At 72.4% G+C, this 115,343-nt stretch carries 75 protein-coding genes and 1 pseudogene (2 of these 76 cut by a window edge); 42 read left to right on the plus strand and 34 right to left on the minus strand.

What is annotated here, in order from left to right; all coding sequences use genetic code 11:
* The 12 genes and pseudogenes from ACFV57_RS13835 to kynU all read left to right on the plus strand — a co-directional run.
* Window positions 1–4,242: the final stretch of an amino acid adenylation domain-containing protein gene (locus ACFV57_RS13835; protein ID WP_385230161.1), read on the plus strand. 6,582 nt of this gene lie to the left of the window's left edge; only the last 4,242 of its 10,824 coding nucleotides appear in the window; the start codon falls outside the window, past its left edge; the stop codon is at window positions 4,240–4,242.
* A 56-nt stretch (window positions 4,243–4,298) separates the two neighbouring features.
* Window positions 4,299–6,323 (plus strand): annotated as a pseudogene (locus ACFV57_RS13840) (condensation domain-containing protein); the annotation flags it as partial.
* Window positions 6,324–6,414: 91 nt separating this feature from the next.
* Entirely contained in the window at window positions 6,415–11,793 is a 5,379-nt protein-coding gene (locus ACFV57_RS13845; protein WP_385230164.1) for an amino acid adenylation domain-containing protein, read from the plus strand.
* Entirely contained in the window at window positions 11,778–16,193 is a 4,416-nt protein-coding gene (locus ACFV57_RS13850; RefSeq protein WP_385230167.1) for an amino acid adenylation domain-containing protein, read from the plus strand. The genes ACFV57_RS13845 and ACFV57_RS13850 overlap by 16 nt, the downstream gene beginning before the upstream one ends.
* A gap of 59 nt (window positions 16,194–16,252) precedes the next feature.
* Window positions 16,253–17,206 carry an ABC transporter ATP-binding protein gene (locus ACFV57_RS13855; RefSeq protein WP_385230170.1) on the plus strand — a complete coding sequence of 318 codons (954 nt, stop codon included), beginning with the start codon at window positions 16,253–16,255 and terminating at the stop codon, window positions 17,204–17,206.
* Window positions 17,203–18,033, plus strand: a complete 831-nt coding sequence (locus tag ACFV57_RS13860) for an ABC transporter permease (protein ID WP_385230173.1) — start codon at window positions 17,203–17,205, stop codon at window positions 18,031–18,033. The genes ACFV57_RS13855 and ACFV57_RS13860 overlap by 4 nt, the downstream gene beginning before the upstream one ends.
* 459 nt (window positions 18,034–18,492) lie before the next feature.
* Window positions 18,493–18,924, plus strand: a complete 432-nt coding sequence (locus ACFV57_RS13865; RefSeq protein WP_385230406.1) for a DUF3662 domain-containing protein — start codon at window positions 18,493–18,495, stop codon at window positions 18,922–18,924.
* Window positions 18,925–19,151: 227 nt separating this feature from the next.
* A complete protein-coding gene (locus ACFV57_RS13870; RefSeq protein WP_385230176.1) occupies window positions 19,152–20,057 on the plus strand; it encodes an RNA polymerase sigma factor SigF in 906 nt (301 codons plus the stop codon).
* Between the two features lie 411 nt (window positions 20,058–20,468).
* Window positions 20,469–21,179, plus strand: a complete 711-nt coding sequence (locus ACFV57_RS13875; protein WP_385230179.1) for a thioesterase II family protein — start codon at window positions 20,469–20,471, stop codon at window positions 21,177–21,179.
* A 184-nt stretch (window positions 21,180–21,363) separates the two neighbouring features.
* Complete coding sequence (locus ACFV57_RS13880; protein WP_385230181.1) at window positions 21,364–22,209, plus strand: tryptophan 2,3-dioxygenase; 846 nt, start codon at window positions 21,364–21,366, stop codon at window positions 22,207–22,209.
* Complete coding sequence (locus tag ACFV57_RS13885) at window positions 22,202–23,014, plus strand: alpha/beta fold hydrolase (RefSeq protein ID WP_385230184.1); 813 nt, start codon at window positions 22,202–22,204, stop codon at window positions 23,012–23,014. The genes ACFV57_RS13880 and ACFV57_RS13885 overlap by 8 nt, the downstream gene beginning before the upstream one ends.
* A gap of 84 nt (window positions 23,015–23,098) precedes the next feature.
* Window positions 23,099–24,361 carry a kynureninase gene (gene kynU / locus ACFV57_RS13890; RefSeq protein WP_385230187.1) on the plus strand — a complete coding sequence of 421 codons (1,263 nt, stop codon included), beginning with the start codon at window positions 23,099–23,101 and terminating at the stop codon, window positions 24,359–24,361.
* Here the strand turns inward: kynU and ACFV57_RS13895 are convergent.
* The 8 genes from ACFV57_RS13895 to paaA form a co-directional block, all read right to left on the minus strand.
* A complete protein-coding gene (locus tag ACFV57_RS13895) occupies window positions 24,354–25,046 on the minus strand; it encodes a 4'-phosphopantetheinyl transferase superfamily protein (RefSeq protein WP_385230190.1) in 693 nt (230 codons plus the stop codon). The two genes, kynU and ACFV57_RS13895, sit on opposite strands and share 8 nt — an antisense overlap.
* Window positions 25,046–26,518, minus strand: a complete 1,473-nt coding sequence (locus tag ACFV57_RS13900) for a class I adenylate-forming enzyme family protein (RefSeq protein ID WP_385230193.1) — start codon at window positions 26,516–26,518, stop codon at window positions 25,046–25,048. The genes ACFV57_RS13895 and ACFV57_RS13900 overlap by 1 nt, the downstream gene beginning before the upstream one ends.
* Entirely contained in the window at window positions 26,518–26,769 is a 252-nt protein-coding gene (locus tag ACFV57_RS13905; protein ID WP_385230196.1) for an acyl carrier protein, read from the minus strand. Before ACFV57_RS13905 ends, ACFV57_RS13900 begins: the two co-directional genes overlap by 1 nt.
* Window positions 26,770–26,830: 61 nt before the next feature.
* On the minus strand, window positions 26,831–27,946 hold the full coding sequence (locus ACFV57_RS13910) for a 2Fe-2S iron-sulfur cluster-binding protein (RefSeq protein ID WP_385230199.1): 1,116 nt from the start codon (window positions 27,944–27,946) through the stop codon (window positions 26,831–26,833).
* Between the two features lie 9 nt (window positions 27,947–27,955).
* Entirely contained in the window at window positions 27,956–28,453 is a 498-nt protein-coding gene (gene paaD, locus ACFV57_RS13915; protein WP_385230409.1) for a 1,2-phenylacetyl-CoA epoxidase subunit PaaD, read from the minus strand.
* Window positions 28,447–29,223, minus strand: coding sequence for a 1,2-phenylacetyl-CoA epoxidase subunit PaaC (gene paaC, locus ACFV57_RS13920; RefSeq protein WP_385230202.1), 777 nt, complete (start codon window positions 29,221–29,223; stop codon window positions 28,447–28,449). The genes paaD and paaC overlap by 7 nt, the downstream gene beginning before the upstream one ends.
* Window positions 29,213–29,512: a 1,2-phenylacetyl-CoA epoxidase subunit PaaB gene (paaB, locus tag ACFV57_RS13925; protein ID WP_385230205.1), complete on the minus strand. Its 300-nt coding sequence runs from the start codon at window positions 29,510–29,512 to the stop codon at window positions 29,213–29,215. The genes paaC and paaB overlap by 11 nt, the downstream gene beginning before the upstream one ends.
* Window positions 29,509–30,525: a 1,2-phenylacetyl-CoA epoxidase subunit PaaA gene (paaA, locus tag ACFV57_RS13930; protein ID WP_385230208.1), complete on the minus strand. Its 1,017-nt coding sequence runs from the start codon at window positions 30,523–30,525 to the stop codon at window positions 29,509–29,511. Before paaA ends, paaB begins: the two co-directional genes overlap by 4 nt.
* An 827-nt stretch (window positions 30,526–31,352) precedes the next feature.
* On the opposite strand from paaA, the gene ACFV57_RS13935 reads away from it, so the two are divergent.
* From ACFV57_RS13935 to ACFV57_RS13950, 4 genes are read left to right on the plus strand one after another with little or no spacing between them, the layout of a single operon-like run.
* Window positions 31,353–38,798 carry an SDR family oxidoreductase gene (locus ACFV57_RS13935; protein ID WP_385230211.1) on the plus strand — a complete coding sequence of 2,482 codons (7,446 nt, stop codon included), beginning with the start codon at window positions 31,353–31,355 and terminating at the stop codon, window positions 38,796–38,798.
* Window positions 38,795–39,007 carry an MbtH family protein gene (locus ACFV57_RS13940; RefSeq protein ID WP_385230215.1) on the plus strand — a complete coding sequence of 71 codons (213 nt, stop codon included), beginning with the start codon at window positions 38,795–38,797 and terminating at the stop codon, window positions 39,005–39,007. Before ACFV57_RS13935 ends, ACFV57_RS13940 begins: the two co-directional genes overlap by 4 nt.
* Window positions 39,008–39,056: 49 nt before the next feature.
* Complete coding sequence (locus tag ACFV57_RS13945; protein WP_385230218.1) at window positions 39,057–57,629, plus strand: amino acid adenylation domain-containing protein; 18,573 nt, start codon at window positions 39,057–39,059, stop codon at window positions 57,627–57,629.
* Entirely contained in the window at window positions 57,622–62,142 is a 4,521-nt protein-coding gene (locus ACFV57_RS13950; protein ID WP_385230221.1) for a beta-ketoacyl synthase N-terminal-like domain-containing protein, read from the plus strand. The genes ACFV57_RS13945 and ACFV57_RS13950 overlap by 8 nt, the downstream gene beginning before the upstream one ends.
* 157 nt (window positions 62,143–62,299) lie before the next feature.
* Here ACFV57_RS13950 and ACFV57_RS13955 read toward each other — a convergent pair whose 3' ends face one another.
* Window positions 62,300–62,533, minus strand: coding sequence for a hypothetical protein (locus ACFV57_RS13955; RefSeq protein ID WP_385230224.1), 234 nt, complete (start codon window positions 62,531–62,533; stop codon window positions 62,300–62,302).
* A gap of 350 nt (window positions 62,534–62,883) precedes the next feature.
* On the opposite strand from ACFV57_RS13955, the gene ACFV57_RS13960 reads away from it, so the two are divergent.
* The 3 genes from ACFV57_RS13960 to ACFV57_RS13970 all read left to right on the plus strand — a co-directional run bounded on the left by ACFV57_RS13960 (window position 62,884) and on the right by ACFV57_RS13970 (window position 68,990).
* Window positions 62,884–64,422, plus strand: a complete 1,539-nt coding sequence (locus ACFV57_RS13960) for a PQQ-binding-like beta-propeller repeat protein (protein ID WP_385230227.1) — start codon at window positions 62,884–62,886, stop codon at window positions 64,420–64,422.
* Between the two features lie 209 nt (window positions 64,423–64,631).
* Window positions 64,632–65,555, plus strand: coding sequence for an ETX/MTX2 family pore-forming toxin (locus tag ACFV57_RS13965; RefSeq protein ID WP_385230230.1), 924 nt, complete (start codon window positions 64,632–64,634; stop codon window positions 65,553–65,555).
* 480 nt (window positions 65,556–66,035) lie between these two features.
* On the plus strand, window positions 66,036–68,990 hold the full coding sequence (locus ACFV57_RS13970) for a BTAD domain-containing putative transcriptional regulator (protein ID WP_385230233.1): 2,955 nt from the start codon (window positions 66,036–66,038) through the stop codon (window positions 68,988–68,990).
* 75 nt (window positions 68,991–69,065) lie between these two features.
* Here ACFV57_RS13970 and ACFV57_RS13975 read toward each other — a convergent pair whose 3' ends face one another.
* On the minus strand, window positions 69,066–70,208 hold the full coding sequence (locus ACFV57_RS13975) for an FAD-dependent monooxygenase (protein ID WP_385230236.1): 1,143 nt from the start codon (window positions 70,206–70,208) through the stop codon (window positions 69,066–69,068).
* A 171-nt stretch (window positions 70,209–70,379) separates the two neighbouring features.
* On the opposite strand from ACFV57_RS13975, the gene ACFV57_RS13980 reads away from it, so the two are divergent.
* Window positions 70,380–70,715 carry an ArsR/SmtB family transcription factor gene (locus ACFV57_RS13980; protein ID WP_385230239.1) on the plus strand — a complete coding sequence of 112 codons (336 nt, stop codon included), beginning with the start codon at window positions 70,380–70,382 and terminating at the stop codon, window positions 70,713–70,715.
* A 250-nt stretch (window positions 70,716–70,965) separates the two neighbouring features.
* Here the strand turns inward: ACFV57_RS13980 and ACFV57_RS13985 are convergent, their stop codons facing one another.
* A complete protein-coding gene (locus tag ACFV57_RS13985; protein WP_385230242.1) occupies window positions 70,966–71,142 on the minus strand; it encodes a hypothetical protein in 177 nt (58 codons plus the stop codon).
* A 190-nt stretch (window positions 71,143–71,332) separates the two neighbouring features.
* Here ACFV57_RS13985 and ACFV57_RS13990 point away from each other — a divergent pair, with 190 nt between their 5' ends.
* Complete coding sequence (locus tag ACFV57_RS13990; protein WP_385230245.1) at window positions 71,333–71,638, plus strand: helix-turn-helix domain-containing protein; 306 nt, start codon at window positions 71,333–71,335, stop codon at window positions 71,636–71,638.
* A gap of 9 nt (window positions 71,639–71,647) precedes the next feature.
* On the opposite strand, the gene ACFV57_RS13995 is transcribed toward ACFV57_RS13990, so the two are convergent.
* From ACFV57_RS13995 to ACFV57_RS14005, 3 genes are all read right to left on the minus strand, one after another.
* Complete coding sequence (locus ACFV57_RS13995; RefSeq protein WP_385230248.1) at window positions 71,648–72,166, minus strand: DUF2716 domain-containing protein; 519 nt, start codon at window positions 72,164–72,166, stop codon at window positions 71,648–71,650.
* A 344-nt stretch (window positions 72,167–72,510) separates the two neighbouring features.
* Window positions 72,511–73,518, minus strand: coding sequence for an NADP-dependent oxidoreductase (locus tag ACFV57_RS14000; protein WP_385230251.1), 1,008 nt, complete (start codon window positions 73,516–73,518; stop codon window positions 72,511–72,513).
* 47 nt (window positions 73,519–73,565) lie between these two features.
* On the minus strand, window positions 73,566–73,913 hold the full coding sequence (locus tag ACFV57_RS14005; protein ID WP_385230254.1) for an ArsR/SmtB family transcription factor: 348 nt from the start codon (window positions 73,911–73,913) through the stop codon (window positions 73,566–73,568).
* A 131-nt stretch (window positions 73,914–74,044) separates the two neighbouring features.
* Here ACFV57_RS14005 and ACFV57_RS14010 point away from each other — a divergent pair, with 131 nt between their 5' ends.
* Window positions 74,045–75,148: a Gfo/Idh/MocA family protein gene (locus ACFV57_RS14010; protein WP_385230257.1), complete on the plus strand. Its 1,104-nt coding sequence runs from the start codon at window positions 74,045–74,047 to the stop codon at window positions 75,146–75,148.
* A gap of 110 nt (window positions 75,149–75,258) precedes the next feature.
* Here the strand turns inward: ACFV57_RS14010 and ACFV57_RS14015 are convergent, their stop codons facing one another.
* Window positions 75,259–75,726 carry an RICIN domain-containing protein gene (locus tag ACFV57_RS14015; RefSeq protein ID WP_385230260.1) on the minus strand — a complete coding sequence of 156 codons (468 nt, stop codon included), beginning with the start codon at window positions 75,724–75,726 and terminating at the stop codon, window positions 75,259–75,261.
* Between the two features lie 684 nt (window positions 75,727–76,410).
* Here ACFV57_RS14015 and ACFV57_RS14020 point away from each other — a divergent pair.
* Window positions 76,411–77,673, plus strand: coding sequence for an MFS transporter (locus ACFV57_RS14020; RefSeq protein WP_385230263.1), 1,263 nt, complete (start codon window positions 76,411–76,413; stop codon window positions 77,671–77,673).
* Here the strand turns inward: ACFV57_RS14020 and ACFV57_RS14025 are convergent.
* Complete coding sequence (locus ACFV57_RS14025) at window positions 77,571–78,122, minus strand: methylated-DNA--[protein]-cysteine S-methyltransferase (protein WP_385230266.1); 552 nt, start codon at window positions 78,120–78,122, stop codon at window positions 77,571–77,573. The genes ACFV57_RS14020 and ACFV57_RS14025 overlap by 103 nt on opposite strands.
* A 460-nt stretch (window positions 78,123–78,582) precedes the next feature.
* On the opposite strand from ACFV57_RS14025, the gene ACFV57_RS14030 reads away from it, so the two are divergent.
* Entirely contained in the window at window positions 78,583–79,530 is a 948-nt protein-coding gene (locus tag ACFV57_RS14030; RefSeq protein WP_385230269.1) for a hypothetical protein, read from the plus strand.
* A gap of 234 nt (window positions 79,531–79,764) precedes the next feature.
* Here the strand turns inward: ACFV57_RS14030 and ACFV57_RS14035 are convergent, their stop codons facing one another.
* The 3 genes from ACFV57_RS14035 to ACFV57_RS14045 all read right to left on the minus strand — a co-directional run bounded on the left by ACFV57_RS14035 (window position 79,765) and on the right by ACFV57_RS14045 (window position 82,022).
* The gene (locus tag ACFV57_RS14035; RefSeq protein WP_385230272.1) at window positions 79,765–80,163 is read right to left on the minus strand and encodes a DUF779 domain-containing protein; all 399 of its coding nucleotides are present in this window, start codon (window positions 80,161–80,163) and stop codon (window positions 79,765–79,767) included.
* A gap of 241 nt (window positions 80,164–80,404) precedes the next feature.
* Complete coding sequence (locus ACFV57_RS14040; protein ID WP_385230275.1) at window positions 80,405–81,184, minus strand: SDR family NAD(P)-dependent oxidoreductase; 780 nt, start codon at window positions 81,182–81,184, stop codon at window positions 80,405–80,407.
* Between the two features lie 64 nt (window positions 81,185–81,248).
* On the minus strand, window positions 81,249–82,022 hold the full coding sequence (locus ACFV57_RS14045; RefSeq protein ID WP_385230278.1) for a TetR/AcrR family transcriptional regulator: 774 nt from the start codon (window positions 82,020–82,022) through the stop codon (window positions 81,249–81,251).
* Window positions 82,023–82,236: 214 nt separating this feature from the next.
* Here ACFV57_RS14045 and ACFV57_RS14050 point away from each other — a divergent pair, with 214 nt between their 5' ends.
* Complete coding sequence (locus tag ACFV57_RS14050) at window positions 82,237–84,540, plus strand: ATP-binding cassette domain-containing protein (protein WP_385230281.1); 2,304 nt, start codon at window positions 82,237–82,239, stop codon at window positions 84,538–84,540.
* A gap of 31 nt (window positions 84,541–84,571) precedes the next feature.
* On the opposite strand, the gene ACFV57_RS14055 is transcribed toward ACFV57_RS14050, so the two are convergent.
* The 5 genes from ACFV57_RS14055 to ACFV57_RS14075 all read right to left on the minus strand — a co-directional run bounded on the left by ACFV57_RS14055 (window position 84,572) and on the right by ACFV57_RS14075 (window position 89,414).
* Window positions 84,572–85,759 (minus strand): cytochrome P450, encoded by a 1,188-nt coding sequence (locus ACFV57_RS14055; protein ID WP_385230284.1) that lies wholly within the window; start codon window positions 85,757–85,759, stop codon window positions 84,572–84,574.
* Window positions 85,760–86,085: 326 nt separating this feature from the next.
* Window positions 86,086–86,928: an oxygenase MpaB family protein gene (locus ACFV57_RS14060; RefSeq protein ID WP_385230287.1), complete on the minus strand. Its 843-nt coding sequence runs from the start codon at window positions 86,926–86,928 to the stop codon at window positions 86,086–86,088.
* A gap of 26 nt (window positions 86,929–86,954) precedes the next feature.
* Window positions 86,955–88,187 carry an MAB_1171c family putative transporter gene (locus tag ACFV57_RS14065; RefSeq protein ID WP_385230289.1) on the minus strand — a complete coding sequence of 411 codons (1,233 nt, stop codon included), beginning with the start codon at window positions 88,185–88,187 and terminating at the stop codon, window positions 86,955–86,957.
* Entirely contained in the window at window positions 88,180–88,647 is a 468-nt protein-coding gene (locus ACFV57_RS14070) for a hypothetical protein (RefSeq protein WP_385230292.1), read from the minus strand. Before ACFV57_RS14070 ends, ACFV57_RS14065 begins: the two co-directional genes overlap by 8 nt.
* 224 nt (window positions 88,648–88,871) lie before the next feature.
* A complete protein-coding gene (locus ACFV57_RS14075; protein ID WP_385230295.1) occupies window positions 88,872–89,414 on the minus strand; it encodes a helix-turn-helix domain-containing protein in 543 nt (180 codons plus the stop codon).
* Window positions 89,415–90,075: 661 nt separating this feature from the next.
* Here ACFV57_RS14075 and ACFV57_RS14080 point away from each other — a divergent pair.
* The 6 genes from ACFV57_RS14080 to ACFV57_RS14105 all read left to right on the plus strand — a co-directional run bounded on the left by ACFV57_RS14080 (window position 90,076) and on the right by ACFV57_RS14105 (window position 95,880).
* Complete coding sequence (locus tag ACFV57_RS14080; protein WP_385230298.1) at window positions 90,076–91,281, plus strand: PP2C family protein-serine/threonine phosphatase; 1,206 nt, start codon at window positions 90,076–90,078, stop codon at window positions 91,279–91,281.
* An 88-nt stretch (window positions 91,282–91,369) separates the two neighbouring features.
* Window positions 91,370–91,927, plus strand: a complete 558-nt coding sequence (locus ACFV57_RS14085) for a PadR family transcriptional regulator (RefSeq protein WP_385230301.1) — start codon at window positions 91,370–91,372, stop codon at window positions 91,925–91,927.
* 158 nt (window positions 91,928–92,085) lie between these two features.
* The gene (locus tag ACFV57_RS14090; protein ID WP_385230304.1) at window positions 92,086–93,831 is read left to right on the plus strand and encodes an acyl-CoA dehydrogenase family protein; all 1,746 of its coding nucleotides are present in this window, start codon (window positions 92,086–92,088) and stop codon (window positions 93,829–93,831) included.
* Between the two features lie 220 nt (window positions 93,832–94,051).
* A complete protein-coding gene (locus ACFV57_RS14095) occupies window positions 94,052–94,441 on the plus strand; it encodes an SH3 domain-containing protein (RefSeq protein ID WP_385230307.1) in 390 nt (129 codons plus the stop codon).
* A gap of 205 nt (window positions 94,442–94,646) precedes the next feature.
* Window positions 94,647–95,243, plus strand: coding sequence for a dihydrofolate reductase family protein (locus ACFV57_RS14100; protein WP_385230310.1), 597 nt, complete (start codon window positions 94,647–94,649; stop codon window positions 95,241–95,243).
* Between the two features lie 271 nt (window positions 95,244–95,514).
* Window positions 95,515–95,880 carry an STAS domain-containing protein gene (locus ACFV57_RS14105; protein WP_385230313.1) on the plus strand — a complete coding sequence of 122 codons (366 nt, stop codon included), beginning with the start codon at window positions 95,515–95,517 and terminating at the stop codon, window positions 95,878–95,880.
* A gap of 67 nt (window positions 95,881–95,947) precedes the next feature.
* Here the strand turns inward: ACFV57_RS14105 and ACFV57_RS14110 are convergent, their stop codons facing one another.
* Entirely contained in the window at window positions 95,948–96,358 is a 411-nt protein-coding gene (locus tag ACFV57_RS14110) for an STAS domain-containing protein (protein WP_385230316.1), read from the minus strand.
* A gap of 212 nt (window positions 96,359–96,570) precedes the next feature.
* Complete coding sequence (locus ACFV57_RS14115; RefSeq protein WP_385230319.1) at window positions 96,571–97,188, minus strand: STAS domain-containing protein; 618 nt, start codon at window positions 97,186–97,188, stop codon at window positions 96,571–96,573.
* 501 nt (window positions 97,189–97,689) lie between these two features.
* On the opposite strand from ACFV57_RS14115, the gene ACFV57_RS14120 reads away from it, so the two are divergent.
* Together ACFV57_RS14120 and ACFV57_RS14125 are read left to right on the plus strand one after the other, a co-directional pair.
* Window positions 97,690–98,106 carry an ATP-binding protein gene (locus ACFV57_RS14120; protein WP_385230322.1) on the plus strand — a complete coding sequence of 139 codons (417 nt, stop codon included), beginning with the start codon at window positions 97,690–97,692 and terminating at the stop codon, window positions 98,104–98,106.
* 217 nt (window positions 98,107–98,323) lie between these two features.
* Window positions 98,324–99,040, plus strand: a complete 717-nt coding sequence (locus ACFV57_RS14125) for an SDR family NAD(P)-dependent oxidoreductase (RefSeq protein ID WP_385230325.1) — start codon at window positions 98,324–98,326, stop codon at window positions 99,038–99,040.
* A gap of 71 nt (window positions 99,041–99,111) precedes the next feature.
* On the opposite strand, the gene ACFV57_RS14130 is transcribed toward ACFV57_RS14125, so the two are convergent.
* The 3 genes from ACFV57_RS14130 to ACFV57_RS14140 form a co-directional block, all read right to left on the minus strand.
* Window positions 99,112–99,270, minus strand: coding sequence for a hypothetical protein (locus ACFV57_RS14130; RefSeq protein WP_385230327.1), 159 nt, complete (start codon window positions 99,268–99,270; stop codon window positions 99,112–99,114).
* Window positions 99,267–99,929: a hypothetical protein gene (locus ACFV57_RS14135; RefSeq protein WP_385230330.1), complete on the minus strand. Its 663-nt coding sequence runs from the start codon at window positions 99,927–99,929 to the stop codon at window positions 99,267–99,269. Before ACFV57_RS14135 ends, ACFV57_RS14130 begins: the two co-directional genes overlap by 4 nt.
* Before the next feature lie 130 nt (window positions 99,930–100,059).
* Window positions 100,060–100,626 (minus strand): STAS domain-containing protein, encoded by a 567-nt coding sequence (locus ACFV57_RS14140; protein ID WP_385230333.1) that lies wholly within the window; start codon window positions 100,624–100,626, stop codon window positions 100,060–100,062.
* Window positions 100,627–101,158: 532 nt separating this feature from the next.
* Between ACFV57_RS14140 and ACFV57_RS14145 the strand changes: the two genes are divergently transcribed.
* Window positions 101,159–102,046, plus strand: a complete 888-nt coding sequence (locus tag ACFV57_RS14145; protein ID WP_385230336.1) for a hypothetical protein — start codon at window positions 101,159–101,161, stop codon at window positions 102,044–102,046.
* A gap of 167 nt (window positions 102,047–102,213) precedes the next feature.
* Here the strand turns inward: ACFV57_RS14145 and ACFV57_RS14150 are convergent, their stop codons facing one another.
* A complete protein-coding gene (locus ACFV57_RS14150) occupies window positions 102,214–103,311 on the minus strand; it encodes an alpha/beta fold hydrolase (RefSeq protein WP_385230339.1) in 1,098 nt (365 codons plus the stop codon).
* Between the two features lie 460 nt (window positions 103,312–103,771).
* On the opposite strand from ACFV57_RS14150, the gene ACFV57_RS14155 reads away from it, so the two are divergent.
* The gene (locus ACFV57_RS14155; protein ID WP_385230342.1) at window positions 103,772–104,359 is read left to right on the plus strand and encodes a chaplin; all 588 of its coding nucleotides are present in this window, start codon (window positions 103,772–103,774) and stop codon (window positions 104,357–104,359) included.
* Between the two features lie 120 nt (window positions 104,360–104,479).
* Here the strand turns inward: ACFV57_RS14155 and ACFV57_RS14160 are convergent, their stop codons facing one another.
* Window positions 104,480–104,602, minus strand: a complete 123-nt coding sequence (locus ACFV57_RS14160; protein ID WP_385230345.1) for a hypothetical protein — start codon at window positions 104,600–104,602, stop codon at window positions 104,480–104,482.
* 1 nt (window position 104,603) lies between these two features.
* Between ACFV57_RS14160 and ACFV57_RS14165 the strand changes: the two genes are divergently transcribed.
* From ACFV57_RS14165 to ACFV57_RS14175, 3 genes are all read left to right on the plus strand, one after another.
* The gene (locus ACFV57_RS14165) at window positions 104,604–104,864 is read left to right on the plus strand and encodes an Lrp/AsnC ligand binding domain-containing protein (RefSeq protein WP_385230348.1); all 261 of its coding nucleotides are present in this window, start codon (window positions 104,604–104,606) and stop codon (window positions 104,862–104,864) included.
* 193 nt (window positions 104,865–105,057) lie between these two features.
* On the plus strand, window positions 105,058–106,956 hold the full coding sequence (locus ACFV57_RS14170) for a hypothetical protein (RefSeq protein WP_385230351.1): 1,899 nt from the start codon (window positions 105,058–105,060) through the stop codon (window positions 106,954–106,956).
* 121 nt (window positions 106,957–107,077) lie between these two features.
* Window positions 107,078–107,821: a CPBP family intramembrane glutamic endopeptidase gene (locus tag ACFV57_RS14175; RefSeq protein ID WP_385230354.1), complete on the plus strand. Its 744-nt coding sequence runs from the start codon at window positions 107,078–107,080 to the stop codon at window positions 107,819–107,821.
* 68 nt (window positions 107,822–107,889) lie between these two features.
* Here the strand turns inward: ACFV57_RS14175 and ACFV57_RS14180 are convergent, their stop codons facing one another.
* A complete protein-coding gene (locus ACFV57_RS14180) occupies window positions 107,890–109,506 on the minus strand; it encodes an alpha/beta hydrolase (RefSeq protein ID WP_385230357.1) in 1,617 nt (538 codons plus the stop codon).
* Window positions 109,507–110,021: 515 nt separating this feature from the next.
* Here ACFV57_RS14180 and ACFV57_RS14185 point away from each other — a divergent pair.
* Window positions 110,022–110,363, plus strand: coding sequence for a hypothetical protein (locus tag ACFV57_RS14185; protein WP_385230359.1), 342 nt, complete (start codon window positions 110,022–110,024; stop codon window positions 110,361–110,363).
* A gap of 259 nt (window positions 110,364–110,622) precedes the next feature.
* Here ACFV57_RS14185 and ACFV57_RS14190 read toward each other — a convergent pair whose 3' ends face one another.
* On the minus strand, window positions 110,623–111,198 hold the full coding sequence (locus ACFV57_RS14190; RefSeq protein WP_385230362.1) for a TetR/AcrR family transcriptional regulator: 576 nt from the start codon (window positions 111,196–111,198) through the stop codon (window positions 110,623–110,625).
* A 191-nt stretch (window positions 111,199–111,389) separates the two neighbouring features.
* Here ACFV57_RS14190 and ACFV57_RS14195 point away from each other — a divergent pair, with 191 nt between their 5' ends.
* Both ACFV57_RS14195 and ACFV57_RS14200 read left to right on the plus strand, forming a co-directional pair.
* On the plus strand, window positions 111,390–112,880 hold the full coding sequence (locus ACFV57_RS14195; RefSeq protein ID WP_385230365.1) for an MFS transporter: 1,491 nt from the start codon (window positions 111,390–111,392) through the stop codon (window positions 112,878–112,880).
* A 226-nt stretch (window positions 112,881–113,106) separates the two neighbouring features.
* On the plus strand, window positions 113,107–114,006 hold the full coding sequence (locus ACFV57_RS14200; protein ID WP_385230368.1) for an SDR family oxidoreductase: 900 nt from the start codon (window positions 113,107–113,109) through the stop codon (window positions 114,004–114,006).
* Window positions 114,007–114,098: 92 nt separating this feature from the next.
* Here the strand turns inward: ACFV57_RS14200 and ACFV57_RS14205 are convergent, their stop codons facing one another.
* Window positions 114,099–114,494: a cupin domain-containing protein gene (locus tag ACFV57_RS14205; RefSeq protein ID WP_385230371.1), complete on the minus strand. Its 396-nt coding sequence runs from the start codon at window positions 114,492–114,494 to the stop codon at window positions 114,099–114,101.
* Window positions 114,495–114,546: 52 nt separating this feature from the next.
* Here ACFV57_RS14205 and ACFV57_RS14210 point away from each other — a divergent pair, with 52 nt between their 5' ends.
* A protein-coding gene (locus ACFV57_RS14210; RefSeq protein WP_385230374.1) for a GlxA family transcriptional regulator crosses the window boundary here: on the plus strand, window positions 114,547–115,343 show its 5' portion. Its footprint extends 196 nt past the window's final position; only the first 797 of its 993 coding nucleotides appear in the window; the start codon lies at window positions 114,547–114,549; its stop codon lies off the right edge, out of view.

The following is a 115,343-nucleotide window of genomic DNA, read 5'->3' on the forward strand; positions in this document are numbered from 1 at the left end:
CTTTTCGAAATGACGCCGGCCGACCACGTCCTGCTGATCGTGGTGCATCACATCGCCGCCGACGGCTGGTCCATGGGCGTCCTGGCCGACGACCTGGCGCTTGCCTACGCGGCGCGGGCCGAGGGCCGTGCGCCCGGCTGGGCGCCGCTGCCCGTCCAGTACGCCGACTTCACCCTCTGGCAGCGCGAACTCCTCACCCAGGACACCGACGACGGGCTGTTCGGCCGGCAGGCCGCCTTCTGGGCCGAAACCCTCGCCAACCTGCCGGAACACCTGAAGCTGCCCTTCGACCGGCCCCGTCCGCCGGTGGCATCCCACCAGGGAGGCTTCCTGCCCTTCTCGGTGGACGCCGCGGTCCACCGCCGCCTGGCGGAGATCGCGCGCGAGTGCGACGCCACGCTGTTCATGGTCGCCCAGGCGGCCGTCGCCGTGCTGCTGTCGCGCCTCGGCGCCGGGGACGACATCCCGCTCGGCACCCCCATCGCGGGCCGCACCGACGAGGCCGTGGACGGCCTGGTCGGCAACTTCCTCAACACGCTGGTGCTGCGTACGGACGTCGGCGGCAATCCTTCCTTCGCCGACCTGGTCGGCCGGGTGCGGGAGACCGACCTCGCCGCCTACGCCCACCAGGACCTCCCCTTCGAAAACCTGGTGGAGGCGCTGAACCCGGTCCGCTCCCTGGCCCGGCACCCGCTCTTCCAGGTCGCCTTCGCCCTCCAGAACGCGCCCGAGACGCACTTCGACGCCCCGGGGCTGGAGTCCCGGCTGATACCGGTGGAGATGACCACCTCGAAGTTCGACCTGTCGGTCCTGATGTGGGAACGCCGGGACACCGACGGTGCCCCCGCGGGCCTGGAGTGCTACCTGGAGTTCGCCGCCGACCTCTTCGACCGGGCCACCGCCGAGCGCCTGGCGGCCCGGCTGCTCGCGGTGCTCGACCAGGTCACCGCGGACTCCGGCGTACCGGCCGGGGAGGTGGACGTCCTGGGCGAGGACGAGCGGACCCGCCTCACGTCGGCGGCGGCGTCCGGGCCGGCCGGCGCGCGGGACGAGACCGTGCCGCAGTGCTTCGCACGGGTCGTCGCGCGGCACGGGGACGACGTGGCGGTGGAGTCCGCCGACACCACGCTGACCTACCGGGAACTGGACGCGTGGGCCGACCGCTGCGCCTGGTACCTGCACGCGAAGGGCGTCACCCCCGGCGACCGGGTCGCGGTGATGCTGGACCGCTCGGTGGAACTCGTCGCCGTGCTGCTGGGCATCGCCAAGGCGGGCGCGGTGGCCGTACCGGTGGACACGGCGTACCCGGTCGAGCGGGTGCGGTTCCTGCTGGAGGACGCCACTCCCGTACTGGTCGTGACGCGTTCGGAGGTCGCGGAGGCGCTGCGGCACTTCCCGGCCGTGCCACCGCCGGTGGCGGCACAGCCGGAATCGGGCCTGTACGTGATGTACACCTCCGGTTCGACCGGTACGCCCAAGGGCGTCCTCACGACCCATGCGAACGTCACCGCGCTCGCCCTCGACCCCTGCTGGAACGGCGTCGGCGACGGGCGGACGCTCTTCCACGCCCCGCACACCTTCGACGCGTCCACCCTGGAACTGTGGGTGCCGCTCCTCAACGGCGGGTCCGTGGTCGTCGCGCCCGCCCTGGACCTGGACGGGGAGACGCTGGCCCGGCTGACCGGTGCGCACGCGTTGACGGCCGTACACGTCACGGCCGGTCTCTTCCGCGTCCTCGCGCAGGAGTCCCCCGGCTGCTTCGCGGGGCTGCGGCATGTCCTGACCGGCGGCGACGTGGTGCCCGCCGAGGCGGTCGCCCGGGTCGCCGAAGCCTGCCCCGGCGCCGCCGTCCACCACCTCTACGGGCCGACGGAGACCACCCTCTGCGCCACCACCCACACCCTCGCCCCCGGCACCGGGGCACCGGCCGTCCTGCCGATCGGCCGCCCCCGCGTCGGCACCGCGGTCTTCGTCCTGGACGCCCTGCTGCGCCCGGTGCCCACGGATGTGGCGGGAGAACTGTACGTGGCGGGGCGCGGTGTCGCGCGCGGCTATCTCGGCCGTGCGGCGCTGACCGCGGAGCGCTTCGTGGCGTGCCCGTACGGCGGCGGACGGATGTACCGTACGGGCGACCTGGTCCGCTGGGACCGGGACGGCAACCTCGTCTTCCTCGGCCGGGCCGACGACCAGGTCAAGGTGCGCGGCTTCCGGATCGAGCCCGCCGAGATCGAGGCCGTCCTCGGGCAGGCCCCGGGCGTGGCCCAGGCCGCCGTCGTCGTAAGGGAGGACCGGCCCGGCGACAAGCGCCTCGTCGCGTACGTCGTCGGGGACGCCACGGGCATCCGCGACTTCGCCGCCGACCGGCTGCCGGACTACATGATCCCCGGCACCGTCGTCACCCTCGACGCGCTGCCCATCACCGGCAACGGCAAGGTCGACCGGGCCGCGCTGCCCGCACCCGACTACGCGGCGGCCTCCGCGGGACGCGCGCCCCGCACGCCGCTCGAAGCGCTGTTCTGCCGCCTGTTCGCGGAAGTCCTCGGACTGACGACGGCGGACGACCGCGCGGAAGTCCCGGCGGGCCCGGACCCGCACGGCCCGGACCCGGACGCCGGAGTGGGCGCCGACGCCAACTTCTTCGAACTCGGCGGCGACAGCATCATCTCCCTGCAACTGGTCGCCCGCGTCGCCAGGGCCGGATACCGGATCAGCGCGACGGACGTCTTCCAGCACAAGACCCCGGAGGCCCTCGCCGTCGTCGCCCGGCCCGTCACGGACGAGGAGACCCGGCACGACGACAGCGCGGGACCCCTGCCCCTCACCCCGGTCATGCGGCAGCTCGCCGACCGGCAGGACCTGGCCGGACCGCTGCACCAGACCGTCATGGTCCACACCCCGGCCGGCCTCACCGCCGCCCACCTCACCACCGCCCTCCAGGCCGTCCTGGACCACCACGGCGCCCTGCGGCTCCGCCTCGGCCCCGACGACACCGGCACGCTGCACGTCCGGCCGCCGGGCGCCGTGGCGGCAGCGGACATGCTGCGGACGGTACGGCTGCCCGGACCGGCCGAGCAGATCACGGCGGTGATCGTCCGTGAGCAGTGCGCCGCCGCGACCGGACGGCTCGACCCGCGCACCGGCGCCGTACTGCAAGCCGTATGGTTCGACACGGGAACGCACCGGCCGGGCCGCCTCTTCCTGGCCGCGCACCACCTCTGCGTGGACAGCGCCTCCTGGCGCATCCTCCTCGACGACCTGGCCCTCGCCTGCGAGGCGGCGCAGGCGGGCACCGAACCGCAGCTGCCCCCGGTCCGCACATCCTTCCGCCGCTGGGCCGAACTGCTGCGACAGGCCGCCCACGACCCCGCCCGGACCGCCGAACTGCCGCTGTGGAAGCGCATCGGCGCGCCCACCGCCCCGCTCCTGCCGGACCCGCCCACCGGGCCGGGCGGGTCCGGGACCCTGACCATGACCCTGTCGCCCGCGACGTCGGCGGCCCTGCTCACCACCGTGCCGGCGGCCTTCCACGCCGAGGTCACCGAAGTGCTCCTCGCCGCGCTGGTGCTCGCGGTCGCCGACTGGCGCGGCCGGCCCGGCGCCGTCCTCGTGGACCTCGAACGGCACGGCCGCGAAAGCGGCCTCGCACCCGGCGCCGACCTCTCCCGTACGGTCGGCTGGTTCACCAGCATCCACCCCGTACGGCTCGACCCGAACGCCGGGGAGGACCCCGGCGCCCGGCCCGGCGTCCCCGACCCGGGAACCGTACTCAAACGCGTCAAGGAACAGGTCAGGGAACTCCCCGGGCACGGCATCGGCCACGGCCTGCTGCGCCACCTGAACGCGCGGACGGCCGCGGACCTGGCCGGACTCGCCGAACCACCGATCCTGTTCAACTACCTCGGCCGCACCCCCGCAGCCGACGGACACCGGACGGCCACCGCCTGGACCACCACCGGCGACGCCCACCCGCCCGAAGGCGTACGCACCCACCTCATCGACCTCGACGCCCTCGCCGTGGACACCGACGACGGCCCCCGGCTGACCGCGCACTGGGCCTGGGACCCGGCGCGGGTCTCCGAGGCCGACCTGCGCCGGCTCGGCCACGCGTGGTTCCGCGCCGCCGAGGACCTGGTGGCGTGCGCCGCGCACACGGACGCGGGCGGCCGTACCCCGTCGGACCTCGACCTCGTCGCCCTGACGCAGGACGACATCGACCAGCTCGAAACGGAATGGGGAAAGTAGCCGTGAGCAAGCCCGGACTGGCCGACATATGGCCGCTCGCGCCGATGCAGAAGGGCATGTTGTTCCACGCCCTCTACGACGCCGAGGCCACGGACATCTACCGGGGCCAGGTGGTCCTGGACCTGGACGGCCCCCTCGACACGGACGCCCTCAGGGCGGCGGGACACGCGCTGCTGCGCCGGCACCCGACCCTCAGGGCGGGGTTTCGCACCCTGAAATCCGGCGAGACGGTGCAGATCATCCCGCAGCGCGCGGACCTGCCGTGGCAGGAGCTGGACCTGCGCCCCGTACCGGCCGACCGCCGCGCGGACGCCCTGGACGAGGCGGTGCGCGCGGAGTGGACCCGGCGCTTCGACCTCGCGGCGCCGCCCCTGCTGCGGCTCACCGCCATCCGCGTGGCCGACACCCGCACCCGCGTCGTGCTGACCGTCCACCACATCCTCTGCGACGGCTGGTCGACCTCGATCGTCGCCAACGAACTGGTGGAGCTGTACCGCAACGGCGGCGACGAACGCGCCCTGCCGCCGGTCACCCCGTACCGCAGCTACCTCGCCTGGCTGGCCCGCCGCGACGACGCGGCCGCCACCGACGCCTGGCGGCAGGCGCTCCACGGCGCACAGCCGACCCTGGTCGCCCCGGAGACGGGCAGCCGCGCACCGGTCGACCCCGACGAGATACGGGTCGAACTGCCCGCCCCGCTGGTGACCGCGCTCGCGGGCCTGGCCCGCCGGCACGGCGTGACCATGAGCACCGTGATGCGCGGCGCGTGGGCCGTGCTGCTCGGCACCCTGACCGGACGCGACGACGTGGTCTTCGGGGGGACCACGGCCGGGCGCCCGCCGGAGATCCCGGGCATCGACACCACCGTCGGGCTGTTCATCAACACCCTGCCGGTACGGGCCCGCTGGACGGCCACCGACACCGTCGCCCAGCTGCTCACCCGTCTCCAGGACGCACAGGCGGCGCTGCTGCCCCACGAACACCTGAGCCTGTCCGAGGTCCAGGGCATCGCCGGGACCCGCACCCTCTTCGACACCCTGACCGTCTTCCAGAACTACCCCGTCGACCTGCTCGACCTGACCGGGACCACCGCGCGGTCGGTGTCCGGGGACCTGAACCTGGCGAGCGTCGGCGGCCGGGACGCCGCGCACTATCCGCTGACGTTCACCGCGATGTCCGAGCGGTTCCGCCTGACCTACCGCCCCGACCTGTTCACCCGCGCCGACGCGCAGCTCCTGGCCGACCGCGTCGTCAAGATCCTCGGACAGCTGGCGGCCGACCCGGCCACCCGGGTCGGCGACATCGACGTACTCGTGGACGGCGAACGGGACCGGCTGCTGCGCGGCGTGAACCTCGGCGCCCCGGGCGCCGCGCCGACGACCGTGCCCGGCCGCTTCGAGCGGACCGCCCGGCGGCACGCGCACGAAGCGGCGGTCGTGTCCGAGGAAGGCGTCCTGACCTACGCGGAGCTGGACGCGCGGGCGAATCGATTCGCCCGCGCACTGCGTGCCCGTGGCGTGACCACGGGGGACCGGGTGGGCGTGGCGCTGCCCCGCTCCGCCGCCCTCGTGACCGCGCTGCTGGGCATCGCGAAGGCGGGGGCGGTGTTCGTACCGGTGGACACGGCGTATCCGGCGGAGCGGGTGCGGTGGCTGCTGGAGGACTCGGCGCCGGTGCTGGTGGTGAGCGGCACCGAGGTCGAAGAGGCCCTGCGGGATTTCTCCGCCGCGCCGCTGCCGGTGGAGGTCTCGCCGCAGGCGGGGCTGTACGTGATGTACACCTCGGGTTCGACGGGGGTGCCGAAGGGTGTGGTGGCCACGCACGGGGGCGTTGCGGGGCTGGCGTCGGACTCGTGCTGGGGGGATGTCGGTGCGGGGCGGGTGCTGTTCCACGCGCCGCATGCTTTCGATGCTTCGACGTTCGAGTTGTGGGTGCCGTTGCTGAACGGCGGTTGTGTGGTGGTGGCGCCGGAGGCGGCGGATGTGGACGGGGGCACGCTGGCCCGTCTGGTCCGTGAGTACGCGCTGACGGCGGTGCATGTGACTGCCGGGCTGTTCCGGGTGCTGGCCCAGGAGACGCCCACCTGCTTCGCCGATCTCCAGCACGTCCTGACCGGCGGCGACGTGGTACCGGCCGAGTCCGTGGCGAGCGTCATGGCCGCCCTGCCCCGGCGTGACGGTACGTCATCTGTACGGGCCGACCGAGACCACGCTGTGCGCGACGACGTTCGCCCTCGACCCGGGGGCGAAGGTGCCCGCGGTGCTGCCGATCGGCGGTCCTCGGGACGGCGTCCGGGTCTTCGTGCTGGACGGTTTCCTGCGGCCTGTTCCGGTGGGTGTGGCGGGGGAGTTGTATGTGGCGGGGCGTGGGGTGGCGCGTGAGTATCTGGGCCGTGCGGCGCTGACGGCGGAGCGCTTCGTGGCGTGCCCGTACGGCGGCGGGAGGATGTACCGGACCGGTGACCTGGCCCGCTGGGACCGGGACGGCAACCTCGTGTTCCTGGGCCGGTCCGACGACCAGGTGAAGATCCGGGGCTTCCGGATCGAACTCGCCGAGGTCGAGGCCGTCCTCGCCCGGTGCCCCGGCGTGGCGCAGGTAGCGGTGCTGGCACGGGAGGACCGGCCCGGTGACAAGCGGCTGGTCGCGTACGTCGTCGGAAATGCGGAACGCATAAGGGAATTCGCGTCCGGACGGCTGCCGGACTACATGGTTCCTTCTGCGACGGTGGTTCTGGACGAGTTGCCGCTCACGGCCCATGGGAAGGTTGATCGGGCTGTGTTGCCCGCGCCTGATTATGGGGTGGTTGTTTCGGAGCGTGTGGCGCGTACTCCGCAGGAGCAGATTCTGTGCCGTTTGTTTGCGGAGGTTTTGCGTCTGGAGCGGGTGGGTGTTGATGACGGTTTCTTTGCTCTGGGTGGGGATTCGTTGTTGGCGACGCGGTTGGCGAGTCGGGTCAAGGGTGCGTTGGGTGTGGAGATTTCGGTGCGGGCGTTGTTCGAGGCGCCGACGGTGGCGGGTCTGGCGGGGCGGTTGGATGAGTTCGAGGCGGTGCGGCCGGTGTTGGTGCCGGTGGGGCGGCCTGATCCGTTGCCGTTGTCGTTCGGTCAGCAGCGGATGTGGTTCCTGCACAGTCTGGAGGGGCCGAGTGCGACCAACAATATTCCTCTTGCGGTCCGGCTGACCGGGGAGTTGAATACCGCGGCGCTGGAGGCGGCGTGGGCGGATGTCGTGGCGCGGCACGAGACGTTACGCACCCGCTATCCGGAGAACGCCGGCCACGCCCGCCAGGAAACCCTGTCGGCCGTACCGGCCCGTATCCCCGTCGTCGCCGTCACCGATGAAACGCTGGACGCGTCCCTCGCCGACGAAGCCGCCCGGGGATTCCGGATCGAAACGGAACTGCCCTGGCGCATCACGCTCTTCGAGCTGTCGCCCACCGATCGCGTCCTGCTGATGGTCGTGCACCACATCGCCGCCGACGGCTGGTCCATGGGCGTGCTGATGCGTGACCTCTCGGCGGCGTACGCGGCGCGGGCCGAGGGCCGTGCGCCCGGCTGGGCGCCGCTGCCCGTCCAGTACGCCGACTTCACCCTCTGGCAGCGCGAACTCCTCACCCAGGACACCGACGACGGGCTGTTCGGCCGGCAGGCCGCCTTCTGGGCCGAAACCCTCGCCAACCTGCCGGAACACCTGGAACTGCCCTTCGACCGGCCCCGCCCGGCCACAGCGAGCCACCGGGGCGCGATGCTCCCGTTCACCGTGGACGCCGCCGTGCACCGGCGGTTCCTGGAGATCGCCAGGGAGTGCGATGCCACGCTGTTCATGGTCACGCAAGCCGCCGTCGTGGCGCTGCTGTCGCGCCTCGGCGCCGGGGACGACATCCCGCTCGGCACCCCCATCGCGGGCCGCACCGACGAGACCCTCGACGGGCTCGTGGGCAACTTCCTCAACACGCTGGTGCTGCGTACGGACGTCGGCGGCAATCCTTCCTTCGCCGACCTGGTCGGCCGGGTGCGGGAGACCGACCTCGCCGCCTACGCCCACCAGGACCTCCCCTTCGAAAACCTGGTGGAGGCGCTGAACCCGGTCCGCTCGCTGGCCCGGCACCCGCTCTTCCAGGTCGCCTTCGCCCTCCAGAACGCACCCGGCACGGACTTCGCGGCGCCCGGCCTCGATGCCGAGGTCGTCCCGGTGGGACTGACCTCCTCGAAGTTCGACCTGTCGGTGGTGCTGCGGGAACGGCCGGACGGCGGCGGCCTCGACGGCCTGCTGGAGTTCGCCACCGACCTGTTCGACCCGGCCACCGCGCAGGCCCTGGCCGCGCGGCTGGTGGAGGTGTTCGGCCGGCTCGCCGGCGACTCCCGTGCCCGGGTGGGCGATCTGGACATCCTCCTGGACGGGGAGCAGCAGCGGCTCGTGTCCGGGGTGAACATCGGGCAGCCCGGCACCGGCGCCGCCGACCGCACGGTGCCCGACCTGTTCGAGCAGGCCGCGGCCCGCTGCCCGGACGCCCCCGCCGTCGTGTCCGGTGCGCTGACCCTGACCTACCGGGAACTGGAAGCGCGGGCGAACCGGTTCGCGCACTACCTGCTCGCGAAGGGCGTCGGCGCGGGGGACCGGGTGGCGGTACTGCTGCCGCGGACCGCCGAGCTGGTGACCGTACTGCTCGGGATCGCCAAGGCGGGGGCGGTGTTCGTCCCCGTCGACACCGCGTATCCGGCCGAGCGGGTGCGGTTCCTGCTGGAGGACGCCGCGCCCGCGCTGGTGGTGACCGAGGCCGTGGCGCAGGAGGCACTCGAAGGCTTCCCCGCGACCCCGCCTCCCGTGCGGGTGTCGCCCGATTCCGGCCTGTACGTGATGTACACCTCCGGTTCGACCGGGACGCCCAAGGGCGTGCTGGTCACCCACGGCGGCGCGGCGGCCCTCGCGCACGACGCGTGCTGGGGCGGCATCGGAGCGGGCCGGGTGCTGTTCCACGCGCCGCACGCCTTCGACGCGTCCGCCTTCGAGCTGTGGGTGCCGCTGCTGAACGGCGGCAGCGTCGTGGTCGCGCCCGCGGCCGACATGGACGGCGGGACGCTCGCCGGGCTCGTCGCGGCGCACGGGGTCACGGCGGCGCACGTCACGGCCGGGCTGTTCCGGGCGCTGGCGCAGGAGTCCCCCGGCTGCTTCGCGGGGCTGCGGCACGTGCTGACCGGTGGTGACGTGGTGCCCCCGGAGGCGGTCGCCCGCGTCGCCGAAGCCTGCCCCGGCGCCACCGTCCATCATCTGTACGGGCCGACGGAGACGACCCTGTGTGCCACCACGCACACCCTCGCCCCCGGTACGGAAGCACCGTCCGTCCTGCCGATCGGCCGCCCGCGCGACGGCACCGCGGTCTTCGTCCTGGACCGGTTCCTGCGCCCCGCCCCGGTGGGCGTGGCCGGCGAGCTGTACATCGCCGGGCAGGGGCTCGCGCGTGGCTATCTCGGCCGTGCAGCGCTGACCGCGGAACGCTTCGTGGCGTGCCCGTACGGGGGCGGGAGGATGTACCGGACCGGTGATCTGGTTCGCTGGGACGCGGACGGCAACCTCGTCTTCCTCGGCCGGGCCGACGACCAGGTCAAGATCCGGGGCTTCCGGATCGAACTCGCCGAGGTCGAGGCCGTCCTCGCCCGGTGCCCCGGCGTGGACCAGATCGCGGTGCTCGCGCGGGAGGACCGGCCCGGGAACAAGCGCCTCGTCGCGTACGTCGTCGGGGACGCGCAGCACGTACGCGACTTCGCGGCCGAGCGGCTGCCCGACTACATGGTGCCGTCGGCGACGGTGGTTCTCGACGAGCTGCCGCTGACCGTCAACAGCAAGGTCGACCGGGCCGCGCTGCCCGCACCCGACCACCCGGCGGCCGCCGCGGGACGCGCGCCCCGCACACCGCTCGAAACGCTGTTCTGCCGCCTGTTCGCGGACCTCCTCGGCCTCGGGACACCGGAAGCGGACACGGGAGCGGACACCGTCCCGGGAACAGCCGTCCCGGTCGCCGCGGACGCCAACTTCTTCGAACTCGGCGGTGACAGCATCGTCTCCCTGCTGCTCGTCGCCCGTGCCGCGAAAGCCGGGTACCGGATCAGCGCGGCGGACGTCTTCCAGCACAAGACACCGGAAGCCCTCGCCCTCGCCGCGCAGCCCGTCACGGAGGACGACGTCCACCACGAGGACGGGGACGGAACCGTACCCCTCACCCCGATCATGCGGGAGCTGACCGCGCGCGGCGGCCCGGCCACACTGGCCGCCAGGTTCGCGCAGTGGACCGTCGTACGCGTCCCGGCCCACGCGGGAGCGGACCGCCTGACCCGGGCCGTCGAGAAGGTGGTGGCCCACCACGCCATGCTGCGGGCCCGCCTGGTCGTCCCGGGCGACGCGGAACCGTACCTCGAAGTCGGTGACGCGGCCCCGGTCCCGGACCGGGTCCGGCGCGTGGACGCCCGGGGACTGCCGGACCAGGCGTTCGAAGAGCTGATCGACACCGAGGCGCGGGCGGCGTCCGGCCGCCTCGACCCGCGGACCGGCACCACCCTGCGAGCGGTCTGGTTCGACCGGGGGACCGGGCGGCCCGGACGGCTCGCGATCGTCGTCCACCACCTGGTCTTCGACGCGGTGTCCTGGCGCATCCTGCTGCCGGACCTCGCCGCCGCCTGGACGGACCCCGACGCGCCGCTGGCGCCGGTCGCGGCCTCGTTCCGCAGCTACGCCCGGCAGGCGGCGACGGCGGGACCGCCGCGGCCCGCCGGGCCGGCCCAGGGCACCGAAGGGCAGCTGCGGCAGCGTACGTTCACCGTGCCCGCGCGGACCACGTCCGCCGTACTGACCACCGTCCCCGCCGCCTTCCACGCCACGACGGGCGATGTCCTGCTCGCCGCGCTCACCGCGGCCCTCACCGAGGAACGGCCGGGCCCGGTCGTCCTCGACATCGAAGGGCACGGCCGCGACGGAGACCTGGACCTGTCGCGGACGGTGGGCTGGTTCACCACCCTGCGCCCGGTCCGCCTGGACGCGGGCGTCACCGACTTCGACGAGGTGCGCGCGGGCGGCCCGGCCGCGGACCGGCTGCTCAAGCGGGTCAAGGAACAGGCCGCCCAGCCGTACGGGGACGACCTGCCCGCGCCCACGGCCGGCTTCAACTACCTGGGCCGGTTCTCCGTCGCGGGCCCGGACACGGGCGACTGGCAGCCGGCCGGCCCCCGCTCCATGGGCGCCGACGCCGACCCGGAACTGCCCGCCCTGCACACGCTGGAATTCGGCGGCCTGGTCCGCGACGGCGACAGCGGTCCCGAACTGGTGCTGCTCGTGTCGTGGCTGGAAGGAGCCCTCACCGAGGACGACGCCGTACGGCTGGCCGACCGCTGGACCGCCCTGCTGGCCGGCCTGGCCGCGCTCGCCGAGGCACCCGACGCGGGCGGCCTGACCCCCTCCGACCTGCCGCTGGTCGACCTGACGCTGGGCCAGCTGGAGGCACTGGAGGACGACTTCAACGAAGTACCCGGTGGAGGAGGTATGCCGTGGACCGCCGCATAGAGGACGTGTGGCCGCTGACACCGCTGCAGGAGGGGCTGCTGTTCCACTCCCTGTACGACGAGAAGGCCGAGGACACCTACGTCGTCCAGGACGTCCTGGACATCGGGGGCGACCTCGACGCGGCCGCGCTGCGGGCGTCCTGGCAGGCCCTGGTGGCCCGGCACGCCACCCTGCGGGCCTGCTTCCGCCAGCCACCGGGCCTCGAACAGCCCGTCCAGGTCATCCCGGCACGCGTGACCCTGCCCTGGCACGACATCGACCTGACCGACCGGCCGCCGCGGGCCGCCCTCGCCGAGGCCGAGCGCCTCGCCGACGAGGAACGCGCCCGGCGCTTCGACCTGGCCGTACCGCCGCTGCTCCGGCTGGTCCTGCTCCGCCTCGGACCGGCCCGGCACCGGCTGATCCTCACCAATCACCACATCCTGATGGACGGCTGGTCGCTGCCGACCCTCCAGCACGAGCTGTGGACCCTCTACGAGGCGGGCGGCGACCCCACCGGCCTGCCGCCCGTCACGCCCTACCGCGACTACCTCGGCTGGCTGAACGCCCAGGACAAGGAGGCCTCACGTGCCGCCTGGCGGGCTGACCTCGCCGGGCTGCGCGCGCCGACGCTGCTGGCACCGGCGACGAGCCGCCCGCCGGCCGCCGCCGGACACGGCCAGGTGCACGCCAAGCTGGCCGCGCCCGCCACCGGGGCACTCACCGAACTGGCCCGCCGCCACGGCCTGACCCCCAACACCTTCGTTCAGGGAGCCTGGGCGCTCCTCCTCGGCCGCCTCCTGGGCCGGGACGACGTGGTGTTCGGCGCGACCGTGGCTGCCCGGCCCGCCGAGCTGCGCGGCGTCGAGTCCATGCTCGGGCTCTTCATCAACACCGTCCCCGTACGCGTGCCCCTGACGGCCTCCCGCCCGGTGTCCGAACTGCTCACCGACGTACAGACCCGGCAGGGCGCCCTGATATCCCACCAGTACCTGGGCCTCAGCGAGATCCAGCGGGCCGGCGGACCCGGCGCCGAGTTCGACAGCCTGATGGTCTACGAGAGCTACCCGCGGGGCGCCACCGAGGAGGAGGACGGGCCCCCGCTCAAGCTCACCCCCGTACGCGCGCACAACGTCAGCCACTACCCCGTCAGCCTGGCCGTCTTCCCGGGCCCCGAGCTGCTGTTCCTGCTGACCCACCGTCCGGAACTGATCAGTGCCCGGAGCGCGGAACTCCTCGCCGCCCGGTTCATCGGCATCCTGGAACAGCTGGCGGCCGACCCGGACATCCTGGCCGGTGACATCGACGTGCTCCTCGACGGCGAACGGTACCGGCTGCTGCACGGCGCGAACACCGGCGCCCCGGGCGTCGCGCCGGCGACCGTCACCGGCCTCTTCGAGCGGACCGTACGGCAGCACGGGCACGACATCGCGGTGGTCTCCGGCGAAACGACCCTGACGTACCGTCAGCTGGACGCGCGGTCCAACCGGATAGCCCGGCACCTGCACGCCACCGGCGCCCGGCCGGGGGACCGGGTGGTGGTGACGCTCGCCCGCTCGCCGGAACTCGTCGTGGCGCTGCTCGGCATCGCCAAGGCGGGGGCGGTGGCCGTACCGGTGGACACCGCACAGCCCGCCAAGCGGGTACGGGCCCTGCTCGACGACGCGGCACCCGCCGCCGTCCTGACCGGGGCCGACGTCGAGGAGGCCCTGCGCGACCACTCCGATCAGGCCCTCGCCAGCGGGGTGACACCGGACTCCGGCCTGTACGTGATGTACACCTCCGGCTCGACCGGCACCCCCAAGGGCGTCGTCGCCACCCACGGCAACATCGCCGCCCTCGCCCAGGACACCTGCTGGGACGGCATCGCCACCGGCCGTGTCCTCTTCCACGCCCCCCACACCTTCGACGCCTCCACCCTCGAACTGTGGGTCCCGCTCCTCAACGGCGGCCGGGTGGTGGTCGCGCCCCCGGCCGACATCACCGCGAAGACACTGGCCCGCCTGGTCACCGACCACGGGCTGACGGCCGTGCACCTGACGGCCGGTCTCTTCCGCGTCCTCGCGCAGGAGACCCCCGAGTGCTTCGCCGACCTGCGGCACGTCCTGACCGGTGGCGACGCGGTGCCGGCCGAGGCCGTCGCGAGCGTCCGCGACGCCTGCCCCGGCGTCACCGTCAGCCATCTGTACGGGCCGACCGAGACCACCCTCTGCGCCACGACCCACGTCGTCGGGCCCGGCGCCCCGGCCCCGGCCGTCCTGCCGATCGGCGGGCCGCGCGACGCGGTACGGGTGTACGTGCTCGACGCCGCGCTGCGGCCGGTCCCGCCCGAGGTCACCGGCGAGCTGTACGTCGCCGGGTCCGGTGTCGCGCGCGGCTACCTCGGCCGTGCGGCGCCGACCGCGGAGCGGTTCGTGGCGTGCCCGTACGGCGGCGGGCGGATGTACCGTACGGGCGACCTGGTCCGCTGGGACGCGGACGGCAACCTGATCTTCCTCGGGCGGGCCGACGACCAGGTCAAGATCCGGGGCTTCCGGATCGAACTCGCCGAGATCGAGGCCGTCCTCGCCCGGTGCCCCGGCGTGGCGCAGGCCGCCGTGCTGGCCCGCGAGGACCGGCCCGGCGACAAACGGCTCGTCGCCTACGTCGTGGGGGAGACCGCGGGCGTACGGGACTTCGCGGCCGAGCGGCTGCCCGACTACATGGTGCCGTCCACGACGGTCGTCCTGGACGAACTGCCGCTGACCGTCAACGGCAAGGTCGACCGGGCCGCGCTGCCTGCCCCCGACCACCCGGCCGGCTACCGCGGACGCGGCCCCAGCTCACCCGTCGAAGAACTCCTGTGCTCCCTGTTCGCCGAGGTCCTCGGCGTGGCCCGGGTCGGCGCCGAGGAAGGGTTCTTCGACCTCGGCGGCGACTCCCTGCTGGCGACCCGCCTGGCCGGCCGCGTCCAGGCCGTCCTCGGCAAGGACCTCGAAGTACGGGTGCTCTTCGAGGCACCGTCCCCGGCCGCCCTCGCCGTCCGCCTGGCCGGCACCGCGGACCAGAACGGACTGACCGCCGGCCCGCGCCCCGACGTCATCCCCCTGACGCCCGGCCAGCGCTCCATGGTCTCCGGCGAATCCCGGTACAACATCCCGCTCACGGTCCGGCTCGGCGGCCCGCTGCGCACCGACGTCCTGGACGCCGCCTGGTACGACGTCGTCACCCGGCACGAGTCCCTGCGCACCCGCTTCCCGGCGACCGGCGGACAGGAGGTCACCGACCCCGCCCGCTCGCCGCTGACCGTCGTCCCCGTCACCGAGGACGACCTGCCCGGGGCGATGGAGGAGGCCCACGCCCGCTCCTTCGACCTGGCCACCGGGCCGCCGAGCCGGGCGACGCTCTTCGCCCTCGCGCCCGACGACCACGTGCTCCAGATCATCGTGCACCACATCGCCGCGGACGGCTGGTCGACCGGACTGATCGCCCGCGACCTGTCCACCGCGTACGCCGCGCGGGCGGCCGGCGACGAACCAGGGTGGGCGCCGCTGCCCGTCCAGTACGCGGACTTCGCCGTGCACCTGCACGAGCAGACGGCGCGCCTGGACGAGCCGGACAGCCCGTTCGGACGCCGCCTCGCCTACTGGACCGGCGTACTCGCCGACCTGCCGGAACAGCCCCTGCTGCGCCGGGACCGGACGCCGCCCGCGGAGCCCACCGGCCTGGGCGGCGACGTCACCTTCACCGTCGACGAGGCCGTGCACCGGGCGCTGCTGGAGACCGCCAGGCGCGAGCGGGCCACCCTGTTCATGGTGCTGCGCGCGGCCCTCGCGGCGCTGTGGGCGCGGCGGGGCGCCGAGAACGTACCGATGGGCACGGTCTCCGCGGGCCGCGCCGACCACGCGACGAGCGACGTCGTCGGCCTCTTCGCCAACCACCTGGTGCTCCGCGCGGACGCGGGCGGGGACCCGACCTTCGCCGAACTCGTCCGCCGGGTACGCAAGGCCGACCTCGCCGCCTACGCCCACCAGGACCTGCCGTCCCAGCTCGTCGAGGAACGCCTCGGACACCGGCCGTTCCAGATGATCACCGGGCTGGAGAACCTGCCGGAAGCGCCCTGGGACCTGCCAGGACTCACGGCGCGGCCGTTGCCGCCCGCACACCTCAACCGGGGCGCCGCGCGCAGCGAACTGGCCGTCACCCTGCGGGAGCTGCGGGCCCCCGGAGGCGGGCCGGCCGGCGTCGAAGGCGTCGTCCGGTACAGCGCCGACGTGTTCGAGCCGCGGACCGTCGAGGCGCTCGCCGACCAGTTGACCGGCGTACTGCGGCAGGTGGCGGCCGAGCCCGCCGCGAAGATCGGCCGGCTCGCGATCGGTCCGCCGCGGGCCGCGACGCCGGAGGACGGCGCACCCCACCAGGACGCGAGGCACAGGACATGACCCATGACACCGCGACACGGCCCTCTCGGGAGGACCGGCGACAACAGGAAGGTACCCGGATGTCCGGCAACCTGGCGATCCACGCCGACGGCCTGCGCAAGAGCTACCACGGGCCGGGCGGCGAGGTGGAGGCCGTGCGCGGCCTCGGACTGAGCGTGACGAAAGGAGAGTTCTTCGGGCTGCTCGGGCCGAACGGCGCCGGCAAGTCCACGACGATCGGCATGCTGACGACGATGGTCCGTCCCACGGCGGGCCACGCGGAGGTCTGCGGCCTGGACGTGGCCGCCGACGCGGTGGCGGTCAAGCGGCGCATCGGGGTCGTGGCGCAGGACAACACCCTCGACATCGAGCTGACCGTGGCCGAGAACCTGGAGTTCCGCGGCCGGTACTTCGGCCTCGGCAGGCGGGACGCCCGCGCCCGGGCGCAGCGGCTGCTCGAACTCTTCGGACTGACCGACCGCGCGCGGGCACGGGTCTTCGAACTGTCCGGCGGACAGCTCAAACGCGTCATGATCGCGCGGGCCCTCGTACACAGCCCGGACGTGCTCTTCCTCGACGAGCCGACGGCCGGGCTCGACCCGCAGTCCCGCCTCCACCTGTGGGACATCCTGCGCGGACTCCAGGCCGACGGGCAGACGATCCTTCTCACCACGCACTACATGGAAGAGGCCGAGACGCTGTGCGACCGGCTGGCCGTGATCGACCACGGCCGGGTCCTGGCCTGCGACAGCGTCAAGGCGCTGCGCGAGTCCATCGGCGCGGAAACCGTCGTCACCGTCGTCCACGAGGGCGGCGCCTTCGACCTCGCCGCGGTCCGCGCGATGGCGCGGGCCGACCGGGTGGAGGCCACGGACGGGCAGGTACGGGTCTTCGCCAAGGACGCCGACGGCGTGCTCAGCGACCTGGTCGCGCTGGCCGCCAAGGCCGGGCTCACCGTCGTCGACGCCTCCCAGATCGGCCCCAGCCTGGAAACCGTGTTCTTGACCCTCACCGGACGGGAGTTCCGCGAATGACCACCACCGTGCTCACCAAGGCACCACCCGCCAGGAGCCGCGCCCTGCACACCTTCGCGGCCATGATGGCGCGCGACGCCCGGGTACTGCGGCGCAACTTCGTGATGAGCGCCGTCCGCATCATCATCCAGCCGCTGCTGTTCGTCTTCGTCTTCGCCTATGTGCTGCCGAAGGTCGGCGGCGGAGCAGGCCCCGGGGGAGAGGCCTTCTCCACCATCATGGTGCCGGGGCTGGTGGGTTCCTCCATGGTCCTGCAGGCCATGGCCGCGGTGACCTTCCCCCTGGTCATGGAGTTGTCCGGACCCGGCGCCATCGAGGACCGGGCGCTCGCGCCGGTGTCGGTCCGGGTGCTCGGGCTGCAGAAGATCCTCTCCGCCGTCGTGGAGGGCCTCGTCGCCGGCATCCTGGTCTTCCCCGTCGTACTGCTGGTGCACGCGCAGGGCCAGGGGCCCGCGGTGGAGGTCGCCAACTGGCCGATGCTCGTCTTCGTCCTGCTCGCGGGCGCGGTGCTGGCCTCGGCGATCGGGATGTACCTGGCCACCCGGATCGACCCGCGCCAGATCCAGGTGCTCTTCACCCTGGTGATGTTCCCCGCCATGATGCTCGGCTGCGTCTACTTCCCCTGGACGGCCCTGGAAGGCACCCCCTGGCTGCAGATCGCCGTGCTCTTCAACCCGATGGTCTACATGAACGAAGGCCTGCGGGCCGTCCTGACACCCCAGATCGACCACATGCCGTCCTGGGCCTTCCTCCTGGCCCTCGCCGTGGGCGCGGCGGGATTCGTATGGCTCGCCATGCGCTCGTTCGCCCGCCGTGTCATGCAGTAGCGCACACCGGCCCGTGCCGTGGTGCACACCGACAGCACCGGCCGGGCCACGCATGCTCCGAACTCCGAACACCGGACTCCTGAATTCCTGAAGACGCCGAATTCCTCCCGGAAGGGGAAACACCATGTTCACCACCCTGTCCGAACCGCGTGAGAACCCGGAATCCGAGCCCCGCGTTCCGGCTCCGCCCCGGCCCGCCGCGCCCGCGCCCGCCGCGCCGGCCCCGCCCGCGGCTCCGGTCGCGCCGCAGCCGGCTCGCCCGAAGTCGCCCACGACCGAGGAACCGCCGCCGTTCCCGGCCCCGGCGGCTCCCGCCGCTCCCGCGCCCCCGGCGCCCCCGGAGATCCAACAGCCGTAGCCGGTACGGAAAGGACGCGCGCCGCGGGTCGTCGCCCGCCGTGGTCCGCCGTGCCGGACGGGTGCCGAATGGGATACCGCGAACCGGGCACCCGGCTGGGCATGGGAATGCTCACGCGCATGGAGAAGACGGTGGAGCACTGGGAGAGCGCTCTGGTCGCCAAGGTGCTCGGCAACGACCCGGTCGAGCTCTGCGACGACCTGCGACGCGAATGCGACGGCCACGCCGTGGTGTGTGGCAAGCGCCGGGTACTGGTCCCCAACGCCTACAAGGTCGAACTCGCCCCGGCCGTCCACGAGCAGCTCGGCGAGCGTGACGGGCAGATCGGCCGGGAACTGACCGATGTGCTGGCGCGGCACGGCGTGCGGCACGACTACGAGTGGGCCGGGCCGCTCACCGTCCACGTGACCGGCGCCGAGGAGCCCCTCGAAGGGCGCTACCGGATATCGAGCCAGGCCATGCCCCACATCCTGGCGGGCGCGTTCAGCGGGACACCTCCGGAGGCGCCCCGGCCGGCGGAGCCCTCGTGGTGACACCACGGCCACCACGGGAGTAGCGTTTTGCCGCTCTTGTCTTACTTGCGGCTTATGCTGCCAACGTCGCTAATCGCCCTGATCGTTGGCCCTCCGCCGTACTCCCAGGGGGCGTATTCCGCCACTGCCACGACCTGCGGAGACTGTTTTTGATCTGTGAGGAATGAGTGGTGGAGATCGGGGAACCCGCCTTCACGAATCGTCATCGGCACAGGAAAGGGCGAGTCATGACAACGGCAGCAGTGCAGACTGTGGAGCTCGGACAGACGGCCGGCACGGACGGGCCGTCGAGCGAGACACGGGGCGTTGCCGAAGGGCTGCCGTGGGTCGAGGATGCGGGAAAGATTGCTCCCAAGGACGCGCGTGAGCTGTCGAAGCTGTTCTTCGACCGGCTCCAGGTTCTCGAAGAGGGCACGCACGAATACCAGTACGCGCGCAATACGCTCATCGAGATGAACCTGTCCCTGGTGCGGTTCGCCGCGAGCCGGTTCCGCAACCGCGGCAGCGGCGAGATGGAGGACATCATCCAGGTGGGCACGATCGGCCTGATCAAGGCGATCGACCGGTTCGACCTGTCGCGCGAGGTGGAGTTCACCTCCTTCGCGGTGCCGTACATCGTCGGCGAGATCAAGCGCTTCTTCCGCGACACCAGCTGGGCGGTGCACGTCCCGCGCCGGCTCCAGGAACTGCGGGTCGAGATCGCCAAGGCCAAGGAACAGCTGGCCGGCGCCCTCGACCGGGACCCCACGGTCAAGGATCTGGCCGCCCATTTGAAAATCACCGAGGAGGAGGTCCTCGACGGCCTCGTCGCCGCCAACGGCTACGCCGCCGGCTCCCTCGACTCGCCCAACGAACAGTCCGACGACGGCCCGGCGAGCGGCCGGGCCCGCACGGTGGCCGACACCATGGGCGAGGCCGACCCCGCCATCGAGACGGTGGAGAACCTGCACGCCCTCGCCCCGCTGCTGCAGGAACTGGACGAGCGGGAGCGCCAGATCATCGAGATGCGGTTCGGCCGCGAGATGACCCAGTCGAAGATAGGGGAGGCCCTGGGGATCTCCCAGATGCACGTCTCCCGGCTCCTGGCCCGGACCCTGGGCAAGCTCCGTACGGGGATGTGCGCCGAAGCCTGATCACCGGCCTGATCGCTTGAGTGCGGGCCCCTCCCCGGCGGAGCACCGGGGAGGGGCCCGCTGTCGGCTCAGGGAGTACCGGCATCCTTGTGCCCGCACGGCTGCGCGCTGTTCCCCGGCCTCGTCCTCTTTCCGAGGTGCCGCGCGACTTCCGTCGGCCCTCGAATATCCGCCCGGCGGGAAACGCATGTGTATCCCGGCATGGTGAACGAGCGTCACAGGACCAAAGACCCTTCGAGTGGGGACTTAGTGCGGGTGACCGGATTCCGAGGGGCATGCCAGGATCTGTTCACCAACACGGCGTTGCCCCACCGAATTCCGCTGCCCGGGGCTTTCGCGTGTCCACGGGAATGGAGGGGCTCGGTGAGTGATGACGCCGTTGTGCGACCACGGCCGGTACATCAGCCGACGATGCGCCTGTTCGTCTTGCATCATGCGGGCGGTTCTCATGTGCCGTACCGGAATTGGGCGGCGTATCTGCCCCCGGACTGGGAGCTGTGTCTGACCGAAGCTCCCGGACGGGGCCACCGGTACGCGTCACCCCTCTGCCGTACCGCGGGAGAGCTGGCGGAGGTATGGCTGGAAGACCTCCGGCCGTGGACGGAATGCCCCTTCGCCCTCTTCGGGCACAGCATGGGCGGGATCGCGGCGTTCGAGCTGTCGCACCTCCTGCGCGACCGGAGCCTTCCGCTGCCCCGGTGGGTGGGAATTTCCGGTGTGCGTCCGCCCGAGTTCCACATCAGGTCCCGGCAGCGGCACGACCTTCCCGCGGCGCGGCTCCGGCAGGCCGTGCTGGAGATGGGCGGCACACCGCCGGACGTGCTGGCGGACCCCGGACTGTGGCGGCTCCTGGAGCCCGTGCTGCGCGCGGATCTGGCGCTGGCGGAGCGCTGGCGGCCGACGGATGGCGCGCGGGCCCTGCCGGTGCCCATGACCGTATTCGCCGGGGACCGTGACGCGGGGGTGCCGACCGGCGAGTTGCGGGGCTGGGAGGCGTACAGCACGCGGTTCTCAGGCGTGCAGGTGCTGCCCGGAGGCCACTTCTACTTCCAGTCCGACCCGGCCGCACTGGTGTCCCGCGCGGTACGGGAACTCGTCACGGCCACAGCGCCCCGGCCCTGAATCCGCGGGACGGATGCCCCGGCCGTTACGCGGTCCCGCGGTTTTGTCAGCAGCGAAAGAAACGACGGCACACCTGCGACGCGCAGCGTGGTGCGAACCACTGCCGCCCCTGGGCGGCCACGGCACATTCGCGACAACGCGACCCCGCCTGCCACCGGCATGCCGGGTCCGGTGAGGAGACCTCATGGCCGACAGCACGCTCGCGCCCGCCCTTCGCGCGGACGACGACTCGTTCCTGGAATTCGAAGGGACAACGCCGTACGAGGACTACGTACACGCGTCGGTACTCGCCTCCCTTCAGCAGCCGCTCACCCGAGCGCCGGCGGAAATGGGATTTCTGGTGACGGCTCAGGTGATGGAGCTGTGGTTCACGCTGACGGTCCATGAATGGTGCGCGGCCCGTGCCGCCCTCCGCGAGGACGACCACGTCGGCGCCATGGACGCCTTGCACCGCAGCATCGGTGTGCTGCACGCGCTGAACGATTCCTTTCGCCCCATAGCCTCACTCACACCCGCTCAGTTCAACGGTTTCCGGGCGGCGTTCGGCAAAGCCTCCGGATTCCAGTCCGCGAAATACCGGCGGCTGGAGTTTCTGCTCGGGGACGCGTCCCGGTCCATGGTGCAGCCGCACCGCGGTCACCCCGCCGTCCACGCGGAGCTGGAAGAGGCACTGACGCAGCCGTCGCTCTACGACGAGGTGCTGGGGTATCTGTACCGTCGCGGTCTGCCCGTTCCGGAACACGTACGGGAACGGGACGTGACCGTGGCGTACGAGCCCGACGCCGGCGTGGAGGAGGTGTGGCGGCGGATCTACGCCGGGCCGCAGCACGACCCGCTGGTGGAGCTGGGCGAGGCGCTCACCGACATCGCCGAGCTGGTGCTGCGCTGGCGCGGCGCACACCTGATGGCCACCCGCCGCGCCATGGGCGCCAAGACCGGCAGCGGTGGTTCCCCCGGCGTGGCCTGGCTGGAGAAGCGCGCCGTTCGCCCGGTGTTCCCGGAACTCTGGACGGCACGCGGCCATGTCTAGGGCGTACTCCGCCGCCGCGGCCGAGGAGGAGCGCCGGGTGCTGAGCCTGAAGCCGGTCCTCGCCCCCTTCCACCACAAGTACGGGCCGCACCCTCACCAGGTCTACGACCTGTGGCCGGCCCGTGAACAGGACGCGCCGCTGGTCATCCTGCTGCACGGCGGGTACTGGCGTTACGACCGTATGCACCTCACGCCGTTCGCCGCCCGGCTGGCCGCGGACGGTTTCACCACGGTCCTCCCGGGATTCCGCAGATCGGGCGGCGCCGGCGGCTATCCCGCCACCTTCGACGACATCGCCCTGGCCGTGGACACCATCCCGGCCGGCCGGCCCTTCGTGCTGGCGGGGCACTGCTCCGGCGGCCACCTCGCGCTGTGGGCCGGCGCACGCGGTCTGCTGCCTCCCGACTGCCCGTGGTACACCCCCGGGCCCGGACTGCCGACCGCGGTACTGGGGCTCGCCCCCATCACCGACCTGGCCGCAACGATCCGCGCGGACCTCAGCGACGGAGCGGGCCTCGAACTCCTCGGCGGCGCCGACAAGGCCGAGCGGCGCTTTCCGCTCGTGGACCCCCTGACGATGCTCCGCGGCACGGGCACCACCGGTGTGCCGACCGTGGTCCTGTACGGCGCCGAGGACGAGGAGATACCACAGGCCCAGTTCACCGACTACGCCGCCGCCCACCGGGACGCGGAGCTGATCAGCCTGCCCGGGACCGGCCACTACACCCTCATCGAACCGGGCTCGGACGCCGCCGCGGCGGTGGCCGGCGTCCTGGCCCGCCTGTCGCGACCGGGGCGTCCGTAAACCCCGGCCGCCCCGTACCCCTGCCCCGCACACCCCGGCCCGCATCGCCGGCAGCGGTGTCGCGACGAGAAGGAGAGAGCCCCAGTGGCCACCCACCCGCATACTCCGGACGAACTGCAGGCCCGGGCGGCCTCGCTCGACGACGCCGACCCGCTGTCCGCGCTCCGGGACCGCTTCCTGCTGCCGGAGGGCGTCATCTACCTGGACGGCAACTCGCTCGGGGCGCTGCCGGCCGCGGTGCCGTCCGTCGTGGCGGATGTGGTGCGCCGGCAGTGGGGTACCGACCTGATCCGCTCCTGGAACGAGCACTCCTGGTGGCAGGCGCCGCTGCGCGTGGGGGACGCGATCGGCCGGCTGATCGGCGCGGCCCCCGGTCAGACCGTGGCCGGGGATTCCACCAGCGTTCAGCTGTTCAACGCCCTTACTGCCGCATGCCGGCTGCGCCCCGGCCGCCCCCTCCTGCTGACCGACCCGGCGCACTTCCCGACCGACCAGTACATCGCCGACTCGGTGGCCCGCGTCCTGGGCCTGCGGGTCTGCCGCGTACCCGTACGTGAGCTGCCGCGGTTCCTGGCCGGGGAAGGCGACCGGGTCGCGGTCGCCGGATACTCCCCGGTGGACTACCGCACCGGGGAGCTGTACGACATGGCCGCGACGACCCGCGCCGTCCAGCAGGCGGGCGCGCTGATGCTGTGGGACCTGTGCCACGCGGCCGGGGCGCTTCCCGTCGGCCTGGACGCGACAGGCGTCGATCTTGCCGTGGGCTGCGGCTACAAGTACCTGTCCGGCGGCCCGGGGGCGCCCGCCTTCCTCTACGTCGCCGAACGGCACCACGCGGCCTTCGACCATCCGCTGACCGGCTGGAACGGACACGCCGAACCGTTCGCCCTCGACGGTCACTACATCCCGGCGGAGGGCATCGCCCGGGCCCGGATCGGCACCCCGCCGATGCTCTCGCTGCTCGCGCTGGAGGCGGCCCTCACCGCGTTCGACGGGGTGGACATGGGCCGGGTCCGGGCCAAGAACCTGTCCCTGACCGGCTTCCTCATGGACTGCGCGGACACCTTGCTGGACGGTTTCGGCTTCACGGTGGTCACGCCGCGCGACCCCGGGCGGCGCGGAAGCCAGGCGGCCCTGCGGCACCCCGAGGCGTACGCGTTGGTGCAGGCCCTCGGTACGCACGGGGTCATCGGCGACATGCGGGCGCCGGACCTCATGCGGTTCGGGGTCAACTCGTTGTACGTATCGCACCGGGATGTGCTCACGGCGATGCTGCGGCTGAGGGAGATCGTGTCGGCGGGGGAGCACCGGCAGGAGAGCTTCCGGCGCCGCACCGCCGTCACCTGAGCCTTTCCGCCGGAGCGGCGGCCCAACTGAGCACCCCCGGACCGATCCGGCGGACCTGGACGTCGAGTGCGTGGCCGGACATCCCCCGGAGCCGGCAGCGGAAGCCCCCGGGCAACGGCCGGACCGCGATGTCCAGCAGGGCGGCGGGCGCCGACGCCGCGGGGAGCAGGGCGGTGTACGCCTTGAAGGCGGTCTCCTTCGCCGAGAAGGCCGCGAGCAAGCGGCTCGCGGCCTCCTCCGGATGCGTCGCGTCGTCCACCCGTCTCCGCTCGTCGGCGGTGAGCACCAGATGGGCGGCCTCCAGCGGGAGCCCGCGCAGTTCCAGGTCGCAGCCCACGGCCCGGAACCGGCGCTCGGGCGCGGACAGGGCCACCGCCAGACCCCGGGAATGACTGATCGAGCCGACACAGCCGACGGGAAACCTCGGCCGGGCGCCCGTGTAGAGGATCTCCGCCGCGGGCTGCCCCATGGCCGCCAGTGCCCGCCTCGCGGCACAGCGGCCGGCGAGGAAGTCCCGACGGCGGACGGGGAACATCGCGTCGGCCAGTGCCGCTTCGCCGGGACCGGCCGGGTGTGCCGACCGGTCCTCGGCGGTGGCGATGCCGAGCGCGATGCCCTGCCGTGCGAGGACCGGCCGCAGTGCGAGCAACGCGCCCACGCCCGGCGCCCGGTCAGCGGAACGCATCAGGTACGCAGCAGCTTCCTGACGATTTTTCCCGCCGCGTTTCTCGGTATCCCGTCGATGGGGACGATGCGCTTGGGGCGTTTGTACGGCGCGAGATGCCCGGCGGCGTGACGCAGCAGTTCGGCGGGGGCGACTCCGTCCTCGGCGACCACGTAGGCCAGGGGTACCTCGCCGTAGTCCGCGTCGGGGATTCCCACCACCGCGACGTCGCGCACCGCCGGATGCGTGCTCAGGGCCCGCTCGACCTCCGTCGGGTAGACGTTCTGCCCGGCCCGGATGATCAGGTCCTTCTTGCGGTCCACCAGGTGGATCCGGCCTTCGCCGTCGAGGGTGCCGAGGTCGCCGGTCCTGATCCAGCCGTCCACCGTGATGTCCGCGGTGGCCGCGTCGTCGTCCCAGTAGCCGCGCATGACACCGGGGCCGCGCACACAGATCTCCCCGACGGCGCCCGGCTCCACTTCCTCGTCGCGCTCGTCCAGCGCGCGCACCGACATCCCGGGTATCACCCGGCCGGCCGGGATCACCTGCGAAACGTCCCGCGGAGCGGGGTGCTCGTCCGGGCCGAGGCTGACGAACGGGCCGCCGGCCTCGGTCATCCCGTAGACCTGGCGGAATCCGCAGCCGAGCCGTTCGGACGCCTCGGCGTAGAGCTCGACGGGCATCGGCGCGGCGCCGTACAGCACCTCACGCAGGCTCGACAGGTCCGTGGAGTCCAGGGATCTGGCGCGGAGCATGAAGCGGAGCATCTGCGGGACGAGCCAGATGTGCGTGGCGCCGTTGGCCTCGATGGCGGTCAGCGCCGTCTGCGGCTTGAACCCCGGCATCAGCACCACGGTGGCGCCCGCGGCCAGGTACGTCAGCGAGACCACCATGCTGCCGTGGTAGAGCGGGCAGCAGTTGACCAGCACCATGGCGTCGGTGGGCCGGGCCACGGCGAGCCAGCCGAGCGCGATGGCCCGGAACGAGGCGTGGTCCACCACAACGCCTTTGGCCCGGCCGGTGGTCGCGGAGGTGTGCAGGATCGCCGCGGGCGCGTCGTCCGGGATGTCGGGCAGGGCGGCGTCCCCCGCGCGGGGCGCCAGGCCGGTGAACACCTCGCTCTCGAAGGCGACCCGCAGCCGTACCGGCAGGTCGGGGTGCCGTTCGAGCAGGGCGGCCGCACCGAGCACCGCGGTCGTGCCGGTGCGCCGGACGATCGCTTCCACCTCGGCGGGCGTCAGGCTGTGGTTCAGCGGGACGAACAGCGCACCGAGGCGGGCCAGGGCGAAGTACGCCTCCATGACCTCGACGCGGTCCGGCGAGAGCAGCGCGACGCGGTCGCCCCGGCGCACGCCCAGGCGGGCGAGCTCGTGGGCGAGCCAACCGGTCCGCTCGTGGAACTCGGCCCAGGTGACCGAGCGGTGCTCGTCCCGCAGGGCGGTTCGGTCCGGGAAGCACTGGCGGTTGCGTTCGAGCAACTGGGCCAGCCACATCAGGGGCCGTCCGGGTGCGCGGCGGTGCCGTTGCGGTCGGCCAGGAAGCGTTCGTAGTCGGCGATGGTGCGCAGGCCCTCCATGTCCTCGGTGGTGACCTCCGCGCCGGTGCGCTGCTCGATGAGCAGGATCAGGCGCACCAGGTCCCCGGAGTCGATGCCGGTGGCGCCGAGGTCGGTGTCGTCGCTGATGTCGTGGGCGAACTCCGGCGTACCGGTCAGTTCGGTGAGCATGTCCCGTACGGTGCTCATGGGTGTCCTTTCGCTGTGCCGAGAAGGGGAGTAGGGCGCCGAGCCTCGTGCTCGGGCGTTTTCAGGCGTCGAAGTCCAGGCGGACCTCGTCGGAATCGGGCCGGGCGCGGCAGGTCAGGGTGTAGCCGGCGGCCAGTTCCGCGGCGTCGAGCGCGAACTGGCGGTCCATGGTGACGGCCCCCGAGGTCACTTTGGCCCGGCAGCTGCCGCACAGGCCGTCCCGGCAGGAGTACGGGGTCTCGGGGCGGGCGCGCAGCACGGCGTCCAGCACCACCCGGTCTCCGGGTGCCATGGCGGTCACGGTGGTACGGCCGCCGAGGCACACGGAGATCCGTTCGGCCCGGTCCCGGCTGACCCGGGCCGGTGGCTCGTGCGGATCACCGTCGGCGGAGAAGAGTTCGTAGCGCACCCGGGCGGGGTCCGCGCCCCACCGCGTGAGCGCCCGGCGCACCGTACCGACCATTCCGGAGGACCCGCACAGGTAGAAGTGGTCGCTCCCGCCGGGCTCGGCGCCGAGCAGCGCCAGCAGCTTCGGCAGCCGCTCGCCGTCGATCCGGCCGGAGAGCAGCTCGGCCTCGCGTGTTTCCCGGGACAGCACGTGCAGGACGGAGAACCGGTCGAGGTAGGCGTCCTTGAGGTCGGCCAGTTCGTCCGCCAGCAGAACCGACCGCGAGGTCCGCTCGGCGTGGATCAGCGAGACCCGGCACCGCGGATCGTCGCGCAGAGCCGCCGCGGCCATGCTCAGCAACGGCGTGATGCCGGTGCCGCCCGCGACCAGCACGTGGTGCGCCCCGGGGTGGCCGGCCAGCCGGAACCCGCCCGTGGGAGGCGTGAGTTCCAGTACGTCCCCCGTGGCCAGGACGCGCGTGGCGTACTCGGCGAAGCCCCCGCTGCCCAGCCGCCTGACGACCAGGCGCAGTCCGGAGGAAGACGCGGGTGGCAGGCACACCGAGTAGCTGCGGCGGAGTTCCCGCCCGTCCAGGCGGTGCCGGACGACCACGTGCTGTCCCGCCCGGTGGGCGAAGACGTCCGCCAGCCGGTCCGGTACGTCCAGGCCGATCGCCACGGCGTCGTCGGCGAGCCGTGTCACCTCCGCGACCCGCAGCCGGTACCACCCGGACGTACCGCGTATGCCTGCCGGGGGTTCCGGGCCGTCCATCGTCGTCACTGTCCTCATGGCCGCGCGTCACATCGCTTTCAGGTGGGCGAAGTTCTCCCGGCACGCGGTGCACACCATGACCGCCTGGCACCGGGTCGCTCCGAACGGGCTCTGCGGCCGGGTGGCAGTGGAACCGCAGTGGGGGCAGGGCAGTCCGAATCCGAGCCGGACCGGCAGCGGAGCACCGGCGGCGCCCGGGGGAGCGATGCCGTGCTCGGAGAGCTTGCGCCGGCCCTCCGCGCTGATCCAGTCGGAGGTCCAGGCGGGCGCGAGCACCGTGCGGACGCGTCCGTCGGGATGGCCGCACTCGGCCAGTACGGCCCGGAGGTCGGCTTCGATCGCCGGCATCGCCGGACAGCCCAGGAAGGTCGGTGTGATGACGACTTCGACCGTGCCGTCCGCCGCCGTCCCCACCGAGCGGACCACTCCCAGCTCGGTGAGGGTGATCATGGGGAGTTCGGGGTCCGGCACGGTGTCGATCCGTTCCCGGACCTGGTCGGGATGCCGGGGCACGGCGCTCACCAGGTGCCTCCCGGGTACTGACGGTGGACCGACTGCATCTCGGCCACCAGCGGGCCGAACGCCTCACTGTGCAGTCCGGACCGCCCACCGGTCGCCTGCCAGGTCGGCGCGGGGACGCTCAGCCCGCCGTCGGCCAGCACGGCGGCCACTTCCTGTTCCCACGGTTCCCGGAGGAGCGACGGGGCTGTCACGGTCCCGTCGGCGGCGAGCCGCGCCGTCAGCTCGTCGTCCTCGAACAGTTCGGCCGTGTACGGCCAGATCCGCTCCAGGCCCGCCTGCATCCGGCGGTGGCTCTCGTCCGTGCCCCGCCCCAGGCGCACGGTCCACTGCGCGGCGTGCATGTGGTGGTACTCCACTTCCTTGACCGCTCGCGCGCCGAAGGCCGCCAGCGCGGCATCCGGGGACAGGGCCAGTTCGGCGTAGCGGCGCCGGGCGTAGAGCGTGTACGCGAGCTGCCGGGCGATGGTCACAGCGAAGTCGCCGTTCGGGTGTTCCACCAGCAAGCAGTTGCGGAACTGACGCTCGGTCCGTCGGTAGGCGAGGTCGTCCTCGCCGCGGCCGGAACCGTCCAGCTGCCCGCTGCAGGAGAGCAGGGTCCGGGCGTGGCCGATCAGGTCCAGGGCGATGTTGGCCAGGGCCAGGTCTTCTTCGACGGTCGGCGCGTTGGTGACCCAGGCGCACAGCCGCTGGCCGAGGATCAGCGCGTCGTCCCCCAGCCGCAGCGCGTACCCGGCGACGTCCTGAGGCAGCGCGGTCCGCGGGCTAGGCGTCATGGCCGGCCTCCTCCAGGAGGGGCACGTAGTGCTCGGGGTAGCGGTACGGCTTGTCGGCCGCGTTGCTGAAGAACGCGTCCTTCTCGTCCGGCGACGCGGCGAACACCGCGTCGGCGCGTACGACCCAGAGGGAGACCGGCTCTCCCCGGCGGGCGTAGAGGTCCCGGGCGTTGGCCAGGGCCATCCGGGCGTCCGCGCCGTGGACCGAGCCCACGTGCTGGTGTGCGAGACCGCGGCGGGGCCTGAGGAACACTTCCCAGGGGAGCCGCGCCGGTACCTGCTGGTTCATGATGCCCGCCTTTCCGATTCCCGGCGTGCCGCGTACGCGTCGACGGCGGCACGCACCCAGGCGCCGTTCTCGTGCGCCGTCACCCGGTGGGCCAGCCGCTGACGGCTGCACTGCGAGTCGTCGCCGAGCGCGCCGCGGAACTGCTGCCAGTCGACCGGGCTGAAGTCGTAATGTCCGCGTTCCTCGTTCCAGCGGATCGCCGGGTCGGGGAGGGTCACCCCGAGCCGCCGGGCCTGCGGCACACAGTTGTCGACAAAACGCTGTCGCAGCTCGTCGTTGGTGTGCCGCTTGATGCCCCAGGCCATCGAGCGGCGGCTGACCGCGGCCCCGATCGCCGCGGTACGGCTGCCCCCGCGGCCCTCCGTCGTGTCCGGTGGGCCGAACATCAGGGCCACCGCGGGCAGCCACCAGCGGTTGACGGCGTCCTGCGCCATCTCCTGCTGCTCCGGCGTCCCCCGGCACAGCGACCAGAGCACGTCGTAGCCCTGGCGGACGTGGAACGCCTCCTCCTGGCACACCGGCCGCATGGCGCGCGCGTACGGGCCGTACGAGGTCTGGCACAGGGGGACTTGGTTGACCACGGCCGCGCCGTCCGTCAGCCAGGCGATCGCCCCGGTGTCGGCCCAGGTCAGTGCCGGGTGGTTGAACGTGGCGGCGTAGCGCTGGTGTCCGGCGTGCAAGGCGTCGAGCAGCTCGGCCCGGGAGACTCCCAGGGTCTCCACCGCCGAGTAGAGGTAGAGCCCGTGGCCGGCCTCGTCCTGCACCTTGGCCAGCAGACTGGCCTTGCGGTAGAGCGTAGGGGCCCTGGTGAGCCAGGCGCCTTCCGGCTGCATACCGATGATCTCGGAGTGGGCGTGCTGGGCGATCTGACGTATCAGCATCCGCCGGTAGACGTCGGGAAGCCGGTCCCGGGGCTCGATCCGCTCGCCTGCGGCCAGCAGCGCCTGTATCTGCTCGGTGGCCCGCTGTTCACTGTCCGGGGCGCCGTCCGCCCCGGCCGGGCCGGTGGTCACCACGTGGCGCCTGCCGGGTCCGGACGGGCGGGGCGCCCCCGGCCCCGCCGGTCGCGGTCGTTGTGAGAGCACCAGTTCATTCCTTCGTCTCCAACCTGCCAGGAGCGGTGTCTTAGGAAATGCGGAGTACGCGTTGCGGGATGTGTTCCGGCTGATTTCGCGTTCTTCCGTGGAAGGGGAAAATGGGCGAATCAGGGAACGGAAAAGGGGGAGCGCGAGCGCGTCCGAAATCGGTCGGGGAAGCGCTCGGCCGCGATTTCGCCGATGCGTGACGATGCCGGTGAAGCACCGTCCGGCAGTCGAGCTGCTCGGGTGCCGGTGACGATAGCAGAAATATGGCAAGCGGCGCCGATTGTTGCGAATTCAACTCCAGTTCAGGTTTTTTGCTGCCGTGCTCACGACAGTCCTGGCTCCTTCCGGCGATTGCTCCGCAGGTGCCGGAAGTTACCAAAGTCCATCCGGATCGGGACCAATGGCCGGAAGAGGCATCGACGAAAGTCCATAGCTGTAAGAAGACCGCCGAGTACATGATTTGAGCGCCCGAAACTCCTCACTGCCCGTCAAAAGCTGTAATGACGTTCAGGATTGAGAGCGCGTCACTGATCGCCGCCCCGCGAGAGGTGGCGCGGCGTCCCGGGTACAGGACACGGCAGCCGCGAGTCTCACAGACCGGCTCCCGACCGCCGCGGTTCCTGAACAGTTCCGGACCTTCCGCATACCCATCCGTGTCCATATCCGCATCCGCATCCGCAGGAATTCGCCCGCCGCTGCGGTGTCCGTCGGCCGGCGCTCGCAGCAGGCTGTGAATTCGCCAAGGAGTACCCACGATGTCGTCCCGCCCGTCGGACCGTATCGACGGCCCCGTCAGTGAGCCCGAGACCGGGGAGCCGCTCGCCTTCCCCGCCTCCTACGCCCAGGAACGGATGTGGTTCTTCTACCGGCTCGATTCCCGGAATGTGCAGTACAACGTCCCCCTGCTGCTGCGGCTGGCCGGCGACCCGGACACCGATGCGCTCGTCGCGGCGCTCAACGACGTGACGGCCCGCCACGAGACCCTGCGGACCACCTTCAGCGAAGACGGCGGCGCCCTGATGCAGGTCGTCACCGACCGGCTCGTGCTGCCGCTCCCCACGACCGACCTCTCTGCCCTGACGCCCCGCGACGGGGACGTCCGGGTCACGGAGCACGAGCCGGTCCGCGCCCGGCTGGCCGAGGAGATCCGGCGCCCGTTCGACCTGGAGAGCGGCCCGCTGCTCAGGGCCCGCCTGTTCCGGTTCGGCCCCGCCGACCACCTGCTGCTCGTGTGCGTGCACCACATCGTCATCGACGGCTGGTCGGCGGGCGTGTTCGTCCGCGAGCTGGCCGAGGCGTACCGCGCCCGCACCGCCGGCGCGGCACCGGACTGGGCCCCGCTGGAGATCCAGTACGGAGACTTCGCCGAATGGCAGCGGGAACAGCTCGACGGACGGCCGCTCGCCGACGGGCTGGACCACTGGCGCGAACGGCTGGCCGGCGACCTCCCCGCCCTGCGGCTCCCGGCGGACCGGCCGGAGCCGCGACAGCGCAGCCTGGCGGGCGACCGGATCGACTTCTCGCTCCCTCCCGGGCTGACCGCCCGCATCAAACGGCTGTGCCGTGACGAGGGCGCCACCTTGTACATGGCGCTGCTCGCCGGCTTCACCGCACTGCTGCGCCGCTACACCGGCCAGGACGACATCCTGGTCGGCTCACCGACGGCCAATCGCGACAACGCCCAGGTCGAGCCGCTGATCGGGATGTTCGTCAACACGCTTCCGCTGCGCGTGGACACGTCGGACAACCCGTCCTTCGCGCAGCTGCTGCAGCGGGTGCGTGAGGTGGCCCTCGACGCCTTCGCCCATCAGCACATCCCGCTGGAGAAGATCGTCGAAGCGGTGGCGCCGCAACGGGACCCCGGCGGCAACCCGCTCTTCCAAGTGGTGTTCGCCCTGCAGAACTTCGCCCGCCCCGAGATCGAACTCCCGGGGCTCACCGTCAGCCCGGTGGGTGTGCAGGACTGGACCTGCCGCTTCGACCTGGAGCTGCACCTGTGGGAGCAGGGGGCCGGGCTGCGCGGAAACGTGGTCTTCGCCACCGACCTGTTCGATCGGCGCACCGCGGAACGGCTGGTCGAACATCTGCGCCGGGTGTACGAGACGGTCACCGCCGACCCGGAACGCCGACTGGCCGACCTGCCGCTCGTCGGCGAAGCGGAACAGCGCCGACTGGACTCCTGCGGCGCCGACCTGACGGGGCACGACCCGGCCGCCACGGTGCCGCAGCGGTTCGCGGCACACGCGGCCACCCGGCCGGAGGCCGTCGCGGTGCAGGCCGCGGGGCGCACGGCCGCCTACCGTGAGATCGACGAGCGGTCGAACGCGCTGGCCCGCCACCTCGTCGGCCGCGGTGTCCAGCCGGGTGGCCGGGTGGCGCTGCTGTGCGCACGTGGCGCGGACACGGTGATCGGCCTGCTCGCGGCGATGAAGGCCGGGGCCGCGTGCGTCCCCCTCGACCCGGCCGACCCGCCCGTACGCCTGCGTCACCTGCTGCGGGCGGCGGACGCGTCATGCGTCCTGGCCACCGACGTGGCTGCCGCCACCGGTCTCGCCGAGGACGGCGCGGACGTGCCGGCCGTCATCGGCATCGCGGCAGCCGGGGACGATCGCGGTGACCCGGCGGAACAGCCGGCCGTGCCCGTCGACGGCGGCACACCGGCACTGGTGCTGTCCGCCGGCCCTCACACGGTGAGCGTGGACCACGCGGCACTGGTCTGCCACCTGGACCTGCTGGCCGGGGCCTGCGGGCTCACCGCGGCGGACGCGGTCGCGTGCTGGGCACCTGCGGGAACCCAGCGCTCGGTATGGGAGGCGCTGCTGCCTCTGTGCCACGGTGCACGCCTCAGCGCCGACGACGGACCGCCTGAGCGGCAGTGTGCGGTGTCTCCCGGGCAGGCGGCGACCCTGGCTCTCGCCGTCGACCGCGACCTGGCCCGACTGGAGTCCGCACCCTGGCCCGTGGCACTGCGAACGGTGCTGTGCGTCGACCGCGGGATGGCGGGCGAGCGCGCGTCCCGCTTTGTCCGCTCCCTGGGCGGGCGACTGCGGCTGGCCTACTGCACGGCTGCGTCGGGCCCCGCCGCCTTCACCCCTGAGGGCGCGGACGCACCGTCCTGCCGTCCCGTTCGCCCCGTGCGCGTTCTCGATGCGTACGGGACCCCGGCGCCGGTCGGTGTGTTCGGCTCCGTGCACCTGGGCGGCCCCGGTCTCGCCACCGTCCAGCCCGCCGTCACCGCCGCGCAAGCGGGGGAACCGCTGCTGCGGACGGGGAGCACGGGCCGGATCACGGCGGACGGCACGCTGGAGATCACCGGCCACGGGACCGGCCCCGCCCCGGTCGCCGACCACACGGTCGACCTCGACGAGGTGGCCGCCCGGATCATGGAGCACGAGTCGGTGCGCGACTGCGTGGTGAGGGTGAAGCACACCACGAGCGGCGTGGCGGAACTCGTGGCGTACGCCGTACCGACCCGGGACGTCGCCGAGGCGCACCTCGTCCGCGCAACCCGTCCCGTGCTGCCCGCCGCCCTGCCCCTGGCCGCCGTGGTCCTCGTGTCGGACCTGCCCCGTACCCCGGCCGGGCGGCTGGACGAGGCCGCGCTGAGCCGTTTCCCGGTCCCGGACGAGGCGCTGCTCGAACAGTGGGAGCAGCGGTGGCGGAGCGCGGTGGGCGCCGACCGTGCCGCGGTCGCCCTGGCGGCAGCGCCGGTACCGGCCGGCACGGACCAGGACGCCCGCCCGGCCGGTCCCGCCACGGACGGGAAGACGCCGGCCCCCCACCCGGCCGGCGCCCCGCCGGCCATCAGCACCGGCCCCGCACTGCCGGACATCGGTGTGCGCACCCTCGCTGCCGCCTTGCGGCGGTCGGCGTCTGCCGTGCCGCGTGGAGAGACGGTCTTCATCACGTCCGACGGCGCGGCCAACCGGCAGTCCTATGCCGTGCTGACGGACGAGGCGTCCCGGCTCCTGGGCGGCCTGCGCGGGCTGGGCCTGCGGCCCGGCGCCAAGGTGGTGCTGCAGTTCGACGACAACCGCGGCTTCGTGATCGCCTTCTGGGCCTGTGTCCTGGGCGGCTTCGTCGCGGTGCCCCTCGCGGCGGTGCCCGACGACCAACCCGACGGCGCCGCGGCGGCCAAGCTGGAGCACGCCCGGCGGATGCTGGACGCCCCCTGGGTACTCACCGACCGGACCCATGCCGGGACGCTGCGCCGACTGCTCGTGCAGGGGGGAGAGTCCGACCCGTGCATCGCGGTGCTGGACGACCTGTGCACCGGCCCGGCCGACGACGACTGGCACCCCGGCAAGGAAGACGACCTGGTACTGCTGATGCTCACCTCGGGCAGCACCGGTACCCCCAAGGCCGTACGGCTGCGCCACGACAACCTGCTGGCCCACGCCGCGGCCGCCCGGCAGCGGCACGACCTCACGCCGGCCGACGTGGCGTTCAACTGGATGCCGATGGAGCACGTCGGCGGCCTGATCATGTCGCATGTACGCAACGTGGTGGTGGGCTGCCGCCAGGTCCACGCCCCCACACCATGGGTGCTCGAAGACCCCTTGCGCTGGCTGTCCGCCCTGCACACCTACCGGGCCACGGTCACCTGGGCCCCGAACTTCGCCTACGGTCTGATCAACGAGCGCGCCGCCGAGATCGCCGGGCAGCGGTGGGACCTGTCCGCGCTGCGGCTGGTGCTCAACGGCGGCGAAGCCGTGGTCGACCGGGTCGCCCGTCGCTTCGTGCGGCTGCTGGCGCCGCACGGCCTCCCGCCCACCGCCATGCGTCCGATCTGGGGCATGTCGGAGACGTCCTCCGGACAGATCGACGCGGTGCTGCCCGCGGAGCCCGACGACGCCGCACCGGCCGTCGAGGTGGGCCGCCCCTATCCGGGCCTGGCGCTGCGCATCGTCGACGACCAGGACACCGTGGTGTCCGAAGGCACCGTCGGTCACCTCCAGGTGAGCGGACCGGCCGTCACCCCCGGATACCACGGCGACCCCGAGCAGAACCGCGCGGCGTTCACCGACGACGGCTGGTTCCGGACCGGCGACCTCGGTCTGCTGCGCGACGGCGCGCTGACCGTCACCGGCCGCGCCAAGGACATCGTCATCGTCGGCGGCGTCAACCACCCCAGCCACGAACTGGAGGAGGCCGTCGAGGAACTGGACGTCGTGACGCGCTCCTTCACCGCCGCGTGCGCCGTACGCACCGCACACGGCACCGGTGACGAACTGGCGCTGTTCTTCGTCCCCGAGCCCGGTGCGGCGCCACGGGCCGCGGCGGAACAGATCCGCGCCAAGCTCCTGCGCGACGCCGGCGTCAATCCCTCGTATCTGATTCCGCTGCGCCGCGAACAGATCCCGAAGACGGAGATAGGCAAGATCCAGCGGTCCCGGCTGCGCGCCGGGTTCGAGGCCGGGGAGTACGCCGAGGAACTGCGGCTGACCGGAGGGCCGTCGGGCGCCGAGGGCGCCCCGGCGCGCGGCTGCCACCGCCCGGTGTGGCAGCCCGCCGACCGGCCGCACGCCCCGGCCGCGGACGGCGGGGGCCACACACTGCTGCTCGCCGACCGGCACGGCCTCGCCGACCGGCTCGCCGAGACCCTGCGTGAACAGGGGGCCGGCTGCACGCTGGTCCGTTTCGGGACCGCGTTCGTCCGCCACGCCGCCGACCGGTTCGACCTCCCCTGGTACGACGCGGCGGAACTCGGACGGCTGCTCGACGCCGTCCCCCCGGTCGACCGCGTCGTCCACCTCGCCTCGTGGGGCCCGTACGCCGGTGAGCCCGACCGGGAGAGCCTGGCGGTGGCGCGGCGTGACGGCGTGGACACCCTGGTCCACCTCGTGACCGCGCTCGCCGACCGGGGCCGACGGCGCACCGTGGAGGTGAACGTGGTGTCCTGCTGCGGCCGCCGCGTGCTCCCCGAGGACCGTCTCGCGGTCGAACGGACCCCGGCCGTCGGATTGCTCAAGAGCCTGGGCCAAGAGGTGCGTTGGCTGCGGGGCCGCTATATCGACATACCGGAGCAGGCGGGGGAGGAGACCGTCCGGGAGCTGGCCGACGAACTGGGCACACCGCCCGGTGAAACGGAGGTGGCGCTCCGCGCGGGCAAGCGGTGGGTGCGGCGCCTGGCCCGGCTGTCCGGTGACGCCGCGCCCGAGGCCGCCCCCGTGTTCCGGGACGGCGGGTGGTACGTCGTCAGCGGCGGCCTCGGCGACCTCGCCGTGGCAGTGGCCCGCCACCTGCTGCCGGCCCGCCGTGTCCGGCTGCTCCTGCTGGGCCGCACCGCACTGCCCGACGAGACGTCCTGGGACCGGCACATCGCCGCCGGCGGCCCGCTGGGCCGCAAGCTGGCCGCGTACCGGGAACTGCGTGCCACCGGCGGCGTCCGGTACGCGGCCGTGGACGTCACCGACGCCGAGGCCGTGCGCCGGGCCGTGGACGCCGCGGCGCGGCAGTGGGCCGGCGAACCGGACGGGGTCCTGCACCTGGCCGGTCACTTCGAGGAGTGCCCCGTGACCGAACAGTCCGAGTCCCACCGGGCGGCGGTGCTCGACCCCAAGATCCATGGTGGCTGGGCGCTGCACCAGCTGGTCAAGGACCGGCCGGGAACGCTGTTCCTCTCCTTCTCCTCGGTCAACGGCTTCTTCGGCGGGTCCGGCGCCGGCGCCTACGCCGCGGCCAACGCCTTCCTCGACGCGCTCGCGGAGCATCAGCGCACCCACTGCGGCGTGGACGGCCGCAGCCTGGCGTGGACCATGTGGGACGACCTCGGGATGAGCCGCGACTACGCGCTGCGTGAACTGACCGAAGCACGCGGCTACCGTGTCCTGACGGCCCGGGAGGCGCTGCGCTGCCTGGACGCGGCGCTGGGGCACGCCGAGCCGCACGTCCTCCTCGGGCTCGACCCCGACGCCACGTGGATACGTTCCCATCTCCGGGCACCTGCCCACCCCTTGTGGACGCCGGTGGGGTATGTGCTGAATACGGTGGCCGAACGCCCCGCCACCGAGCTGCCGGACCGTTACGGCACACCCACCCGGTGCGAGGCGACCGTCGTCGACGAGCTGCCCAGGACCGCCGACGGCACGATCGACCGGGACCGGCTGGCGCACACCACCCCGTCCGGCCACGGCGACACCCAGGACGCCGAGCCGTCCACGGAACGGGAGCGGGCGATAGCCGGGATCTGGCGCGAGGTGCTGGAACGCGACCGGATCGGCGTCCGGGACAACTTCTTCGCACTCGGCGGCCACTCCATCCTCGCCACCCGGCTCCTGAGCCGCCTGCGCGCCGACCTCGGGATCGACGTGTCCGTCGCCGCCCTCTTCGACGACCCGACGATCGCCGGGCTGGCCGCGCGCGCCGGGCAGACCGCCGAGCGGCCCCCGCAAGCGGTCCTGGACGTGCTCCTGCCGCTGCGGCCGCACGGCTCGCGCCCGGCCCTGTTCTGCGTCCACCCCGGCGCGGGGGTGAGCTGGCCCTACGCCGCCCTGCTCGGTGGCGTCGACCCGGACCGTCCGGTCCACGGAATCCAGGCGAGGGGCCTGAACGCGGCGGAACCCCGGGCCGCCTCGGTGGCCGACATGGCCGCGGACTACCTCCGGCAGATCCGCTCCGTACAGCCGCACGGTCCCTACCATCTGCTCGGCTGGTCCTTCGGCGGTCTGGTCGCCCACGAGATGGCCGTCCAACTGCGGGCCGCGGGCGACCAGGTGGGACTGCTGGCCATGCTCGACGCCTGGCCGGTGGGCGCGGACCCGGACCGCGAACAACCGCCCGCGGCGGAGGAACTCGAACCCGTCCTGATGGACATCCTGGTCAAGAGCGCCGGGTTGCGGGAGCAGGCCGCGGACACCCCCCTCACCCGGGCCAGGACGCTGGAACTCCTGCAACGCGAGGACAGCCCTCTCCAGGGCATGGACGACGAAGCGGTGTCGGCCCTCCTGGCCGTCATGGCCGACAACACCGAACTGGGCCACACCTACGTCCCCGGGCATATCGACCACGACCTCGTGTTCTTCAGCGCGGGCGACGGGCGTTTCGCCTCCGTACCCCCTGCCGAGAAATGGCGCCCATTCGTCGGCGGAAGCATCAGACAGCACGTCGTCCCCGGAGCGCACGGCGACATGCTGCGCCCGGAACCGGCGGCGCGGATCGCGCGGATCGCCGACGCGGAAATGAAAAGAGTTGAGCGGTGACCAACCCCTTCGAGGATGTCGAAAGCCGGTACCTGGTACTGGAGAACGACGAGCGGCAGTGCTCGCTGTGGCCTGTATTCGCCGAGGTGCCGGACGGCTGGAGAGTCGTGCACGGGCCCGCGGACCGGCCCGAATGCCTCTCCTACGTGACACGGAACTGGACGGACCTGCGGCCCGGCAGCCTCGCCGGAGAAGCGCAAGACGCCTGAGACCAGGCCGAGAGTTGCCGGAAAGCTATTTCTGTTAAGGGTTGGTGGAATGTCTGTACACGCAGAAACCGGTCGGCCGCTGTCCGGGGCCCAGTCGGGCATCTGGTTCGCCCAACGGCTCGAACCCGGTAATCCGGCTTACAACACCGGCGAATACCTGGAGATTCACGGCCCGGTCGACACGGAACTCTTCGGCACCGCGCTGCGCCGCACGGTCACCGAAGCGCAGACGTTCGGTCTCCGCTTCGCCGAAACCGAGGACGGGCCCCGGAGTTTCCCCGGGCCCGCCGCCGACCGGCCCCTGCACATCGTGGACGTCAGCGCCGAGCCCGACCCCCGCGCGAGCGCCGAGGCGTGGATGCGCACCGACCTCGCGACGGCCGTCGAGATCACCGAAGGTCCCCTGTTCACCGAGGCGCTGTTCAAGGCGGCACCCGACCGCTACTTCTGGTACCAGCGGGCGCATCACATCCTGCTCGACGGCTACGGCTACACCCTCGTGGCCCAACGGCTGGCCAAGGTCTACTCCGCCCTCGCGGCGGGGCAGGAAGTGACCGAGGAGTTCGCCCCGCTGGACCTGCTCCTGGACGCGGAGGCCTCGTACCGCGCCTCGGAGATGTACGAACGCGACCGCGCCTATTGGACGGAGCGCTTCGCCGACGCCCCCGACGCGGTCGGCCTCACCGAAGGCACCGCCCGGCCCTCCGCCACCTCCCTGCGCCGCACCGCCACCCTGCCCGCCGCCGACGCCGAACGGCTCCGGGCCGCCGCGGTACGGATGGGCGTGGGCAAGGCCGAGCTGTTCCTCGCCGCGGCCGCCGCCTATGTGCACCGCGTCACCGGCACCGCGGACGTCGTCCTCGGGCTGCCTTCCCTGAACCGGACCCGTTCCAGCGCCCTGCGGATACCCGGCGTGGTGTCGAACATCCTGCCGCTGCGCCTCGCCGTGCGCCCCGGCACCACCGTCCGCGAACTCGCCCACCGCGTGGCCGCCGAACTGCGGGCCGTGCGCACGCACCAGCAGTACCGCGGCGAGGAACTGCGCCGTGACCTCAAGCTCCTGAGCGGCGGCCGTCGCCTGTACGGCCCGGTCGTCAACCTCGTGCCGTTCGAGAACGACGCGCGCTTCGGCGGCCACCCCACGACCTACCACCACCTGTCCGGCGGCCCGGTCGAGGACCTGTCGATCACCCAGCGGCCCGGCCCCGGCGGCAGGGGCCTGCACATCGCCTTCGACGCCAACCCCGCGCTGTACACCGAGGACGAACTCGCCGACCACATGCAGCGGTTCCTCCGCCTGCTGGACCAACTCGTCGAAGCCGACGCCGACATGCCGGTGGGCCGGACCAGCCTGCTGGAGCCCGCCGAGCAGCCCCCGTACACCGCCACCGGCACCACGCCGCCCGGACCCGACGCCACCTTGCCGGCCCTGTTCGAGGCCCAGGCCGCCCGTGCGCCGGGGGCGACGGCCGTCACGCTGGACGACACCGCCCTGAGCTACACGCAGCTCAACACCCGCGCCAACCGGCTCGCCCGGCTCCTCGTGGAGCACGGCGCCGGCCCGGGACGGATCGTGGCCCTCGCGCTGCCCCGCTCGACGGACCTGGTGACCGGACTCCTCGCGGTGCTCAAGACCGGCGCCGGCTACCTCCCCATCGACCCCGGCCATCCGGCCGAGCGCATCCGCGCCATGGCCGAGGACGCCGCGCCCGTCCTGCTCGTCACCAGCACCGAGGTGACCCCGGCGCTGCCGGACACCGGCGTCCCCTCCCTCGTCCTCGGCGATCCGGCCACGGACCGGTCCGTGGCCGGACGGGCCGGGCACGACCTCACCGACGCCGACCGCCGCTCCCCGCTCACCCCGCGGGACACGGCCTACGTCATCTACACCTCCGGCTCCACCGGACGGCCCAAGGGCGTACGGGTCCCGCACTCCAACGTCGTCCGGCTCTTCGCGACCTCCGCCGCCCACTTCGACTTCGGCCCGGACGACGTCTGGACGCTCTTCCACTCCTACGCCTTCGACTTCTCCGTCTGGGAGATCTGGGGCGCGCTCCTGCACGGCGGCCGACTGGTGATCGTCCCGCGCCGCACCACCCGCTCCCCCCAGGAGATGCTGGAGCTGCTGCGCGACGAGGGCGTGACCGTGCTCAACCAGACGCCCTCCGCCTTCCGACAGCTCACCCAGGCGGACCAGAAAGCACCGGAGACGGGCCGCGGGCTCGCGCTGCGCTACGTCGTCCTCGGCGGCGAGGCGTTGGAGCCCACCCAGCTCAAGCCCTGGATCCGGCGCCACGGCACGCATGCCCCGGCCCTGGTCAACATGTACGGCATCACCGAGACGACCGTGCATGTCACCCACCAGTCACTGACCACCGGTCTCATCGAGGGGGACCGGGCGCGGAGCGTCATCGGAACCGCCCTCCCGGATCTGCGGGTATACGTCCTCGACCACTGCCTCCAACCCGTACCGCCCGGCGCGGTGGGGGAGATGTACGTGGCAGGACCCGGTCTGGCCGACGGATACCTGGGCCGGGCCGCCCTGACCGCCGGCCGGTTCGTCGCCGATCCGTACGGACCGCCGGGCGAGCGCATGTACCGCTCCGGCGACCTGGCCCGCCGGCTGCCCGACGGCACACTGGAGTACGCCGGGCGCGCCGACCAGCAGGTGAAGATCCGCGGCTTCCGCATCGAACCCGGCGAGATCGAAGCCGCGCTCGTCGCGCACCCCGCCGTCGCCCAGGCCGCCGTCGTCGCCCGCGAGACGGGGAGCGCCGGCGACCGGACACTGGTCGCCTACGCCGTCCCAGGGCCGGGGCACCGCCCGGACCCCGCGGAGCTGCGCACCTGGCTGGCGACCCGACTGCCCGCGTACATGGTGCCCGGCGCCTGCGTGATTCTGGACGCCCTGCCGCTGACCGGGAACGGCAAACTGAACACCGAGGCGCTGCCCGCCCCCGACTTCGCCGCGGGCGCCGGCGGCCGGGCCCCGGACACCGCGGCCCAGGCGCGGGTGTGCCGCCTCTTCGAGGACGTCCTGCGGCTGCCCGAGGGCACCGTCGGCATCGACGACGACTTCTTCGACCTCGGCGGCCACTCCCTGCTCGCCGCCAAGCTGCTGACCCGGCTGCGCGCGACGACCGGCGCCGAGGTGACCATGGCCGCGGTGTTCGACACGCCCACCCCCGGTGGCCTGGCCGCACACCTGACCGGCGACGACGAGGAGGCGCCCGCCCGGCCGCCGCTCGTCCCCGCCGAGCGCCCCGCCGGCATCCCGCTGTCCCCCGCCCAGGCCGGACTGTGGTTCCTCGACCGGCTGGAGGGGCCGAGCCCCACCTACAACATTCCGCTGGCCCTGCACGTGGACCACGACGTGGAGCCGGACGCCCTGCGCGCCGCGCTCGCCGACGTCGTCGCCAGACACGAGTCGCTGCGCACGGTCTTCCCGCAGCGAGGCGGCGAGCCCCGCCAGGAGATCCTGGCCGCGGACGACCCCGCCGCCCGGCCCGTTCTGCGCGTCAGCGACGTGTCCGGCCCCGAGGAGGCGGCCGCGCTGCGCGCCGAGACCGTACGGCGCGTCTTCGACCTGGGCGCGGAGCCGCCGTTGCGCGCGCACCTGCTGAGGGGCGCCGACAGCGGGTGCGTCCTGCTGCTGGTGGTGCACCACATCGCGGCGGACGGCTGGTCACTGGACCCGCTCGCCCGTGACCTGGCACACGCGTACGAGGCGCGGTCGGCCGGGCGCGAGCCCGAGTGGCGGCCACTGCCCGTCCAGTACGCGGACTTCACGCTCTGGCAGCGCGCCCTGCTCGGCGACGAGAACGACCCCCGCAGCACGGCCGGCCGGCAACTGGCCCACTGGCGCGACACGCTGGCGGGGCTGCCCGGCGAACTCGGCCTGCCGTACGACCGGCCCCGGCCGCGCACCCCCGGCCACGCCGGTGACACCATCGGTCTGCGCATCGACGCCGCCCTCCACCGGGACCTGACGGCACTGGCACGAGAGCACCGGGCCACCCTGTTCATGGTCCTCCAGGCCGCCTGGGCCGCCACGCTGACCCGCTGCGGCGCCGGCACCGACATCCCGCTCGGCACCCCCTCGGCCGGGCGCGACGACGAGGCGCTGGAAGACCTCGTCGGTTACTTCGTCAACACCCTCGTCCTGCGCACCGACACCTCCGGCGACCCGGCCTTCACCGAACTGCTGGACCGCGTCAGGGAAACCTGCCTGGCCGCCCACGCGCACGGCGCCGTGCCGTTCGACCGCGTCGTCGAGCACGTCAACCCGCCCCGGGCCGTCGGCCGCCACCCGCTGTTCCAGGTCATGCTGGCCCTGCAGAACGCCGCCGACGCCGAACTGCGCATGGCCGGCACCCAGGTGCGCCTGGACCCGGGCGGTGTCGGCACCGCCCGGTTCGACCTCATGCTCTCCTTGGAAGAGCGCTGGGACGCCGACGGCACCGCCGACGGGGTCCAGGGCACCGTGGAGTTCAGCACCGAGCTCTTCGACCGGGGCACCGTCGAGCGTCTGGTCGCCCGCCTGCTGCGGCTGCTCGCCGGAGCCGCCGCCGACCCGGCGCGGCGCCTGTCCCGGCTCCCGCTGCTCGATGCCGTGGAGGAAGCCGAATGGGACGGGTGCGCCGCGGACTGCGAGCGGGCCCTGCTCGCGGCCGACGGCGTACGCGAGGCCCTGGTGACGATCCGCCGGTCGACGGCCGGGGCCAGGGAAGCCGTCGCCCACGTCGTGCCCGGCGCCCCGGTGGACCGTGACCGTCTCGCGGTCGCCGCCCGCCAGGCCTTGCCTGCCGGCGCCGGACCGCTGCGTGTCGTCCTGGTCTCCGCGCTGCCCCGCACGGCCGACGGCGCCCTGGACACCGAGGCGCTGGACCACATCCCCGTACTGGACGACGGGCTGGCCGCGGCCTGGGAACGTGCCCTCGCCCTCGATCCCGGCACCGAAGCCGCGGCCGTCGTCATCCGCGACACCGTGCCGCCCCCCGTCGGCCACCTGCACCTCGGCGGTCTGCCCGGCACCGGCGGCGCTGTCGGCGCCCCGGATGCCGGGACGCTCACGGGGGAGGACACCACGGACGCCGACGGCCCCGGCGGAGCTGCTCCCTCGGTGAGCGAGGGGCCGCGTCAGGAGCCCGTGCCGTACACCCACCTCGGCCAAGCCCTGCGGGCCGCCGCACGGGGCGACGGTGAACTCGTGTACCTGCGGACCGACGGGTCGCACGGGCGGCAGAGCTACGCCGAACTCGCCGAAGAGGCCTCCCGCATCCTCGGCGGCCTGCGGGCCCGTGGAGTGCGCCCCGGCGAAACGGTGATCTTCCAGTTCGACGACAACGAGGACTTCGTGCCCATGCTCTGGGCCTGCGTCGCCGGTGGCGTCACCGTCCTGCCGATGGGTGTGCCCGCCTCCTACCGGGACGCCTCGCCGCTGCTGAGCAGACTGGAGGGCTGCTGGGAAACTCTGGGCCGTCCCCGGATCGCCGCCGGTGCGCGCCCCGCCGCCGGACTGCGCGAACGAGCCGCCCGGCAGGGCCCGACCGGCTCCGACGTACTGCTCGTGGACGAACTGCGTACCGCGCCGCCCGCCACCGACTGGCACGAGGCGGACCCCGACGAGGCGGCGCTGCTGCTCCTCACCTCCGGCAGCACGGGCCTGCCCAAGGCGGTCACCGTCACCCACCGCATGGTGCTGAGCCGTTCGGCGGCGACCGCGCAGTGCAACGGGCTCACCGAACACGAGACCACCTTCAACTGGATTCCCCTGGACCACGTCACCGGCGTGGTGATGTTCCACCTGCGGGACGTGTTCCTGGGCTGCCGGCAGATCCACGCCCCGACCGGCTGGATCACCGAGGAGCCACTGCGCTGGCTCGACGCCCTCGACCGCTGGCGCGCCACCGTGACCTGGGCACCGAACTTCGCCTTCGGCCTGGTGAGCGAACGGGTGGCCGACGAGCCCAGCCGGACCTGGGACCTGTCCGCCCTCAAACTGGCGATGAACGCGGGCGAGGTCGTCGTCCCCCGCGTGGTGCGCCAGTGGCTGCGGCAACTGGAACCGTTCGGCCTCGACCAGACGGTCATGCACCCCGGCTGGGGCATGTCCGAGACCTCCTCCGTCGTCACCGACACGTCCTACACACCCACCGGCTCCGCCGACGAGGTGTACGTCAGCTGCGGCAAGCCCTACCCGGGCTTCGCGATGCGGGTGACCGACGACCGGGACCGGGTGGTCCCCGAGGGGAGGGTGGGCCACTTCCAGGTCCGCGGCCCCTCGGTGACCCCGGGCTACCACGACAACCCCGAGAAGAACGCCGAGTCGTTCACCGACGACGGCTGGTTCCGCACCGGCGACCTCGCCTTCCTGCGCGACGGCGAGCTGTACCTCACCGGGCGCGCCAAGGACGTCATCATCGTCAACGGGGTCAACCACCCCAGCCACGAGATCGAGGCCGTGGTGGAGGAGACCGAGGGCGTGGTGCGTTCGTACACGGCCGCCGTCGCGGTCCGCACCTCGCCCGCGGCCGCCACCGACGAGATCGCCGTGTTCTGCTGCCTCGCGCCGGGCACCGACGAGCCCCGGCTGCTCACCGAGATCGCCGGGCGGGTGACCCGCGAGATCGGAGCCGCGCCCGCCTTCGTCCTGCCCGTCACTCCGGCCGACATCCCCAAGACCGAGATCGGCAAGGTGCAGCGGACCCTGCTGCGCAAGCAGCTGGAAGCCGGACACTTCACCGACACCATCCGCCGCGTCGACCTGCTGCTGGCCAACGAACGCACCGTCCCCGACTGGTTCCACGAGCCCACCTGGCAGCGTGCGCGGCCGCGCCCCACGGACCCTGCGCGGTCCGGCGGCCACACCCTCGTACTGGCCGGCGGCCAAGGCGCCGTCGCCCGCGAGCTGAAGACGCTGCTCGCCGACGACGGCTGCCGCGTCACCGTCGTCACCGGCCCGGCGGACGACGCGCTCGGCCGGGACACCGACCGGGTCGTCGACCTCACCCTCCTCGACGCACCCGCGGCCGACACCCCGCTGGACCCCGCCGGAGCCACCGCGGACGCGTCCCGCCTCGTCGGCATCCTCACGGCCCTCGCACCCGCGGACGACGAACGCCGGATCACGGTCGAGGTCGTCGCCCGCCACAGCCGCGCGGTACGGCCCGGTGAACCCCTGCGCCCCGAACGCGCGGCGGCCGTCGCCGTCCTCAAGAGCGCACTGCAGGAACTGCCCTGGCTCGACGGGCGCTGGACCGACCTCGGGCCGGCGGCCGGGCGGGACACGGCCGCCTCGGTGGCACGGCGCATCCACACCGAGATCGCCACCGCGCCGTGCGAGGCGGAAGTCGCCTGGCGCGAGGACGGGCGCCGGATCAGCCGGCTGCGGGCACTGCCCGCGCCCGACGCGGACACCGCGGCACAGCCGGTGTTCGACCAGGGCGGCCACTACCTGGTCACCGGCGGTCTCGGCGGGATCGGCACCGAGCTGGCCCGGCACCTGATCGGGGACTGCGGAACCCGGCTCACCCTGCTCGGCCGCACCCCCGTGGAGGCGGACCCGGAGCGGGCCGCCGTACTGCGCGAACTCCAGGCGCTGGGGGACGCGCGGTACATCACCGCCGACATCACCGACCCGGCGGCCGTCGAACAGGCGCTGGCACAGGCCCGGGAACACTTCGGCGACCCGGCGGGCGTACTGCACCTCGCCGGCCACTTCGCCGAGCACCCCCTCATCGAGTCCACCGAGGAGCAGTGGGCCGAGGTGCTCGCCGCCAAGGTCGCGGGCGCCGCGGTCCTGACGGAAGCGCTGCGCGACAGCCCGGGGACGCTGTTCGTGACGTTCTCCTCGGTGAACGGCTACTTCGGCGGGGCGATGGCCGGCGCCTACTCCGCGGCCAACGCCTACCTGGACGCCCTCGCCGTACACCAGCGCGCCCTGGGCCTGCGCGCCCGCAGCGTCGCCTGGAGCATGTGGGACGACCTCGGCATCAGCCGGGGATACGCCCTCAAGGCCCTCACCCGGGCCCGCGGATTCCGCCTGCTGGGCCGTCGCGAAGGGGTGCGCTCGCTCGCCGTCGCCCTGCGCCACGGGCTCGCGCACACCCTCGTCGGCCTCGACCCCACCGCCCCGTGGGTCCGCAGCCACCTCCTGAGCCCGACCCGGCCGCTGCAAGAACTGGCCGGCTACCGGGTGGGCGGGACACCCACCGCCCTGCCCGGAACGCTGCCCGACCGCTTCGGCACCCCCGCACCGTGCGCGGTGGAAGCCCTCGACGCCCTGCCCACCACCCGGGACGGCCGGACCGACCGGGACCGGCTCACCGGCCACGCCCACACCGCCTCCGGTACGGGCGACCGCCCCGCCCCCGGAGCCGAAGAGGCCATCGCCGCCATCTGGAGCGAGATCCTCGGTACCGACCACATCGGCCGCGACGACGACTTCTTCTCCCTGGGCGGCCACTCCCTGCTGGCCACCCGCCTCGTCGGCCGCCTGCGCGGCGCACTCGGCCTGGACGTCGCCGTCGCCGACCTGTTCGCGGCGCCCACCGTCGCCGGACTCGCCGCGCTGGCCGCCGACCGCGGCCTGGCTCCGCGCCGTCCGCCGCTGCTCCCCGCCGAGCGGCCGGACCCCCTCCCGCTGTCGTTCGCCCAGCGCCGGCTGTGGTTCCTCAACCAGCTCGAAGGGCCGAGCCCGACGTACAACATCCCGCTGGCCCTGCGCCTGTCCGGCGACCTCGACCCGGACGCGTTGCAGGCGGCGCTCGCGGATGTCGTCGACCGGCACGAGATCCTGCGCACCCGGTACCCGGACGACGAAGGAGTGCCCCGCCAGGTCATCGCCGCTCCCGGCGAGGCGGCCCCGGTGCCGGTCCGGACGTACACCGGCGGCGCACAGCGCGACGAACACATCCGGCGGGCCGCCCGGCACCCCTTCGACCTGGCCACCGAGCTGCCGGTCCGCGCCGAGCTGCTGACCACCGGCCCGGACGAACACGTCCTCGTCGTGGTCGTCCACCACATCGCGGGAGACGGATGGTCCCTGCGCCCGCTGACCCGCGACCTGGCGACCGCGTATGCGGCGCGCCGCGCGGGGGCCGCTCCCCGGTGGACCCCGCTCCCGGTGCAGTACGTCGACTACACCCTCTGGCACGAACAACTCCTCGGCGACGAGGCGGACCCGGACAGCCCGGTCTCCCGGCAGCTCGCCTTCTGGACCGAGGAACTGGCCGGAGCCCCCGAGGAACTGGCACTGCCCACCGACCGCCCCCGGCCCGAACACGGCAGCCACCGGGGCGGCCGGGTGCACACCGAGGTGTCCGCCGAGGTACACCGCGCCCTGACCGGACTCGCCAGGGACAGCCGGGCAAGTCTGCTCATGGCGCTGCAGGCCGGGGTGGCCGCGCTGCTGACCCGGCTCGGCGCGGGCACGGACCTTCCCCTGGGCACCCCGGTCGCGGGCCGCTCCGAGGCCGCGCTTGAGGAGCTGGTGGGATTCTTCGTCAACACCGTCGTGCTGCGCACCGACACCACCGGCGACCCGAGCTACCGCGAACTGCTGGGACGCGTCCGGCGTACCGACCTCGCGGCGCTGGCCCACGAGGACGTGCCCTTCGACCGGCTCGTCGAGGTGCTCAACCCGGCCCGCTCGCGAGCCCGCCACCCGCTCTTCCAGGTGGCGTTCGCGATCCAGGAGCCGCCGGAGATCGGCGACGCCATGCCGGGACTGACCGTCGAGGTGGACGCGGTCAGCACCGGTACGGCCAAGTTCGACCTGTTCTTCGCGATGGTGGAGCGGCGCTCCGAAGACGGCACGCCCGCCGGCCTCGACGCGTACCTGGAGTACGGCACGGACCTGTTCGACGACAGCTCCGCGCGGACGCTGCTCGCCCGTCTGGTGCGGCTTCTGTCCGCCGCGGCGGACACGCCGGACACGCCGTTGAGCGGTCTCGACATCGTGCTGCCGCAGGAGCGCGGCCAGTTGGTCGCCGGTGTCGCCGGGGTCGAAGCGGAGCTCGAACTGCCCGGAGTGCTGCGCCTCTTCGCCGAACAGGTCGAACGTCGCCCGGAGGCCGTGGCCGTCACCGGCGCCGGTGCCCCGCTGAGCTACCGGCAGCTGGACGAGGCCGCGAACCGGCTGGCGCACCGCCTGCTCGACCGCGGGCTGGCCCCGGGGGACCGCGTCGCGGTGTGCGCCCCGGCCTCCGCCGACACCGTGATGGGTGTGCTGGCGGTGCTCAAGGCGGGCGGCGTCGTCCTCGGAGCCGACCCCGCCGAACCGGCCGAGCGCCTCCGGCGCATGTCGGCCGACCATGGTGCCGCGTACGTGCTCAGCGCGGACGCCGACGCGCTCGCGGCGGCGGAGCGGCCCGGCCGGCCGGTGGTCGTCACCTTCGACGAGGGACGGGCCGGTGACGCGGCTGCGCCCCGGGTGGCGCTGTCCGGCGACGACCCGGCCTGGCTGGAGTGCCTGCCACGGGGCACCGTGACCCTGGGCCACGCGGCCCTGGCACGCCGGCTGAAGCCGCTGTCGCGGAGGACGGCACTGGCCGACGCCGACGCCGTGGCCCACGTCGCCCCGCTCACGTCCGTGGTGGCGGCCTGGGAGATCCTGGCACCACTGTGTCGCGGCGCGCGCATCGTGACCGGTGTCCCTGCGACGGCCGATGACGGTGCCGGTGTGACGGCCGGTGCAGGCGATCCGGTCGAGGTGGCCGCAGAGCGCTGGCGGTGGCTCACCGGCCATCACGTGTCGGTCGCGTTGCTGACCGAGGACGCGCTGGAGCGGCTGCTGACCGCCGCCGAGCGCGACCCGGCGCTCACGGACGCGGCACCGCGTTCCCTGTGGTGCGTCGCTTCCCGCGTCGCACCCGCCATGGCGCGGCGTTACGCGGAGCTGTTCGCCGCCTCCCCAGGCTGGGTCTACGCCGTGCCCGGCGCCGGAGCCGCGGCGTTCGCCCACCCGGCCGAGTCCGCGGCGTCCGCCCCGGCCGTACCCACGGTCGTCCTGGACGAGTCGGGCAACCTCGCCCCCGCCGGCGTCTTCGGAGCGGTGCACATCGCGGTGTCCGGCCTGTCCGCCGACGGCGCGGACGACTGGCTGCGGGACAACACCTTCGGAGCCCTGCTGCCCGGAGCTGAACACCTGGTACGCACCGGCGACATCGGCCGGATCACCCAGGACGGCCATCTGGAGATCCGCGGCCCCGAAACCGGCTGGGCCGAGGTCGCCGGCCGACGCGTAGGACTGGCCGAGACCGAGCGGAGCCTGCTCGCGCTGCCCGCCGTGCGGGAGTGCGTGGTACGCCCCAAGCGGACCGAGGCGGGCCCCACCGAACTGGTGGCCTTCGTGGTCGCCACCGGAGCGCTGCCCGCCGGGCGCGTGCGGGAGGCTGCCCGTGCGGCGCTGCCCCGGCCCGCCGGACTGAGCGGCGTGGTCTTCCTGACGGACCTGCCCCGCTCGGGCGACGGCCGCCCCGACCTGGGCGCGCTGGACCGCATGCCGGTGGCCGACGATTCGCCGGCCGGCGTCTGGGAGGAGCGGCTGCGCACCCTGCCGGGCGTACGGGACGCCGCCGTCACCCTGGACAGCACGGCGCAGCCCGTCGCCCGGGTCCGCGTGGCTGCGCCCGGCCCGTCCCCGGCCGCCCCGAACGGAACGGACCCGGACGGCCGTACCGCGGACACCGGAGTCGGTGTCGGTACCGCTCCTTCCATCAGCGACGGCGGAGCGCCGCCCGCGCTGCCCGTGGACAACCTCGTGGCGGCACTGCGCCGCGCCGCCGCCCAAGGGCCGCACGCCGAGATCGTGTACATCACGGAAGACGGCGCGGAACACCGCCAGTCCTACGCCGACCTGCTCGACGCCGCCTCGCGGGTCCTCGGCGGCCTGCGCCGGCTCGGCCTGCGCGCCGGAGATCAGGTGCTCCTCCAACTCGGCGACAACGCGGACTTCCTGACCGGGCTGTGGGCGTGCGTCCTGGGCGGCTTCGTGGCCGTGCCACTGGCCGCGCCGCAGGGTTCCGAGGAAGAGGACACGGTGCAGCCCAAGGTGGCAGCCCTGTGCGCGTTCCTGGACCGGCCGTGGCTGCTCACCACCCGTGCCCCTGCCGCACCTTCCACCGAACCCGGGCACCCCGACCGGCGCGAACCGCGAACGGTGACGATCGGCGAGCTGCGCGAACAGCCCGCGGACCACGACTGGCACGCACCCGGGCCGGACGAGGTGGTGCTGCTGATGCTCACCTCGGGCAGCACGGGAGTGCCCAAGGCGGTGCAGCTCACCCATCGCAACGTGCTGACCAGATCGGCCGCCACGGCCCAGGTCAACTCCCTGACCCCGGACGACGTGTCGTTCAACTGGATGCCGCTGGACCATGTCGGCGGTGTGGTGATGTTCCACCTGCGGGACGTGTTCGTGGGGTGCCGGCAGGTTCACGCGCCGACGCGGTGGGTACTGGCCGATCCGGTGCGCTGGATGGAGGTCGCGGACCGGTACCGGATCACCGCGACATGGGCGCCGAACTTCGCCTTCGGGCTGCTCAACGACCACGCCGAAGCCATCGGCGCCGCCACCTGGGACCTGTCCTGCCTGCGGTACGTCCTCAACGGCGGAGAGGCCGTGGTGGCCAGGACCGCCAAGCGCTTCATGCGGCTGCTGACCCCGCTCGGGCTGCCCGTCACCGCCATGCGGCCCTCATGGGGCATGTCGGAGACGTCCTCCGGCGAGACCGAAGGCACGCTCGATCCCGACACGACCGCCGACGACGCCCCGTACGTCTCGGTGGGGCGCCCCGCTCCGGGCTTCGCCGTCCGCATCGTCGACGACCACGGGCGTGTCGTCCCCGAGGGGCACGTCGCGCGGATCCAGGTGTACGGCGCGGCGGTGACCCCGGGATACCTGAACCACCCGCGACAGAACCGGGAGTCGTTCACCGAGGACGGCTGGTTCGACACCGGTGACCTGGGATTCCTGCGCGACGGCGCGCTGACCGTCACGGGCCGCGCCAAGGACGTGATCATCGTGCACGGCGTGAACCACGCCGCCCATGAGATCGAGTCCGTGGCCGAGGAAGTCGACGGCGTGACACGGTCGTTCACCGCCGCCTGCGCGGTACGCGGACCGGACGGGACCGGCGACGAACTCGCCGTCTTCCTCGTCCCGCGGGAGGACGCCGACCTCGCCGACGTCGTACGCCAGGTCACGGCGCGGCTCGCCCGGTCCGCCGGCGTCGTGCCGTCGTACGTGATCCCGGTGGAGCGGGAGCGGATTCCCAAGACCGATATCGGCAAGATCCAGCGGTCGAAGCTGGCCCGGGAGTTCCTGGAGGGCGGCTTCGCGGACCCGATCGCGCGCACGGACGCGCTGCTCGGCCACCGGAACACCGTGCCGAACTGGTTCTTCCGGCCGACCTGGCAGCGGGCCGACCTGCTCCCGTACGCGACCGATCCGGCAACGGTCCGGCGGGTACTGATCGTTGCGGACGCCCCCGGCCTCGCGACCGTGCTCGCCGAACGGCTGCGGAGCCAGGGCGTGACCGTCGACGTCACCGAAGCCGACGCCGTCGCGACCGCCGGCGAGATCCTGTCGGCGGTGGACACGGTGCTCCACCTGCGCTGTTTCGCGCCCTACGACGCCGAGGGCGGCCGACCGGACAGCGGTCCGCGGGACCTGGCCGCCGCACCACGGCGCGTCGCCCGGCTCGTCGCGGCCCTCGCGGCACACCGTGGCGGCAACGGTGAACAGAAGCGGGTGGACTGGTACGAAGTCACCAGCTTCGGCCAGCGCGTCGACGACGGCGAGCCGCTCGACTGCGCACGAGCGGCGGTCACCGGGCTGCTCAAGAGCCTCGGCCAGGAACTGCCCTGGCTGCGCGCCCGCCACATCGACCTGCCGTTCCCCGGGCAGGGCGAAGCGGCCGGACACGTACTCGCCGAGCTGACGTCGTCCTCCGGCGAACCCGAGGTCGCGGTGCGCGACGGACGGCGCTGGGTGCGGCGTCTCGCGCAACTGCCGCCCGAACCGGCCCAGCCGGCCCAGCCCGTCTTCCGCCACGGCGGGTGCTACGTGCTCAGCGGCGGCCTCGGCGGTATAGCGGTGGAGCTGGCCCAGCATCTCCTGACGGCTTACGGGGCCCGCCTGCTGCTGCTCGGCCGTACCGGACTGCCCCAGGAGAGCACCTGGGACGAGCACATCGCCGCCGGAACCGGACTCGGCCGCAAGCTGGCCGCCTGCCGAAAACTGCAAGCGCTGGGCGACGCCACGTACGCAGCCGCCGACGTGACCGACACCGAGGCCGTACACCGCGCCCTGACGGCAGCGGAAGCCCACTGGGGCACCCGGGCCACCGGCGTCTTCCACCTGGCGGGTGACCTGACGGAGAAGCCGCTGACCGAACTGACCGACGACGACTGGCACACCGCCTTCGCGGCCAAGGCCCAGGGAGCACGGACACTGTACGAAGTGGCCCGGGACCGCCCGGACGCCGCCTTCGTGGTGTTCTCCTCGGTGAACGGCTACTTCGGCGGCAGCACGGTGGCACCGTACGCCGCCGCCAACGCCTACGTGGACGCCCTGTGCGCCAACGGGGCGCAGACCGGGGTCACCGCCCGCAGCCTCGCCTGGAGCATGTGGCGCGAGACCGGCATGAGCCGCGGCCACGCGCTCACGGACTTCACCAGGGCACGCGGCTACGAGGTCCTGGGGCGCCGCGAAGGCGTCCAGTCCGCCACGGCCGCCCTGGCCCACGGCACACCGCACGTTCTCATCGGCCTCGACCCGTCGGCGCCATGGGTGCGCAGCCGCGTGAGCGGACCGGGCGGGCCCGCGCAGCACCTGGTCGCCCATGTCGTCCCCACCTCCGGAGCCGTTCCGCGTACCGACCACGTATCGGTCCGCGACCGGTACGGCACACCGGTCGAATGCACCTGCGTCCTGGTCGACGAACTGCCCGCCCCCGGCGACCACGGCCCCCGGCGCGCCCTCTCCCCGGGGCACCCGGCCCGGGCCACCGCACCACGCAACCCCACCGAGGAGGCACTCGCGGAGATCTGGTGCGAGGTCCTGGAACGGGACCGCGTCGGCGTCGAGGACAGCTTCTTCGACCTCGGCGGCCACTCCCTGCTCGCCACCCGGCTGGTCAGCCGGATACGGGCCCGGTTCGGTGTGGAACTGAACGTCGGCGTCCTCTTCGACCACCCCACCGTCGCCGCTCTCGCGGAACGGGTGGGGGAGTCGCGGAAGCCCGGCGGCGCGCCCACCGAACCGGATGCCGCGGACACCCGTCCACTGCTGCGCCCGGTCGCCAGGCCCGAGGAAGGCCCGCTGTCCTACGCCCAGCGCCGACTGTGGTTCCTCGACGGAATGCCCGGCGCCGGCCCCTCGTACAACATCCCGTTCGCGCTGCGCCTGTCGGGCGCGGTGGACGCCGAAGCACTGCGGGCCGCGCTGCACGACGTGGTGGGCCGCCACGAGAGCCTGCGGACGGTCTTCCCGGTCCGTGCAGGCGTTCCCCGGCAGCGTGTGCTCGCACCGGACACCGCCCGGCCCGGCCTCACCGTGGCGCGGGTGGCGCCCGGCGAACTCGACGCGAGGCTCGCCGCGGGCGCCCGGCACCACTTCGACCTCTCCCGGGACCTGCCGGTCCACGCCGAACTGCTCACCACGGGCGAACGGCAGCACGTCCTGCTGCTGGTGCTCCACCACATCGCCGGTGACGGCTGGTCGATGGCACCGCTCTGCCGCGACCTGGCCGCCGCCTACCGGGCGCGACGCCAGGGAAGCGCCCCGCGCTTCGCGCCGCTGCCAGTCCAGTACGCCGACTACACCCACTGGCAGCGGGAACTGCTCGGCGACGAGGCCGACCCCCGGAGCGTCGCCGCCCGCCAACTCGCCTACTGGCGCGAGGCCCTTGACGGCGCCCCGCAACAGCTGGAACTGCCGGCCGACCGCGCGCGGCCCGCGGTGGCGACCCGGCGCGGGGAGAAGCTGTCCGTCAGCTGGTCACCCGAGCTGCACCGGGCCCTGACCGAGGTGGCCCGGGAGAGCCGGGCCAGCTTGTTCATGGTGCTGCAGGCAGGGCTGGCCGCCCTGCTGACCCGGCTCGGCGCGGGCACCGACCTGCCATTGGGGACCACGGTGGCGGGCCGGTCCGACGAGGCGCTGCGCGACCTGGTGGGTTTCTTCGTCAACACCCTGGTGCTGCGTACCAGTACGGCGGGCGACCCGACCTTCGGTGAACTGCTGGCACGGTGCCGGGCGACGTCCCTGGACGCCTTCGCGCACCAGGACGTGCCCTTCGAACGTCTTGTGGAGGTCGTCAACCCCGTCCGGTCGCTGGGCCGCCACCCGCTGTTCCAGGTGGCGTTCGCCGTGCAGAACAACCCGTGGCCGGTCCTCGACCTGCCGGACGCCACGGCCGACGCGGTCACCCTGCACAACGGCACCGCCAAGTTCGACCTCTTCTTCGGGTTCAGGGAACGGTACGCGAACGAGGAAGGGGCCGACACCCACGGTGCCCGCGTCCCCGCCGGCATCGAGTGCGTCGTCGAATACGCCACCGACCTGTTCGACCGCACGACGGTCCAGACCCTCGCGTCCCGGCTGGAACGCCTGCTGACCAGCGTCGCGGCCGACCCCGGACGGCGGATCGGCTCGGTGGAGATCCTGGCCGCCGACGAGCGGAAGCAGCTCCTCGACGGGGAACGTGTCCCCACCGGACCGGTGCCGGTACAGACCCTGCCCGACCTGTTCGCGGCGCAGGCCGAGCGGACCCCGCACCACCCGGCGCTCCGATGGGCCGGGCCGGACCCGGAGGAACTCACCTACCGCGAACTGGACCTCCGGGCGGAGCGGCTCGCCCGGTTGCTGGCCGGGCGGGGCGTGGGCCCGGAGCGGATCGTCGCGCTCGTCCTCCCCCGGACGGCGGACCTCGTCGTGGCGATGCTCGCGGTGTCCAAGGCGGGCGCGGCCTACCTGCCGGTGGACCCGCGCTACCCCGCCGAGCGGCGGACGTACATGCTCACCGACGCCCGGCCGGCGCTGGTACTGACCACCGCCGCACTCGCCCGACAGGACGCACACGCGACCGGCCCGGCGACCCTGGCGCTGGACGAGCCGGACATCCAGGAAGCGCTGCGCGGCGGCTCCGGCGCACGCCTCACCGACGCCGAGCGCACCGCGCCGCTGCTCCCGGACCACCCGGCGTACGTGATCTACACCTCGGGATCGACCGGCCGGCCCAAGGGAGTCGTGGTCACCCACCGCGGCATCGCCGCCTTCGCGGCCTCGCTGCGCGAGATCCTCGCCCCCGACGCCACGAGCCAGGTGCTGCAGTTCGCCTCGCACAGCTTCGACGCCGCCTTCTGGGACCTGTGCACGGCACTGCTCTCCGGCGCGACCCTGGTCATGGCGCCCCCGGAGCGGCTGCTCCCCGGCCCCGCACTGGTGGACCTGTTCGACCGGGAGCGGATCACCCACGCGATCCTGCCCCCGGCCGTACTGGCGGTACTGCCCAGCGGCAGCCTGCCCGCGGGCACGGCCCTGGCCGTGGGAGGCGAGGCGTGCCCCGCGGACGTGGCCGCCCGCTGGGCACCGGGCCGGTTGATGGTCAACGCCTACGGTCCGACCGAGGCCACGGTCTGCGCCACCATCAGCGACCCGCTGGGAAAGGAACCTTCCGGCGCGGACGGCGCGCCGCCCATCGGCCGGCCCGTACACGACACCCGGGTGTACGTCCTGGACGACGCCCTGCAGCCGGTCCCGCCCGGCGTCCCGGGCGAGCTCTACATCACCGGCCCGGGGCTGGCCCGGGGATACCTCGACCGGCCCGGCCTGACCGCCGAACGCTTCGTCGCCAACCCCTACGGCCCGCCGGGCTCCCGTATGTACCGCACCGGCGACCTGGCCCGCCGACGTGCCCAAGGCGACCTGCAATACATCGGCCGCGCCGACGAACAGGTCAAGATCCGGGGCTTCCGTATCGAACCGGGCGAGATCGAAGCCGCGCTGTCCGAACGGGCGGAGGTCGGCCAGTGCGCGGTCGTGGCGTGTGAGGCGGCAGCCGGGCCCAAGCGCCTGGTGGGCTATGTCGTACCGGCCGGCACCGCCCGGCCCGACACCGCCGAACTGCGCCGATCCCTCGCGCAGACGCTGCCGGACCACATGGTGCCCAGCGCTCTCGTCGTGATCCCCGGGCTGCCGCTGACCCCCAGCGGTAAAACCGACCGCCAGGAGCTGGCGCGACGACCGGTCGAAGCGATGGCCACCACGCCCCGCGTCGCCCCCCGCGACCACCGGGAACGGCAGATCGCGGCGGTCTGGGCCGAGACGCTCGGCGTCGGACAGGTCGGCGCCGACGACAACTTCTTCGACCTCGGCGGCCACTCCCTGCTTCTGGCGGAACTGCAGACCCGGCTCGCGGCACTGCTCGGCCACCCCGTGGGGATCGTCGATCTGTTCACCCACACCACGGTCGCCGCGCAGGCCCGCCACCTGGGCCGTGCCGCCGCCGCGCCGACCGGGCTCACCGCCGCACGCGAGCGCGCCGACCGCCGGCGCACGGCGCGTACCCGGCGCGGCCCGAACCCCACCCGAAAGGAAACGCCCCAGCATGACTGAGACCACCGAGACGAGCACGCCCCCAGAAACCCGTGGGACGGGCATGTCCGGGGCACCGGCACAGGACGCGGACCACGTCGCGATCGTCGGGATGGCCGGCCGCTTCCCCGACGCGCCCGACCTGGACCGCTTCTGGTCCAACCTGGTCCGTGGCCACGAGTCGATCCGGGAGGTGAGCGCCGCCGACTACCTGGCCGCGGGCGGCGACCCGGCGGGGCTGGACGACCCCTACCTGGTGCGCAAGGCATCCGTGGTCGACGGCATCGAGCTGTTCGACGCCGACTTCTTCGGCTACCGGCCCACGGAGGCCGACCTGCTCGACCCCCAGCACCGGCTCTTCCTCGAATGCTGCCACCACGCGCTCGAACACGCCGGACACGACCCCGACCGCTTCGAGGGCCTGACCGGCGTGTACGCGGGCGCCGGCCAGAGCAAGTACTTCCTGTCCCACGTCCATCCCCGCCTCGCGGGCGAGGCCCTCTCCGTGAACTGGTTCTCCGCCGGGCTGAGCAACGACCCCGGAGCGTTCGCGACCCGGGCCGCCTACGAGCTCAACCTGACGGGACCGGCGGTGTCGGTGCAGACCGCCTGCTCCACGTCCCTGGTCGCGGTGCATCTCGCCTGCCAGGACCTGATCAACTACCGGTGCGACGCCGCACTGGCGGGCGGCGCCTCCCTGAACCCCCTGGCGAAGCAGGGCTACCGCTACGTCGCGGACGGCCCGTTCTCCCCGGACGGCCACTGCCGCGCCTTCGACGCCGCGGCGGCCGGAATGTCGCCGGGCGACGGGGTGGGAGCGGTGGTCCTCAAACGCCTGGACGACGCGCTCGCCGACGGCGACCACATCTGGGCCGTCATCAAAGGCTCCGCCGTCAACAACGACGGCAACCGCAAAGTGGGCTTCACCGCTCCGAGCACCCAGGGCCAGACAGAAGCGATCCTCGCCGCCCAGGCCGCCGCCGGAGTGGACGGTGACTCGATCGGCTACGTCGAGGCCCACGGCACCGGCACCGCGCTGGGCGACCCGATCGAGGTCGCCGCGCTCACCGAGGCGTTCCGCCAGAGCACCGGCCGCCGCGGGTTCTGCGCGCTCGGCTCGGTCAAGACCAACATCGGGCACCTCGACGCCGCGGCCGGCATCGCCGGACTGATCAAAGCGGCGCTGGCACTCAAACACCGCACGCTCCCGGCCACCCTGCACTTCACCGACCCGAATCCGGCGATCGACTTCTCCGGCAGCCCCTTCTACGTGAGCGCCAAAACCCTCGACTGGCCCTCCGGCGACGGGCCCCGCCGCGCCGCCGTCAGCTCCCTCGGAGTCGGCGGAACCAACGCCCACCTCATCCTTGAGGAAGCACCGGCCACCCGGCCCGCCCCGAAGGACGGCCCCCGGACCGGCCGCCCGGTCGTCCTGCCCCTGTCGGCCAAGACCCCGCAGGCACTGCGGGAGCTCTCCACCCGTATCGCCGAGCACCTGGCCGAACATCCGGAGCTCGCCATCGGCGACGTGGCCCACTCCCTGGCCCGGGGGCGGAAGGAGTACGCACAGCGCCGGGCCGTCGTCTGCCGCTCCGGCGCCGAGGCCCGCGAACTGCTCACCCGCCCCGAGCCCGCCGTGAACGGCGCCGAACGCCCCCAGGTGACGTTCCTGTTCCCGGGAGGCGGCGCGCACCACGACGGCATGGGCAAGGAGCTCTACGACACCCAGCCGGTGTTCCGCGGGGAAATCGACCGCGCCGCGGCCATCCTGCTCCCGGTACTCGGCCAGGACCTCCGCCACGTCCTGTACGAGGACGCGGCACCCGAACGGTCCTGCTCCTTCCCCGCCCTGGTCGCGACGGAGTACGCCACCGCCAGACTGCTGATCGACCACGGCGCCGACCCCGACGCTCTGATCGGCCACTCCCTGGGCGAATACACCGCGGCCTGCCTGGCCGGAGTGCTCTCCTTGGAAGACGCGCTGCCCCTGGTCGCCGAGCGCGAGCGGCTGCTGGAACTCGTCGGTGGCAGCACGCTGAGCGTGTCCCTGTCCGAAGACGCGGTACGGTCCCGGCTGACCGGCGGACTGTCCCTGGCCACCGTCAACGCACCACAGATGTGCACGGTGTCCGGCCCGACCGAGGACATCGAACGGCTCGAACGGGAGCTGGACGCCGCCGCCGTCGAGCACCGCCGGGTCCGGGTCGCCACCGCGGCACACAGCCACCTCCTCGATCCGGTCCTCGACGACTACGCCAAGGCCCTGGACCGCGTCACCCTGCACCCGCCGCGCATCCCCTTCCTGTCCGGCGTCACCGGCACCTGGATCACCGACGAACAGGCGACGAGCCGGGAGTACTGGGTACGGCAGTGCCGGGCGACCGTGCGCTTCGCCGACGGACTGCAGACGCTCCACGACGAACTGTCCCGGCACGGAAGAACCGTGCTGGTCGAGTCGGGCCCGGGCCGCATGCTGTCCCGCTTCGCCGAACTGCAGCTGGACACGGCCGCGGTCACCGTAGCGGCCATGCGCCACCCCAAGGCCGAGGAGCCCGACACCGACGTGCTGGTGCGCGCCCTGGCGGCCCTGTGGACGCACGGCGCCCCGGTGCGCCGGCCGGACGAGGACGGCGCACGGCACGTCCCGCTGCCCGGATACCCCTTCCAGCGGCGGCGCCACTGGATCGACGCGCCGCCCACGGACGCGTCCGAGCAGCCCGTATACGTACTCCCCAACGGCCTGCGCGAGGACAACTACCCCGTCACCCGGGCCGTCGCCGCCCGCACCCGCGGACGCCTGATCATCACGGACCCCGCCGCGGGCGACGCGGCACCGGCCGGGGACCTGGCCACCGGCCTGGCCGAGCACCTGGGAGAGGCCGAACGCCGCCTGCGCGACCGGACCCGGGTGGAACACACGCCGGCCGACCGCCGTTCCATGACCGACCGGTGGTGCGCCCTCTACACGTGTGCCTACCTCCGGCGTCACGGCATCGGTGCCGAACCGGGCTTCGAGATACGGCGGGCGGACGTCGTCACCCGGCTCGGCACGGTGCCCGCCTACCGCAAGTTCGTCCACGCACTGCTCGACATGCTCGTGGACGACGGCATCGTGAAACCGGTCCCGGACCCCGACCCGAACCCCGCCCCGGACGCCGACGGCGACACCCTGCGCTTCACCGGTGACACCGGCGGCGCCGAGGAGATCGCCGAACTGGAGCAGGCCCTGCTCACCCGCTTCCCCGCCGCGGCCGAGGACCTCGACCTGGTCAAGAGCTGTGTGGCGGAATACGACGCGGTCCTCACCGGAGCGAAGTCCGGTACCGAGGTCCTGCGGCCGGACGGCCGCAACGACCGCTCCGCGTCCGGCGCCGAGCGGCTCCTGAGCCACGGCGACGTCGCCGTGTACCGGGCCCTGGTCGTGGAGGAGGTCTCCCGACTGGTGGACGAGGCGGCCGGCCGGCCGCTGCGCATCCTGGAGGTCGGCGGCGGACAGGGCTACCTCACCTGGCCGGTGGCCGAGGCGCTGCGCGGCAGCGGGAACGTCACGTACCACTTCACCGACCTCGGACGCTCCTTCGTCGTGGCCGCCCAGCACGAGGCGGCCGAACGGGGCCTGGACTTCATGACGTTCGGCGTCCTGGACGTGGACCGGGGTGCCGGGGACCAGGACGGCAGGGACGGCCGGGCGTACGACATCGTGCTCGCCTTCAACGTTCTGCACGCGACGCCCGACCTCCCCCGTACGGTGAGCAACCTGCACACGATGCTCGCCCCGGGCGGCCTGCTGTTCGTCCTGGAAGCCGCGTCCACGCCGCGCACCGCCATGATGAGCGTGGGGCTCTTCGAGGGCTGGTGGTACTTCGACGACGACATCCGCACCTTCTCCCCGCTCATCCCTCCGCACCGCTGGCAGGAACTGTTGCAATCCGCAGGCCTGCGCCCGGTCCTCACCCGGCCGGACCGCGCCGACGAGCACACCGCCGATCACGGCCTGATCATCGGTGCCCGCGCTCCGCTGAGCGGGGCGGCGGCCGGCATGGCACGCGTGGCCGAGCTGACAGCCCTGGGAGCCACGGTTCGCCTGACGAACGAAGCCGAACTCCCCGCGCTCCTGAGCCCTGCCCGCGCCGCCACCCGCGAAGAGGCCCCCAAGGACGCGGCCCCAGCAGCCGAGGACGGCGAAGACACCCCGGCCACCGCTTCCTTCAACCGGCGTCCCGACCTGGCAACCACCTATGTGGCACCCCGGACGGAATTGCAGGGTCTCGTGACCCGGCATTGGGCCGATGTCCTGGGCCTGGACCGTGTCGGTATCCACGACAACTTCTTCGACCTCGGCGGGGACTCCCTGCTGGTGCTCCAGATGGCCGGGCGGCTCAGGGACGAGTCGGGTGTCGATCTCTCGGTGAAGAAGCTCTTCGAGAATCTGACACCGGCGGAGGTGGCCCGCGAAATCGAAGCCCTGCGACGCCGGTCCGGTGGGGGAGCGGCACACATCACACCGAGCAAGAGGCGGGGTGACGCCTCGTGAATCCCCCCTCGCAGCGCAATCGCTGTCAGAGTGAACCGCGTACGGGACTGAATACGGGACCGCTGCGGTAAACGGCCCTGGAACGACGGGAGCAGGCGCCGGCCTGCTCCCGTCGTGGCGAGCGCTACCTCGGAGCCACAACGCACTGACCGGGCGCCTACAGACTGTGCAGCAGGAACAGGATCACCGCAGTCAGTGTCGACTCCAGCGCCATGGCGAAAGCGCGCGTCATTCCGGCCGCCACGCTGCGCAGCAGTGCCCGCCGAACGGGGGAGCGGAGCGCCGGTGCCTTTCGCGAGCTGTCGCGGTGCCGGAAACGGCCCCCGCTGTCGCACCGTTTCACGCTCATGCCGCCGTCCGGTGTGCGCGCCGCGTAGGAAACCCACTTCATAAGCACTCCCCTTCCATCCGTCTGCCATCCGTCCATCGGATAGGTGCTGGTGCCCTCCAGTAGCCGACAGCGGACGTGCCGGCCCCAAGGAGTGCCGGAGAGATTCGGGTAAGCCCTCACGAAACGGCAGGTCAGGGCTTTCCTCCGAAGGTCTCCGAGTCGGAGGACACGGCGTCGGCACCGCCGTACGGCCCGCAGCGGCGGGGACCGGCAGGCCTGCGGGGCCCGCGGGACCTGAACACACGCGTCGGCGCATCCGTACGTGCTGACGGCACCGACCTCGGTGCCGGGCAGGGGCGGGTGGAGGAGGTCCGGCCGTGGAAGCACGGCAAGCGCCGCGGGGAACCGGCTTGCTGGTTCGCGAGCTCATCAGTCTGGAAGCGAAGGCCAGGGAGGTCCGGGCGCGGACGGGGCGGCGTACGACGAGAGCCGCCCTGGCGAAGAAGAGCGGGGTGTCGGAGCAGACCCTCAGCGACTGGTTCAACGGCCGTCACCATCCGCGTGACCTGGACCAGCTGATGAAGGTCGTGCGCGTCCTGGCCGGGTGGGCGGAGCACCCGGCGGTCCCGTACCAGCCCTGGGCCCGGCTCCTGGAGACGGCTTCCCCGCCCCGCACCGCCGCCCTCGCCCACGCCCGTGAAGACGCCGCCCAGGGGCACGGTCCCACGGGCGGGCACGGCGGCCCTACGGGCGGGCGCAGCGCCGTCGACACCCGTGCTCCGGCGCGGCAGAAGGACGGCTCCGGCCCGGTACTGACCGTGCGCGACGCCGACCCGCCCGAGGACGTCTTGGGACGGACGGCCGCCCGGCCGACCCGGCGGACCTTCCTGGCGAACGCGGTCACGGCCACTGCCGCAGCGGGCTTCGGCGTCGCCGGCTGGCAGCTCTTCGGCGCCCCGGACCTCCCGCCGAAGGGGAAACGCTGGGCCTTCCCGGCCGACAGGCCGGTGAGCTCGAACCCTGCGGTGGCACGGGGCGTGGTGTACTTCGGCAGCGACGACCAGCACGTTTACGCCGTCGACGCGCGCACCGGAAAGCCCGTGTGGCCGCAGCCGTTTCCCACGGGAGGCTCGTCACGCTCGTCACCGGCGGTGGCGCGGGGCGTGGTCTATGCCGGCAGCGACGACGGCAAGCTGTACGCCCTCGACGTGACCGACGGAAGAAGGCGGTGGGAGCGGCCCACCGGTGCTCCTCTGGGCTGGTCGTCGCCGGTGCTCGTCGGCGACTCCGTATACGTCGGCATCGGTGACGAGAAGAACGGCCGGAGCCTGCAGCGGATCGACGCGGCGAGCGGCGGACTGCGCTGGCGGCGCCCGCTGGACACTTCCGCTCCCATCTGGGGACCCGCGGTGGCGCGGGGAGTGGTGTACGCCGGTTGCGACGACGGCCATCTCTACATGGTCGACGCCGCCGACGGCAGGCCGCTCCGCCCCTTCCGAGCCGAAGGCGCCGTCTGGCGTCCCACGGTCGCCGACGGAACGGTCTACGTCGGCAGCGACGACGGAAACCTGTATGCGGTCAACCCCGGGCAGCCCAGGGCACGCTGGGCCCACTCCATCGGCGCTCCGGTGGGCTCGACCCCCCTCGTGGTCGGCTCGACGGTGTACGTCGGCAGCGACGACGGCAACGTGTACGCCCTCGCCGTGACCGACGGACAGGAGCGGTGGAGGGCCGACACCGACGGCCAGGTGCGGACACAACCGGCCGCGGCCGAGGGCACGGTGTACATCAGCGGCGTCGACGGCTACTTGTACGCGCTGCGCGCGCGGGACGGAAAACGGCAGTGGAGAGAACGCCTCGGAAACGCTCTCTGGTCGTCGCCGACTGCGGCGGACGGAAGCGTCTACGTAGGCAGCGACGACAACCACCTGTACGCCGTCACCGTCTGAGCCCTCCGGGCCGGCAGCCCTTGAACCAACCCGCCATCAACACGTTCTACGGCGGGGCCATCAGCCATGTGCGGCCACCATAACAGCGCTGGACAGCGGTTTGCCGCCGATTTTACGTTCATTATCGGCCCCCGAAGCAGTTCGGTTGATGTCGTCCAAGGGACGATGGCGAATACCTTGTGCTCCGGGGCGCCTGGCCGAATTTGGAAATGGCTCTCTCGCTTGACGAGATCGTGCGTAAGTGGGCCGAGCGGACGATCGCCTACTACAACAAAGGCCACGGAAGTTACAGCTGGTCGTACGCGACCAATTGGGATCACTCCAAGAGCCCGGAATTAAGCAAGCACGCGGCCAGTGAGCTCAAGAAAATCGGTGAACTGGCGGTCGACTATCACTACCCGAAGCAGGATGTAGGTGACGCCTGGGCGATTCTGGACCACCGGGAGCTCGTCAACAATACGTCCAAGGACCAGACGCAGACCGCCACGTTCCATTCCAAGTACACGGACACCTATTCGTGGAAGGTCGGCGGCGGATTCAAGATCGGCGTCGAGGTGTCGGGCAAACTCGAACTGCCGCTGATCGCCGAAGGCTCGGTCAAGTGGAGCGGTGAGATCAACTTCAGCGCGGAACACACCTCGACCACGTCGCAGGATCGCGAATGGGGGTTCTCCTCCCCCGTGGTGGTCGCCGCGAGGCGGAAGGTGCTCGTCACCCAGTCCGTCAACGAGCGGTCGGTGCGGATACCGTTCACGGCAACGGTCAAGCTCAAGGGCGCCGCTGTCGTGCAGTTCGACCAAGAGGTCCCGCTGGTGAAGAGCGACCCGCACCACCGGATGTGGTTCGTGGACATCGGCGACATCATCAACGATCTGAAGTGGTACAACGAAAATGGGGGATACGGTGCCCCGGTGGATCTTTCGGGGTATGTGGTGACCGCCCCCGACACCATCATCGCCCAAGTGGAGGGCGTGATGACCGGGAAAAGCGGGACCACCGCAAAGATCGAATATGTCGAGAGCGGCATCGGCGAGACCGCGCATGTCGATGCGGGTGGCGGAAGTATCCAGGGTTCCGGCAGTGAGCGTGAATCGTCCTGGTCCCAATACGGGTCACGCACATTCGGGGTCTAGTCCAGGCCCCGGCCTCGACCGCCGGGGTTCGCCACGGTCGGTGATCGCAGTTGCATAGTCTGCGCACTCTGCGATTGCCGTGACGAGTTGAACGCCGGTGAGGTCCCGCAGTGCGGTGCCCGACCTGCGCGTAGACCGCACCGGCGCTCAGCCGTTCGCCCTCGTCCCCGGGCAGTCCAAGTGCGGCGCACAGTCCGGCCGTAGAAGCGGTGACGAGGGCAGAACCCCTGAAACCTGCTTCCCGGCGCAGAACCACAAATCCTGTTCTCATTCCGCGACGATCTCCGTAAAGTTTTCCGCAACGAATTTCGTAACGACTTCCGCGACGTCTCGTCAAGGCATTACTGCCCGAATACTTCGGCCAACAGCCAGTCTTTCGCGCTCCGCTTACACCGGCGTCGGCTGCCCTTGCGTGGCTTTCCGGGCGCATGCGTGGAAGACTGGCAAGCCGGAACACCAAGTGCGGGATGTGAGACGTCCATGACCGGCGCAGCGGGGGACGAGGGGTTGTTGCGGTTCACGGTGTTGGGCCCGGTCGGGGTCCGGCGCGGAGAACGACAGCTCGATGTCGGTTCGCCGCGGCAGCGGGCGTTGCTCGCCGTTCTGCTGCTGAAGGACGGACACGGCACCTCGGCGATGGAGTTGATCCGCGCCCTGTGGGGGGAGAACCCGCCGTCCACCCCGATGGACGCCCTGCGCGAGTATGCGTGCCGACTGCGCGGCATCTTGGGGCCGGATGCCGGTCTGCTGATGAGCGACTCCGACGGCTATGCGTTACGCGTCGCTGAGGGCGCGCTCGACCTGCAACGTGCCGAACGGTTCGCGGCCGAGGCCGGGCAGGCGCGTCGATCGGGCGACCCGGCCCACGCCCGCGACCTGCTGGCCCGGACCCTGGAGCTGTGGACCGATGAGCCGTTGACCGGTGTGCCGGGCCCGTACGGTGCGACCTGGCGCGCCCGCCTGGAAGAGCGTCGCCTCAGCCTGCTGGAGACCCGTCTCGCCCTGGACTTGGAAGCGGGGCAGCACGTGGAGGTGGTGGCGGAACTGACGGCGCTGACAGCTGGGCATCCGCTGCGCGAGCGACTGCGGGAACTTCTGATGCTCGCGCTCTACTGCGGCAACCGGCGGGCCGAGGCGCTGGCCGCCTACGCCGACGCCCGGCGCCTGCTCGCCAGGGAACGGGGCGTCGCCCCCTCACCCGGACTCTCCGAACTGCGCCGACGTATCGCGCGGGCCGACCCCCGCCTGCCCGTCCCCGTAGGGGTGCGCCCGCGCTCTGCGGATGAGGGCGCGGCACGGCGGTACCGACCGGCTCAGCTTCCCCTCCGCACCCTGGATTTCACCGGGCGGTCCGCGCTGGTCGAGGAACTGATCGCGAACCTCGGCGCGGGCAAGGGGAGCGGGGTGGCCATGTGCGCGGTCGAGGGGGTCGGAGGCGTCGGCAAGACCGCCTTGGCGGTGCATGTCGCGCACGCGCTCCGGCCGGTCTTCCCCGACGGACAGCTGTACGTCGACCTCCAGGGCTCCGGACCGCGCCCGGCCGACCCCGAAACCGTACTGGGGGCTTTCCTGCGGGCCCTGGGGGTATCGGACTGCGCCATACCCGAGGAGGTGAGCGAACGCGCCGCGCTCTACCGTTCCGTACTCGACGGCCGCCGCGTCCTGGTCCTGCTGGACAACGCCCGTGACGCCGCCCAGATCCGTCACCTGCTGCCGGGCACGAACGGCTGTGCCGCCCTGATCACCAGCCGCCACCGGCTGACCCACCTGCCGGGGACACATGTAGTGGCCCTGGACATCATGCGACTCCAGGAAGCCCTTGCCCTGTTCACCCGCATCACCGGCGAAGGAGGCGAGGACGCCCGGGACGTGGTCACGGCGTGCGGCTGTCTGCCGCTGGCCGTCCGGATCGCCGCCGCCCGCCTGGTGGCACGCCGCGCCTGGACCGCCGCCGACCTCGTCCGCAAACTGGCCGACGAACACCGTCGGCTGCGGGAGCTCCAGGCCGGAGACCTCGGCATCGAGGCCACCTTCGAACTCGGGTACGGGCAGCTTCCTCCCCGGCAGGCCCGCGCTTTCCGGCTGGTGGCTCTGCCGTGCGGGCCGGACATCTCCCTGGGCGCCGCCGCGGCCGTACTCGGCCTGGGCACCGAAGAAGCCAGGAAGACGCTGGAGTCCCTGGTGGACACCTCGCTGCTGGAATCCCCCGCGCCGGACCGGTACCGCTACCACGACCTCGTACGCCTCTACGCCCGTACTCGTGCCGAACGTGACGAATCACCGGAGCGGCGGGAGGCGGCGCGGTCCCGGCTGCTGGATCACTACCTGGCCACGGCTGCCCGCGTGTACACGATGAACCGGCCCGGAGAACCCCTGCTGGACCACCTGGAGCCCACCCGATATCCGGGCCTGCCCTTCGATGACCGGGAAAGCGCGCTGGAGTGGCTGTACACGGAGGCCGGGAACCTGCTGGCGTGCGCCCGCGGCTCGGCCGGCGGACCCCTGCTGCGCCGCGCGGCGGATCTCTTGCTGGTGACCAAGGACCTGGCCGATTCGGGTACGGGCGCCCGGCAGTACGAGCAGACCATCGCCCGCCTGCTGACGGCCGCCCTGCAAGCACGGGACGTCCACGCCGAGGGGCGGCTGCGCCTGCTCATGATCCATGTCCACGTCATGGCCGGCCGTGTCGCGGAGGCGGACCGGGAGGCGCAGGCCGCCATGGCGCTCAGGCCCCATTGCGCGGACCCCGTCCTGTCCTCCCAGGCCCTCAATGAAAGCGGCATCATCGCGAGCCTGCAGGGCCGTCACGAAGACGCGGAATCCTTTCTGACACAGGCGCTCGCCGCCTTTCGCAGTTACGGAGCCCAGAACAGTGTGGCCAGCGCACTGGCCAACCTCGCTCGCCTCTACCAGGACACCGGCCGCATCGCCGAAGGGGTGAGCCTGGCCGAGCAGTGCCTGGCCCTCTACCGGGAGATCGGCGCGACGACGCGGCTGGCCTTCGGCCACTACGAACTCGGCGTGGCCCTGACACAGGCCGGGCGCCCGGAGGACGCCATACGGCAACTCGAACAAGCCGTACCCATCTACCAGGACAGCAGGCAGTGCCTGTGGGAGGCGATGACGTACTGGCGGATGGCGGAAGCCCAACTCGCCGCGGACCGGCCCGCCCAGGCCGCGGGGCGGGCCGAAGAGGCCCTCGCCATCCTGCAGGGCCCCAGTGGCCAATGGGCCCGCGCCAACGCCCTCACCGTCCTCGGCCACGCCCTCCAGCAGACCGGGCATACGGACCGCGCCCGCGTCTGCTGGCAGAAAGCCCTGCAAACGTACGAGGCACTGGGCTCTCCGCAGGCCCCCGCGGTACGAAGGCTCCTGCCCACGGCCAGACCGACACCGGTGAACAGCGCCAACGCCACGGGCGCCGCGGGCGCGTAAGGCCTCGCCGCTCCGGGGGACCGTGGCTACCGCGGAGCTGCGCACCGACCGGTGAGCGGTCGGTGCGGGCTCGGTCTACCGGTTCGCGGCTTCGCGGGAGGTGATCCGGTTCGTGCGGCCGACCGCGCGGCCCACCGCGTTGCGCACCGCGAGGCCCGGCCGGGTGCGGGGCACCAGGAGTCTGGAGAGCGGGCCGACGCGTCGCTGCCGCGGGCCTACCTCGCGGCGGAGCCGCGACTCGTAGGCGGCGAAGGCGCGGGCGTGGTCACCGGGGTGGGCGGCGAGCTCTTGCGCGAGGGCGTACGCGCCCGCCATCGCCATGCTGGACCCGTCGCCCAGCAGGGCTGTCGCCGCCGCCGCGTCCCCGAGCAGTACGACCCGTCCGCGGGACCACGAGGGCACCCGGAGGGTGGTCAGGGGGTCGAAGAACGGAGCCGGGTGGTCGAGGAACGCCGCCACGAGTTCCGGTGCCCGCCACCGCACGTCGGCGTAGGCGTCGGCCACGGTCTGCTTGTGCAGGGCGATGTTCTTGCGGTCGTGGGGCGCCGCCTGCGCGGCCCGGAAGGTGAAGATCGCGAGCGGAGTGGTCCGCGAGGGGTGGACGACCAGCATCCGGTTCGGCACGGTCAGCATCGTCATCTCGCTCGGGTCCTCGATGGCGTCGGGTTCCAGCGGGACGGTGGCGCCGTACAGGCCCAGGTCGCTCGCGAACTGCCGCTCGGGTCCGAACACCAGGCGCCGTACGGTGGAGTGCATCCCGTCGGCACCGACCACCAAGTCGAAGCGCCGTGGCGCGGATCGCCGGAAGGTGACGTCGACCCCGCCTGCGTCCTGGTCGAGAGCGGTGACCGTGTCGTCGAACAAGAACTCGGCCTCGGTCTGCGCCGACCGGTGGAGCACCTCGGACAGGTCGGCCCGGGTCACCTCGACCGTCGGCGCCTGGTCCGAGGTGAGCGGGAGTTGCAGGATTCGCCTGCCGTCGGGGTCGAGCAGGGTCAGTGACCGGTTGCGGGTGGCGAGCCCGCGGAGCTGCGGGAGGATGCCCATGCGGTCGGCGACCGGGATCGCGGGCCCCTTCACGACGATCGCGCTGCCACCGGAGCGCAGCTGCCGGGCGTGTTCGACGACCGTCGGCCGGTAGCCGTTGCGGGAGAGCCAGTACGCGAGTGCGGGCCCTGCGATTCCGGCACCGACTATCAGTACCTCGGGCTTCTTCATGACGATGACCTCTCGGAGTGTCGATGACCAGGTCCCCGGCGGGTGCCGGGGCCGGGTCTCGGGGCGCGGCGGCACGGGGCAGCGCGATCGGACCAAGGTACGAAAAATTTCGTACCTCAGTGGAGCACATCCTTCAGGTACGATTCAAGTCGTACCTGAAGGGGGTGCCGCGTGACCGCGAAGAACCTGGCCGGCCCGGAGGCCGACGCGCTCGATCTGGGCGCGGTGTTCCGCGCCCTCGCCGACGAGCACCGTCGTTCGGTGATGACGCAGTTGGCCGCCGACCGCAGCGACAGCGAGCGGGGCTGCAACTCCTTCGATCTTCCGGTCTCGAAGCAGACCCAGACCCACCACTTCCGCGTCCTGCGCGAGGCAGGTCTCGTCGACGAGATCGACTACGGCAACCGCAAGGGCATCCGACTACGACGCACGGACATCGAGAAGAGATTCCCCGGGCTGCTCGCCCTCCTGGGAGCAGACCCTCCGGGCGATACCGCTCCTCGCTGAGCACAGGCGAGTACAAGCGTTCGCCCATGACCCCTCGGCTCCGGGATCGTGTGCTTGAACCGTCTTCGCGCAGACAGCGCCTGCTACGGCGAGAGTCGTACGCCGTGCCACCGATGACGTGACCGGGCCGGATGCCGGCCTGCTCGCCCTGCGGGCGAATACTGCAACTCTCGAATACCGACACTCCACCAGTGCAGGATCGCGCGCAGGGCGCTGATCCTGTTCCGTGTGAGCTCGACCTCGACGGCGATCACGCGACGGCGATCAGGCGGCCGTCGGGCGCCACCAGTACCAGATCCGGCCAGTGCACCGCGCAGGCGCCGGCCGCGACGCCGAGCAGCTCGCCGCGCCTCAGTGGGTACCCCGCGGGTACCCACACGCCCGCCAGGAGCTCCGCGACCCGGCCGGACGCCTCGGCGGTGCGCACCTGGCGCCCGGCGGCAAGCCCACCCCCACCGGCAAGGCCGTCATGGAACTCGGGCGCCCGGACCGCGGCGCCTGCCTACCCGCAGGGCGGATGAGAATGCCGCGGCACCTGCCTGCCCGTCGGCCCCGGACCGGGCGCCGCGGGTGCTCGGCGTCGACGAGTTCGCCTTCCGCCGTGGCCGCCGCTGATCGTGGACTGCGCCCGGCGACACCACGAGGAAAACAACCACCTGGTCGAGATCGGCTACCCGATCAGCGAAATCGCCCGCCGCCTCGGCATCGACCGCAAGACCGTCCGCCGCTACCGCGACACCGGCTTCGACGTGCCCCTCGCCTGCGCCCGCGACCGCCGGAACGTGCTCCTGGACGAGTTCAAGCCCTCCCTGCACGCCGCGTGCGCACGCGGCGTGGCGGCACGGCCGTCCCGGCGCCGGCTTCCGCCCCCAGCCCGCGCACCATCAGCGGGTGGATCATGCGCCCGCGCGTCACACGGATAGGAAAGGACGTCACGTTGCAGGCAAACTGCGGCCGGCACGTCGCAGCGGCGGTCCCAGGACATCTTCGACCTCGGCGGCCACCGTATCCAGCAGCTCCTGGCCGAACAGACACACCGACGACTCCCAGGGGTGCCCGAAGCTGCCAAGCCGGAAGTCCTCCGAGAGATAGATGTAGTAATCGCCGTCGGGGTAGGGGCTCAGCGGCCATGGTTCCTGTCCATGCCCGCCGACGCGATGCGGAGCAAAGGAGTAGGAGACGTGCTGCCAGTCGAGCGCGAACAGCCTGGCCTCCGGCTCGACGCACGCAGTCAGCCCCTGCTCGACAACCGCGACAAAGCGGTCCAGACGCGTATAGCTTGCATCCTCGTCCAGTGACGCCAGACTCCATGTGACGGAGTCAGCCGGCTCCTTGATCGCAGGCCACTTGGCCCAGTTCACGCTCGGACTGAATGCGAACTCCGCGTAGAAGCGGTCCCAGACGCTTCGGTACTCGGTTTCCGGCAGCTCGGTTACAGGCTCGCTCGTCATTCGCGCAGACTATCGAGTTGGCCCGGCGTGCTCCCTTCGACGCGTACCCGTCACGAGATCGCTGACAGAACCTCGTGTATCGGCTCGCTTTGCGGCGAAGTCCCCAGAAGTGGCATGAGCTCCAAGCGACGAAATCGCTTCAGGACGGTGCGGCTGGGCCTGGGCGAGAACGACGCGCTGGTGGCTGTCGAGCACAAGCGCGGCACGGATGCGGGCGTGGTCAACCAGGGCCAGTTCCACCTGGCGTGGCTGATGGATCACTGCGCCGAGTTCGGGCATCTGGTCCGCGCGTGCCCGGGGGCGGCAGCCGCCTCCCGGCTGCGGGGTATCGGCCCGGCCGCCGATCACAGCCGGACCAGCATCTTCCCGGTATTGCGCCCGTCCATCATCCCCAAAAACGCCTCCACCGCCCGGCCGATCCCGTCCTCGACCGTCTCGTGGAACGTGAGCCGCCCGGCGGCCAGCCAGCGGCCCGCCTCGCGTTCGAACCGTGGGCGCAGCGCGGCGTGGTCGCCGATTTCGAAGCCGCGCAACGTGAGGCGCTTCTTGACCAGTTCGGTCATGTTGCGTGGGCCTCGCGGGGGTCTGGTCGCGTTGTATTCGGAGACGGCTCCGCACAGTGCCGCGCGGCCGTCCTGGTTCAGCAGGTCGATGGCGGCTTCCAGATGCTCGCCCCCGACGTTGTCGAAGTAGACGTCGATGCCGCCGGGCGCCACCCGTGCGAGTTGCCCGCGTATGTCGCCGTCCTTGTAGTCGAAGGCGGCGGTGAAGCCGAGTGTTCCGGTCAGGTACGCGACCTTCTCCGGTGACCCGGCGCTGCCGTACACCGCTTTGGCCCCGCGCAGCCGGGCGATCTGGCCCGCCAGGCTGCCCACCGCGCCGGCCGCGCCGGAGACGAACACGGTCTCGCCCGTCCGCAGTCCGGCGATCTCGGTGAGGCCGACGTACGCGCTGAGTCCCGGCATGCCGAGCACCCCGAGGAAAGCGGAGTCCGGGACGCCCGCGATCCGTTCCCGGCGGGTGAAGCGTGCGGCGGATGCGACGGCGGCCGTGCGCCAGCCGAGGTCGCTGAGGACCAGGTCACCCGGAGCGAGGCGGGCCGATCGCGACTCCACCACCTCGCCGATCGCGCCGCCGTTCATCGGACGGCCCAGTTGGTAGGCCAGGGAGCCGGAGTGGTCCGTGCCCATCAGGGCCCGCATGTAGGGGTCCACCGAGAGGAAACGATTGCGCACCAGTACTTCGCCCTCGGCGGGCGGCGGCAGCTCCCGCTCGACCAGCCGGAAGTCCCCGGGCGCCGGCCGCCCGACAGGCCGCGCGGCCAGTTGCCATTCCTGCGCGGTGGTGCGCATCTGTCGTCCCCCTCGACGGACCGTGTGCTGTCGGCGCTTCCACTGCCTCAGGCGGACACCGGCTGTGGCGTACCGCGCTTGGCGCCCTCTTCGAGTACGAGGGTGAGCAGGCCGGGGAAGCGGCGTTCCAGTTCCTGCGCGCGCAGCGAGTTGACCCGGCGGGTGCCTTCGTCCCGCTGGCTGATGACGCCGGCCTCGCGCAGCACCCGCAGGTGGCGACTGAGGGCGGACTTGGCGATGGGCAGGTCGAAGGTGCCGCAGGGCACCGCCGACTCGGTGGCGAGCGTGAGCACGATGCTCAGCCGGACCGGGTCGGTCAGCGCGCTCATGACGGCGAACAGGTCGAAGTCCCGCTCGTCGGGATGGAGCAGGGGCGAGGACGTACGGCTGGCCATGCCCTCAGTATCCCTCACCGTCCTCACCCGTGTCCGGCATCGCATCATGTTCACTTGAACGCGAACATGGGTTACGGTCATGACCACGCTCGACCGAGCGCCCACCGTGTGTCCGGTGAAAGGAATCCGCCATGCCCGCCTCCACCTCCGCCGCCCCGATCGGCGTCGGCGTCATCGGCCTCAGCGCCTCCGGCGGCTGGGCCGCCCGCGCCCACCTGCCCGCGCTCGCCGCCGTGCCGGGCTATGAGCTGCGCGCCCTGTCCGCCAGTACGCCGCGGTCGGCGCGGGCCGCGGGGGAGAAGTACGGCGTGCCGCTGGCCTTCGGCAGCGCCGGGGAGCTCGTACGGCGTGACGAGGTGGACCTCGTGGTCGTCTCGGTGAAGGTGCCGGACCACCGCGAACTGGTCCTGGCCGCCCTCGAAGCCGGGAAGACGGTGCTCAGCGAATGGCCGCTGGGCAACGGCCTCGCGCAGACCGAGGAACTGGCCGCCGTCGCCGAGGCCCGGGGCGTCCGTACCTTCGTCGGGCTCCAGGCCCGCTCCGCGCCGCCGGTCCGCTACGTACGCGATCTGATAGCCGACGGATACGTGGGGGAGGTCCTGTCCACCAGCCTGATCGCCTCGGGCCGCCGCTGGGGAGCGGAGGTCGAGCCGGGTGGCGGCTATCTGCTCGACCGCGGCAACGGCGCCTCCCTCCTCACCATCCCCTTCGGTCACACCGTGGACGCCGTGACCATGGCCCTCGGCGAGTTCGCCGACCTCGACGCCACCATGGCGACCCGCCGCCCGCGGGTGCGCGACACGGTGACGGGGGAGTCGGTGCGGATGGACGTGCCGGACCAGATCGCCGTCGGCGGTGTGCTCGAAAGCGGCGCGGTGGCCTCGATCCACTTCCGCGGCGGCCTGTCCCGCGCCACGAACTTCCACTGGGAGATCAACGGAACCGCCGGCGATCTGCTGATCACCGGCGCTTCGGGTCACCTGCAGTTCGGGCAGGTCACCGTGCACGGAGCGCGCGGCGCGGACACGGCGCTCGCGGAACTGCCGGTCCCCGCCGCGTACGCGACGCTGCCCGCGCTCGCCGGGCGCACCACGGAGGACGCGTACACCGTGGCTCACGCCTACGAGCAGATCCGGGCCGACCTCGTCGCCGGCACCCACCACGCCCCGGACTTCGCCCACGCCGTACGCCGCCACCGCCTGCTCGACCGCATCGAGCGAGCCGCCGCCTTCTGAGCGGGCCGCGGCCGGTGTCCCGCCGCCTTCCGGCCGGGGTGTGGCCTGTGCGCCGCCCTCCGACCGGGCCCGGCCTGCGGGGCGCAGGATTTTCCGTCCGGCAGCGTGCGTCAGCGGCTCTCCAGCGTCCACCACTGGCCCGGGCGGTCCCGGTCCTCCCACTGCTGGACGTTGGCCCCCGGCTCCGTGCTGTCGTCGGCGACTTCCAGCAGCAGGCCGCTGGCGTAGTTGGTCAGGGTGAACGTGCCGGGCGCGTCCACGTCCTGCTCCAGGAGCCATTCCTGCGCGCCGTAGTTGTTGGCCTTCCACTGCTGGACGTTGGCGCCGTTCTCGGTGGAGGCGCCGGTGACGTCCAGGCGCTTGCCGCTGCCCACGTTGGTCAGGTGCCGCAGTCCGCTGCCGGGGTGGACCTCGGTGACCTGCCACAGCTGCGCCGGTGAACCGTCCTCCTCGCCCTGCCGCACGTTCGCCCCGCTGCCCTTGCGGCCGTCCTCGACCTCCAGCAGCAGGCCGCTGCTCACATTGCGCAGTGCGTACGCCCCCTCGCCGACCGCCGCGAGACCCTCGGCACCACTCACGTCCGCCCCATTTCCCGTTGTCGCGGCCCATCGCCGTCGAGTCGCTCAAGTGTACGAAGACGGGTGTGGCGGCCGCGCTTTCCGTGCCGGGAGGCGGTGTGCGAGACGGTCCGGACCATGATCGACGAGCCTGTCGGGGGGACCGCTCGAAAATGGTCATGGTGCAGCCCCTGCGTTGACTGGCCCGGAGCCAATATACTCGGCAGGGCTTCGGAGGCCCGTCCCGGCGTGGACGGGCTCCGGCCGAGGCTGCCTGGGTTGGGTGGTGCGGGGGATCGCCCTACTCGGGTTCAGCCGCTGCCCGGCCGCTCCTCCCGGCCCGCGTGAGCGGGTGGTGGGGGGAAGGGAGGAGCGGCGGGCGAACGGCGCCGGGTCTGGGGTGCTTGGCGCCGTTCACACCGCTTGTGCGGAGGGGTTCTGGAGAAGCCGCTGACCGGCCTGGCGCCGCGCCGTTCCGACCGCGGCCGCGGCCGCGCGGGCACGCCGGGTGTGCGGCGATGGAATTCGGTTGCGCCGGGAGCGGCGAGCCGGGTGATGATACGTCCACGAACGCGCGTTCGCCGTCGTGAGCAGCGGTCCTCGGTAGGGGAGTTGCCGCCGAACGTGGCCGGGCGCGCGGCGCACACGTGACGGGCGAGGGCGTGACGGGGGGAGACGTTGCGTCGGGGACGGGGGAGCGGCCGGATGGTCACGGCGCAGTCGGCCCGATGGCGCGGGCCGGCGGTGCTCAGGGCCCTGCTGTTGGCCGCCTTCGCCTTCAACACCGCGGAGAACCTGCCGATCGGCCTCCTGGAACTCATCTCCGAGGGGCTGCGGGTGCCCGTACCGGCGGTCGGCTACCTGGTCACCGGTTACGGCGTGACGGTCGCCGTGGCGTCCCTGCCGCTGACCCACCTCACACGGACCGTGCCCCGGCGCCACCTGCTCACCGGACTCCTGGCCGCGCTCGCCGTGTCCAGCCTGGTCGCGGCGTCGGCCACTTCCTACTGGCTGCTGCTCGCGGCGCGCCTGCTGACCGCGCTCGCGCAGGCGCTGTTCTGGGCCGTGCTGGGGCCGGTCGCGGTGGGTCTGTTCCCGCCCGGAGTCCGCGGGCGCGTGGTCGGTGCCCTGTCCGTCGCCGGTTCGCTCGCACTCGTGCTCGGTGTTCCCGCCGGGACCTGGCTGGGCCGGCACAGCGGCTGGCCGGTGCCGCTCGCGGTACTGGCCGGTCCGGCGCTCGTCTCCCTCGTCACCGTCGCCGTCCTGCTGCCGACCGCACGTCCCGAAGAGGGGCACGCCGCCTACGGAACCGGCCCCGACGCCCGCCTCTTCGGGACCGTGCTGGCCGCCGGGACCCTGTCCGCCACCGGGGCGTTCGCGGCATACACCTACATCGTGAAGTTCCTCGGCGACGTGAGCGGGTTCTCCCCGGACGCGGTCAGCGCCCTGCTCCTGACGTTCGGTGTCGCGTGTCTGGCCGGGGTGGGCGTCGCCGGGGTGCTGCTGGACCGCTTTCCGCACGCCACGCTGATCGCGGCCGTCGCCACGCAGACGGTGGGCGTGCTCGGGCTGTACGCGGCCGGCACCGATCCCGTGGCGGCGGTGGCGTTCCTGGTCCTGACGGGAAGCGCGCTCGGGCCGGTGTTCATGGCCACCCAGCACGCGATGCTGCGGTGTGCGCCGGGCCGCACGGACATCGCTCTCGCGGCCAACTCCGGTGCCTACAACGCCGGTATCGCGGCGGGCGCGGCCCTCGGCGGACTGGTCCTGCCGCTCGCGGGTGTACGGGGCGTCTTCCTCATGGGCGGGCTGCTGACCGCCGGCGCCTGTGCGGTGCTGCTGGGCGAGCGGGCTGCTCCGTACCGTCAGACGCCGAGCACGTCGGCACCGGGCGCGCGGCTTGCCGCCACGCACGCCGCGCCTTCGAGGCGGAGGAGCTGTTCCTTGCGCGGCAGGCCGCCGGCGTAGCCGGTGAGGGTGCCGTTCGCGCCGATGATCCGGTGGCAGGGGCGGACGACCAGCAGCGGGTTCCGGCCGATGGCCGTGCCGACCGCGCGGACCGCGGCGCGCGATGCGCCGATGCGGGCGGCGATGTCGCCGTAGGTGGACGTCTCGCCGTACGGGACGGCCTCCAGGGCCTGCCAGACGCGCTGCTGGAAGGGGGTGCCGCCGGGCACGTACTCGATGGCGAAGCGGGTGCGCCGGCCTTCGAAGTACGCGGTGAGCTGGGCGGCGATCTCCGTGAAGGCCGCCGGGTCGTGGACCCACGCCTCCCGGACCGCGGCGCCGCCCTTCTGGTCCGGTACGGACAGGGAGGCCAGCGCGGTGCCGCCCGGCGCGGTTGCGGACGGTTCGCCCACCAGCAGCAGGTCGCCCAGCGGGCTGGCGAGCGTCGTGTGGACTGTCGTGGCCGACATCATCCGGCCCCTTTCTCTGTTTCTCCGTGCTCTCGTGCCGTTCACCGGCTCGTCCGTCACCTCTACCGTGCTCGCGCGGGCAGGCGACGGCTGGCGGGATTCGGACGTCGCATTCCCGCCGGTGACAGCGGCGCCGAGGGCACGCGGGGCGCCCGGCGTGCCGGACGGTGCCGGCGGCCGGACGCGGCGGGCACCACCGGACCCGGTGTGCCGCGCGGCGGGCCCCGCAGCGTACCCCGGCCCGGGCGGCGTCGGCCCGCGCGCGCCTGCCCGTCGCCCGTTTCCCCTGCTCGCGGGCGCCATGACCGGCCCCGTTCCTGGGCAGGATCAGCACAGCGAACCCCGGCCGGCCGGGTGGCGGTGTGGCGGGGGAGCGGGGGCGCGACCGGACGGGGCCGGTCGGGGGCTCCGGCGCACCCGTTACGATCGGCGGCATCGTGGCCGTCGCCGGGAGGAAGAGATGGGCCTGTTCCGCCGTGGACCGAAGCGGGATCCGCGCGAGACCCCGCGCGACGGGGAGTTCGCCTTCTTCTCCGCGCGCGAGGGCGGTGTCTTCCGGTCACAGGTCCGGCAGGCGTTCGCCGAACGGGGCCTGGAGGTCACGGTGTACGCGGGCGTGGTCGCCGACTCCGGCGGGCGGCAGTTCGGGCTGGGCAACCTCGCCGCGGTCTGCCACCGCGACCGGCGCGGCGAACGCGTCTGGCCCGCGATGATCCGCGACCACGTCGGCAAGGTGCTGCGCACGATGGACGGGCCGCAGCCGTTGGAGACCCTCTCGGAGGACGAGATCCGGGCCCGGCTGTTCCCGCGGGTGGTCGCCGAGGAGACGCTGCCGCCCGCGGACTCCTTCCGGTACGGGCACACACCGGCCCCCGGCCTGCGCGAGGTGCTGGCCCTGGATCTGCCCGAGGCCGTACAGATGCTCAGCGAGGACTCGCTGACGGACCTGGGCGAGGTGGCCGAGCTGCGCATCAGGGCGCTGAACAACCTGCGCGCGCTGCCGGTCGAGGGGCACGAGACGGTACGGCGCGGTGACGGCTCGGCGTTCGAGGTGGTGCTCGGCGACTCGTTCTTCACCGCCAGCAGGGTGCTGGTCCTGGAGGACCTGGTGCAGCGGGTCATGGGGACGCCGCTGACCGCGGACGGCGCGCTGGTCGCGCTGCCCTTCCGCCACCAGCTGGCCTTCCACCCCATCCACGACGCGCAGGTCGTACCGGCGCTCCAGGCCATGGCGCAGTTCGCCGCGGCGGGGCACGAGGACGCGGCGGGGGCGATCAGCCCGAACGTGTTCTGGTGGCGGCGCGGCGGGATGACCCGGCTCAGCGAGCCGGACGGGGACGGGCTCCGGGTGGTCGTGGACGTCGATTTCCAGGACATGCTGGAGCGGCTGGTGGACGACGAGGCCTGAGCCCGGTGTGCGCACGCACGGGTCCGGCCCGGTCGTGCACGGGTCCGGTCCGGTCAAGCGCAGGCCCGGCCCGGTCGTGCACGGGCCGGTACGGAAACTTCCCGCGAAATTCGTGCCGGAGGGGAACTCCTGCCCGCTTCAATCGTTGAACACGGTGAGGCCCCGCGTCATCCCCCGTGCGCGGGGCCTCACCAGCTCCGTGCCCGCCGCGGCCCCCAGGCCCGAGGGCCCCGCTCAGTCGCCGAGCCGCGCCCGCTCCTCGTCGCTGAACAGCCGCGAGCGGATGAGGAAGCGCACGCCCTCGGGCGCTTCGAGGGAGAAGCCCCCGCCCCGCCCCGGCACGACGTCCACGGTCAGATGGGTGTGCCGCCATCGGGCGAACTGGTCCGCCGCCATCCAGAAGTCCACCGCCTCGGCGACGCCGGGCACGGACAGCTGCCCGAGCAGCACGTCCGACGCGCCCGTACGGAACTCGCCCGCCGGGTAGCACATCGGGGAACTGCCGTCGCAGCACCCGCCCGACTGGTGGAACATCAGCGGTCCGTGCGCCGCGCGCAGCCGGTGGATCAGCTCCTCGGCCGCCGGGGTCAGGTCGATGCGCCCGGTGGTGTGCTCCGGGGTCCCGGCGCTCATGGCGCCCACCGCAAGGGCCGTGGTGCGTGGGGCCTGCATCGGTCCATGTGCCACTCCTTCGCCGTCCGTCCGGATCAGGTGCGGTGAAACTCCCGGTGCGCGCCGGGGAGATGGCCGGCCGTCGCCGCGGTGCCGACGCTCTTCGCAGTGTAGTGGGCGGGCCTCGGGCTGTCCGTGAGGGTGCCCGGGGCCCGCCCACCTCCGGTACGCCCGCCCTCCCCGTACACGCCCCCGCATCGGCTCAGTGGACGGAGAAGCCGCCGTCGACGAAGAGCGACTGCCCGGTGATGTAGGCCGAGGCGCGGCTCGCCAGGAAGACCGCGGCGCCCGCGAAGTCCCCGGGGAGGCCGTTGCGCCCGGTCAGGGTGCGGTCGGCCAGGGCCGCCACCTTCTCCGGGTCGGACGACAGGCGGGTGTTGAGCGCCGTCATGACGAAGCCCGGCACCAGCGTGTTGCAGGTGACGCCGTACGGTGACCAGGCCTCGGCCTGGGAGCGGGCCAGTGACTCCAGGGCGCCCTTGGACACGCCGTACGCGCCGCTCTGCACGAACGCCCGGTGCGCCTGCTGGGACGTGATGTGGATGATCCGCCCGAAGCCCCGTTCGGCCATGCCGGGCCCGAACCGCTGCCCCAGCACGAACGGCGCCTCCAGGTTGACCGCCATCGTGGTGTCCCACACCGCGTCGTCCAGCTCGCTCATCGGCGGACGCAGGTTGACCCCGGCGGAGTTGACGAGGATGTCGGGCTCGCCGAATATCCCGGCCGCCCGGTCGGCCGCCGCGCGGACGGCCTCACGGGTGCCGAGCTCGGCGCTCACCCAGGCCGCGCGGCAGCCGTCGGCCGTCAGCTCGTCGACCGTGGCGACGAGTTCGGCCTCTTTGCGCGCCACGATGACGACACTCGCGCCGGAGCGGGCGAGGGCGCCGGCGATGGAACGGCCGATCCCGGAGCTGCCGCCGGTCACCACGGCGACCGTCCCGTCCAGTGCGAAGAGTTCGGAAACATAGCTGTGCGAGGTCATTGCCGCACCTTAGACGGCAGATCGGGGCCCGACGACACCGGCCCGGCGGCCCTGGCGGGGGAGATCAGCGCGTCGGCCGCACCGGCTCCACCAGGGCGGCCAGGCCGTCCAGGACGCGTTCGAGGCCGAAGGCGAAGGCGTGCTCCGGGGCGTACGCGCCGCGGTGTGCCTCGCCGGCGGCGGTACCGATCCGGGCCGCGCGCGGATACCGGCCCGGGTCGAAGACGGTGGCCAGTACGGGGGAGGCGGCGGCCCACCACTGCTCGTCGGTCAGGGCGCTGTCCCGGGCGGCGGCGTGGGTCCGTGCCTCCGTGCGGACGGCGGACTCCACGAAGCCGAGCAGGAACGTGAGCGCCGCGTCCGTCGTCACGTCGTCCAGGCCGAGGCCGTCGAAGGCGGCCAGTTCGTGTTCGTACTTGGCCATCGCCCCGGGGCCGAGCGGCGGGCGGGAGGCCGGACGGGCCGCGGCCCACGGGTGGCGCCGGTACAGTTCGCGGTTCTCCCGTGCGACCGCCGTAAGCCGCGCCCGCCACGGCGCGTCGGCGTACGCGGCGCGCGGCATCCGCAAGTAGGCGGTGTCCAGCATCAGATCGAGCAGTTCGGCCTTGCCCGGCACATACGTGTAGAGGGTCATCGGGGTGACTCCGAGCCGCTCCGCCACGCGGCGCATGGTCAGTCCGTCGAGCCCGCCGTCGTCGGCGAGGCCGGTCGCGGCCCGTACGACGGCGCCGATGCTCAGCGCCTGCTTAGGGCCGCGCCGGTGCGGCCCGCCGGCGCCCGGGGCCCGCCACAGCAGGCGCAGGGCGCGGGCCGGGTCGGCGCGGTGTTCCGTGGTCATCCGTCCGCCTCGGGTCGGGGTGGTGGACGGCGGCCGGGTGCGCTCCGCCGCCGTTATCTCCGTACGCTGTATAGAGTACGCCGTACGCGGAAAGTGTGGGAGAGTACGGCGACGCGACGGGGGTCCGGGGCCACGGCCCGCCCTCTGCTGCCCGGCCGAACGAGGCACCACCGCCCGGCCGACGTACCGCCGTACCAGAGGAGAAGGAACCGACATGCCCGCTGCTCCCTCCAGCCCCCAGCCGGCCGCCGCGGACCTGCACCACGTCATCGAGGTGCGTGGCGCGCGGGAGAACAACCTGACCGACGTGTCGCTGGACCTGCCCAAGCGGCGGCTCACCGTCTTCACCGGGGTCTCCGGATCGGGCAAGTCCTCACTCGTCTTCGGGACCATCGCCGCCGAGGCACAGCGGCTGATCAACGAGACGTACACCGCGTTCGTCCAGTCGTTCATGCCGAGCCTGGGCCGCCCGGACGTGGACGCGCTGCGCAACCTGAGCGCCGCGATCATCGTCGACCAGGAGCGGATGGGCGCCAACTCCCGTTCCACCGTGGGCACCGCCACCGACGCGTACACCATGCTGCGCATCGTCTTCAGCCGGCTGGGCACCCCGCACATCGGCACCTCCAGCGCCTTCAGCTTCAACAGCGCCGAGGGCATGTGCCCCGAGTGCGAAGGCCTCGGCCAGGTGTCGGCCATCGACATCGACCAGCTCGTGGACCGCGAACTCTCCGTGGAAGAAGGCGCCGTCACGGTGCCCAACTTCACCGTCGGCTCCTGGTACTGGCAGGTCATGATGGGCTCCGGCTTCTTCCCGCCGGACAAGAAGCTCAAGGACTTCACCGAGCGGGAGTGGGCGGACTTCCTCCACAAGCCTGCGACCAAGGTGAAGGCCGCCAACCTCAACACCACGTACGAAGGCCTCGTCACCAAGGTCCAGCGGCTGTTCCTGGCGAAGGACCGCGACGCGATGCAGCCGCACATCCGGGCCTTCGTCGACCGGGCCGTGGCCTTCACCGAATGCGGCGTCTGCGACGGCGCCCGGCTGAGCGCCGCGGCGCTCTCCTCCACCATCGACGGCGTCAACATCGCGCGGTGTTCGGCCATGCAGATCAGCGACCTCGCCGCGTTCCTGCGCCGGATCGACGACCCGTCCGTGGCGCCGCTGCTCGCCAACCTGCGGCACCTGCTCGACTCCCTCGTCGAGATCGGCCTCGGCTACCTGAGCCTGGACCGCCCGGCCGGCACCCTCTCCGGTGGCGAGGCGCAGCGCGTGAAGATGGTGCGGCACCTCGGCTCCAGCCTCAGCGACGTCACCTATGTCTTCGACGAGCCCACCGTCGGACTGCACCCGCACGACATCCAGCGGATGAACGACCTGCTGCTGCGCCTGCGGGACAAGGGCAACACGGTGCTCGTCGTCGAGCACAAGCCGGAGACGATCGCGATCGCCGACCACGTCGTCGACCTGGGGCCGGGCGCCGGCACGGACGGCGGGCGGATCTGTTACGACGGGGACGTGGCCGGGCTGCGCGCCTCCGGGACGCTGACCGGGCGCTACCTGGGGCACCGGGCGCGGCTGCGCGAGACGGTGCGCCCGCCCCGCGGCACCCTGGCGATCAAGGGCGCGGACCGGCACAACCTGCGCGACGTGGACGTGGAGATACCTCTGGGTGTGCTGACCGTCGTCACCGGCGTCGCCGGCTCCGGCAAGAGCTCGCTGATCCACGGGTACGTCGCCGGGCGCGAGGGCGTCGCCGTCGCCGACCAGTCGCCGATCCGCGGCTCGCGCCGCTCCAACCCGGCCACCTACACCGGTCTGCTCAATCCGATCCGTACCGCCTTCGCCAAGGCCAACGGCGTCAAGGCGGCCCTGTTCAGCGCCAATTCGGAGGGGGCCTGCCCGCACTGCAACGGCATCGGGCTGGTCTACACCGACCTGGCGATGATGGCGGGGGTGGCGTCGGTGTGCGAGGAGTGCGAGGGCAAGCGGTTCACGCCGAAGGTGCTCACGTACAAGCTGCGCGGCAAGGACATCAGCGAGGTGCTGGCGATGTCCGTGTCGCAGGCGCACGCCTTCTTCCCGACCGGGCAGGCGCACGCGCTCCTCGGGCGGCTCAACGACGTGGGGCTGGGGTATCTGCGGCTCGGCCAGCCGCTCAACACCCTCTCCGGCGGCGAGCGGCAGCGCATCAAGCTGGCCATCCACATGACCGAGAAGGCGACGACGTACGTCCTGGACGAGCCCACCACCGGACTGCACATGGCCGACGTCGATCAGTTGCTCGCCCTGCTCGACCGGCTGGTGGACGGCGGCAACTCGGTGATCGTCATCGAACACCACCAGGCGGTGATGGCCCACGCGGACTGGATCGTGGACCTCGGACCCGGGGCCGGGCACGACGGCGGGCAGGTCGTCTTCACGGGCACCCCCGCCGACCTGGTCGCCGGTGGTGACACGCGCACGGCCCGGCATCTGCGGGACTACGTCGGGCACACCGGGCCGGTGGGGCGCTGACGGGTGAAAGCGCCGCGGACCTGCCCCTCGCTCACCAGGCGAGGGGCAGTGCCTCCAGGCTGAACTGCCGCGTCTGCGAGACCCGGAAGCAGATCTCGTCCGGCGGCACCGCGAGCCGCAGCCCCGGGAACCGCCCCAGCAGCGCCGGGTAGGCGGCGGCCATCTCCATCTTGACCAGCGGAGCGGCGACGCAGTGGTGGATGCCGTGCCCGAAGGCCATGTGCGGGCCGGCCTCCCGGGTGATGTCGAAACGATCCGGCACGTCCCCGGCCTGCGCGCGGTTGACGGCGAACAAGGAGCAGGCGACCCGCTCACCCGCTTCGATCACCTGGTCTCCGATGGCCACGTCCTCCAGGGCGGTACGGGGCGCCACGGTGTGGATGACGGTCACGTAGCGCAGCAGTTCCTCCACGGCCCGGTCGATCAGCTCCGGCCGCTCCCGGAGCAGCGCGAGCTGGCCGGGGTGCTCCAGCAGCACCAGGGTGCCCAGCCCCAGCATGCTGGAGACCTGCAGGAACCCGTCCGATACGAAGGTCGCGCCGAGGCCGGCCAGCTCCTCGTCGGTGATGTCCGCGCCGTGCCCCCGCACCACCGCGCCGAACAGGCCGTCGCCGGGCTCGCGGCGCTGCCGCTTCGCGAGCTCGACCATGTACGCCCAGTACGCCTTTCCGACGGCCGTCCGCTGTTCCGGGGTGCCCGCGTCGTTCTGGGAGATGTCCAGGTAGCGCGCCAGTTCCGTCCGGTCGTCCCGGGGAATGCCCAGCAGCTCGCAGGTGATCAGCCCCGCCATCGGCCAGGCGAAGTGCCGCATGAAGTCGGCCGGCTGCCCGACGCGTTCCACGGCGCCCAGGCACTCCGCCACGACCTCGTGGACACGCGCCTCCAGCCGCCGCGTGCGCCGCGCGGTGAACTCCGGGGCCACCATCTTGCGCAGCCGGGTGTGGTCGGGCGGGTCGCAGGTCAGCAGGTTCCCCGGCAGGTTCGGGGGCCCGGCCCCGTCCTCCCCGGCGTCGGGCAGCGCCGAGCTGAACCGTTTCAGGTCGCCCAGCACCTCCCGCACTTCGGCTTCACCGGTGGCGACCCACTTCACTCGTCCGAAGGGCCCGAAGTCGACGTGGGCCGCCGTCAGCGGCGACTCGGCCGTCTGCCGCAGCAATCCGGGTACCGGATCGAAACGGTCCCGGCGGACGTGTACGGGTATCTCCTCGGGCCGGGTCATCCTGACATCCCTTCTCCGTCGTCGACCGCCGCGGAGCCGGGCGACCACGCATCTCGAAGACGGCGCCGGCCACGGAAGAGGGGTGGCCGGTGACCGACGCCGGGTCCGGCCGGTCCGCACGGTGTTCCCGGCAGCCAAAGGAACAGCCGGGCTCGGTCGGCGCAGCGCATTCCGCCGCCGCGCTATGCGGCACCGCAGGTGTCCCCACCGCGGAAATCCGAGTCGGCACGGACCGATTGCCTTCACTGTGCGGTCACCGAAATGCGGGGGCAACCGCAACCAGTTGGACGGGGCCGCGGCCCTCGGGACCGGCAGGACTGTGCCGGTTACGCCAGGTCGCGTACTACGGGCGGGAGGTCCGGTCGGTAACCGGGATCGGCGTGGGCGCGGCGGTTGCGGCGGGCTCGCAGGCGCATGGCGCCCAGGACCAGGGCTCGTACGGGCGCGGAGGGGCGGCGGGCGCCGACGGCGTGGCGCAGCGGCTCGTCCAGGAACACGTCGGCGGCGGTGCGGACGACCGGGCCCAGCGCGGGCGGGAAGAAGCGGCGGATGAGCATTCCGCGGGTGGCGGCCCACAGTTCCGCCGACGCGGGTGTGGCGGCGAACTGCCGCTGTTCGTAGCGGTCGGTCCAGTCGGCGAACGCGTCCCACGTCGCCGGGACTTCGCGGATGCCCATCCGGTCGGCCAGGCCGAGGTAGAACGCGTGCGACGCGGCCTTCTCCGCCCCGGTGGTGGCGCGCCACGCGTACCTGTCGCACCAGCGCATCGGCGCGACGTCGAAGCAGGACAGGACGTAGCGGAAGGCGTCGTCGCCGATCTGCCAGCGGGAGTGGACGCGATTCAGGGCGACGATGGTTTCGGCGCCCCGCGGGCTGTCCAGCCCGGCGGCGAACAGCTGGTGCATCATCAGCCCGGTGGTCTTGGCGCGGACCTCCGCCCGCCCGGTCATCTTGCCGGTGGACGCCAGGAGCCCGGCGATCTCGGGGACGGCGAAGGTCCGGTAGAAGCCGATGTTGAGCCCGAACGCGAGGTCCTCGCTCAACTCGTGCCGGACCAGGTGCCGGTAGACGGCCTCGGCCCGTTCCAGCGGCATGGCCACGCCGTCGTACGAGGAGAGCGACGCGTGGTACGGCACGTCCGCGGCCTCGCCCCTCGCGTCGTCCTCCACCTCCCGGGAACTCCCCTCCGAATCCCTCAAGACGCCTCGGCCAGCACGCGCGTCACGAACGGCCCCTGGAGATGCCGGGCCACGAGAACGAGATGACGGCGCTCGTCACCGGGTGCCACATCCGCCCCGGGCGTGTGCTCGCAGTGCCGTTCGGGTCGCTGCCGGGCCCGCAGCGCGCGCAGCCCCCCGACGAAGGCCGCCGCCGCGACCGCGGCCTCCCTCTCCTGCGGCGCCATGTCCGGGTGCTCGGCAGCGCACCGCCGGGCGGCCGCGACGACGTCCTCCGGTACCCACGGGCGCAGGGCGAGCTGCCCGTCGCGGATCTCCCGCGTCCGGCGGGTCAGCCGCCACTCCAGGTCCCGCGCCGTCAGCCACTCCGCCCATGGCCGCCGCGGCCCGTCCAGCGCCAGCCGCCCGTCCACCTGCATGGCCGCCGTCCACAGCGGGCGCAGGGCGCGGTAGTCGGCACGCCGCTGACGCCAGCCGGCCGCGGCGGCGCCCGCCCAGCCCACGGCGAGCACCAGGCAGCCGACGCAGCCCGAGAGGGGGCTGACGACGGACCCCACCCAGTCCAGGACGTGCGTGCCGGCCGCCGCCGCGCCGATGGCGACGCACTTGGTGAGGCAGTAACCGCCGATCAGCGCGCTGCCGACGGCCAGGCACCGCAGGCTCCGGCGCAGCAGGCGCTGGGCGGCCGCCGCGGTGGCGTGCCGCCGGCACGTACGGCCCAGCTGCCACAGTCCCCACGCGAACGCCGCCTGGTAGACGAGCAGGAAGGCGAGGACCGGCGGCTGTGCCGCGTACGTGGTGTCCAGCGGCAGCGAACTGTCCAGGCCCGGCGGGAAGAGCGCGAACAGCACGAGCATGGCCGCGATCACCGGCCCGTACACCCAGCCGACCTTGCGCCGCACCTGCGTGCGCACCGCCGCGTACGGCACGGCCCACGCCTGTTCCCCGGCCCGGCGCCGCGACGGCGGTGCCCACAGCAGGACGAGCACGACGGCACCGGCGCCGAACAGCAGCCTGGCGACGTACACGATCAGCAGGCCCAGGAAGCCGACGCCGGACGATTCGTTGATCACGGCCGCCACGGCGGGCGCCGAGCAGAGGAAGGAGACGGCCGTGGCGGCCGAGGCCACCGCCATGACCAGCAGCGCCGGGAAGCGCTGCCGCCGCCAGGCACGCGACTTGAAGACGGCGAGCACCACCCACAGCGCGCCGATGGCCAGGTAGAGACAGTTGGCGACGAGGTCATACATGCCGGCTCCTGCGGTGCTCCAGCGAGGTGACCACCGAGGCGCTCGCCGCCTCGTCGGGTGCCAGCGCGAGTTGCTGCCACAGCAGGGTGCCGAGGATCTCGGCCTGTTCCTCCGCCGGATCGGCGTAGTGCGAGCGGCCCAGGACCAGCCGGGCCACTTCCGGGTCCAGCGCGTCGAGTTCGGGAATGTGGGCGAGCAGGAGATGGGCGATCTCGTGGCAGATGATGTGTGCCTGGTGCGCTTCGCTGGTGTGCAGCGGGTAGTGGATGCGGTCCTCGGTCAGGTGCTGTTCGAACTGCCCGGACCGTTCCCCGAGCGGTGTCTCCCGCGCGACCAGCACGATCGGACGCCCGCGCCGCGCGCCGAGCCCGTCGCACAGCTCCCGCACCGTGGAGTACGGCGGCAGGTCGGCCTGCTCCAGCAGGGCCCGGCACTTGCGCCGGGCGCTACGTAAACCCACGAACGCGCTCCCCTGTCCCTCGGGCAACCGCCAGTGAACCGCACGCCCGACGGGTAAATGCGAGGCGCTCACGGATCTCCTCCGGTCTCGACGAACTCAACGACATACCACAACGGCCGCATCACGGGCCACACACAGGGCTCGCACCTCGCCACGCTGCCGCCGCTCCGGTGTCCGCTGTCTGCGTCCCGTGTCCGCGTCCCGCCCATCGGCGCGCGATCCACTCACCCGCGCACGGCCTCGTCACCGCCGCCCAGCCCGATGGCCTTGCGCAACTGCTCGATGACGGCCCGCACCGGCCCCCGCATGGCCGGTGGCAGCTCCGCCGCGCCCTCGGCGATCTGCCGCACTTCCTCGTCGTCGAGGAGCCCGGCGTGCCCGGTGTCCGCCGCGCCCCCGGCGGCCCGGTGCGCGACCTGCTGCGGCCTGCCCGCGCGGTGGGTCTCGATCATGCGCAGATTGCGCTCGACGGACCGTACGGCGGGGTGGTCGGGCGGGTTGAGGAAGTAGTCCGTGGACACCCCGAACAACCGGGCCAGCCGCCCGGCGTTGACCAGGCTCGGCACCGACAGTCCCTTGCGGAGCTTGCCCACGTACTGGTTGGACAGGCCGGTGTGCCGGCCGATCTCGATGTCCGTGTACGGGCGCCCCTGGGCAGCCGGATAGATCACGTCGATCAGACGGCGCAGACGCTGGGCGAACAGTGCGGCGTCCGGCTCCCCGTGCGGGGGCAGCGGCGACGGCACGTCCGGCTCGGGGGTGGGCATGGCGGCATCCTAGCCCCGGGCGCCCCGCCTCCAGAAGCCCTCAACACCCCCACGGATAAACGATAGTGGACTCCATCGGATCAACGTTTCCGAACTGACCTGCACATTCCCGGTCATCATCCGCCCATTGGTTGACACCACCCGACGACTCGCGCAAGATCGGAGCCCTGCGAGCGGAACCCCGCCACCCGCATCTCCGTCCACCGCCCCGGCTTCTCACCCTCCGCGGGGGAGGGGGTGAAGCCCCGGGCGGGGGCGGGGTGGTTTCCCCCTGCCCGGCGCACGGCGCCGCGCGTACGCCTGCTTATGTCCCCGGGACCACCCTCGTGCACGTATGCGCGAACGTACCTCTGTGCGGCATGTGCAAGTGGACTGGCCGATGGGCATATCTCCAGCGCGAGGTGCGGGAAGGGACGCGGCCGGTCGGTAGCGCCCCTCGCGTGATGTGCGCCCGCCGGTTCCGTCCGGTCGCCGGCAACCGGTCCGGGCGCAGGTGCGGTCGCGGGCGAAATCGTCGGCGCCGCGCACCTATCGGCCGGTGGCGGCTCCGGACGGCTCGGGGCGGCTCATGACGGTTCGCGGGCGGGCCAAGGCGGTGTCCGGGACGCGAGGCGGGCCGGGGGACGGACGTCATGAGTGCCGCCGGGCAGGAGGAAGGCGAATGCGCCTGGACCGCGACCGCCGGTGGCTGCTGTTCGCACTGGGCGCGGGCGTTCCCATAGCCGCCGGCGACCTCGCGCTGGGACCCGGGCACAGCCTGATCGGACTCCTGCTGCTCTGTGTGCTGATGGCCGCCACCCGGCTCGACGGGCCCCGCACCGGCACCGTCTCCCTGTACGCGGTGCTGCTGGCCACCGGCGTTGCGATAGGGGAGGGGGAGTACGGCGAACGGGACGTGCAGGTGCGCCTGGCCGCGCTCGTGCTCGGCGGCGCGTACGCGACCTGGAGCGCCGCCCAGCGGGTGTCCCACGAGGGCGAGCTGACCGAGACCTCGTCCGTCGCGCAGCGCGCCATCCTCCAGCCCACCTCCTTCCGGCTCGGCGGACTGGCCGTTTGCGCCCGCTACCACTCCGCCTCGCCGCAGGCCCTGATCGGCGGCGACCTGTACGCCTTCGCGCACACCGCCGCCGGCCTGCGCATGCTGATCGGCGACGTCCGCGGCAAGGGCCTGCAGGCCGTACGCCTGTCGGCCGCCGCCATCGGCTTCTTCCGCGACAGCGCCTACACCCAGCCCGACCTGCCCGCCGTCCTGGACGCCACCGACCGGCGCCTGGCCGGCCTGCTCGGCGCCGAGGACTTCGTCACCGCGCTGGCCGCCGAGTTCGCGGCGGCCGTCCGGCCCGGCACCACCCGCGTCCGCCTGGCCAACTGCGGCCACCACCCACCCTTGCTCCTGCCCGCCGGAGCCCCGCCCCGCCTGCTCACCCCGGCCGAACCGACCACCCCGCTCGGCCTGCACCCCGCGCCGGTCGTCCAGAGCGTCGCCCTCGAAACCGGCGACCGCATGCTGTTCTACACCGACGGCCTGGCCGAGGCCCGCAGCCCCGAGGGCGTCATGGTCGAGCTCGCCGACCTGCGCTCCGCCTGCTCGCGGGCGGCGCTCGACGAAGCCGCCGACGCGGTCCAGGACGCCCTGCTCCGCCACACCGACGGCGCCCTCGCCGACGACGTCGCCTTCATTCTGGTCGAGTCCTGCCCGACGGTGCCCCACCAGGACGCCCGGACCAGGCCCGGAGCGCGGGGCCGCGCCGCCCCGGCCGCCGGCACGGCCCACTCCTCGTACGACGCCCTCCGTCCCTATCGCAAAGAGTGGCGCGGCCCCCGGCTGCCGGGGACGGGCGCCCGGCGCACCCCTCCCGACTCCTGAGAGAACCGGAAGCACCGTCCGGGTGACCCGTGTCTCACCTGCGCGGCACCGCTTGTCTATGCAACTCGTTGCATAGAAGGATCGGGGCATGGCGCTCGAACACGCGATCCTCGTCTCCCTGCTGGAGAAGCCGGGCTCCGGCTACGAGCTGGCCCGGCGGTTCGAGCGGTCCATCGGCTACTTCTGGACCGCCACCCACCAGCAGATCTACCGCGTCCTCAAGCGCATGGAGGCCGACGGCTGGGTGACCGTCCGGGAGGTGCCGCAGCAGGCGCGGCCGGACAAGAAGGAGTACTCCGTCGCCGCCCTCGGGCGCGGCGCCCTCTCCTCGTGGCTGCACGAGCCGATCGAGCCCGAGAGCGTACGGCACGACCTCGCGGTCAAGATCCGCGGCGCGGCCTTCGACGACCCGGCCGCACTGATCCGCGAGGTCGAACGGCACCACCAGGCGCACACCGACCGCCTCGCGCACTACCTGGCGGGGGAGCGGCGCGACTTCACGGGCCCCGAAGCGCCCGCGGCACCCGATGCCGGGCAACAGCTCCAGCACGTCGTCCTGCGCGGCGGCATCGCGTACGAGCGGATGACGATCGCCTGGCTGGAGGACGTGCTCGCCACGCTCCACAGCCTCAGAACCGAGGAGTGAGGGGCCGCGGTCCGGGCGTGACACCGGGTCCCCGGCTCCCCGCCAGGGCGATCCGAGGAGTGCCTTCACGTCCGTCCCGTACGAAACCCCCGCCACCGCACTCCGTACCAGCCCGACACCCCCGTCCCACGCCCACCCGACCCCGAAAGGCGGACCTCATGGCCGACCCGCTGCTCTTCAACCCGCGTACCTACGACCCGGCACACTTCGACCCGGAGACCCGCAGGCTGCTGCGCGCCACTGTCGACTGGTTCGAGGACCGCGGCAAGCGCCGGCTGATCGAGGACTACCGCTCCCGTGCCTGGCTGGCGGACTTCCTGGCCTTCGCGGCCAAGGAAGGCCTGTTCGCCACCTTCCTCACTCCGGCGTCCGCCGCCGGGGAGCAGCCGGGCGGCCAGGCCGACGGGCAGCCGGACAAGCGCTGGGACACCGCCCGCATCGCCGCCCTCAACGAGATCTTCGGCTTCTACGGACTCGACTACTGGTACGCCTGGCAGGTCACCATCCTCGGCCTGGGCCCGGTCTGGCAGAGCGACAACGCCGCCGCCCGCACCCGCGCGGCCGAACTCCTCACCCAGGGAGAGGTGTTCGCCTTCGGCCTGTCCGAGAAGACGCACGGCGCCGACATCTACCACACCGACATGCTGCTGGAGCCCGACGGCGACGGCGGTTTCCGCGCCAGTGGTTCCAAGTACTACATCGGCAACGGCAACGCCGCCGGCCTCGTCTCCGTCTTCGGCCGCCGCACCGACATCGAGGGCCCGGACGGCTACGTCTTCTTCGCCGCCGACAGCCGCCACCCCGCGTACCACCTCGTGAAGAACGTCGTCGACTCCTCGAAGTACGTCAGCGAGTTCCGCCTCGACGACTACCCCGTCGGCCCGGACGACGTGCTGCACACCGGCCGCGCCGCCTTCGACGCCGCGCTCAACACCGTCAACGTCGGCAAGTTCAACCTGTGCACCGCCTCCATAGGCATCTGCGAGCACGCGATGTACGAGGCCGTCACGCACGCCCACAACCGCATCCTGTACGGCCGCCCGGTCACCGCCTTCCCGCACGTGCGCCGCGAGCTGACGGACGCCTACGTGCGCCTCGTCGGCATGAAGCTGTTCAGCGACCGCGCCGTCGACTACTTCCGCTCCGCGGGCCCCGACGACCGCCGCTACCTGCTCTTCAACCCGATGACGAAGATGAAGGTGACCACCGAGGGCGAGAAGGTCATCGACCTGATGTGGGACGTCATCGCCGCCAAGGGCTTCGAGAAGGACACCTACTTCGCCCAGGCCGCCACCGAGATCCGCGGTCTGCCGAAGCTGGAGGGCACCGTCCACGTCAACCTGGCCCTGATCCTGAAGTTCATGGGCAACCACCTGCTGAACCCGGCCGAGTACGCGCCCGTGCCGTCCCGCCTCGACGCGGCCGACGACGCCTTCCTCTTCCGCCAGGGCCCGGCCCGCGGCCTGGGCTCCGTACGGTTCCACGACTGGCGCGCCGCCTACGACGCGTACGCCGCGGTGCCCAACGTCGCCCGCTTCCGGGAGCAGGCGGACGCCCTGTGCGCGTTCGTCACCACCGCCGCCCCCGACGAGGAGCAGAGCCGCGACCTCGACCTGCTGCTCGCCGTCGGCCAGCTCTTCGCCCTCGTCGTCCACGGCCAGCTCATCCTCGAACAGGCCCGCCTGACCGGTCTGGACGAGGACGTGCTCGACGAGCTGTTCGCCGTCCTCGTACGCGACTTCTCCGCCCACGCCGTCGAACTGCACGGCAAGGACTCCGCCACCGGCGACCAGCAGAGCTGGGCCCTGTCCGCGGTCCGCCGTCCGGTCGTCGACGAGGCCCGGTCCGCCCGCGTCTGGGAGCGCGTCGAGGCCCTGTCCGGTACGTACGAGATGGCGCCGTAGCACGCCGGTGGGGGCGGCCCCGCCCCGATGCCGGATGCGGTCGGGGCCGCCTGAAGGTGAACGCAACGAATGGGACGCCAGATGACAATGAGGAATTTGGGCTTCCAGTGGCGACTTTTGGACAAATGCCTCCCGAGTCACGCACATCGCGCTCCGACCCGCCATGCTCAGTACATCCGGGTCAGCCGCACGGGGCGCCCGGCCGAGCAAGGGGGAACCAATGAGCACACTGAAGAAGCGCGCCAGACTGGCCGCGGCCGTCGCCGCGCCGCTCCTGCTGTCCGGTGCCACCCTCACCGTCACGGCGCCGGCCGCCAGTGCCGCGCCCACCGGTGCGGACGCGTGTACCCACCCCGCCTGGTCGAACAAGTCTCCCGGCAAGGGCACCGCGAAGGGCACCTCCGTCAAGGTCCGCACCGGCCCCAACAAGGAGTGCGGTGTGACCGCCACGGTCGGTACCGCCGTCGTGCTGCAGTACCACTGCTGGGTGACGAACTCCGCCGGCAACAAGTGGACGCACGTACGGATCGACGGCACCCAGATCAACGGCTGGATCTACAACAAGAACCTGGACGACGGCGGTTCGGTACACCCGGACAACAAGTGCTGATCTGACCCGCGTCACCCGCACCACCTGCACGGCCTCAGGAGCGAGCCCAGCGTCACACGGGCCGCTCCTGAGCGCCGTCCGGGGGCGGTGGCCGCGGCGCGGGGGAGGACGGGGGCGCGCTCCGGGGGAGCAGGCGCGATGATGCCGGGACGGCGCGGCCCGCCGCGGCGCCGGACATCCGGATCGAGGACGAGGAGTGAGTCCCATGCGCATCGCGGTCAGTGAGTTCATGAGCCTGGACGGAGTCGTGCAGGCGCCGGGCGGCCCCGAGGAGGACACCGACGGCGGGTTCGCCCACGGTGGCTGGTCGCACCCGTTCTTCGACCCGGAGATCGCGGGCGGCGCCTTCGACAAGGCCCTGAGGGCCGCCGACGCCCTGCTGTTCGGGCGCCGCACCTGGCAGACGATGGCCGCGGCGTGGCCGGAGCGGGCCGGCGACCCGTTCGCCGACCGGATGAACGCCATCCCCAAGTACGTCGTCTCCGGGACGCTGGGCGACGACGAACTGACGTGGGGCCACACCACACGCATCCCCGGTGACGAGGCGGTCGCCCGCATCCGGGAGCTGCGCGCGGCCGAGGGGGGCGACCTCCTGGTCATGGGAAGCCCCACGCTCGTCCGCACGCTCCTGACCGAGGGGCTGGCCGACGAACTCAAGCTGATCATCATGCCCGTGCTGCTCGGCGGCGGGAAGAGGATCTTCCCCGACGACGGCGGCAGGCGCACGCTCGAACTGATCTCCACGGTCACCAGTGGTACGGGTGTGAATGTGTGTACCTATCGCCCGGTTGCCGGGAAGTGAGGCGCATCCAGGTGTGCGAATCGCGCTCCGTACCGTCTCTCGAACCGGTGCGCGGATTTTCGGATGATCGGCCTGGAGTCTGCGGTCGAACTGCACTGACTGGTGATCAATAACGGGCGCTGGGTGATCGATAGAAGTCTTTCGTGAAGGTTTCATTGATTCATGAACCTTCTGCTTCGTCTGCGCGTGTGGTGTCCGTAAGCTGCCAGCAGTCCCGCCGCCAGCCCCGGCCGTGCGGGCCGCGCCGCGCAGTCCCGAGGAGTTGGCCACCATGAACATCCGGTGCCCCGAGCTGAGGGAGGGCTGCCGGGTTGTCTGCCCGGTCGGCGAACTCGATCTGGCCACGGCGCCGGCGTTCCGCGACCAGCTGAGAGGGAACGATGCTGCGCTGCCGCCGTACGTGGTCGCGGACCTGCGCCGCATCAGTTTCATCGACAGCAGCGGCCTGCACGAACTGAAGGCCGCGCAGGCGCGCTGCGAGGCGGTCGGCGGCTGGGTACGCGTGGTCTACGACCACGGGGCCATCGACCTGCTGTTGCAACTGACCGGATATGCGGAGCGCTTCCCCCGGTACGCGAGCGTCGAGGAGGCCTGGTGCGACCGACCACTCCATGCCTCGGACGAGGGGGGAGGGTGAAGGGCGGCCGGCGTGGCGCGTGGGCGCTCCGGTCCGCAGCCGGGCCGCGGCCGGTCCGCAGCCCGGTTCAGGCGCCGGGGCCGGTGCTCACCGGGTGCGGCGGCCAGACGGGGCGGTAGGCCACGGGCAGGCTGGCCAGCGCCCGGGTGACGGTGGGGAAGACGGCCAGTACCTCCCTGCTGCCGGTGTTCTCCAGCATCCACAGCACACGCCGGCCCACCCCGGCCAGCAGCAGGCGGCCGTGCCGGCGGCTGAGCAGCCAGTGCAGCCCGAGCAGGCAGTTCAGGCCGCGGGAGTTGCAGTAGACCAGGGCCGAGCAGTCCAGGACCACGTAGCGGTAGCCGGTGTCCACGTGGCCGCCCATCGTCGTACGGAAGTACTGCTCCCCGGAGTGGTCGAGTGCTCCGCTGACGCGGATGACCGCGCACGCGTCGCAGTCCGCGACCATATTGACCAGCAACCCGTCAGCGTGCGGCATCTCGCACCTCCGAGCGGCGTCTCGTACCAACACCTGTGAGCCGGGCTCAACACGCTATCCGTACGCGGGCACGGGTACCAGGCGTACCTGCCGCTGGGGCGGCACCTTGCGCCAACCCCTTGAGAGGGTGCAGACCAGCCTGCCGTCCACGGCCCGGTCACCGGCAGCGGACCTCATCCTCCTGGAACGCGCGGCGGCCCCGGGGACTCCGTTCAGTCTCCGTGCGGCCGTATGGGCCCGTATGCGGTCCTCCGGCGGCGGGCGGCGAGGCGGCGGGGGCCCGTGTCCGCCGGACGGCCGCTCCCGTACCTGGTCCTGGACCTGGACCTGGACCTGTACCCGGACTCGGCCTCGGAACCGGACTCGAACCCGGGACCGAGGCCGGACGCGGGAAGCAGCGCGAACGGCCGTGAAAGCGGCACGAGTTGCAAGATCCGGTACACGCACCGCGGCGGCTGGCGCAGATAGGTCTCCCCGCCGTGCGCGGCCGCCCGGGACCGTACCTCGCACAGCCACTGCAGCCCGCTGCAGTCGAAGAAGGTGACCTGGCTCAGGTCCAGCACGACCGTGCGTACGGACGGCGAGGACACCTGCGTCAGGGCGGGGGCCAGCCGGCGGGCAAGTTCCAGGTCGAGGTCTCCGAACACCGACAGCAGCAGCGTCCCGCCGTCCCGCCGCGCGCGCCAGCACGGCCCGATGCTTGCGAGGTACGGGCCGATCGGCCGCCGCCGCGGCCTGCCGCCCTGCCGCCACCAGCGGGCGCCCCTGCGGGCGAGGCGGCGTGCGGGAGCGGTGCGGCCGCGGAAGTAGCGTGAGCAGAGACCAGACACGGGCGTCTCCTCCGTCGGTGGACGAGCTCCGGCCCACGGGAAGGTGAGCCGGCGGTCGCGGCGGGGCGCGGTGGGCGTCCGACACTGCCCAGGGCGTTCGTCGGCCCGGCCCGTCGGACTCATCCGGTGTGATGCCCCCGATTCCGTACGGACAAGCACGCGTTGCGGAGGTGTCCCACGGGAGGCACACGGCACCCGGACACCTGAACGGCCGCCCCGTCACTGTGCGAGGACGGCCACCCGTCGCGCCACTGGCCGGGCCCACGCGCCGGCCCCGCCCGCCGTCGGGCGTTCCGCCGTGCCCACCTGCCCGGCCCACCTGCCGGGTCCCCGGCGCCCCGCGTACGGCACCGCGTGCCGCCGTATGACTCGTACTACGGCAGAACCGTGCGTGGCCGTCACCCGAACCGGGCATGGGTGGTACAGACCATCCGCCGAGATCCGGCCACCGAGGCGCAACCCGAGGGAACCCGGCGGCTTCCGGGGGGAGTGAGGCGAACGTTGCGTACCGGTCGTCGCGCCCGCGTCAGGACGACGCGGGCCGAATACCTCTTACCCCACGCCCACGAAACCGTCTTCTGGGCCCGCTGGCTGACCGCCGCCTTCCTGACCCGGGACGCGAACACCGGCTCCGGCCCCGCCGACCTCGCGGACGTCTGTCTCGTCGTCACCGAACTCGTCGCCAACGTCACCCGCCACACCCGCAGCAGCTGCCGGCTGCGTCTGTGCGTGCAGGGCGGCGTCCTGACGGTCGAGGTGAGCGACGACAGCCCGGACCGCCCCCGGCTCCGCCCGGCCGCCGCCGGCGCGGAGAGCGGACGCGGACTCCTGATCGTGTACGCCCTCGCCCACACCCTGGACGTTCTCGACGACCCGTCGGGCGGCAAAACCATCCGCGCCACATTGAACGGCGGCTGACCTCGCCCGCTGCCATCGGGTGACTCACCCGCGGGATGCGGCCGTGCCGGGACACGCGTCGTGGTCCAGCCGTGGTTCGCCCCGACTAGTCTTGGCGCGGCGGCAAGTTGGCAAGTCGGCACGACGACAAGTCGGCACGACGGCTCGGCGCCCTCCGCCACGGAGCGTCGGCCGCCGCGCCCGTCCCCGACCTCACAACGCCCTGGAGGAATACGGCATGACGACGAAGACCGCACTCATCACCGGCACCAGCCGACCGGTCGGCCTCGGCTTCGCGATCGCCCGTCAGCTCGCCGAGCTCGACTACCACGTGATCCTCACCGCGCGCGACCTCGCCCGCGCCGAACCCTTGGCCGCACAACTGCGCAAGGAAGGCCACCGGGCGACGGCCCTTCGCCTCGACCTCACCGACGCGGTCAGCATGCAGGAGGCCGCCGGCCATCTCGCCCGGACCGACGGACATCTGGACGCACTGATCAACAACGCCTGCGCCCCCGTCGACTTCACGGTCATGTCCGCGCTGGACGCCGACCTCGACGCCGTGCGCTCCGCGCTGGAGGTCGATGTGCTCGGCCCCTGGCGGCTGGTCCAGGTGCTGCTGCCGATGCTGAAAGCCGCCCCCGCCGCCCGCATCGTCAACGTATCCAGCATCTCCGCCCAGCAGATCGCCACCGGGCTGGACCTCGGCGCAAGCCTGCGCGCCCCGGCCCACTCCTTCGCCAAGCACTCGCTCGACGTCCTGACCACCGTGCTGGCCCGTGCGCTGAAGGACACCCCCATCCTCGTCAACGCCGTCGACCCGGGAGAAACCGCCACCCACCCCGAACGCGGCGACGAGGGCGAGGCCCGTCCCGCCGACGAGAGCGCACGCGGTGTCATATGGGCGGCGACCCTGGACGAGGACGGACCCACGGGCGAACTCTTCAGCAGCTGAGAACAGACCCTGCTGGCCATCTGAGCTTCAGACCAGGCGCCCCGACGGCCGCAGCCGGTATCGACGTGGCGTCACCAGCTGCGTGCGGTGCTGTGCAGATCGTCGAACATCGCGTGCAGGTGATGCCCGAGCGTGCCGTGCTGCGGATCGGCCAGCCGCCACCGGGCTGCGGCGAGCTGGTACGCGCCGTGGGGAGCAGGTCGGAAGCAGTGCCCCGGGCGGCTGGTCAAGCTCCGGCCGTGCCCGCCCAGAACTCCGGGAGCTTGCTCCGCAGGGTCGTGGCTGTGGCGAGGGCCGTCTGCGGGTCGTCGCCGGCGCGCAGGCCGTCGTCGGCGACGTCGACCGCCAGCGTCGCCAGGGCCTGTAGATCCAGGTCGGCGTAGTAGCCCAGCACCTCATCCGACCCGGCGGGCCCCTTGTCGCGCAGGCTCGCGGCGAGCAGCGCACACTGACGGGCGTACGCGGTCAGCTCCGCGTACACCGCCAGTGCCGAGGAGGCCTGACTGCCGTGGAGCGCCATCCACGACATGGCCGAGCAGACGGGGAAGACCCCGTGCGCCGGGGGCCGGGGCATCAGGTCGGCCTCGGTCATGCCGAGGCTGATGGCGGCGGCCGTCAGCACCGGGCGCGCCTCGGCGACCAGGTGGACCATCGAGCCCCACAGATCAGCGGCCGGACGGTTCGGGTACCGCGCCGCCAGGAGACCGTAGGCGGCGGTCTCCGTCATGAGGCAGAACGCCTCCGCGCTGAGTAAGGAGCGCAGATTCGGCAGCGAAGCGCTGCCCTCCCGCAGCGCGGAGGCCAGGACGTTGTCGGTGAGAACGCCGGTGAGGCCCTCGTCGATTTCCTGGACCAGCGGCTCGACCGGCCGCACGGATCGGTTCGTCATCTCTTTCGTCCTCTGCTCCGGCTTCTGCTGGTCCCGCTGCCCGGGACCGCTGTCCCGCTCAGTAAACGTCGCCGTGCGATCGGCAGGAGCCGTGCGGAGACGGGAGGTGCGTGAACGCGCTGAACGCTTGTTACCTTGTGAACGCGTCGGCTCCGAAAGATGGGCCGATGGGCTTGGGCCGGGGCTCTGTCGGGTCCCAGCACAGCGGGTCTCCGCACGAGCCCCGCCAGAACGTCCGGTGCGGGTGCGGGCCTGCGGGCGGCGGTTCGCGGTCCGGTGCGGGTGCGGGGCGTGCCGGCATGCGTGGGCAGAGTGAGGCGCCTGGGCAAGGATGCAGGCGGGGGCCTACGCCGGTGCGGGCCAGGGCGCGGTTGACCGTTTCGCTGGCGGCCGTCAGCTCCAGGTGACCCTGCGCGGCGTGCACGGCGCCCCGTACGCCCAGGAGGGTGTAGAGGCTGGCGTTGTCGCACCAGGTGATGCCGGACAGGTCCAGCCGCAGCCGACGGTGGCCGGTCTTGAGGTGGGTGACCGTGGCCTCGCGCAGCAGGCCCACCGTACGTACGTCGAGTTCGCCGGCCAGCTGCAGATCTGTTTCGTCGCCGCTTCCGGTACGGGAGCGAACGGTCAGCCGGGAATCGGGGGGCTCCGCCAGCGCAGGACGCAGAACGGGGACCACAGAGGGCTGGGCGTGCTGCACGGTCCCTCCAGTTGGCCGCCGGACGGGCCAAAGGCCCATTTCGACGCCGACCAGACTTCCCGGCACACCCTGCGCACCCGGCGCATTGAAGTCACCGTAGCGGCCGCAGACCTGGCACGGAAGCAGAGTGGCCGAAAGGGCCCCGGGAGGGGTAGTCGGACAAGCGCCTTGCACCAGCCGTACCCGGCGCACCAGCCGCACCCGCCGTACCTGCCGACCGACATCGACGATCCGCACCCGGGCCCGTTCCGGACCCGTGGCCGGGCCGCACCTGTGCGGTGCTGATGGGGCATCGCCTCATTGGCCCATCGCGCCGCTCCCCCCACAGCGGGTGGTCTGTCGGCCCCAACTCGGCCGGGAGTTCCCAATGCGCGCAAAAGTCGCAGGGCGTCTGATCCTGAATTAGAAATGAACCTTATCCAGGTGTACGCCTGGTAAATGAGCGAACGGATGACCGGTCTTCTCGGGAACGGAGAGGAAGAGAATGGGGCCTGACGCGGAAGAACTCGCAACGGGAGATTATGCCGATCCGGTGAGTGAATTGGTGCGTACGGCTGTCGTCTGTCAGCCGTTGGACGCAGTCGCGCGCCTTGTCGACTTGCTGGAGCGGACGCCGCACGGTAAATGCGCCGCCGACGAGGCGCTGCGTACGGCCGCGACGGAGCTGCCGGTGCACGAGGTGGCGCAGTTGGTGCATCTGCTGACGCAGCCGCCGCGGCCGTACGACGGTGCGGACCGGGTTCTGCGTACGGCGGCGGAGCACCGGCCCGTCGCGGAAGTCAGCCACCTCATGCTGTTGCTGCACAGGCCGCCGCATGTCGCGCGCTCCGGTACGGAGACGACGCGGACGGCGGCGGGCCGCCGCCCGGTGGAGGAACTGGCTCAGCTCATCAATTCGCTCGCGCAGGAGCGCGCGGACGCCTTCGCTCCAGAAGCGTCTTCGGACGCCGTGTCACCTGCGAGTCGTGGTGACGAGCGCGAAACGCGGAGGTTCGCGTGGGCCCGTCTCTCCTTCGCGGACGATTGGCTGTCGAAGCTGGCCGGGGCGGGGCTGGTCGTGTGCGGCGCGGCGTATGCGCCGATGGGTATCCGCAGCAGTTCCTCGACCGCGGCGGTGGCCGTGGCCGTCGGTCTTCCCGCTCTGTGCGTCCTGGTGGGCTCCCTGCTCTTCCTCAGGAGGACCGTCTCCCGTCTGGTGGCCGGTGTCCTGATCTCCGCGGCGGCGATCGCGCAGCTCCTGCTGGGGAGCGGCCTGATTTCCGGCCTGCCTTTCCCGCCCACGCTGCGCGGTACGTTGCTGCCGTCGCTTCCGGCCTACGTGGCGGCCGGGCTCGCCGTCATGTTCTCGCTCGCCGCACTGGTGCGCGCTCTCGCCGCTTCGCGGCCCCCGCACGCCGGGGCGCCTGTGCCGGTGGCCTGACGGGCACGTGAACGGACGGCGCGAGTTCCTGCACGTCCTCGGGGTCGGTTCCTGCGTCTCCGCGGGGTCGGCTTCGGTTGGCAGCCGGTGGCCGACCCCGTGTGGACAGCGGCGACTCCCATCGCACCCGGCCGAGCCGGGCCGGGCCGGAGCTGCCCGGGGAGGCATCAGCTGATGATGGGGAGCACGAGTTGGCAGTACGGGGTGGTGGCGGTGGAGGGGTCGAGTGCGTTGCGTACGAGCTGGAGGGTGATGGGGTCGTAGGGGCCGCCGATGTGCTCGGCGAGGTCGATGGGGCAGACGTCCTGCAGGGTGATGTTGTGCACCGACGCCCCGGGGCCGGGGGTGAGGTACTGGTGGTAGTAGGGGGTAGCGACCTCGTCGAGGCGGCTGACGATGGTGGTGTAGGCGACGCCGGGCACGGTGTCGCCTCCCCGGTCCAGGGTGGTGTGGACCTGCGAGCCGATGAGCTGGTCCGGTACGGCCGGCCCGGCGAGGGCGCCGACGGCATGGTGGAGGCCGAACTTCTGGATGAGGGTGCCCAGTCCGAGAATGGTCGTGCCGTGGTTGCTGGGGTTGATGCCCACGAGCCGGCGGACCTTGTTGCGTGCCGGGTCCCGGGCGTCGGCTCCGCCGGCGAATCGCAGATACCAGCGGGGCAGCACGCCGCCGCCTTGTGAGTGGCCGACGAGGTCGACCTGGCGGGCTCCGGTGACGGCCAGTACCCGGTCGACGTAGGCGGCGAGCTCCTCGGCGGAGTCGGGGATGTGGGCCGTGGCCTTGGTGATCGCGCCGCGGGGGGCTCCGTAGTTGAGTGCGAAGACGCAGTAGCCGTCGGCTTTGAGCTGAGGGGCCACGGCGTTCCAGGCGTTGAAGGCGTTCGCGAAGGTGCCGTGGAGGAGGACGACGGGGCGGGGGTGGGCGGGCGAGGGGGAGCAGTCCCAGTCGTCGGCGCCGGGGGGCGGGGCGTCGGGATGGGGGAGGGAGGCCAGGATGGCCGCGGGGTAGTTGTCGATGGCGGGTGAGGTCAGGGGGACGGGGACGAAGGGGACGGCTCGGGTGGCCGGTGCGGCTGGGGTGGTGAGGTTCGTACGACCGCTCGGTGCGAGGGAGGCCAGGGAGGCCAGAGGTCGGGACGGGGTTGCTGTGGCGCTGGGGGAGGTAGGGATGACGAAGGTCGTCAGCAGTGATGCCGTGAAGGCCAGGCGGCGACGCCGGTGATGGCATCCGCGGGCGTGGGCGGCCACGGGGCGGAGGAATCGCATGGGTCCCTTTGCGGGCGGAGGGAGCGCCGGGCCCGGAAACGACGACTGCGCTACGACACGCTGCGTCGGGAACCGGGGCCATCGGCTGCTTTGATCACCCCGATAACGCCCGGAATGTCGTCCCCAGTGCTTCGCGTCACCCTCGTGGAGCACTAAAAACGATCAGTCGAGTTGACCGCTCCGCTCCGCTGATGCTGTCGGCGGCGCAACCGTGGCCGGCGCCACCATGACGAGGACCGCCGTGTCCGCCAGAGCCGGAACGCGGCCACCACCCGCCGCCTCCGGCCGTGACCGGTGCGCGTCCCGTTCGTTGATCACACGCCCGACGGGCCGCCTGCGGCCCGTCTCTGCCCGGGGTGCGGGCAGCGGCCCCGGGACCTTCTTCCGGGGTTGCCGGGCTGCCGTCCGGGGCCTGAGCCCCGGATGGCGACGATGGCCCGTGCGTTCTTGAAAGGTCCCCATGCAGCAGACGGTGAAGCAGAGCCTGCTCGTCGCCGCGGCGGTCGGCGCGCTGGCAGGCTTGCCCGCCGCGGCCCACGCCGACACCTCCGCCGGAGGACGAACGGCCGACTCGCCGGGCTTCCTGTCCGGCAATTCGGTGCAGGTCCCGGTACAGGTGCCGCTCAACGCCTGCGGCAACACCGCCGACCTCGTAGGGCTCCTCAACCCCGCCTTCGGCAACCTCTGCGCCGACACCGACGGGTTCCCCACGCCACCTCGGCCCCGGCTTCCGGGCCGACAGCCTCCGCAGCCTCACGTGCCTGGCCAGAAGGCCCTGGAGTCGCGGCCCTTGCCGAGCCGGCGGCCTGCTACGGACAGTGCCGGGGCGACCGACTCCCGGCCCCACGGGTCCCCGTCCGGCAGCGCGGCCGTACCGAAGCGGCACACGGCGCTCGCCAAGACCGGCTTCGGCACACTGGGCGCTCTGGCAGCAGCAGGGGCCGTGCTGCTGACGGGCGGTGCGGCCCTCACCCGCCGGGGCACACCACCCTGCACCGCCCCACCGGCGCCTCGCCGCGGACACCCGAGGCACCGGGCACTCCGGTGACCGTCCTGGCGCTGCTGCGGGGAATGGACCATGGGCGGCCCGCCTGCACGCCGCGGACCTCCTCGGTGCCACGGCCCAGCCGCATCTGACCGCCCGAAACCCCACCTCGTCCCGCCTCGCTCAGGGCATGAGGGGGAGCTTGCCGACGACCTTGTCGACCCGGTTGCGCGGGCCGGCGATGCGCAGCGTGGCGGAGTCGGCGACGAGCACCGAACAGCCTGCCCAGGGCAGGCCCGGGTGCACGGTGCCCTCCGCACGGCAGACCAACCGCGACCTGGCCGCCGAGACCGGGATCGGCCTGTTCGTCACCTCGGGCGCTCACGACTTCCTCATCCACATCGCCGTCCCCGACATCGACAACATGTACGCGTTCGTCATCGACCGCCTCACCGAACGCCGCGAAGTCGCCGACGTACAGACCACGATGCTCTACGAGCACGTCCGGTCCCGCAGCATCGAGCCGACCAGCCCCGACCGGCCCCGCTCCGCACGCCGAGCCCGCTGACCGGGCGGCGATGCACGTGTGAGCCGGTGCCGTGAACTCTTCGGGGCTGTTTGCACGCGGGGCAGTGTCTTGTGCACACCCCGTGCCGCGACGACTCTGGTGCGGCGGCTCGTTCTCCTGAGCATCGTGCGGCGGCCGTCGAGCCCCGTCCGACGGCCGGGCCGTACCCATCGAACGAGAGGACGGTTCGCTCGTGTCATCACCAAACGGTTCCTCCGCCGGCCCGTCGTTCTTGACGGTGGCGAACCCCGGGTTCGAGCAGGGCACGGAGGGCTGGGCCTGGGCCGACGGCACCGGCGTCGCCACCGGCAGGCCGCACACCGGACGCTGCCACGCCCGGCTGGACGCCGGAAGGGGCCGGGAGGTGGGGCAGACGGTGACCGCGACCGGGAAGGGCTCGTACGACGTGTCCGCGTGGATCGCCGCCGGCGGGCCGCGCGGCGCGTTCCTCGTACGGGTCAACGGCGCGCCGGCCGGCGAGTCCGCCATCGCGGACCGCCCCTTCTACTCCCGCCACACCGTCTCCCGGGTCGCCCTGGAAACAGGGGACCGGATGGAGATCGCGTTCTCTTCCGGCGACGCCTGGGTCGACGTCGACGACGTCATGCTGTCGCCCGCGGCCCCGGCCGACCCGCGGGTCACCTCCTCGGCCCCGGTGCTGGCGGAGATGTTCGCGTGGGCCAAGCGCAAGGCCAACAGCTGGGTCCACCTGGCCGGGACGGTCGGCCCTCTCAACGTGGACGAGAGGAATCCCGGCGGGACCGGCACCGCGGCCTATGCCCCGTCGTATTGGGCCGGCTACGCGCACCGGAGCGGCTACTACGCGCGCGATGCCGCTCACCAGATTGTCGGAGCGCAGGTCCTGGGGCTGAACGAAGAGAACAGGACCATGCTGGGCTCCTTCGCCGTCTCGGCAGTGGCCGCTCACGTGTACTACCCCGTGTGGTCGTACAACTTCGACGCCCGGACATACCTGAGCATCGACTACCACAGCGCCGACTTCTTCGTGCGCGAGGTGCCCGCGCCTTTCGAACTCGTGGAGAAGACGGAACAGGCCTACCGGTGGAGCGGCGACGCCTTCTACCTCGGCGACGTCATGTGGGATTTCTGCCGTCATGCCACCACGGAATTCGTCGAGGCGCACGACCGGATCAAACCCAACGGCGTCGCCGAGGGCACGGGGCAGGGCATTTTCGCGGGAGCGGCCAGCTACAACGAGAGCGGCGGCGAGCAACTGGTCGAGGCCGGTGACGCGTTCGCCTCCCAGTACCGGGCCTACCTGGCCGCCTCGGCCCTCGCGTCGGCCCGGGGCGAGCCGGAACAGGCGGCCCGGTACGCCAACCGGGCCGCGAAACTGCGCACATACTTCCACCACGGCTGGGTCGCCAACCAGGGGGCCGCGATGACGCGCGCCTATTCCCTCTCCGGCGCACCGCTGTCCGGGTGGGGCAGGGAGAACAGCTGGTTCATGCCCATGAAACGCCTTTTGCTGCCCGGCCCGCGCAACGACGCCTATCTCGACTACATCGACGAAATGGCCGGGGGAGCGGGAAAACCGGTGAACATCGAGGCGATCACATACCTGCCCGACACCTTCTTCGCCAACGACCGCGACACGCAGGCGTGGAAATGGATGCGCTACGTCTACGACCACCGCGACGACCGCCACCCCGTCGCAGCGCAGGGACTCAACGGGGACTACCCGGAAGTCGCGTTCACCCTCATCTCACAGACCGTCGAGGGACTGATGGGATTCCGCCCGGACGCCCCCCGCGCCAGGGTGACCACCCGCTCGCACCTGCCCCGCGGCATCGACTGGGTACGCATCGACTGGGTACGCATCGACAAGCTCCCCGTCGGCGACGGCTGCTTCGGCCTGCGGCACGACGGCACCCACAGGTCCGAGCTCACCAACGGCACCTCGAAGGTGTACACGTGGCAGGCCCGGTTCCCGGGCGGCCACCACGCCGTGAGAACCGACGGCAGGCCGTACGAGGTCCAGCGGAAGACCCTCCATGGAGGGGTCCACACCTGCGTGAACGTAGCGGTGCCACCGGGCGGGACCGCGACCGTCGAAATCGGCCGCACATGACCCGCTCCCACCCGGCCGCTACACTCTGAAACCTCCATGACGCTCCATCAAGTCACTTGCGGATAAAGGAACTTGAGACCGTCAGTGGTGCCCGGTTCGCAGCCTCCTCGGAGAGCACGCCATGAGTCGCAAGGAAATCGGCTCGGCCGACGGCGCCGCGCGCGTGTCGCGGCCGATGGGCACCGGCGCAGCCGTGGGTGTCACCGTGTCCGTGCTGACGGTCGCCAACCTGGCCGACAACCGATGGGCGCCGTCGTTCGGGGTGTTGACCGCCGTCGTGGTCAGCGCCTTGCTGCTGGGGGTGCTGTTCCGGGCCGGGGGCACCTGGGCGGACGCCGGGCTGGACGCCGCGACGCTGAAACGCGGCGCGCGCTGGGCGATGGTGCTGATCGGGCTGGTCGGCGTGGGCTACGCGGCGGCTGCGCTGCTGCCCGCCACCCGAGGCCTGTTCGCGGACGAGCGGTACGGCGGGCTGACCGGCGGCCAGGTGGCGCTGCGCGTCCTGGTCACCGTGCCGGTCGGCACGGTGTTGCTGGAGGAGGTCGCCTTCCGGGGTGTGCTGTACGGCCTGGTGCGCCGGGCCGGGGGCGCGGTGTGGGCGACGGCCGTGTCGAGCCTGCTGTTCGGGCTGTGGCACGTCCTGCCGTCGCTGGGATTGGCGACGGACAAGCCCGCCCTGACGCCGGTGTTCGGCCGTTCCGCGTTCGGCGCGGCGCTCGCCGTGGTGGCCGTGGTGCTGTTCACCGGGGCCGCGGGCGCGCTCTTCTGCGAACTGCGCCGCCGTAGCGGGAGCCTGCTGGCGCCCATGGGCCTGCACTGGGCGGTCAACGCGTTCGGCTACCTGGCCGGTTTCCTGCTGCGGTGACGGGGCGGCTCCGCCGGGGCGGGGCCGGGCGCAGCACGTACCGTTCGCAGGGGTGCCGCCGTACGCGATCACTTCTCGGCCGCGATGACGCCCTTGAGACGGCCGAGGTCCTGCGCGGTGACGTCCGGGGGCCGCAGGACGGCGTTCCAGGCGTCCACGTACTCGGTGATGTACGTGTGACCATGGCCGCTCGGGACGTCGGCGGCGAACGGGAGATCCGCGGTGACCTGCCAGAAGGTCACGAACGGCAGCCACACCATGGGTTCGAGGACGTCGTCGCCCGGGTGCTGGCCGATCCAGTCCGGTTCGTCGTGGACGAGTCGCGGGCTCCACCAGACGATCGGGTCGGAGGGGTGCATGAGGTAGAGGACGCGACTGCCGTTCCAGGGCAGGTCCGCCGGCGGAACCTGCGCGGCCGGGTCGTTGGCGAACCGGACGGTCCGCCCGTCCTTGTAGACGGGCTGGACCTCGGGGCTGCCGGCGTCACGGTGGTCGCTGAACTCGCGGAACAGCGTGTTGAAGGCCGGCGGGCCGGCGAACAGGGTGCCCGCGGTGCGGTTGCGCAGGTCGTACTCTCCGCTGAACGCGGCCTCGCCGCCGAAGGACCCCAGGCTCTCCCCGCTGACGAAGAGCCGGGGACGGCGGTCGGACGGCAGTTTCGACCAGGTGTCGTACACCGCGTCGAAGAGGGCACGGCCCGCCTCGCGGGCCTTGGTCTGGTCGACCAGGTAGGAGAGCCACGACGGGAGGTAGGAGTACTGGGTCGCGATGGTGGCCGAATCGCCGTCGCTGAGGTACTCGAAGGTGTCCACCGAGGCGGGATCGACCCAGCCGCTCCCGGTCGTCGTCACCACGAGCAGGTTCCCCCGCCGGAAGCCGCCCTGACGGGTCAGGTCGGCGACCGCCAGGGCCGCACGGGACTCCGCGTCGCCGGACGACGCCAGTCCGGCGTAGGACCGGATCGGGTCCTTCGCCGAGCGGCCGGTGAACTCGCCGATGGCGGACGCCGACGGTCCGGTGCCGGTGAAGTTGCGCCCCTGCAACCCCAGCGAGTCCCACGGTACGAGCGAGCCCGGCCCGCCCGAGCGCAGGGTCGACGTGGGCCGGTGCGCCCCTTCCTCGGTCGTCGTGTCGCGGAGCGAGAACGTCTGGTTGGCGAGGCCGACGAGGCCGTCGAGCAGCACCCCGGTGACGAGCGCCCAGACAAGGGCGGCGACCACGGTCCAGCCGACGGCGGACGCGGCGCGCGGCCCGATCCAGCGCTTGAGCAGACGCACGAGCCGCCGGTACAGGCCGCGGATGCCCCGCGCGGTCAGCAGGAGGAGGAAGAAGACCAGCGCCGCGATGAGCGGGGAGGCCACGGCGAGCGGGATGTTGTAGTCGGTCACCCCCATCAGCCGGCGGATCTGGTACTGCCAGTACTGTCCGAAGCCGAAGAAGAGGCCGAAGACAATGACGGCGCTGATGAGGAAGCCGGTCCAGGACCTGCGCCGTGGGGGCCGCGGCTCCCGGTCGGCGAACGCGCGCCCCGCCCGCGCGGCGAGTACCCCGGCCGCGTAGCCCAGGGCCGCGTTGATGCCGCAGATCAGGCCTTGCAGGATGCCGCCGCGCGGAAGCAGCGACGGGGTGAAGGAGAGGCAGGCGAACAGCAGCGCCCCCCAACACCCGGGCAGGGTGACGGACAACAGCCGACGGCGGCCACGGGGCTCCGGCGCCGGGCCAAAGCCTTCGGCCGTCGCTGCGGTATCAGCAGGAGGAGAAGGGTCGGCCGACGACCCCGATGTGTCTCCCGCCATGGCTACCTCCGTCCGGAAGGCCTCACCGGAACAGCGCGACGCCGGAACGCGTGGCCGGGCGGATCGTCCGTCCGTTCGCCGGACGTGATCTTCATGGCTGCGGTCCTGGGGCCGTCTGCCGACAGTAGGGCGCCCGCGCGGCGGGAACCATAGCCGGACGGGCCAAAGAAGGCGGCGACGGGACTGGTCCACCATGGGCGGGGAGGCGTGCGCGTCCGCGCGGGCGATCGAGGCCGTCCGGGCGCTGCCGGTACGGGACGGCTCACGGAGTGAGGAGAAGACGTGAGCGAGAACCTGCGGCAGGCGGCCGAGGCCCGTACGGCGTCCGTGGTGGAGCTGGCGAGCGCGTTGATCCGGCGCCCCAGCCGGGCGGGCATCGACGGCTACGGACCCCGGTCCTCGGCGTGCTGGAGGACTGGCTCGCCCGCCGCGGCCTGCCGCACCGGCGCCTGCGTGACGACGCCGGGTGCCCGGTGGGACTGCTGGTGGAGATCGCCGGCGGACGGCCGGGGGAGTGGTGGGCACTGGACGCATGTGTGGACACCGCTCCCTACGGGGACGCAACGGCCTGGTCCTTCACCCCGTCCTCCGGCGAGGTCCGTGACGGCTGGCTGCTGGGCCGGGGCAGTGCCGATTCCAAGCTCGCCGCGGCGATGTTCTGCCACATCGCCGGCTGCTGGACGCCGCCGACCTTCCCGGCCTCGAAGGCGCCTCGGCGTTTCCGCTGCCGCCGAAGCTGTCGGTGACCTCCGTCCACGGCGGTGAGGGCTTTTCGGTCACTCCCGACCGGTGCGAGGTGAACGTCGATATCCGTACCACCCCGGCCTTCGGCGGCCCTGCAGGTCGGCGGCGGCTGGAACATCTACACTCTGCTCTTCTGACGTCGCGGGGGCTTTCCGGCCCGTCCGCCTGCTCCGACCCCAACCGCCCGCAGGGCGCGGCGCTTTGTCTGCCGCGCCCTGCGGGCGTCTTGCGATGGGGGAGCACCGCTGCGCGCGCCCGGTATCAGCCGGTGTTGAGGACGCGCAGGAACTCCGTGGCGAGTCGGCGGGTGTCGATGCTTGCCGGGCTGCGTCCGGTCAGGATGTGGAAGAAGGGCGGGCCGATGAGGTGTGCGGTCGCCTGCTCGGCCGACAGGGCGCTGTTGCTCGTGCGGAGGGCTGGTTCGACGAGTTTGGCGGCGCTTTCGCCGAGGATGTCTTTGGTGGAGAGCAGGGTGGCGACGGCCGCGTCGTGCTGGGCTTCTCCGAGGAGGGCCCGGTAGGCGGCCCCGGCGTGGGAATCGGTGAGGAAGCCCACGAAGGCGTCCAGGTAGGCGGTGAGGTCGTCGGGCAGGTCGTCGCTGAGAGGTACGGAGAGTTCCTGCTCCGCGTCGATGGCGCTGGCCTCGTAGAGGATTTCTGCCTTGTTCGACCACCAGCGGTAGACGGTCTGGCGTCCTACGCCGGCTCGTTCCGCGATGCCCTTCATGGTCAGGGCCGCGTATCCGACCTCGACGAGCAGGTCGTCGGCGGCGTTCAGGACGGCCCTCCGGGCGCGTTCGCTACGGGGCCGTCCGCTGCGGCCGTGTTCCTCAACCATGACACCACTATAACGAGTCAGCGTGACTCGTATGTGTTACGGTTCTGGTGCACGGTGACTCGTAATTGCCGCGGTCCGCGGCTGCCCGGTCGGTCCTTCCGTGGAGCGGAGCAAGCCGCACGAAGCCGGCGCTCGCGCCGGGTCCCGCCGTGCCCTCGTTCGAGAAGCATCCGAAAAAGGGAAGCGAGATCATGGTCTCCACGGTGGAACGCCCCGTGCGTCGGGCGCAGCGGCCCGGCCCGGTGCTGGCCGGTATGAGTGTGTGCACTGCCTTGGTCGTCGGATTCGTCGCCGCGATCAATCTCGCGGTGCCGAAGCTCGCGGCGAGTCCGCTGCATCCGACGTCATCCGGCCTGTTGTGGATCGTCGACGCCTACGTCGTCGTCTTCGCCTGCCTGGTCATCCCCGCCGGCGCCGCCGGCGACAAGTTCGGCCGCAAGGGCACGCTCCTGGCGGGGCTGGGCATCTTCGCGGCCGGCGCGGTCCTGTCGGCGGTGGCGCCGAGCGTGCCCGTCATGCTGGTCGGCCGCGCCGTCACCGGCCTCGGGGCGGCGTGCGTGCTGCCCAACTGCGTCGGCATCCTCATCCACGCCACGGCACCCGAGCGCCGCGCCCACGCGCTGGCGGTGTGGGCGGCGGCCACCGGCGTCGGCGGTGTCGTCGGCAACGTCGGCGGCGGCTCCCTGCTGAGCATCGGTTCCTGGCGCATGCTGTTCGTCGCGGTGGCGCTGGTCGCGGCCTGCTGCCTGGTGTGGGTGGCGACCAGCGCCCCGGTCAGCGCGCGCCACGCCCGCAGCCTCGACCTGCCCGGGGCGGCACTGTTCGTGGCTGCCGTCGTCGCTCTGCTGATCGGCATCATCCAGGGCCCCGAACAGGGATGGGGCAGCACGGTGGTGCTCGCCGCCTTCGCCTGCAGCCTCGTGCTGGGACTTGTCTGGGTTCTGGTCGAGCTGCGCACACCCCACCCCATGCTCGACCCCCGCCTGTTCCGCAATCCCTTGCTCAGCAGCGCCTGCCTCGGCATGACCGTCATATTCTTCGGGAGCTTCGGCCTCTTCTACGTCAATGCCTCGCTGCTGCAGTACGGGCGTGGGTTCTCCGTCCTGGAGGCGGGCGTCGGCATCATTCCGCTGACCCTCCCGCTCCTGGTCGGAACCCGCTACGTCCCCGCGCTGATGCGCCGCGCCGGTCTGCCCGCGACCCTCGCGGCCGCCTTCCTCCTCACGAGCGCCGGCCTGTTCGGGCTGTCCTTCGCCACGGCCATGCCCTATCCCGCGTATGCGGCAGCCCTGTTCGTCATCGGCCTCGGCATCATGCTCGCCGGGCCGTGCCTGACCGCCGAGATCGCCGCGGGCCTGCCCGTCGAACAGGCCGGTATCGCCGGCGGCCTGCAGTCCGCGACCCGGGAACTGGGCAGCGCGTTGGGCGTCGCCGTCGTCGGCACCATCGTCACCGCGGGGTTCACCCATCACCTGCCGGCGGGTCTGGGCCATCACACACCGGTGCCGCGCACCGTGGCGGAAGCGCTCGCCCTGAACCCGGCCGAACACGGCGCCATCGCCGAGGCGTTCACCAGCGGCGCGGACACCGCCTTGCGTGCGGCGAGCCTCCTGACGCTCCTCGCCGGATCCCTCGTCGTGGCCGGGGCCGCACGCGCGCGCCGGAACGCCGTGGCCGGGTAGGTGAATGGGCTCAACAGCCCTTTGCCGTAGCCGAGTCGGAGCTACCGGCGCTCGATCGCGCGGCGATCCGCGCTGCTCAACCACCCCCCCCAATATCTAGACACCGTGCCTCGCATCTGCTAATTTCGAGGCACGGTGTTCCGTAACCGGGGTTCGTCAGGTGAATTTCCCTCGCCCCGAACACCCCCCATCTCATCTGCTCATACAGAAAAAGGAGACCACGCACATGCGTGTTTTTGTGACTGGAGCGACCGGCTGGATCGGATCGGCTGTCGTGGACGAGCTGATGGCGTCGGGCCACCAGGTCGTCGGGCTCGCCCGATCGGAGAAGTCCGCGCAGGCGCTGGCGGCCAAGGGCGCCGACGTGCTCCGCGGCGACCTGGACGACCTGGACTCCCTGCGCCGCGGCGCCGCCCAGGCGGAGGCGGTCGTGAATCTGGCCAGCAAGCACGACTGGGGCAACCCGGCCGAGACCGACCGGGCCGAGCGCACCTCGGTGCACGCGCTGGCCGAGGCGCTGGCCGGCACGGACCGCCCGTTCGTCGTCGCCGCACCCCTCTCCGGCCTGGTCCAGGGCCGCCCCGCCACGGAGACCGACGTCTCCCCGGCCGTCGGTCTGGACTCGAACCGGGGCGGCAGCGAGAACCTCGCGCTGAGCTACGTCCCCCGGGGCGTACGGACGGTGATCGCCCGGTTCGCGCCGAGCGTCCACGGCGCCGGCGACTGGGGCTTCGTCAACTTCCTGATGGCCGCCGCCCGCAAGCAGGGCGTCTCCGGCTACGTCGGCGACGGCGCCACCACCTGGTCGGCGGTGCACCGCGACGACACGGCCCGGCTGATCCGTCTGGGCCTGGAGCAGGCACCGGCCGGTACGCGGCTGCACGCCGTCGCCGAGGAGGCCCTCACCACCAAGGCGATCGCCGAAGCCATCGGCCGCCACCTCGGCCTCCCGGTCGTCTCGGTCGATCCGCAGGACGCCGCGGCGCACTTCGGCTTCGTCGGCGGTTTCCTCGCCAAGACCATGACCGCGTCCAGTGACCTGACCCGGCAGCTGCTCTCCTGGAAGCCCACCGGCCCCACCCTGGTGGAAGACATCGAAAGCGGCGCCTACACCGCCGCCGGCTAGGACGACCGCACGGGCGTTTCGCTCCATCGGCCCCGGATGCTGCACTGACATCGATCGACAGGCCGGTCGGTGCAGGCGCGAAGCCTGTGGGCTCAGGGCTTGAGTGCGTGTCCGGTCGTCGAGTCCACGTGGCCCGGGATCTCATCGTGGCGATCGCCTACGGACAGTGTCCCGGTGGGCTCGAACAAGAGGAGCGAGGCGCCGGACGGGGCGTACGGCTTGTGCTCCGTGCCGCGGGGGACGGTGAAGGCCGCCCCCCGCGGGAGCAGGACCGTCCGCTCCCCGTCGGGCTCGCGCAAGGAGATGTGCAGCTCCCCGTCGAGCACCAGGAAGAACTCGTCGGTGTCGTCGTGTGCGTGCCAGATGTGTTCGCCCCCGACCTTGGCGACGCGGACGTCGTAGTCGTTGACGCGCGTGACGATGTGAGGGCTCCACAGGGCGTCGAAGGAGGTCAGAGCCTTGCTGAGGAGGATGGGTTCGTTGCTCATGGGCTCATCCTGCGCTGTTTCGCATGATCGGCGTGAGTGCTAGAAATCGCATATGACGAAAGAATCCTCGCACGCGGGCCACGCGGCCGACGTACACCGGGTCGTCGTGATCGTCGACGAGAACTCGAACCCCTTCGAGCTCGGCTGCGCGACCGAGGTCTTCGGTTTGCGCAGGCCGGAGATCGGCCGTGAGCTGTACGACTTCAGCCTCTGTTCCCCCGAGCCCCGCACCCTGATGCGGGACGGATTCTTCACGCTCACGGGAGTCGCCCCGCTGGAAGCGGCCGACGCGGCGGACACCTTGATCGTCCCCAACCGCCCGGACATCGAGGTGCCCCGTCGCCCCGCCGTGCTCGACGCCGTCCGACGGGCGCACGCACGCGGCGCGCGCCTGGTCGGCTTCTGCAGCGGTGCCTTCACGCTGGCCGAGGCCGGAGTCCTCGACGGCCGCCGGGCCACCGCGCACTGGCAGTGGGCGGATTCCTTCCGGGCCCGCTTCCCCTCTGTGGACCTCGCGTCGGACGTGCTGTTCGTGGACGACGGTGACATCCTCACCGCGGCGGGGAGCGCGGCCGCACTCGACCTCGGGCTGCATGTGGTCCGCCGTGACTACGGCGCGGAGATCGCCAACGCCGTGAGCCGGCGACTGGTCTTCGCGGCGCACCGGGACGGCGGGCAGCGGCAGTTCGTGGAGCGCCCCATGCCCGACCTGCCCGACGAGTCCCTGGCGCCGCTCCTGGCCTGGGCCCAGGAGCGGCTGGAATCATCGCTCACGGTCTCCGACCTCGCGGCACGCGCGGCGGTCAGTCCGGCGACGCTGCACCGCCGCTTCCGGGCCCAGTTGGGCAC

This window comes from Streptomyces sp. NPDC059788, from assembly GCF_042732265.1.
GTDB lineage: Bacteria > Actinomycetota > Actinomycetes > Streptomycetales > Streptomycetaceae > Streptomyces.

Bases quoted from the DNA above. Each gene is read 5' to 3' on its own strand.
- ACFV57_RS13855 (WP_385230170.1), top strand. From the start codon at position 16,253: ATGTCCGGCAACCTGGCGATCCACGCCGACGGCCTGCGCAAGAGCTAC.
- ACFV57_RS13860 (WP_385230173.1), top strand. From the start codon at position 17,203: ATGACCACCACCGTGCTCACCAAGGCACCACCCGCCAGGAGCCGCGCC.
- ACFV57_RS13865 (WP_385230406.1), top strand. From the start codon at position 18,493: ATGGGAATGCTCACGCGCATGGAGAAGACGGTGGAGCACTGGGAGAGC.
- ACFV57_RS13870 (WP_385230176.1), top strand. From the start codon at position 19,152: ATGACAACGGCAGCAGTGCAGACTGTGGAGCTCGGACAGACGGCCGGC.
- ACFV57_RS13875 (WP_385230179.1), top strand. From the start codon at position 20,469: ATGCGCCTGTTCGTCTTGCATCATGCGGGCGGTTCTCATGTGCCGTAC.
- ACFV57_RS13880 (WP_385230181.1), top strand. From the start codon at position 21,364: ATGGCCGACAGCACGCTCGCGCCCGCCCTTCGCGCGGACGACGACTCG.
- ACFV57_RS13885 (WP_385230184.1), top strand. From the start codon at position 22,202: ATGTCTAGGGCGTACTCCGCCGCCGCGGCCGAGGAGGAGCGCCGGGTG.
- ACFV57_RS13895 (WP_385230190.1), bottom strand. From the start codon at position 25,046: ATGCGTTCCGCTGACCGGGCGCCGGGCGTGGGCGCGTTGCTCGCACTG.
- ACFV57_RS13900 (WP_385230193.1), bottom strand. From the start codon at position 26,518: ATGTGGCTGGCCCAGTTGCTCGAACGCAACCGCCAGTGCTTCCCGGAC.
- ACFV57_RS13905 (WP_385230196.1), bottom strand. From the start codon at position 26,769: ATGAGCACCGTACGGGACATGCTCACCGAACTGACCGGTACGCCGGAG.
- ACFV57_RS13910 (WP_385230199.1), bottom strand. From the start codon at position 27,946: ATGAGGACAGTGACGACGATGGACGGCCCGGAACCCCCGGCAGGCATA.
- paaC (WP_385230202.1), bottom strand. From the start codon at position 29,223: ATGACGCCTAGCCCGCGGACCGCGCTGCCTCAGGACGTCGCCGGGTAC.
- paaB (WP_385230205.1), bottom strand. From the start codon at position 29,512: ATGAACCAGCAGGTACCGGCGCGGCTCCCCTGGGAAGTGTTCCTCAGG.
- ACFV57_RS13935 (WP_385230211.1), top strand. From the start codon at position 31,353: ATGTCGTCCCGCCCGTCGGACCGTATCGACGGCCCCGTCAGTGAGCCC.
- ACFV57_RS13945 (WP_385230218.1), top strand. From the start codon at position 39,057: ATGTCTGTACACGCAGAAACCGGTCGGCCGCTGTCCGGGGCCCAGTCG.
- ACFV57_RS13950 (WP_385230221.1), top strand. From the start codon at position 57,622: ATGACTGAGACCACCGAGACGAGCACGCCCCCAGAAACCCGTGGGACG.
- ACFV57_RS13955 (WP_385230224.1), bottom strand. From the start codon at position 62,533: ATGAAGTGGGTTTCCTACGCGGCGCGCACACCGGACGGCGGCATGAGC.
- ACFV57_RS13965 (WP_385230230.1), top strand. From the start codon at position 64,632: ATGGCTCTCTCGCTTGACGAGATCGTGCGTAAGTGGGCCGAGCGGACG.
- ACFV57_RS13970 (WP_385230233.1), top strand. From the start codon at position 66,036: ATGACCGGCGCAGCGGGGGACGAGGGGTTGTTGCGGTTCACGGTGTTG.
- ACFV57_RS13975 (WP_385230236.1), bottom strand. From the start codon at position 70,208: ATGAAGAAGCCCGAGGTACTGATAGTCGGTGCCGGAATCGCAGGGCCC.
- ACFV57_RS13995 (WP_385230248.1), bottom strand. From the start codon at position 72,166: ATGACGAGCGAGCCTGTAACCGAGCTGCCGGAAACCGAGTACCGAAGC.
- ACFV57_RS14000 (WP_385230251.1), bottom strand. From the start codon at position 73,518: ATGCGCACCACCGCGCAGGAATGGCAACTGGCCGCGCGGCCTGTCGGG.
- ACFV57_RS14005 (WP_385230254.1), bottom strand. From the start codon at position 73,913: ATGGCCAGCCGTACGTCCTCGCCCCTGCTCCATCCCGACGAGCGGGAC.
- ACFV57_RS14010 (WP_385230257.1), top strand. From the start codon at position 74,045: ATGCCCGCCTCCACCTCCGCCGCCCCGATCGGCGTCGGCGTCATCGGC.
- ACFV57_RS14020 (WP_385230263.1), top strand. From the start codon at position 76,411: ATGGTCACGGCGCAGTCGGCCCGATGGCGCGGGCCGGCGGTGCTCAGG.
- ACFV57_RS14025 (WP_385230266.1), bottom strand. From the start codon at position 78,122: ATGTCGGCCACGACAGTCCACACGACGCTCGCCAGCCCGCTGGGCGAC.
- ACFV57_RS14030 (WP_385230269.1), top strand. From the start codon at position 78,583: ATGGGCCTGTTCCGCCGTGGACCGAAGCGGGATCCGCGCGAGACCCCG.
- ACFV57_RS14035 (WP_385230272.1), bottom strand. From the start codon at position 80,163: ATGAGCGCCGGGACCCCGGAGCACACCACCGGGCGCATCGACCTGACC.
- ACFV57_RS14040 (WP_385230275.1), bottom strand. From the start codon at position 81,184: ATGACCTCGCACAGCTATGTTTCCGAACTCTTCGCACTGGACGGGACG.
- ACFV57_RS14045 (WP_385230278.1), bottom strand. From the start codon at position 82,022: ATGACCACGGAACACCGCGCCGACCCGGCCCGCGCCCTGCGCCTGCTG.
- ACFV57_RS14050 (WP_385230281.1), top strand. From the start codon at position 82,237: ATGCCCGCTGCTCCCTCCAGCCCCCAGCCGGCCGCCGCGGACCTGCAC.
- ACFV57_RS14055 (WP_385230284.1), bottom strand. From the start codon at position 85,759: ATGACCCGGCCCGAGGAGATACCCGTACACGTCCGCCGGGACCGTTTC.
- ACFV57_RS14065 (WP_385230289.1), bottom strand. From the start codon at position 88,187: ATGTATGACCTCGTCGCCAACTGTCTCTACCTGGCCATCGGCGCGCTG.
- ACFV57_RS14075 (WP_385230295.1), bottom strand. From the start codon at position 89,414: ATGCCCACCCCCGAGCCGGACGTGCCGTCGCCGCTGCCCCCGCACGGG.
- ACFV57_RS14080 (WP_385230298.1), top strand. From the start codon at position 90,076: ATGCGCCTGGACCGCGACCGCCGGTGGCTGCTGTTCGCACTGGGCGCG.
- ACFV57_RS14085 (WP_385230301.1), top strand. From the start codon at position 91,370: ATGGCGCTCGAACACGCGATCCTCGTCTCCCTGCTGGAGAAGCCGGGC.
- ACFV57_RS14090 (WP_385230304.1), top strand. From the start codon at position 92,086: ATGGCCGACCCGCTGCTCTTCAACCCGCGTACCTACGACCCGGCACAC.
- ACFV57_RS14095 (WP_385230307.1), top strand. From the start codon at position 94,052: ATGAGCACACTGAAGAAGCGCGCCAGACTGGCCGCGGCCGTCGCCGCG.
- ACFV57_RS14100 (WP_385230310.1), top strand. From the start codon at position 94,647: ATGCGCATCGCGGTCAGTGAGTTCATGAGCCTGGACGGAGTCGTGCAG.
- ACFV57_RS14105 (WP_385230313.1), top strand. From the start codon at position 95,515: ATGAACATCCGGTGCCCCGAGCTGAGGGAGGGCTGCCGGGTTGTCTGC.
- ACFV57_RS14110 (WP_385230316.1), bottom strand. From the start codon at position 96,358: ATGCCGCACGCTGACGGGTTGCTGGTCAATATGGTCGCGGACTGCGAC.
- ACFV57_RS14125 (WP_385230325.1), top strand. From the start codon at position 98,324: ATGACGACGAAGACCGCACTCATCACCGGCACCAGCCGACCGGTCGGC.
- ACFV57_RS14135 (WP_385230330.1), bottom strand. From the start codon at position 99,929: ATGACGAACCGATCCGTGCGGCCGGTCGAGCCGCTGGTCCAGGAAATC.
- ACFV57_RS14150 (WP_385230339.1), bottom strand. From the start codon at position 103,311: ATGCGATTCCTCCGCCCCGTGGCCGCCCACGCCCGCGGATGCCATCAC.
- ACFV57_RS14155 (WP_385230342.1), top strand. From the start codon at position 103,772: ATGCAGCAGACGGTGAAGCAGAGCCTGCTCGTCGCCGCGGCGGTCGGC.
- ACFV57_RS14175 (WP_385230354.1), top strand. From the start codon at position 107,078: ATGAGTCGCAAGGAAATCGGCTCGGCCGACGGCGCCGCGCGCGTGTCG.
- ACFV57_RS14190 (WP_385230362.1), bottom strand. From the start codon at position 111,198: ATGGTTGAGGAACACGGCCGCAGCGGACGGCCCCGTAGCGAACGCGCC.
- ACFV57_RS14195 (WP_385230365.1), top strand. From the start codon at position 111,390: ATGGTCTCCACGGTGGAACGCCCCGTGCGTCGGGCGCAGCGGCCCGGC.
- ACFV57_RS14200 (WP_385230368.1), top strand. From the start codon at position 113,107: ATGCGTGTTTTTGTGACTGGAGCGACCGGCTGGATCGGATCGGCTGTC.
- ACFV57_RS14205 (WP_385230371.1), bottom strand. From the start codon at position 114,494: ATGAGCAACGAACCCATCCTCCTCAGCAAGGCTCTGACCTCCTTCGAC.